This window comes from Micromonospora sp. USAFONa4, from assembly GCF_057197825.1.
In genome coordinates this window covers 742965-858307 of record NZ_CM170072.1, presented here as the reverse complement: position 1 = coordinate 858307, position 115343 = coordinate 742965, and the positions used below count along the sequence as shown (strand labels likewise).

82 protein-coding genes and 2 pseudogenes (2 of these 84 cut by a window edge) are annotated in these 115343 nt (G+C 73.7%); 50 read left to right on the top strand and 34 right to left on the bottom strand.

Annotated elements, in window-relative coordinates; genetic code table 11:
* The 5 genes in view from AC0OO9_RS03305 to AC0OO9_RS03285 are tightly spaced (at most 27 nt apart) and all read left to right on the top strand, a layout consistent with a single transcriptional unit that may run on beyond the window.
* On the top strand, positions 1-254 hold the 3' portion of the coding sequence (locus AC0OO9_RS03305) for an ABC transporter permease (RefSeq protein WP_484515458.1). 724 nt of this gene lie to the left of the window's left edge; the window shows 254 of its 978 coding nt (coding positions 725-978); its start codon lies off the left edge, out of view; the stop codon is at positions 252-254.
* A 27-nt stretch (positions 255-281) separates the two neighbouring features.
* Positions 282-1349 carry an ABC transporter ATP-binding protein gene (locus AC0OO9_RS03300; RefSeq protein WP_484515456.1) on the top strand — a complete coding sequence of 356 codons (1068 nt, stop codon included), beginning with the start codon at positions 282-284 and terminating at the stop codon, positions 1347-1349.
* Complete coding sequence (locus tag AC0OO9_RS03295; protein WP_484515454.1) at positions 1349-2182, top strand: ATP-binding cassette domain-containing protein; 834 nt, start codon at positions 1349-1351, stop codon at positions 2180-2182. Before AC0OO9_RS03300 ends, AC0OO9_RS03295 begins: the two co-directional genes overlap by 1 nt.
* 3 nt (positions 2183-2185) lie before the next feature.
* Complete coding sequence (locus AC0OO9_RS03290) at positions 2186-3655, top strand: MmgE/PrpD family protein (RefSeq protein WP_484515452.1); 1470 nt, start codon at positions 2186-2188, stop codon at positions 3653-3655.
* On the top strand, positions 3652-4212 hold the full coding sequence (locus tag AC0OO9_RS03285; RefSeq protein ID WP_484515451.1) for a nitroreductase/quinone reductase family protein: 561 nt from the start codon (positions 3652-3654) through the stop codon (positions 4210-4212). Before AC0OO9_RS03290 ends, AC0OO9_RS03285 begins: the two co-directional genes overlap by 4 nt.
* Positions 4213-4433: 221 nt before the next feature.
* Here the strand turns inward: AC0OO9_RS03285 and AC0OO9_RS03280 are convergent, their stop codons facing one another.
* From AC0OO9_RS03280 to AC0OO9_RS03270, 3 genes are all read right to left on the bottom strand, one after another.
* Positions 4434-5078: a hypothetical protein gene (locus AC0OO9_RS03280; RefSeq protein ID WP_484515450.1), complete on the bottom strand. Its 645-nt coding sequence runs from the start codon at positions 5076-5078 to the stop codon at positions 4434-4436.
* A 404-nt stretch (positions 5079-5482) separates the two neighbouring features.
* Complete coding sequence (locus tag AC0OO9_RS03275) at positions 5483-6436, bottom strand: quinone oxidoreductase family protein (protein WP_484515449.1); 954 nt, start codon at positions 6434-6436, stop codon at positions 5483-5485.
* 10 nt (positions 6437-6446) lie between these two features.
* Entirely contained in the window at positions 6447-7712 is a 1266-nt protein-coding gene (locus tag AC0OO9_RS03270; RefSeq protein ID WP_484515448.1) for an FAS1-like dehydratase domain-containing protein, read from the bottom strand.
* 132 nt (positions 7713-7844) lie between these two features.
* Here AC0OO9_RS03270 and AC0OO9_RS03265 point away from each other — a divergent pair, with 132 nt between their 5' ends.
* Positions 7845-8657, top strand: a complete 813-nt coding sequence (locus tag AC0OO9_RS03265; RefSeq protein WP_484515447.1) for a hypothetical protein — start codon at positions 7845-7847, stop codon at positions 8655-8657.
* Entirely contained in the window at positions 8654-9490 is an 837-nt protein-coding gene (locus AC0OO9_RS03260; RefSeq protein WP_484515445.1) for an SDR family NAD(P)-dependent oxidoreductase, read from the top strand. Before AC0OO9_RS03265 ends, AC0OO9_RS03260 begins: the two co-directional genes overlap by 4 nt.
* Positions 9491-9506: 16 nt before the next feature.
* Here the strand turns inward: AC0OO9_RS03260 and AC0OO9_RS03255 are convergent, their stop codons facing one another.
* The 3 genes from AC0OO9_RS03255 to AC0OO9_RS03245 are packed head-to-tail and all read right to left on the bottom strand — an operon-like array spanning position 9507 to position 12193.
* Positions 9507-10109 (bottom strand): nuclear transport factor 2 family protein, encoded by a 603-nt coding sequence (locus tag AC0OO9_RS03255; RefSeq protein ID WP_484515443.1) that lies wholly within the window; start codon positions 10107-10109, stop codon positions 9507-9509.
* On the bottom strand, positions 10102-10923 hold the full coding sequence (locus tag AC0OO9_RS03250) for an SDR family NAD(P)-dependent oxidoreductase (RefSeq protein ID WP_484515442.1): 822 nt from the start codon (positions 10921-10923) through the stop codon (positions 10102-10104). Before AC0OO9_RS03250 ends, AC0OO9_RS03255 begins: the two co-directional genes overlap by 8 nt.
* 55 nt (positions 10924-10978) lie before the next feature.
* Positions 10979-12193, bottom strand: coding sequence for an MFS transporter (locus tag AC0OO9_RS03245; protein WP_484517842.1), 1215 nt, complete (start codon positions 12191-12193; stop codon positions 10979-10981).
* A 97-nt stretch (positions 12194-12290) separates the two neighbouring features.
* Between AC0OO9_RS03245 and AC0OO9_RS03240 the strand changes: the two genes are divergently transcribed.
* The 3 genes from AC0OO9_RS03240 to AC0OO9_RS03230 are packed head-to-tail and all read left to right on the top strand — an operon-like array spanning position 12291 to position 15532.
* On the top strand, positions 12291-13190 hold the full coding sequence (locus AC0OO9_RS03240; protein WP_484515440.1) for an SDR family oxidoreductase: 900 nt from the start codon (positions 12291-12293) through the stop codon (positions 13188-13190).
* A gap of 37 nt (positions 13191-13227) precedes the next feature.
* Positions 13228-14376 (top strand): acyl-CoA dehydrogenase family protein, encoded by a 1149-nt coding sequence (locus tag AC0OO9_RS03235; protein ID WP_484517841.1) that lies wholly within the window; start codon positions 13228-13230, stop codon positions 14374-14376.
* Positions 14377-14386: 10 nt separating this feature from the next.
* On the top strand, positions 14387-15532 hold the full coding sequence (locus AC0OO9_RS03230; protein ID WP_484515439.1) for an acyl-CoA dehydrogenase family protein: 1146 nt from the start codon (positions 14387-14389) through the stop codon (positions 15530-15532).
* A 78-nt stretch (positions 15533-15610) separates the two neighbouring features.
* Here the strand turns inward: AC0OO9_RS03230 and AC0OO9_RS03225 are convergent, their stop codons facing one another.
* Positions 15611-16417, bottom strand: coding sequence for an SDR family oxidoreductase (locus AC0OO9_RS03225; protein ID WP_484515437.1), 807 nt, complete (start codon positions 16415-16417; stop codon positions 15611-15613).
* The gene (locus tag AC0OO9_RS03220) at positions 16414-17568 is read right to left on the bottom strand and encodes an acetyl-CoA C-acetyltransferase (protein WP_484515435.1); all 1155 of its coding nucleotides are present in this window, start codon (positions 17566-17568) and stop codon (positions 16414-16416) included. Before AC0OO9_RS03220 ends, AC0OO9_RS03225 begins: the two co-directional genes overlap by 4 nt.
* Before the next feature lie 182 nt (positions 17569-17750).
* Here AC0OO9_RS03220 and AC0OO9_RS03215 point away from each other — a divergent pair, with 182 nt between their 5' ends.
* A complete protein-coding gene (locus AC0OO9_RS03215; protein ID WP_484517840.1) occupies positions 17751-19388 on the top strand; it encodes a FadD3 family acyl-CoA ligase in 1638 nt (545 codons plus the stop codon).
* A gap of 304 nt (positions 19389-19692) precedes the next feature.
* On the opposite strand, the gene AC0OO9_RS03210 is transcribed toward AC0OO9_RS03215, so the two are convergent.
* Positions 19693-20769 carry a phosphotransferase family protein gene (locus tag AC0OO9_RS03210; RefSeq protein ID WP_484515433.1) on the bottom strand — a complete coding sequence of 359 codons (1077 nt, stop codon included), beginning with the start codon at positions 20767-20769 and terminating at the stop codon, positions 19693-19695.
* 12 nt (positions 20770-20781) lie between these two features.
* Positions 20782-21369, bottom strand: a complete 588-nt coding sequence (locus AC0OO9_RS03205) for a TetR/AcrR family transcriptional regulator (protein WP_484515432.1) — start codon at positions 21367-21369, stop codon at positions 20782-20784.
* 195 nt (positions 21370-21564) lie between these two features.
* Here AC0OO9_RS03205 and AC0OO9_RS03200 point away from each other — a divergent pair, with 195 nt between their 5' ends.
* Entirely contained in the window at positions 21565-22521 is a 957-nt protein-coding gene (locus AC0OO9_RS03200; protein ID WP_484515430.1) for an SDR family NAD(P)-dependent oxidoreductase, read from the top strand.
* 45 nt (positions 22522-22566) lie between these two features.
* On the top strand, positions 22567-23382 hold the full coding sequence (locus AC0OO9_RS03195; protein WP_484515428.1) for a sugar phosphate isomerase/epimerase family protein: 816 nt from the start codon (positions 22567-22569) through the stop codon (positions 23380-23382).
* 53 nt (positions 23383-23435) lie between these two features.
* Here AC0OO9_RS03195 and AC0OO9_RS03190 read toward each other — a convergent pair whose 3' ends face one another.
* Positions 23436-24188: an enoyl-CoA hydratase/isomerase family protein gene (locus AC0OO9_RS03190; RefSeq protein ID WP_484517839.1), complete on the bottom strand. Its 753-nt coding sequence runs from the start codon at positions 24186-24188 to the stop codon at positions 23436-23438.
* Positions 24189-24370: 182 nt separating this feature from the next.
* Here AC0OO9_RS03190 and AC0OO9_RS03185 point away from each other — a divergent pair, with 182 nt between their 5' ends.
* The 16 genes and pseudogenes from AC0OO9_RS03185 (at position 24371) to AC0OO9_RS03110 (ending at position 38624) form a co-directional block, all read left to right on the top strand.
* Positions 24371-25231 (top strand): CoA transferase subunit A, encoded by an 861-nt coding sequence (locus tag AC0OO9_RS03185; RefSeq protein WP_484515427.1) that lies wholly within the window; start codon positions 24371-24373, stop codon positions 25229-25231.
* Complete coding sequence (locus AC0OO9_RS03180) at positions 25228-26055, top strand: CoA-transferase subunit beta (protein ID WP_484515425.1); 828 nt, start codon at positions 25228-25230, stop codon at positions 26053-26055. The genes AC0OO9_RS03185 and AC0OO9_RS03180 overlap by 4 nt, the downstream gene beginning before the upstream one ends.
* A complete protein-coding gene (locus AC0OO9_RS03175) occupies positions 26052-27167 on the top strand; it encodes an NAD(P)H-dependent flavin oxidoreductase (protein WP_484515423.1) in 1116 nt (371 codons plus the stop codon). Before AC0OO9_RS03180 ends, AC0OO9_RS03175 begins: the two co-directional genes overlap by 4 nt.
* 2 nt (positions 27168-27169) lie before the next feature.
* Positions 27170-28045 (top strand): SDR family NAD(P)-dependent oxidoreductase, encoded by an 876-nt coding sequence (locus tag AC0OO9_RS03170; RefSeq protein ID WP_484515421.1) that lies wholly within the window; start codon positions 27170-27172, stop codon positions 28043-28045.
* Positions 28042-28835, top strand: a pseudogene (locus AC0OO9_RS03165) (SDR family oxidoreductase). Before AC0OO9_RS03170 ends, AC0OO9_RS03165 begins: the two are co-directional and overlap by 4 nt.
* A gap of 60 nt (positions 28836-28895) precedes the next feature.
* A complete protein-coding gene (locus AC0OO9_RS03160; RefSeq protein ID WP_484515419.1) occupies positions 28896-29369 on the top strand; it encodes an FAS1-like dehydratase domain-containing protein in 474 nt (157 codons plus the stop codon).
* Positions 29366-29887, top strand: a complete 522-nt coding sequence (locus tag AC0OO9_RS03155; protein ID WP_484515417.1) for a MaoC/PaaZ C-terminal domain-containing protein — start codon at positions 29366-29368, stop codon at positions 29885-29887. Before AC0OO9_RS03160 ends, AC0OO9_RS03155 begins: the two co-directional genes overlap by 4 nt.
* Positions 29884-30672 carry an enoyl-CoA hydratase family protein gene (locus AC0OO9_RS03150; protein ID WP_484515415.1) on the top strand — a complete coding sequence of 263 codons (789 nt, stop codon included), beginning with the start codon at positions 29884-29886 and terminating at the stop codon, positions 30670-30672. Before AC0OO9_RS03155 ends, AC0OO9_RS03150 begins: the two co-directional genes overlap by 4 nt.
* A 12-nt stretch (positions 30673-30684) precedes the next feature.
* Positions 30685-31659, top strand: coding sequence for an NADPH:quinone oxidoreductase family protein (locus AC0OO9_RS03145; protein ID WP_484517838.1), 975 nt, complete (start codon positions 30685-30687; stop codon positions 31657-31659).
* A gap of 29 nt (positions 31660-31688) precedes the next feature.
* Positions 31689-32939, top strand: coding sequence for an acyl-CoA dehydrogenase family protein (locus AC0OO9_RS03140; protein ID WP_484517837.1), 1251 nt, complete (start codon positions 31689-31691; stop codon positions 32937-32939).
* Between the two features lies 1 nt (position 32940).
* Positions 32941-34080, top strand: a complete 1140-nt coding sequence (locus AC0OO9_RS03135) for an acyl-CoA dehydrogenase family protein (protein ID WP_484515413.1) — start codon at positions 32941-32943, stop codon at positions 34078-34080.
* Between the two features lie 6 nt (positions 34081-34086).
* Entirely contained in the window at positions 34087-35103 is a 1017-nt protein-coding gene (locus tag AC0OO9_RS03130) for an acyl-CoA dehydrogenase family protein (protein WP_484515411.1), read from the top strand.
* A 79-nt stretch (positions 35104-35182) separates the two neighbouring features.
* Positions 35183-36049, top strand: a complete 867-nt coding sequence (locus AC0OO9_RS03125) for an enoyl-CoA hydratase (protein WP_484515409.1) — start codon at positions 35183-35185, stop codon at positions 36047-36049.
* 3 nt (positions 36050-36052) lie between these two features.
* A complete protein-coding gene (locus AC0OO9_RS03120) occupies positions 36053-36832 on the top strand; it encodes an electron transfer flavoprotein subunit beta/FixA family protein (RefSeq protein ID WP_484515407.1) in 780 nt (259 codons plus the stop codon).
* Between the two features lie 12 nt (positions 36833-36844).
* Complete coding sequence (locus tag AC0OO9_RS03115) at positions 36845-37804, top strand: electron transfer flavoprotein subunit alpha/FixB family protein (RefSeq protein WP_484515405.1); 960 nt, start codon at positions 36845-36847, stop codon at positions 37802-37804.
* A 223-nt stretch (positions 37805-38027) separates the two neighbouring features.
* Positions 38028-38624, top strand: a complete 597-nt coding sequence (locus AC0OO9_RS03110; RefSeq protein ID WP_484515403.1) for a LuxR C-terminal-related transcriptional regulator — start codon at positions 38028-38030, stop codon at positions 38622-38624.
* A gap of 15 nt (positions 38625-38639) precedes the next feature.
* Here the strand turns inward: AC0OO9_RS03110 and AC0OO9_RS03105 are convergent, their stop codons facing one another.
* The 9 genes and pseudogenes from AC0OO9_RS03105 to AC0OO9_RS03065 all read right to left on the bottom strand — a co-directional run bounded on the left by AC0OO9_RS03105 (position 38640) and on the right by AC0OO9_RS03065 (position 54436).
* Positions 38640-38849, bottom strand: a complete 210-nt coding sequence (locus tag AC0OO9_RS03105) for a helix-turn-helix domain-containing protein (protein WP_132240569.1) — start codon at positions 38847-38849, stop codon at positions 38640-38642.
* A gap of 63 nt (positions 38850-38912) precedes the next feature.
* Positions 38913-42080 carry an amino acid adenylation domain-containing protein gene (locus AC0OO9_RS03100; RefSeq protein WP_484515400.1) on the bottom strand — a complete coding sequence of 1056 codons (3168 nt, stop codon included), beginning with the start codon at positions 42078-42080 and terminating at the stop codon, positions 38913-38915.
* Positions 42070-43071: a 2,3-diaminopropionate biosynthesis protein SbnB gene (gene sbnB, locus AC0OO9_RS03095; RefSeq protein WP_484515398.1), complete on the bottom strand. Its 1002-nt coding sequence runs from the start codon at positions 43069-43071 to the stop codon at positions 42070-42072. Before sbnB ends, AC0OO9_RS03100 begins: the two co-directional genes overlap by 11 nt.
* Positions 43065-44081, bottom strand: a complete 1017-nt coding sequence (gene sbnA / locus AC0OO9_RS03090) for a 2,3-diaminopropionate biosynthesis protein SbnA (RefSeq protein ID WP_484515396.1) — start codon at positions 44079-44081, stop codon at positions 43065-43067. The genes sbnB and sbnA overlap by 7 nt, the downstream gene beginning before the upstream one ends.
* The gene (panD, locus tag AC0OO9_RS03085; RefSeq protein WP_484515394.1) at positions 44068-44523 is read right to left on the bottom strand and encodes an aspartate 1-decarboxylase; all 456 of its coding nucleotides are present in this window, start codon (positions 44521-44523) and stop codon (positions 44068-44070) included. Before panD ends, sbnA begins: the two co-directional genes overlap by 14 nt.
* Before the next feature lie 2 nt (positions 44524-44525).
* The gene (locus AC0OO9_RS03080) at positions 44526-45803 is read right to left on the bottom strand and encodes an MFS transporter (RefSeq protein WP_484515392.1); all 1278 of its coding nucleotides are present in this window, start codon (positions 45801-45803) and stop codon (positions 44526-44528) included.
* A 46-nt stretch (positions 45804-45849) separates the two neighbouring features.
* Entirely contained in the window at positions 45850-52317 is a 6468-nt protein-coding gene (locus tag AC0OO9_RS03075) for an amino acid adenylation domain-containing protein (protein ID WP_484515390.1), read from the bottom strand.
* An 80-nt stretch (positions 52318-52397) separates the two neighbouring features.
* Positions 52398-54140, bottom strand: a pseudogene (locus tag AC0OO9_RS03070) (non-ribosomal peptide synthetase); the annotation flags it as partial.
* A gap of 77 nt (positions 54141-54217) precedes the next feature.
* Entirely contained in the window at positions 54218-54436 is a 219-nt protein-coding gene (locus AC0OO9_RS03065) for an MbtH family protein (RefSeq protein WP_091630286.1), read from the bottom strand.
* 218 nt (positions 54437-54654) lie between these two features.
* Here AC0OO9_RS03065 and AC0OO9_RS03060 point away from each other — a divergent pair, with 218 nt between their 5' ends.
* From AC0OO9_RS03060 to AC0OO9_RS02980, 17 genes are all read left to right on the top strand, one after another.
* Complete coding sequence (locus AC0OO9_RS03060; protein WP_484515387.1) at positions 54655-55659, top strand: TauD/TfdA family dioxygenase; 1005 nt, start codon at positions 54655-54657, stop codon at positions 55657-55659.
* Positions 55660-55798: 139 nt separating this feature from the next.
* Positions 55799-62326: an amino acid adenylation domain-containing protein gene (locus AC0OO9_RS03055; RefSeq protein WP_484517836.1), complete on the top strand. Its 6528-nt coding sequence runs from the start codon at positions 55799-55801 to the stop codon at positions 62324-62326.
* Positions 62323-69444: an amino acid adenylation domain-containing protein gene (locus AC0OO9_RS03050; RefSeq protein ID WP_484515385.1), complete on the top strand. Its 7122-nt coding sequence runs from the start codon at positions 62323-62325 to the stop codon at positions 69442-69444. The genes AC0OO9_RS03055 and AC0OO9_RS03050 overlap by 4 nt, the downstream gene beginning before the upstream one ends.
* 59 nt (positions 69445-69503) lie before the next feature.
* A complete protein-coding gene (locus tag AC0OO9_RS03045; protein ID WP_484515383.1) occupies positions 69504-70394 on the top strand; it encodes an acetaldehyde dehydrogenase (acetylating) in 891 nt (296 codons plus the stop codon).
* Positions 70391-71410 carry a 4-hydroxy-2-oxovalerate aldolase gene (dmpG, locus tag AC0OO9_RS03040; protein WP_132240580.1) on the top strand — a complete coding sequence of 340 codons (1020 nt, stop codon included), beginning with the start codon at positions 70391-70393 and terminating at the stop codon, positions 71408-71410. The genes AC0OO9_RS03045 and dmpG overlap by 4 nt, the downstream gene beginning before the upstream one ends.
* Positions 71411-71502: 92 nt before the next feature.
* Positions 71503-72489 carry a class I SAM-dependent methyltransferase gene (locus AC0OO9_RS03035; RefSeq protein WP_484515381.1) on the top strand — a complete coding sequence of 329 codons (987 nt, stop codon included), beginning with the start codon at positions 71503-71505 and terminating at the stop codon, positions 72487-72489.
* The gene (locus AC0OO9_RS03030; protein WP_484515379.1) at positions 72489-73274 is read left to right on the top strand and encodes a 2-keto-4-pentenoate hydratase; all 786 of its coding nucleotides are present in this window, start codon (positions 72489-72491) and stop codon (positions 73272-73274) included. The genes AC0OO9_RS03035 and AC0OO9_RS03030 overlap by 1 nt, the downstream gene beginning before the upstream one ends.
* 106 nt (positions 73275-73380) lie before the next feature.
* Positions 73381-74676, top strand: a complete 1296-nt coding sequence (locus AC0OO9_RS03025) for a diaminobutyrate--2-oxoglutarate transaminase (RefSeq protein WP_484515378.1) — start codon at positions 73381-73383, stop codon at positions 74674-74676.
* A gap of 38 nt (positions 74677-74714) precedes the next feature.
* Positions 74715-75641 (top strand): ornithine carbamoyltransferase, encoded by a 927-nt coding sequence (locus AC0OO9_RS03020; protein WP_484515377.1) that lies wholly within the window; start codon positions 74715-74717, stop codon positions 75639-75641.
* A gap of 106 nt (positions 75642-75747) precedes the next feature.
* Entirely contained in the window at positions 75748-78909 is a 3162-nt protein-coding gene (locus AC0OO9_RS03015; protein ID WP_484515376.1) for a type 2 lanthipeptide synthetase LanM family protein, read from the top strand.
* Positions 78910-78918: 9 nt separating this feature from the next.
* Positions 78919-79125 carry a hypothetical protein gene (locus AC0OO9_RS03010; RefSeq protein WP_484515374.1) on the top strand — a complete coding sequence of 69 codons (207 nt, stop codon included), beginning with the start codon at positions 78919-78921 and terminating at the stop codon, positions 79123-79125.
* A gap of 98 nt (positions 79126-79223) precedes the next feature.
* Entirely contained in the window at positions 79224-82163 is a 2940-nt protein-coding gene (locus AC0OO9_RS03005) for an ATP-binding protein (protein ID WP_484515372.1), read from the top strand.
* A gap of 108 nt (positions 82164-82271) precedes the next feature.
* Positions 82272-82700, top strand: coding sequence for a Fur family transcriptional regulator (locus AC0OO9_RS03000; protein WP_132240588.1), 429 nt, complete (start codon positions 82272-82274; stop codon positions 82698-82700).
* A 23-nt stretch (positions 82701-82723) separates the two neighbouring features.
* Positions 82724-85000: a catalase/peroxidase HPI gene (katG, locus tag AC0OO9_RS02995; RefSeq protein WP_484515370.1), complete on the top strand. Its 2277-nt coding sequence runs from the start codon at positions 82724-82726 to the stop codon at positions 84998-85000.
* Between the two features lie 134 nt (positions 85001-85134).
* The gene (locus AC0OO9_RS02990; protein ID WP_484515368.1) at positions 85135-86340 is read left to right on the top strand and encodes a hypothetical protein; all 1206 of its coding nucleotides are present in this window, start codon (positions 85135-85137) and stop codon (positions 86338-86340) included.
* A 66-nt stretch (positions 86341-86406) separates the two neighbouring features.
* Entirely contained in the window at positions 86407-86874 is a 468-nt protein-coding gene (locus AC0OO9_RS02985; protein ID WP_484515366.1) for an SRPBCC family protein, read from the top strand.
* Between the two features lie 62 nt (positions 86875-86936).
* The gene (locus AC0OO9_RS02980; RefSeq protein ID WP_484515364.1) at positions 86937-88196 is read left to right on the top strand and encodes a PP2C family protein-serine/threonine phosphatase; all 1260 of its coding nucleotides are present in this window, start codon (positions 86937-86939) and stop codon (positions 88194-88196) included.
* Here AC0OO9_RS02980 and AC0OO9_RS02975 read toward each other — a convergent pair whose 3' ends face one another.
* The gene (locus tag AC0OO9_RS02975; RefSeq protein ID WP_484515363.1) at positions 88197-88562 is read right to left on the bottom strand and encodes an STAS domain-containing protein; all 366 of its coding nucleotides are present in this window, start codon (positions 88560-88562) and stop codon (positions 88197-88199) included. It abuts the gene before it with no gap.
* A gap of 202 nt (positions 88563-88764) precedes the next feature.
* Between AC0OO9_RS02975 and AC0OO9_RS02970 the strand changes: the two genes are divergently transcribed.
* From AC0OO9_RS02970 to AC0OO9_RS02960, 3 genes are all read left to right on the top strand, one after another.
* Entirely contained in the window at positions 88765-89187 is a 423-nt protein-coding gene (locus AC0OO9_RS02970; protein WP_484515361.1) for an ATP-binding protein, read from the top strand.
* A 122-nt stretch (positions 89188-89309) separates the two neighbouring features.
* Positions 89310-89816 carry a hypothetical protein gene (locus AC0OO9_RS02965; RefSeq protein WP_484515360.1) on the top strand — a complete coding sequence of 169 codons (507 nt, stop codon included), beginning with the start codon at positions 89310-89312 and terminating at the stop codon, positions 89814-89816.
* Positions 89817-89994: 178 nt separating this feature from the next.
* Positions 89995-92124: a cellulase family glycosylhydrolase gene (locus AC0OO9_RS02960; protein ID WP_484515358.1), complete on the top strand. Its 2130-nt coding sequence runs from the start codon at positions 89995-89997 to the stop codon at positions 92122-92124.
* A 74-nt stretch (positions 92125-92198) separates the two neighbouring features.
* On the opposite strand, the gene AC0OO9_RS02955 is transcribed toward AC0OO9_RS02960, so the two are convergent.
* From AC0OO9_RS02955 to AC0OO9_RS02920, 8 genes are all read right to left on the bottom strand, one after another.
* Positions 92199-93458, bottom strand: coding sequence for an MFS transporter (locus AC0OO9_RS02955; RefSeq protein WP_484515356.1), 1260 nt, complete (start codon positions 93456-93458; stop codon positions 92199-92201).
* Complete coding sequence (locus tag AC0OO9_RS02950; RefSeq protein ID WP_484515354.1) at positions 93455-94597, bottom strand: SagB/ThcOx family dehydrogenase; 1143 nt, start codon at positions 94595-94597, stop codon at positions 93455-93457. The genes AC0OO9_RS02955 and AC0OO9_RS02950 overlap by 4 nt, the downstream gene beginning before the upstream one ends.
* 1139 nt (positions 94598-95736) lie before the next feature.
* Complete coding sequence (locus AC0OO9_RS02945; RefSeq protein WP_484515352.1) at positions 95737-97035, bottom strand: SDR family oxidoreductase; 1299 nt, start codon at positions 97033-97035, stop codon at positions 95737-95739.
* A 59-nt stretch (positions 97036-97094) separates the two neighbouring features.
* Positions 97095-98648, bottom strand: a complete 1554-nt coding sequence (locus AC0OO9_RS02940) for a long-chain-fatty-acid--CoA ligase (protein ID WP_484515350.1) — start codon at positions 98646-98648, stop codon at positions 97095-97097.
* On the bottom strand, positions 98645-98896 hold the full coding sequence (locus AC0OO9_RS02935; RefSeq protein ID WP_311410357.1) for an acyl carrier protein: 252 nt from the start codon (positions 98894-98896) through the stop codon (positions 98645-98647). The genes AC0OO9_RS02940 and AC0OO9_RS02935 overlap by 4 nt, the downstream gene beginning before the upstream one ends.
* A gap of 2 nt (positions 98897-98898) precedes the next feature.
* A complete protein-coding gene (locus tag AC0OO9_RS02930; protein WP_132240601.1) occupies positions 98899-99171 on the bottom strand; it encodes an acyl carrier protein in 273 nt (90 codons plus the stop codon).
* Positions 99168-100187, bottom strand: a complete 1020-nt coding sequence (locus AC0OO9_RS02925) for a transglutaminase-like domain-containing protein (protein WP_484515347.1) — start codon at positions 100185-100187, stop codon at positions 99168-99170. Before AC0OO9_RS02925 ends, AC0OO9_RS02930 begins: the two co-directional genes overlap by 4 nt.
* Complete coding sequence (locus AC0OO9_RS02920) at positions 100184-100825, bottom strand: hypothetical protein (RefSeq protein ID WP_484515345.1); 642 nt, start codon at positions 100823-100825, stop codon at positions 100184-100186. The genes AC0OO9_RS02925 and AC0OO9_RS02920 overlap by 4 nt, the downstream gene beginning before the upstream one ends.
* 272 nt (positions 100826-101097) lie before the next feature.
* Between AC0OO9_RS02920 and AC0OO9_RS02915 the strand changes: the two genes are divergently transcribed.
* Positions 101098-102153 (top strand): FAD-dependent monooxygenase, encoded by a 1056-nt coding sequence (locus AC0OO9_RS02915; protein WP_484515344.1) that lies wholly within the window; start codon positions 101098-101100, stop codon positions 102151-102153.
* A 125-nt stretch (positions 102154-102278) separates the two neighbouring features.
* Here the strand turns inward: AC0OO9_RS02915 and AC0OO9_RS02910 are convergent, their stop codons facing one another.
* The 5 genes in view from AC0OO9_RS02910 to AC0OO9_RS02890 are tightly spaced (at most 22 nt apart) and all read right to left on the bottom strand, a layout consistent with a single transcriptional unit that may run on beyond the window.
* Positions 102279-103154 carry a TauD/TfdA dioxygenase family protein gene (locus tag AC0OO9_RS02910; protein ID WP_484515342.1) on the bottom strand — a complete coding sequence of 292 codons (876 nt, stop codon included), beginning with the start codon at positions 103152-103154 and terminating at the stop codon, positions 102279-102281.
* A gap of 22 nt (positions 103155-103176) precedes the next feature.
* The gene (locus tag AC0OO9_RS02905; RefSeq protein WP_484515340.1) at positions 103177-103845 is read right to left on the bottom strand and encodes a hypothetical protein; all 669 of its coding nucleotides are present in this window, start codon (positions 103843-103845) and stop codon (positions 103177-103179) included.
* Entirely contained in the window at positions 103835-104899 is a 1065-nt protein-coding gene (locus AC0OO9_RS02900; protein ID WP_484515338.1) for a GSCFA domain-containing protein, read from the bottom strand. Before AC0OO9_RS02900 ends, AC0OO9_RS02905 begins: the two co-directional genes overlap by 11 nt.
* Positions 104896-114480 (bottom strand): amino acid adenylation domain-containing protein, encoded by a 9585-nt coding sequence (locus AC0OO9_RS02895; RefSeq protein WP_484515336.1) that lies wholly within the window; start codon positions 114478-114480, stop codon positions 104896-104898. The genes AC0OO9_RS02900 and AC0OO9_RS02895 overlap by 4 nt, the downstream gene beginning before the upstream one ends.
* Positions 114480-115343: the end of a non-ribosomal peptide synthetase gene (locus AC0OO9_RS02890; protein WP_484515334.1), read on the bottom strand. Its footprint extends 3195 nt past the window's final position; 864 of the gene's 4059 nt are visible here — the last part of the coding sequence; its start codon lies off the right edge, out of view; it ends in the stop codon at positions 114480-114482. Before AC0OO9_RS02890 ends, AC0OO9_RS02895 begins: the two co-directional genes overlap by 1 nt.

The following is a 115343-nucleotide window of genomic DNA, read 5'->3' as shown; positions in this document are numbered from 1 at the left end:
CGATCATCCTCGTCATCTCGGTGTCGTTGGGCACCGCCGTCGCGGCCGAGGCGAGCCTGAGCTTCCTCGGGCTGGGCGTGCAGGCCCCCGCCGCCAGCTGGGGCTCGATGCTCTCGACGGCCTCCTCGAACATGCGCCTCGCGCCGTACCTCGTGTGGCCGCCCGGCGTGATGATCTTCCTCGCCGTCCTCGCCTTCACCTACGTCGGTGACGGCGTCCGTCGCGCCCTCGTGCGCACCCGGTCGGGCAATTGACCGGCCCGGCAACCACCAGGAGCTGACATGGCACGTGAAGCGGCATCCGGCGGGACCGCCGGCACCAGGACCGGCGCCACCGATCCGGCGGCGGACCTGCTGCGCGTGGAGAACCTGAGCGTCGAGTTCCCCGCGCCCTCGGGCGGGTGGCAGACGACCGTCCAGGACGTCTCGTTCTCGCTCCGGCCGGGGGAGTCGATGGCTCTCGTCGGCGAGTCCGGGTCGGGCAAGACGGTGACCTCGATCGCGGTGATGGGCCTGACCGCGGCGACCGGCGGGCGGATCGCCTCGGGCCGGGTCGTCTTCGACGGCGTGGACCTCACCGCGGGCACCCCGAAGCAGTGGCGGGACCTGCGGGGCCCGGGCATGGGCATGATCTTCCAGCAGCCGATCCGCAGCCTGAACCCGGCCTACACCGTCGGGGACCAGATCGCGGAGTCGGTGCGCAAGCACCTGGGCATGAACCGCAGACAGGCCCGGGCCCGCGCCGTCGAGATGCTTGACATGGTGCAGATCCCGCGGGCGGCGCAGCGGGTCGACGAGTACCCGCACGCCTTCTCCGGCGGCATGTGCCAGCGCGTCATGATCGCGATGGTCATGGCGTGCAACCCGCGCCTGCTCATCGCCGACGAGCCGACGACGGCGCTCGACGTGACGGTGCAGGAGCGGATCCTCGAACTGCTGCGGGACCTGCAGGAGCAGACCGGGGTGGCGCTGCTGTTCGTCAGCCACGACCTCGCGGTGGTGGCCGAGCTGTGCCGGGAGGTCGTGGTCATGTACGCCGGCGAGGTGGCCGAGAACGCGCCCTCGGAGAAGATCTTCTTCCACCCGCGGCACCCCTACACCTCCGGCCTGCTCGGGTCGATCCCGAAGCCGGGCCTGAGCACCGACCGGCGGCTGCGCGCGATCCCCGGCGGCATCCCCTCCCCGGGCGCCTGGCCGCACGGGTGCCGGTTCAGCAGCCGGTGCGAGTACGCCCAGCCGGGCCGGTGCGACGTGGCCCACCCGGGCCTGGTCCGTGTCGACGGCGCCGCCGGGCACCACGCGCGGTGCGTGCGCGTCGCGGAGCTCTCTCTGGATGGAGTGACGGTCTGATGAGCCTGCTCGAGGTCGAGGGCCTCACGAAGTCGTTCAGCTCCGGTCGGGACTGGCTCGGCCGGCGTACGAAGTGGTCGCACGCGGTCAAGGGGGTGAGTTTCACCCTGGAGCGCGGCGAGTGTCTCGCGGTCGTCGGTGAGTCCGGCGCGGGCAAGTCGACGGTCGGGCGCATGGTGCTGCGCCTCATCGAGCCGGACTCCGGGTCGGTGACCTTCGACGGGATGAACGTGCTGGCCACGAAGCCGAAGCAGTTGCGCGAGCTGCGCCAGCGGATGCAGATGATCTTCCAGGACCCGTACAGCTCGCTCGACCCGCGAATGACGATCAAGGACGCGGTCGCCGAGCCGTTCCTCGTGCACACGGACAAGGACCGCGGCACGCGTGAGCGGGAGGCCGTCGAGCTGCTCGACAAGGTCGGCATCGGCTCGCGTTACCTGGGGCGCTACCCGGCGGAGCTGTCCGGCGGGCAGCTGCAACGGGTCGCCATCGCCCGGGCGTTGACGATGAAGCCGAGCCTCATCGTGTGCGACGAGCCGGTCGCGGCGCTGGACGTGTCGGTGCGGGCGCAGGTGCTCAACCTGCTCCGGGACCTGCAGGAGGAGCTGGGCCTGGCGTACCTGTTCGTCTGCCACGACCTGGCGCTCGTCGAGGTCATCGCCGACCGGGTCATGGTGATGGCCTCCGGTGAGGTCGTGGAGACGGACACGACGGAGCAGATCTTCGCCAATCCACGGCAGGAGTACACGAAGAAGCTGCTCGCGGCGATCCCCGTGCCGCTGCCGCGCGACAGGCAGGGCAACCGGCTCGTCGCGCCGGGAAAGGTGGGCTGAGCGGTGACCGACGCGACGGAACCTACCCGGACGCAACTGCTCGCGCGGTTCGCGACCACGCGCCACGAGGACATCCCCGAGCCGGTACGCGACTACGGCAAGCTCGTCCTGCTCGACTCGCTCGTCTGCGGGCTGGCGGCGGTGCGGTTGCGGCGCAGCCGCATGGTCCAGCGGGTCGCCGCCCGGTTCGGCGGCCCGGCCGAGGCGACGGTGTTCGGGCTGGGGCAGCGGGTCGCGGCGATCAACGCCGCGCACGCCAACGCGGACATGATGAACGCGTTGGACGCGGACGACACCTTCTTCAACTCGGCGCACTTCGCGGTGTTCGGGGTCGCGGCCGGACTGGCCGAGGCCGAGCGGCTGCACGCCGACGGGGCGAGCCTGCTGCGCGCGAGCATCATCGCCTTCGAGATCAACGCGCGGCTGAACCTGTCGACCTCGCTGATGGCCTTCGAGGACGGTCAGTTCCGCTGGTCGCCGCTGTCGTCGCACGGGTACGCCTCGATGGGCACGGCCGCCGCGTGCGCCGTCGTCGGCGGCTGGGAGCCGGAGCGCCTGACCCACGCGCTCGGCCTGGTCGCCTGGCTGGCCCCGCCGGCGAAGAACTCCTACATGGCCGAGCGGCGCTCGTTCAACGCGTTCAAGTACGGCCCGTACGGCGCGATCGCGCACGCCGGGATGCTCGGCGCGGCGCTCGCCGAGGAGGGCTACACCGGCGACCTGGACGTGCTGGACCGCACCCCGGGCTTCATCGAGGCGATGGGCTTCCTCGGCGGCGAGCGGCACGAGATGGTGGCCGGCCTGGGATCGACGTGGTGGATCAGCGAGACGTCGCTCAAGCCGTACCCGACGTGCCGCTTCACCCACGCCGCGCTCGACGCGATCCGCGCGTTCCCGGGCACCCATGGCGTGCCGGTGTCGCAGATCGACTCCATGGAGATCCGGCTGAGCCCGGCGGCCTACCGGACGTTGCAGTTCCGGGAGCCGGCCCCGCGTATCCCCGACACGCTCGTCGCGCCGCTGGACGGCGCCTTCAACATGCCGTACGCCGCGGCGCTCGCGTTGCTCGGGCACGCCCCCGGGCCACAGTGGTACGACCCGCAGCGGCTGGCCGACCCTGAGGTGTGGGACCTGGCGCGCCGGATCACGACGGCGCCCGACCCGGTGCTCGACGCCGAGTGGGAGGCCGATCTCAGGGAGCACCCGGGCGGTCAGATCCGCCGGACGCGGGGCGCGCTGACGATCCGGGCCGGCGGCCGGGAGTACGTCGTCGAGTCGGACTTCGCCCAGGGCGACCCGTGGAGCGAGGCGACGCGGGCGGACTGGGACTTCGTGGTCGGCAAGCTGGCCACGTTCTGCGACGGGATCCTCGACGCGGGCACACAGGAACAGCTCGTCGAGGTGGTCCGGGGCATCGAGGACGTCGCCGACGTCGCCGGGGCGCTGTCACCGTTGCTGGCCCGGGCGCGATGAGCCGGGGGAAGCGGATCGGTGCGGAGACGAGGTCGTTCGCCTCGTACGGCCGGTCGTGGCTGATCGTCATCCGTGGGCCGCGCGGGATGGCGTTCGACAGGTTCCTGGTGCGACGGACCGGGTTCTCGCTCGTGTCGTTGCAGTACGCGTTGGCGGGCAGGTTCCCGTACCACCCCACGCTGCTGCTGACGACGGTGGGCCGCCGGTCCGGGCAGCTGCGCGACGCGGCGTTGCCGTACGTGCCGCACGGGACGGACCTGGTGGTCGTCGGCTCCAAGGGCGGCGGTCCCAAGGACCCGGCCTGGGTGGTCAACGCGCGTCACCACGACCTCTGCTGGATCGTCCTGCGGCGCAGGACGATCGCGGTGCGGGCGCGGGTGACCGACGGGGAGCGCGACCCGGAGCTGTTCGCGCACGTCGTGGCGCAGAAGCCGAACGTGGGGCGCTACGCCGAACGGGCCGCGGGCTTCGGGCGGCGGATCCCGCTCGTCGTCCTGTCCGCCGTGTCGGGGGAGCCGCTCACCCAGGCCAGCCAGGACGACGCTGGTCGCCGTTGACGAGTTGCCGCGCCGAGTTGCCCGACGGATCCGTGCCCGATGTGGAGCAGGGCGACGGAGGTTGCCGAACGGTCTTCATCCGAAAGTGGCCGAAACATCGCGGGAGTCCCCCCGGGTGGTGCCGTGCACCGGCCAGCACGGCACCCGGTCGCAAAATGCCCCAGACGCGCTGGCAGTGCTTCACGTGCAGCCGCCGCGCCGCCGACTTGGGAACGAAGAGATCAAGCCCTGAAGGATGACGTCCGATTGTCCCAGCCGAAGCTTGCCAGGTAGGGGTGGAAACCGCCGGCAACGAACAGTGCGGACCCGCCAAACCCGATATGTTCAAAAAGGGTGATGCCATAGGTGGTTCTCACGGATGATGCCTCGTCGTTCCAGCTGATACACCAGATGACGCACACCATGTCCACCTGCTTCAGGTCACTGACCGCCGACCCAGCCAGTATGTGGAACTGGTAGAATGTTCCATTGTCGCCGGAGTAAAGGAAAGAGGCGGTATTGACCGACTTGCCGGCCCAGCTGCCCCCGGTTCCTGGGTGGTCCGGTAGCGAGATCGGATTTCGAACTGCAACGGATTCAGGGGTCAGCACTCGCTCCGGTCCGCCCTGCTCACGAACGAAGCGCTCAAAGTCAGCTGGCTCGGTGAACGCCTGGAGTTGGCCGTTCGGGCTCCTGCCCGGAACCGCGGCCAGGTACAGGGGCTGGCCGTTGTATCTGGTGATCGTGCTTGCGGGGACCGGCTCGCCGTTGATGGTGAGTGGCACCTGCGGCACCTGGTGCACGATCGCCTCAGGGGCCGCCGCCTCCGGGGCTCCGTTGGCGGCGGCGGGGCTTGCGTCCAGCGTCAGCAAACCGGTAGCGAGCACCAGCGCGACGATCTGACCTCTTACCCTTCGGCGTAGCAAAGCCCCGCCGAACGCACTTCCACTCACATCGCCTCTTCCTCCTAAGGTGAGGGTGAATCGCCGTGCGCGTTGCCTCAGACGCATGGACATGCTTCCTCCCGGGGATGGGCCGCCGCAGCCGCCGTGCCGGTGGCGGTTGCGGGTGGACGCCCTTACAGAGAGGAATCGGGCCGGCAAAATACATCCGTGCGGGGGTGTGTGCTCGGGTTGCGGTTACTCGAATTTCAGATGGTGATTACGGGAGTCGAGGTCACGCTGCGGTGTCCGCTGCCGAGCTCCCAAGGACCGTGAACGGAAAAGCTTGACCACCGCCGCCTGCCCCCGGAACCAGCGCGGACACCCGATTGTTGATCGCCGCGGCCCGCTCAGCCCGTGGTGAGGACGATCCGCCCGACGAAGTCGGAGGCCTCCAGCCGGTCGTGCGCGGCGGCGGCCCGCTCGAGCGGGTACGTGGCGGCGACCGCGGGGGCGGCGGCGACGGCCGAGAGGGTGAGGGCCTCGCGCAGCTGGCGGGCCACCGCCTCGGGCCCGGGCCGGCCGATGCCACGCAGCGTCCAGCCCTTGACCATGAGCCGACCCAGGTGCAGGTGGGCGTGGCTGTCGGCGGTGACGCCGCAGGTGACCAGCCGCCCGCCGGGGGCGAGGACCTTGAGCACGTCGGACCACAGGGTGCCACCGACCGACTCGACGACGACGTCGGCCTCGCCGCCGGGCAGGGCGGCACGCAGGGACTCGACGACGTCGGGACGGTAGTGGTCCACGACCTGGAGGGCGCCGAGGGCGCGTACGGCATTGGCCTTCGCCGGGGCGCTGGTGCCGACGACGCGCGCGCCCAGGTGGTGGGCGTACTGGACGGCGAAGGTGCCGACGGCACCCGCGGCGGCGACGACGAGGACCCGGTCGCCGGGGCGCACCCCGGCGAGGTTGACGACCGCGTCGTAGGCGGTGCGTCCGGCGGTGGGCACCGCTGCGGCGTGGGCGGCGTCGAGCGCGGCCGGCCGCGGGAAGCAGTGCGTGGCCGCGACGACGGCGAACTCGGCGTGGGTGCCGGTGGTCAGCCCGACGACCGCGTCGCCGGGAGTGAGGCCGGTGACGCCGGGACCGGTCCGCACGACGGTGCCGGCGACGTCCCGGCCGAGGATCGTCGGTCCGGCGACCGCCATCCCGTGGGTGCCGCGACGGATGTACGTGTCGACCCGGTCCAGGCTCGCCGCCTGGACCCGCACGAGCACCTGACCGGGGCCGGGCGCCGGGGCGTCGAGCTGACCGAGCCGCAGGCTGTCGGGGGAGCCGGAGTCGACGACGTAGCTGGCGAGCACGGGGTTCCTCTCAGGGCAGGGCGAGGGTGGCGGAGGCGATGACGTGGTCGCCGAGGCTGTTGGTGCCGCGTACGTCGACGGTGACGTGCGTTCCCCCGGCGGCCCCGGGCGCCGGCTCCAGGCCGGTGACGACACCGTCGAGGGTGCAGGTGTCGCCGGGGTGGTTCTGCGCGGCGAGGCGGGTGCGGAAGTCGACGACGCGGGCCTCCGGTCCGGCCCAGTCGGTGAGGTAGCAGTTGACCAGCGCGCTGGAGCCGAGGATGTTCATGTAGACGTCGCGGGCGCCCCGCTCGAGGGCCGCGTCGCGGTCGAGGTGCACGTCGTTGAAGTCGAAGGTCGCGGTCGCCAGCGCCGCGATGGACAGCTGGGTGACGGGGACCGGCCAGGGGGCGAGGCGTTGCCCGGTGTGCACCTCGGCGCCGGTGCGGGTGCTCGTGCGGCGTACGGGCCGGGGGGCGGTGAGCACCGGCAGGGTCTGGCCGTCGCGGGTGCGTCGGTGGGCCACGACGACCGGCATGCCGTCGTGCACGAGGTCGGGGCGCAGGTCCACGACGTCTGCGCTGAGGCGGGTCCCGTCGGCGAGTTCGGCGGTGCCGACGAGGTAGGGGCGCTCGTCGAGGGGGGCGGCGGCGTAGCCGGGTTGCAGGTGCGCCGTCAGGGTGCCGGTGGTGCCGGCGGGCGGCAGGTCGGTCGGGGCGGCACCGACCGGGCGCACCGGCCGGGCGAGGCGGTTCCCGGGCGTCGCCGGGACCTCGGCCCGGGTCGCCGGGTTCCAGCGGAGCATCCGCAGGACGACGCGTCCGACCGGCTCGCCGTCGAGGGTGCGGTAGTCGCTGACGAGGTCGACGAAGTGACCCCGGCCGAGGCGGGTGGACTTCTCCGGGGAGACCGCGCCGATGGAGGGGAACTGCTGCAGGTGGTCGCCGGGGCGCAGCGGGCGTACGTAGGTGTGCTCCGTCTGCACCGCGGCCACCGAGGTGAAGCCGCGCTCGGCGAGGACCTCGTTGACCCGGTCGAGGCTCTCGGCGTGGCGGTGGCTGCGCCGGTTGCCCGGCAGGGTCCACATGTTCAGCGAGGTCGCCGGGGCCACGATGCCGCCCCAGGCGGAGCGGGCGGCCCACCCCGGGTCCTGGTAGGCGGGGTTCTCGTCGCCGACGGCGTCGCACCAGATGCGGATGGCCGCCTCGGTGACCGCGTCCTTGGCCCGACGCGGCGGGTCGGTGAGGCCGATCAGGGCGTCGAGCCGGGCGCGGAAGTCCGCGTCGCTGGCGGTCATGGGGCTCCTTTGCGGACACTTATGTCAACCAAGCGCTTGCTTGACGGTAGTGCTGGTGCGACCCTAGGGTCAAGCGTCAGCTGCCGAGCGCGCGGCGACGCCGGTCCGATCGCGCTCCACCAGCGCCCGACCGTGGAGAGGGCCGAGATGATCCCGAGCACCCCGGAGACCGCCACCCGCGCCTTCTTCTCCTTCCCGAAGGTGACCGACCCCGCCCGCCATCGCGACTACAACGCGTGGCACCAGCTCGACCACCGCCCCGAGAACCTCGCCCTGTCCGGCGTCGTCCACGGCGACCGCTGGGTGCGTACCCCCGCGTGCGAGCGGCTCGGCAGCTACCCCGACCCCGCCCTCGCCGGCAGCCAGTACCTGGCGATGTACTGGTTCGCCGAGCCGGCCGCGGACTCGATCGCCGAGTGGAAGGACCTCGGTGACCGGGCGATCCACCAGGGCCGGCGTCCGGAGCTGGCCTGGACCGAGCGGCCGATGACCCGGATGTTCCGCCCTGTTCAGGGCCACGTGGCCCGCCGGGCCCTCGTCACCCTCGCCGCGCTGCCGTTCCGGCCCCACCGCGGGGTGTACGTCGAGGTGAGCCGGGTCGAGACCGCCCCGCACCCCGACGTGGCCGACCTGTCCCGGTTCGAGCACGAGACCCAGGTGCCCGACCTGCTCGCGCGCGACGGCGTCGCGGGCGTGTGGACCTTCCGCAGCGCCCCGAGTCGCGGCAACCCCGACGGACCGGTCACGCGGATCCGTCTCACCTATCTCGAGGCGGATCCGGTCGAGTTCGCGCGGGCCCTGGCCGCGGACCCGCTGCCGGCCCCGCCGGCGGCGCTCGCCAGCACGGCCACGCCGCTGTTCACCGGGCCCCTGGCCACCATCACCCCCTGGGAGTGGGACTGGTTCGACGAGCCCGCCGCGACGGAAAGCCCGGCGAAGTCATGAGCGAGGCCACCGGCGTGACCGGCCTGCGCGAGCGCTACGGGCCCTGGGCCCTGGTCGTCGGCGGCTCCGAGGGGGTCGGCGCCGCGTTCGCCGAGCAGCTGGCCCGGGCCGGCCTCGGCATCGTGCTGGTCGCCCGCAAGCCCGGGGCCCTCGACGAGGTCGCCGACCGGGTCCGGGCCCACGGGGCCCCGTGCCGGACGCTCGCGCTGGACCTGCTCGACGCGGACGCGACCGACCGGATCGTCGAGGCCGTCGCCGACCTCGACCTCGGGCTGCTCGTCCTCAACGCCGGCGCGAACACCTACCGCAGCCGCTTCGTCGAGGCGGACCTCGCACGGGTCCAGGCCGTCATCGACCTCAACGTCACCCGCCCGCTCGAACTCTGCCGGGAGCTCGGTGCCCGGCTCGCCGCACGCGGCCGGGGCGGCATTCTCGTCGTCGGCTCCTCGGCCGGCTACCTCGGCCACGCCGACATCGGCGTCTACGCCGCGGCCAAGGCCTTCGCCCGGATCTTCACCGAGGGCCTGTGGCTCGAGTTGGGGCAGGCCGGGGTCGACGTGCTGCACCTCGTGCTCGGCCTCACGGCCACCCCCGCCATGGAACGGGCCGGCCTCGACCTCACCGGAGCGGCCGACCCGGCCGACGTCGCCGCCCAGGGGCTGGCGGCCCTGGGCGCCGGCCCGGTACACGTCGTGCGCCAGCAGGCCGAGGTCGCCGCGCGGCGCTCCGGCCTGGACCGGGCCGCCCTCGTCGCCGGCAACCACGGCGGGATGCGCGCGATGCTCGGCGGGGGCGCGCCCCGGCCCGAGCTGACGGCTGGATCCGGCGGCTAGGCACCCGGTCCGGCGGCTAGGCGCCCGGGCCGGCGGGCGGCCACGGGCGGCTGACCGGGTCGGACCCGTCGCGGGCTCCCCGCAGCGAGGCCTCGGGGATCGGCCACTGCCCGGCGAGGTCGTCGACCCGCTGCCACTCCGAGACGGTGAGACGTTCCCGCACCCGCCACTCGCCCGCGCGCCGGGTGACGAGGTCGACGTAGCGGAACCCGCTGACGAGGTTGCCGTGCGGCGGCTCCGACGCGCTGCGCTGGAACGCGATGCCGTACGTCTCGGCCCGGGCCCGGTCCGGGTCGGTCGGGTCGAGCTCGACCAGGACGTTCGTCAGGTAGTGCATCGTCATGGTGCGCCGCGCCACGAGCGCGAAGACCACGTCCAGCGTCGTGTCCCGGTCGGCCACGCTCCCGCCGAGGGTGATCCGGGCGTCCGGGTGGAAGGCGCTCGCGGCGAGGTCCCGGTCCATCCGGTCGACCCCGCGCGCGTAGCGCAGCAGGGCCCGCTCGATGGCCCGCTCGGCGAGCAGCGCGTCCAGCCCGACCGGGCCGGAGGCCCTGGTCGCCGCGTCCCCCTCACCGCAAGGGCCCGACATCGAGGGGACGGACCGGGGCTGCTCAGACACCGAAGCCTCCGTCGACGTCGAGCTTCTGCCCGGTGACGAAGTCGGCCCGGTCGCTGGCCAGGAAGCAGGCGGCCTCGGCGACGTCGAGGGCGGCACCGAACCGCCGCAGCGGGGTCGAGGACCGGGCCACGGCCAGGGCGCGTTCGTCGAGGTCCCCGGAGGCGATGAGCCGCTCGGCCATCCCGTCGGTGAGCATGCCCGGCCCGACGCAGTTGAACCGGATGCCGAAGCGGCCCTCCTCGTTGGCGAAGGCCCGCACGAGCGCCTCGACCGCCGCCTTCGGCGCGGCGGAGAGGCCGTCGCGGGTGGGGTAGCGCGCCGTCGCCGCGGTCGTGATCGCCACCACGTTGCCGCGGCTTTCCCGCAGGGCCGGCAGGCAGGCCGAGACCAGCGTGAAGAAGGCGGTCGTGTCGTTGGCCACCTGTGTGGCGAACTGCCCGGGGCTCACCGTCGACAGGTGCCGCATGGGCACGTGCGGCCCGGCCGCGTGCACGACCGTGTGCAGCGGACCGTGGCCTCCGGTGAGGGCGGTCACGAGCGCGGCGGTGGCCTCGGCGTCGGTGAGGTCGAGGCGGTGCGCCGAGTGCGTGCCGGACGCGACGGGCGGCAGTTCGCCGAGCAACTGCCGGGCCGCCTCGGTGTTGCCGCGGTAGGTGATCGCCACCGCCGATCCCCGGCGGGCCAGCTCGAGGGCGATGACCCGGCCGATCCCGCCGCTGCCGCCGGTGACGAGCGCGAACCCGGTGCGGTGGGCGAAGTCGGCGGGTACGGGCAGCGCCGCCGCGGGCGTGGTCGGGGGGGACTGGTCGGTCACGGCGAACTCCTTCGGGGGGCGGTGGGTCGGCAGGGAGCAGGAGGGGCCGGGGCGGTCACGTCGCGGGCAGGGGGGCGGTGCCCCCGCGCCGCAACCACACGAGAACGGTGATCGCCGTCGCGACGCACGCGGCGGCGTACAGCAAGAAGGCGGTCGCGGAGCCGAACCACGTGCTCAGCCCGCCGAGCAGGAGGGCACCGAACGGCATGCCGCCCCAGCCGAGGAAGTAGAGGCTCATTGCCCGGCCGCGCTGCGCGTCGTCGACGACCCGCTGGACGACCGTCTGCAGGATCACCATGGCGCCGATGCTGAACGAGCCGCACAGCAGCGCGGCCCCCGCGAGCACGGGAACTGTCGTCGCCGCCCCGAGCAGCGCGGTGCTCACGGCGAGCAGGCCGAGGGTGACCGCGGCGTGCCACACGGTGGCGACGCGCCCGGAGAGCCGGGCCACGACGAGGACCCCGAGGAACGAGCCCAGCCCGGTCAGGGCCACGAGCATGGGGAAGACCGTCTCCGGATGGTCCGAGGTCGAGGTCGCCCGGACGGCGAGCTGGGTCGTGAAGGTGCACCCGAAGAAGGCGTTGACCCCCACGATGACCAGGCAGAGCGCGGCGGGGGGCCGCTCCCGGGCGTGCCGGATGCCGGCGCGGACCTGCGTCGCCAGGCTCTCGCGGACGACGGGGGTGGCCGGCGGGACGCGACGGGTGCGGACCGCGACGGCGGCGGCGACCGCGGCGAGGCTGAGCGTCGCGTACATCACGAACGTGCCCAGCGGTCCCCAGGCCACGAGGATCAGCCCGGCGACCGCGGGGCCGATCGAGCGGGCGAGGTTGAGCCCGGCGGCCTGGATCGGGACGGCGGTGCCGAGCGCCTCGGCCGGGACGGTGTTGGCCACGAGGGCCTGGGTCACCGGGGACAGGAAGCTGATCCCGGTGCCGGCGAGGAAGGCGAGCCCGAGCAGCACGGGCAGGTCGACGACCCGGGCCGCGACCGTCGCCGCGCAGACCGCGGCCAGGGCGCTCGTCGCCAGGAGTACGCCGATCTGCAGCCGCCGCCGGTCGAAGGCGTCGGCCAGCACCCCGGCCGGGATGGAGAAGAGCGTGAACGGCACGAGCAGGCAGAAGAAGAGCGCGCCCATCGTCGCCGGGGTGCCGTCGACCTCGGTGAGCACCGACTGGAAGGCGATGTTGCAGCCCCAGTAGCCGGCCTGGGACAGCACCAGGGTCAGGAGTACGAAGCGGAAGTCTCGGAATCGCAGGGCCGAGAACATCGTCACGTGGTCCGCCGTCCTTCTGTCGTTTCGCGGACCCTACCAAGCGCTTGCTTGCATAGCTAGTGTCGGATGTGGTTTTCTGGCCGCACCACGAGTGAAGGGGCGTGTCGTGAGCGGCTTCTGCGTAGGACGAACGGTGATCGTGACCGGTGCGGGACAGGGGCTGGGCCGGGCGCACGCCCTCGAGTACGCCCGACAGGGCGCCGACGTCGTCGTCAACGACGTCGAGAACAGCCGGGAGGCGGCCCAGGCCGTCGTCGACGAGATCCGTGCAGCTGGCGGTCGCGCGGTCGTCAGCGCCGGCGACGTCAGCGACTGGGCCTACGGTGAGCGCCTCGTGCGCGAGACCGTCGAGACCTTCGGCGGACTGCACACCCTCGTCAACAACGCCGGCATCAACCGCGACCGGATGCTTGTCAACATGAGCGAGCAGGAATGGGACTCCGTCCTGCGGGTCGACCTCAAGGGCCACTTCGTGCCGATGCGCCACGCCGCCGCGTACTGGCGGGACGAGGCCAAGGCCGGCCGACAGGTCGCCGCGCGCGTCGTCAACACGTCCTCCGGGGCGGGGCTCATGGGCAGCGTCGGGCAGGGCAACTACGGCGCCGCCAAGGCCGGGATCGCCGCCCTGACCCGGATCGCGGCCGTCGAGTGGGCCCGCTACGGCATCGTCGTCAACGCGATCGCCCCCTCGGCCCGTACGCCGATGACCGAGGCCGTCTTCGCCGAGGCGATGGCCGCCCCCGAGACGGGCTTCGACGCGATGGACCCGGCCAACGTCTCCCCCCTCGTGGTCTGGCTCGGGTCCGACGCCGCGCAGGCCGTCACCGGAGCCGTCTTCGAGGTCGCCGGCGGCGAGGTCTCGCTCGCCGACGGCTGGCGCCACGGGCCGGCCGCCACCAGGGGCGAGCGGTGGAAGCCGGAGGAACTCACCGAAGCGATCGCCGACCTCGTCGCCCGCGCCGAGCCGCCGACCCCCGTCTACGGCGCCTGACATGGGTACGGACGCGGCGCGGGCCACCGGTGCACCGGTGAGCGACGAGCAGTTCCGGGCCGAGATCCGCGGCTGGCTCCACGAGGCCCTCACCGGGCCGTTCGCCGCGGCCGTCGGCACCGGCGGCGAGGGACGCGAGCACGAGGCGCACGAGCTGCGCCGCGAGTGGGAGCGCCACCTGGGCCGGGCCGGCTGGATCGGCCTCGGCTGGCCCAGCGAGTACGGCGGTCGCCCCGCCACCCTGGCCCAGCAGGTCATCTACCACGAGGAGTACGCCCGCGCGGCCGCCCCCGGCCGGCTCGGGCACATGTCCGAGCAACTGCTCGGCCCGACCCTGCTGGCGTTCGGCACGCCGGAGCAGAAGGCGCGGTTCCTGCCCGGCATCACCAGCGGCGAGGACATCTGGTGCCAGGGCTACTCCGAGCCCGACGCCGGCTCGGACCTCGCCGGGGTGCGCACCCGCGCCGAGCGCCGGGGCGACAGCTACGTCATCACCGGGCAGAAGGTGTGGACCTCCCTCGCGCACCTGGCCGACTGGTGCTTCGTGCTGTGCCGCACCGACCCCGGCTCGACCCGGCACGCGGGCCTGTCCTACCTGCTCGTGCCGATGCACCAGCCCGGCGTCACGGTGCGCCCGATCACCCAGCTGACCGGCACGAGCGAGTTCAACGAGGTCTTCTTCGACGGGGCCGTGGCCGCCGTCGAGCACCGCGTCGGCGCCGAGGGCGAGGGCTGGAAGGTCGCCATGGGCACCCTGGGCTTCGAGCGCGGCGTGTCCACCCTCGGCCAGCAGATCGGCTTCCGCCGGCGCCTCGACGCCGTCATCGCCCGGGCCCACGAGAACGGCGCCTGGCAGGAGCCGGCGCTGCGCGACCGCCTCGTCGAGGCGTACATCGGGCTCGAGGTGATGCGGCACACGGCGGTGCGGCTGCTCGCGTCCGCCGGTGAAGGGCTGTCGGGCCTGGAGGCGTCGATCTCCAAGCTCCAGTGGGCCACGTGGAACCGCTCGCTCGGCGAGCTGGCGGTCGACGTCGAGGGGGCCGGGGCGCTGCTCACCGGGCCCGGGTACGAGCTGGACGACGCCCAGACCCACTTCCTCTTCAGCCGCGCAAACACGATCTACGGCGGCTCCAACGAGATCCAGCGCAACATCATCGCCGAGCGCCTGCTCGGTCTGCCCCGGTGAGGTGAGGACGATGACCGAAGCGAGCGCCGGCCCCCAGCGTGTGGCCGAGGCGTTGTCGCCCGAGGCGGCCGAGGAGGTGGCCCAGGTCCGCGCCTCCGTCGTCGAGGTGCTCGACGAGCGGGCCGACCTGCGCCGCACCCACGAGCTCATGGTCGGGGCGCAGGGCCACGACCCGCGGCTGCACGAGCTGCTCACGGCCGAACTGGGCGTGCTCGGCCTCGTCGTGCCGGAGCACCTCGGCGGGCTCGGCCTCGACGTGTCCGCCGCGACCGCCGTCATCGAGGAGCTCGGGGCCCGGCTCGTGCCCGGCGCGCTCGCGACGAGCCTCACCGCGATCCTCGCCGCCCGCGCCCTCGGCCCGAGCGCCGAGCCCCTGCTGACGCGCGTCGTGGACGAGCAGCTGACCCTGGCCGGTGCCCTCGCCGAGGACGGCGCGGGCTGGGACCTCGAACGGACCGCCACCCGGGCCACCAGCACCTCAGACGAGTGGGGGCTGACCGGGACCAAGACCCTCGTCGCCGGAGTCGAGGCCGCCCGGGTCGTCCTCGTCACCGCCCGCGACACCGGCGGTGGGCTCGGCGTCTACGCCGTCGACCTGGCCGCCGACGGGGTGGAAGTGCGGACGCACATGACGCTCGACCAGACCCGGCGGCTGAGCACGGTGCACCTCCGCGAGGCCGCCGCCACCCGCGTCGACGCCCCCGGCGGCGAGGGGGCCCGGGTGCTGCTCGACCACGTGCGCGCCATGCTCGCGCTGGAGTCGGCCGCCGCGGCCCGCGCCTGCCTCGACCGCACCGTCGAGTACCTCAAGGTCCGCGAGCAGTTCGGCCGCCCGATCGGGTCGTTCCAGGCCCTCAAGCACCGCTGCGCCGACCTTGCCGTCGCGGTCGCCGGGGCGCGGGCCACGGCCGACCACCTCGTCACGACGCTGCGCACCGGGGCCGCCACCCGCTCGCACGACGCGGCACTGGCCAAGCTGGTGTGCACCGACACGCTGATGACCGTCGCCGCCGAGGCGATCCAGCTGCACGGCGGCATCGGGTTCACCTTCGAGCACGACGCGCACCTGTTCTTCAAGCGTGGCAAGTCGGCCCAGTTGCTGGCCGGTTCCCCGGCGGCGGTCCGCGCCGAGGTGGCGGCGCTCGCCGGTCTCTGAGCCGGCCGCCGACAGCGCATGAGGAAGGGGTCCGCACCGGCCGGTGCGGACCCCGCTGTCGTACGTGCGCCGCTGGGCTCAGCCGAGCGGACCGGTGCCGGGCGGCTGGGCGGCCAGGTGCCGCGACGGGATCTCCCCACCACCGGCGACGACGATCTCCGTGCCGGTGACGTACCCGGCCAGCGGCGAGGCGAGCAACAGGCAGGCCGCGGCGACATCGGCCGGGGTGGCCATCCGCCGCATGGGGATCGTCCGGGCCACCCGGTCCTGTCCCGCCTCGTCGCCGTAGTAGAGGTGCGACAGCTCGGTCCGCACGAGACCCACCGTCACCTGGTTGACCCGCACGGCCGGCGCGAAGTCGAGCCCGAGGCACCGGGTCAGCATCGTCAGGCCCGCCTTCGCGGCGGCGTACGCGGCGGTGTCCGGGGCCGGGTTGGCCCCGGCGACCGAGCCGATGTTGATGATCGTCCCGCCGCCCTGCCGCTGCATGACCTCGTTGGCCTGCTGGGCGACGTAGAACGGCGCGAGCAGGTTGAGCGTGACGATCGCCGAGACGAAGCGGGGGGAGACCGTCGCGGTGTCGGCGTTCGGCGCGCCACCGGCGTTGTTGACCAGGATGTCGAGCCGGCCGAACCGGTCCACCGCCGCGGCGACGAGGGCCTTGGCCTGCTCCGGGTCGCGCACGTCCGACCGGACGAAGACGGGCGTGCGTCCGTCGACCTCGGGCAACTGCTCGGGCTCGCCGCGGCCGCACACGAGCACCCGCGCCCCGGCCCTGAGGAAGGTACGGGTGATCTCGGCGCCGATGCCCCGGGTGCCGCCGGTGACGATGGCGACCTGGCCGGTCAGATCGACGCCCTCGGGCGTGGCGGGGGAGTGGGTCATCCGAGCCTCTCGATGATCGTCACGTTGGCCTGGCCGCCGCCCTCGCACATCGTCTGCAGGCCGTAGCGACCGCCGGTGCGCTCGAGCTCGTGCAGCAGGGTGGTCATGAGCCGGGCGCCGGTGGCGCCGAGGGGGTGGCCCAGGGCGATCGCGCCGCCGTTGACGTTGACCCGCTCCGGGTCGGCCCCGGTCTCCCTGATCCAGGCGAGCACGACCGAGGCGAACGCCTCGTTGACCTCGAACAGGTCGATGTCCCCGATCGACAGCCCGGTGCGTCCGAGCGCGTGGGCGGTGGCCGGGATCGGGGCGGTGAGCATCCACACCGGGTCGTCGGCGCGTACCGACAGGTGGTGGATCCGGGCGCGCGGGGTCACCCCGTGCTCGGCCACGGCCCGCTCGCTCATCACGAGCAGGGCGGCGGCGCCGTCGCAGATCTGGCTCGCCGCGGCGGCGGTGACCCGGCCGCCCGGGGTGAGCGGGTTGAGACCGGCCATCTTCTCCAGGCTCGTGTCGGCGCGCGGACAGGTGTCGGTGTCGACGTCGCCGACGGCGCGGATCTCGCGGGTGAAACGGCCCTCGGCGATGGCCCGCAGGGCCCGCTCGTGGCTGCGCAGGGCGAAGCGTTCCATGTCCTCCCGGCTGACGTCCCACTTCTCGGCGATCATCTCGGCCGAGCGGAACTGCGAGATCTCCTCGTCGCCGTAGCGCTCGCGCCAGCCGGTGGAGCCGGAGAAGGGGTCGGCGAAGCCGTACTGCTGGCCGGTGAGCATCGCGGCCGAGATGGGGATGGCGCTCATGTTCTGCACGCCCCCGGCGACGACGACGTCGTTGACCCCGGCCATGACGGCCTGGGCCGCGAAGTGCACCGCCTGCTGGCTCGAGCCGCACTGCCGGTCCACGGTGACCCCGGGCACGTGCTGGGGGAGGCCGCCGGCGAGCCAGGCGGTGCGGGCGACGTCGCCGGCCTGCGAGCCGATGGTGTCGACGCAGCCGAACACGACGTCCTCGACGGCGTCGGGGTCGATCCCCGAGGAGCTCATGAGGCTGGTGAGCGCGGCGGCGCCCAGGTCAGCGGAGTGGATGCCCGCGAGCGCGCCGCCGCGTCGCGTGACGGGGGTGCGGACGGCGTCCACGATGTATGCCTCTGCCACCGGGTTCCCTTCCTGCGGATGCCTCGCCGGTCGGTGCCGGACGTCGGATCGGTTGAGTCTGCGTGGCTCGCTGACGGGGTGGCCGGCGTCGCCACAGCTAGTCTAGCAAGCGCTTGGTTGGTAGTCTGTGCTCCGCGCCAGACAAGTGACCGGCTCCGCGTGAGGAGATGTGCGTGAGTGACGTGTTGACCACGATCCCCGCCCTGCTGCGGCAGGCCGCGCAGGACGCCGCCGAGATCGAGGCCCTGGTCGACGGTGACGTACGGATGACCTTCGCCGAGCTCGACGCGGCCGTCACCCGGTTCGCCCGGGCCGCGGTCGCGCACGGTCTCGAGCCGGGGGACCGCGTCGCCGTCTGGGCCCCGAACAGCGCCGACTGGGTCGTCAGCGCCCTCGGCGTGCTGGCCGCCGGGGGCGTGCTCTGCCCCGTCAACACCCGCTTCCGGGGGGAGGAGGCGCGGTACGCCATCGCCAAGGTCCGGGCCACGATGGTCATCCTCGACGACACCTTCCTGCGCGCCAACTACCTGGCCGCCCTACGCGGCGACGGGCCACCACCGGCCGTCGGGCGCCCCGTGCCGCTGCTGCCATCGGTGCGTACCGTCGTCGACCTGTCCGCCGCCGCCGACCGCGGGCAGGCCGGTGCCGGCGTGTGGTCCCTGGCCGGCTTCACCGCGCTGGCCGACCAGGTCGACCCCGCCGTCGTCGACGGACGGATCGCCGCCCTCGATCCCGAGGGCATGGCCGACATCCTGTTCACCTCGGGCACCACCGGCTACCCCAAGGGCGCGATGGTCTCGCACGCCTCGAACCTGCGCGTCGACCTGCAGTGGGCCCGGCTCGTCGGGCTGCGGCGCGGCGACCGCTACCTCATGGTCAACCCGTTCTTCCACAGCTTCGGCTACCGGGCCGGCATCCTGGCCTGCCTGATCATGCGCGCCACGATCATCCCGGTCGCCGTGTTCGACGTCGGGACCGTGCTGCGTCTCGTCGAGCGGGAACGCGTCACCGTCTTCCCCGGCGCGCCCACCGTCTACACCTCCCTGCTCGAGCACCCCGACTTCGGCGCCTACGACGTCAGCTCGGTACGCCTGGCCGTCACCGGCGCCACGATCGTCCCGGTGCCGCTGCTGCGCCGGATGCGCGAGGAACTCGGCTTCCGCGACGTCATCACCGCCTACGGCCTGACCGAGACGTGCGGCACCGCGACCGTGTGTCCGCCCGACGCCGACATCGAGCGGATCTCGACCAGCTGCGGACGGGCGATCCCGGGCACCGAACTGCGGATCGCCGGTCTCGACGGGCAGGCGCTGCCGGCCGGTGAGTCCGGCGAGGTCCTCGTGCGTGGCTACAACGTGATGCTTGGCTACTTCGAGGACCCGGTCGCCACCGCGCAGGCCATCGACGAGGACGGCTGGCTGCACACCGGCGACGTCGGCTGGGTCGACGAGGACGGCTACCTGCGCATCACCGACCGGATCAAGGACGTCTACGTGGTCGGGGGTTTCAACGTCTACCCCGCCGAGGTCGAGCGCGTGCTGGGCGAGCACCCCGTGGTCTCCGACGTCGCCGTCGTGGGGGTCCCCGACGCGCGGATGGGCGAGGTCGGCCGCGCCTTCGTGCAGACCGTTCCCGACTGGAGTGGGGACGAGTCGGTGCTCGTCGACGAACTTGAGGCGTGGTGCCGGGAGCGGCTGGCGAACTTCAAGCGCCCCCGCAGCTTCAGCGTCGTTCCGGCCCTGCCACGAACGCCCAGCGGAAAGATCCAGAAGTTCAAGCTCACCACGGTTCGCGGGCCCGGCACCCCCGACCAGACCTGACACCGACGGCACCGCCGTCACGGGCCCCGGCCCGAAAATCGTGTCGGCCCGCCGCAGGTGACGCTCGCGGCGTCCGTGCGGGTCGGTGCGACGCTGTCGAGCTGCCCCACGCATGCGACCAACCGGCGCCGAACCCCTGCCCCGTCCACAGGGGCAGCTCGACAGTGCACCTGACCCGGCAGCGGGCGATCCATCCCGCCCGGTCGGCGCACTGCTCGCACAACCTCGAAACCGGCAACGACTCGTGTCCTTACGCCCGCCGCGCCGGGCTCCGTGATGCCCGCCGCCGTACGCCGGATCGAGGTCAGTGCCGGCGCAGCGCCGCCGCAAGGGTCGCGGCCCGGCCGGCGACGGCGGCCGCCTGCGCGGCGAACGAGGCCGCGGTGCGGTCGCCACCGCTCATCGCGCCCTGCGCGACCCTGGTGTGCACGCCCTCGACGATGCACGCGGTCTTCCACCAGTTGTAGGCGACGAAGTAGTCGATCCGGGCCGGGTCGGTGCCGGTGGCGAGGCAGTACCGGGCGAGCAGCTCGTTCCGGGTCGAGAAGCCGGGCAGGACCGTGGCCGGGTCGTGCAGCGCACGGGCCTCGTCGCCGGCCTGCGCCCAGTAGACGAGCAGCTGGCCGACGTCGGCCAAGGGGTCTCCGACCGTGGTCAGCTCCCAGTCGAGCACGCCCTGCACCCGCCACCGGGAGTCGAGCATGCAGTTGTCGAGGCGGAAGTCCCCGTGCACGATTCCCGAGCGGGACTGCTCGGGAGGCGCGGCCACGAGATGCTCGTGCGCGGTCTGCAGATCGGGCAGGTCGCGGATCCTGGTCCGGTGCCAGTTGTCGTGCCAGCGCCCGAGCTGGCGGGTGATGTAGTCACGGCGGTGGGCCAGACCCCCGAGCCCGATGAGCTCCGGCTCGAGCCTGTGCAGGGCCACGAGGGCGTCGACGAGTGTGGGGCCGATGAGCGCGCGGTCGGCCTCGGTGGTGAGCCGCTCGACGTCGGCGGGGCTGCGCAGGATCGTGCCGTCGAGGTGCTCGAGCACGACGAGAGGGGCGCCGGCGACCTCGCCCGTCTCCTCGACGGCGAGCACTCGCGGCGCCGGGAGGTGGCCGTGCAGCCCGCGCAGGATCCGCGCCTCGCGTAGCACGTCGTGCGCGGTGGCCGGGTGGTCCCCGAGCGGTGGACGTCGCAGCACGACGACGTGGCCGGCCGCGTCGGTGGTCCGGTAGGTGAGGTTGGAGCGCCCCCCGGCGATGAGCTCGTGTCGCAGGTTCCCCCGCAGCTCGGGCACGGCGCGGCCGAGCCAGGCGTCGACCCCCGCCGGGAGCCCGGCGTGTCGGGTGGTGCCGCTCGGGGCCGGACCGGTCCGGGCACGACCTGCTGCCGTCATGGGAGCGCCTCCTCAGTCGCGGGCGAGGATCCCGTCGAGGTACACCGAGACGAGATTGTCGGCGAAGGTCGCCCTGGTGTACGACGGGGTCGGCTTGAACCAGCGGACCGAAAGCCACAGCGAGTCACGCAGCATGCGGTGCAGCACGCGTACCGGGATGTCGTTGCGGAAGTCGCCCGTGGCGATGCCTGCCTCGAGCACCTCGATCCAGGCCCGCTGGATCGAGGTGGCCGACTCGCGGATGTGCTCGTAGCCCTCGATCGTGGGCAGGTAGGTGCTCGAGTTCTGGTAGATCTCGGTCGCGTGCGGGTGGGCCTCGATGTTGGCCAGCGAGCTCGTCACCAGCTCGCGTAGCTGGGTCGCCGGGCCTTCCCCGGACGCCAGCACCTTGGCGTAGCGGTCGGTCAGGTCGGTGAGGTAGTCCGAGATGATCGCGTCGACCATCTCGTCCTTCGACTTGAAGTGGTGGTAGAGGCTGCCCGAGAGGATGCCGACCGAGTCGGCGATCTCGCGGACGGTCGTGGCGCCGATTCCCTTGGCGGCGAACAGGTGCGCAGCGTTGTCGAGGATGACCGAGCGGCGGTCCTGGGTCGTCGACATCTGGGATGCTCCCGGTTCCTCGAACGTAGTTGGTCAAGCGCTTGTTATACCACTCGGCACCGCCTGTGCCGGTACAGGTGAGGGCCTTCCTTGACTTGGGTGGCGCCGCCGCCTACCGTTCGGCCAACCAAGCGCTCGTTCGGTCGCGCGGGGGCGTGGCGCTCCGGACCCCGATCGCCGAAAGGGGCTGCCCGCATGCCCGATCCGAGGACCGGTCCGACCCCGACCGTCCCGCCCGGCAGCGGGCCCGGTCGTCCACCCGCCTCCAGCCGGGACGAGGGGGCCGGCCTGCTCGCCGGCCGCGTCGTCATCGTCACCGGCGCCGCCAACGGGTTGGGAGCGGCGTACGCGCGGGGGATCGCCGCGGCCGGGGCCCACGTGGTCGCCGTCGACGTCGACGAGCAGGGACTCGAGCGGCTCGGCGGGCAGCTCGCCGCGGCCGGTGGCCGTGGCTCGATCCGGGTCGCCGACGTCGCGGACTGGGCGACCGCGCACGACGTCGTGGGTGACTGCCTCGCCGAGCACGGCCAGCTCGACGGCCTCGTCAACAACGCGGGCGTCTTCGCCATGGCGCACGCCGGCACCGAGTCCGAGGCCACTGTGCGCCGGCTGCTCGAGGTCAACGTGCTCGGCACCATCGCCTGGGGTGACGCCGCGATCGCGGCGATGCGCACCCAGGGCCACGGGGTCCTGGTCAACGTCACCTCGGGCGAGCAGATGGGCCGCGCCGAGACGGCCGTGTACGGGGCGACGAAGGCCGCGATCGCCACGCTCACCTACGCGTGGGCAGCCGAGCTCGCCGAGGCCGGGATCCGCGTCAACGCCATTTCCCCGAACGCGCAGACCCGGATGGCCGAGGTGCTCGCGCAGTTCCGGGGTGCCCCGAGCGGGCAGAACGCGGGGATCGCCCCCGAGGCGAACGTGCCGCTGCTGATCTACCTGCTCTCGGACCTCAGCGCCGAGCTGACCGGCCAGGTGCTGCGCGCCAACGGTCCCGAGCTCATGCTGACGACCCACCCGGCGCTCGCCGACCCCGTGCTGCGGCACGCGTCGTGGACCCCGGAGCGGATCGCCGAGGCCGTCACGGCGCGACTGCGGCCGCACCTGGCGCCCCTCGGGGTGCGCCGGGTGCGCGTCGAATACCTCGACTGACCCGACGTCCGCCACCCGGACGATCCGCCAACCGACAGGGGCCCGATGTCCGCCACGATCAACCCGCTCTGCGTCAGCGGCATGGCCGCGATGTCCTGGGACCTGCCCGAGGAGATCGCGATGTACCGGCGTACCGGCACCGACCTCGTCGGCCTGCAGTGCGGCAAGGTCGCCGCCTTCGGCGTGCCGGCCCTCGGTGACCTGCTCGCCGCGCACGACGTGCGGCTCGGCTACCTCGTGCACGGCTTCACCGCCCATCCGGACGACGAGTCGGGCTGGGCGCGGCAGATCACGGCGCTGCGGACCGGCGTCGTCGCCGCCCGTACGCTCGGCGCCGACCTCGTCTATCTCACGTCGGGCCCCTCGGCGCACCTGACGTGGGAGGAGGCGGCCGACCGGTTCGCCGAGCGGATCACCCCGGTCGTGGCCGCCGCCCGCGAGCACGGGGTGCGCCTCGCTGTGGAGAACACCCTGCCGGTCAGGTGCGACCTCAGCTTCACGCACACCGCGCGGGACGCCCTCGCTTTGGCCGAGCTCTGCGGCATCGGCATCTGCCTCGACCTCTACTGCTGCTGGCAGGAGCGGGGCCTGACCGACCTGGTCCGCGAGCGGGTCGCGCGGATCGAGATCCTGCAGGTGTCCGACTTCCGGGTCGGCACCTCGACCTTCCCGAACCGGTGGGTGCCCGGGGACGCCGACCTGCCGATCGCCGGCCTGCTGGGCAGCGTGCTGCGGGCCGGCTACACCGGCATCGTCGACGTCGAGCTGCTCGGCCCGGCCATCGAGGCCGAGGGGGCCGAGTCGGCGGTGACCCGCTCGATCGCGTGGCTGCGCGAGCAGATCGCGGCGGCGCGCCGCTGAGCGTCCAGGGCACGTCCGCCGCGAGCAGATCGCGGCGGCGCGTCCCTGAGCGCTCAGGGCACGTCCGCCCACCGCGGCGCGCGCCTGGCGACGAACGCGGCCGCGCCCTCGGCGGCGTCCGGCCCGGCGAGCAGCTCGAGGGTCGCGAGTCGGTTGGCCGTGGCGTGGTCGCGTTCGCGGGTGTCCAGGCTCAGGTGCATGAGCCGTTTGGTTGCCAGCACCGCCGCCGGAGAGTGGGCCGCGATCCGGGCGGCGAGCGCGAGCGCGCGCGGGAGGACCTCGTCGGCGGGGACCACGGCGTTGACCAGGCCCAGCTCGTGGGCCCGGGCCGCCGGCAGCGGCTCGGCCGTCAGCCCGAGCTCGAGGGCGACGGCGAGCGGCAGGCGACGGGGCAGGTCTGTGCCGCCCTCGGAGGCGGCGATGCCGCGCCCCACCTCGGGCAGTGCGAAGTAGGCGTGCTCGGCCGCGACGACGAGGTCACAGGCGAGGGCGAGCTCGAAGCCGCCGCCGACGGCGGGCCCGTTGACCGCGGCGATGACCGGCTTTCGGTAGCCGCCGCGCAGTAGCGTGAGTGGGCTGCGGGCCACGTCGACCAGGCGCCCCTCGGCCGCGGCGCGCAGGTCCATCCCGGCGCTGAAGGACAGCTCGCCGGTGCCGGTCAGCACGACCGCGCGTACGCCCGGGTCCGCGTCGTACCCGAGCAGGGCGTCGGTCATCGCCAGGAGGGTGTCGGGGTCCAGGGCGTTGCGCACCTGCGGCCGGTTGATCCTGATGACACCCGCCGCGTCGACGCGCCCGCACACCACTGCGTCCAACGTCCCGTCCTCCTTCGCGTCAGGGTCTTGACCCTCTCCGGATGGCTGTTAGTCTACCAACCAAGCGCTTGCTACGTGGTGGCCCGGCCGCGGGTGCCCGGCACGCCACTGGCCTTCCGCACCGCTCGCCGCCGCGCTCGAGCAGTGCCCCGAGACGGAACGATGAGGGACACATGGCCGACAAGACTCTGACAAGCCGCGACGTCGTGTCGCGGCTCGAATCCGGGATGACCATCGGCATCGGGGGCTGGGGCTCACGGCGCAAGCCCATGGCCCTCGTGCGCGAGATCCTGCGCTCCGACCTCAGGGACCTGACCGTCGTCAGCTACGGCGGGCCGGACGTCGGCCTGCTCTGCGCAGCCGGCAAGGTCAGGAAGGTCGTCTTCGGCTTCGTCTCGCTCGACAGCATCGCCCTCGACCCGCACTTCCGCGCCGCGCGGCAGCAGGGCGCCGTCGAGGTCGCCGAGTACGACGAGGGCATGCTCCAGTGGGGGCTGTACGCCGCCGGCATCCGCCTGCCCTTCCTGCCGACCCGCGCCGGGCTCGGGTCGGACGTCCTGAAGCACAACCCCGACCTCAAGCTCGTCCAGGACCCGTACGGCACCGAGCAGCTCGTGGCCATGCCGCCGCTGCGCCTCGACGCGGCCCTCGTGCACATGAACCGCGCCGACGCCCAGGGCAACGGCCAGTTCCTCGGGCCCGACCCGTACTTCGACGACCTCTACTGCCTCGCCGCCGACCAGGCCTTCATGTCCTGCGAGCGGATCGTGCCCACGGCCGAGCTCAGCGCCGCCGGGCACTCGGCGACCATCAAGATCAACCGTCAGCTCGTCGCCGGCGTCGTCGAGACCCCGAACGGCGCGCACTTCACCTCCTGCGTACCGGACTACGAGCGCGACGAGGCCTTCCAGCGCGAGTACGTCAAGGCCGCCGGCGACCCGCAGGCCTGGGCCAAGTTCGAGAAGCGGTACCTGTCCGGTACGGAAGATGACTACCAGGCGGCCGTCGCCGCCCGAGCCGAGGAGGTCGCATGAGCAGCGCCGTCACCGAGTCCGCGGACCAGCCCACGGGCAGCGCCGGCACCGACGACGCGCCGGTGACCCGCGCCGAGTACTGCGCGGTCGCCGTGGCGGACGCGTTCGCCGGCGACGGCGAGTCCATCGCCAGCGCCTTCGGCACGATCCCGGCCATCGGCGTCCGCCTCGCGCGGCTCACCGTCGCTCCCGACCTGCTGCTCACCGACGGCGAGGCCCACTTCGTCTCCGGCACCTGGCAGATCGGCGCGGACCCGCACGCCACCGAGGGCGTCGTCGTCGAGGGCTGGAGCCCGTTCCGCACGATCTTCGACCTCGTCTGGCACGGCAAGCGGCACGTCATGATGATCCCGGTCCAGATCGACGGGCACGGCAACACCAACATCTCGGCCATCGGCGACTACGCCCGGCCCAAGGTCCAGCTGCTCGGCGTGCGGGGCGCCCCCGGCAACAGCGTCTACCACCCGACCAGCTACTGGGTGCCCCACCACTCCACGCGCAGCTTCGTCCGTGCCGTCGACATGGTCTCCGGCGTCGGCACCGACAGCGCCCGCGCCGCCGGCCCGGCCGCGAGCGCGTACCACGATCTGCGCCGGGTCGTCACCAACCTCGCGGTCCTCGACTTCGGCGGCCCCGACGGCGCGCTGCGCCTGCTCAGCCTGCACCCCGGCGTCACGCTCGAGGAGGTCCGCGCGGCCACCGGCTGCGACCTGCACGTCGAGGGCGAGGTCCCGGCCACCCGCGAGCCGACCGCCGAGGAACTGCGCCTCATCCGCGAGGTCATCGACCCCCGCTCGCTGCGCGACCGCGAGATCCCCGCATGAGCCGGACCCAGGAGCCGCACCCGACGCTGCGCACCCGGGCGACCGACCTGTTCGGGGTGCGGTACCCGATCGTCCAGACCGGCATGGGCTACGTCTCCGACGTGCGCCTGACCACCGCGACGGCCAACGCCGGCGGGCTGGGCATCCTCGCGGCCGGCCTGCTCTCCTACGACGAGCTCGTCGTGGCCGTCGAGCAGATCCAGGCCGGCACCGACGCGCCGTTCGGCGTCAACATCCGCGCCGACCAGCCCGACGTCGTCAAGCGCATCGACCTGCTCATCTCGGCCGGCGTCAAGGTCGCCTCCTTCGCGTTGGCCCCCAAGCAGGAGCTCATCGCCAGGTGCAAGGACGCCGGCCTCGTCGTCGTCCCGTCGATCGGCGCGCGCCGCCACGCCGAGAAGGTCGCCGCGTGGGGCGCCGACGCCGTCATCGTGCAGGGCGGCGAGGGCGGCGGCCACACCGGCGGGGTGCCCACCAGCCTGCTGCTGCCCCAGGTCGTCGACGCCGTCGACATCCCGGTCATCGGCGCCGGTGGCTTCTTCGACGGCCGCGGCCTCGTCGCCGCGCTCGCCTACGGCGCCGAGGGCATCGCCATGGGCACCCGCTTCCTGCTCACCAGCGACTCGCCCGTCGAGTCGTCGGTCAAGGACGTCTACCTGGCCAAGACGGTCAACGACACCGTCCTGACCCTCCAGGTCGACGGCGTCCCGCAGCGCGTGCTGCGCGCCGGCACGATCGAGGAGCTGGAGCGCACCTCCGCGCCCGGCCGGCTGCTGCGGGCCGTGCGCAACGCCGTCGCCTTCCAGAAGCTGTCCCGCACGCCGTGGGGCGACATGGTCCGCGAGGGCCTGGCCATGCGCAAGGCACACGACCTGACGTGGAGCCAGGTCGTCATGGCGGCCAACGCCCCGATGCTCTACCGGTCGGCCCTGATCGAGGGCAGGACCGACGTCGGCGTCATGGCCACCGGCCAGGTCGTCGGACTCATCGACGACGTCCCGAGCGTCGCCGAGCTCATCGACCGCATCATCGACGAGGCCACCCGGACCCTCGACCGGCTCGGCGTGCCCGCGCCGGTCGCGTCGGCCCCGGCCGTGCCCGAGGAGGACTAGCCATGGGAGCACTGCAGGGACGGGTCGTCGTCGTCACCGGCGCCGGCCGCGGCCTCGGCCGGGAGCACGCGCTGCTCGCCGCCGCCGAGGGTGCCTCGGTCGTCGTCGCCGACACCGGCGCCGCCGCCGACGGCACCGGCGGCGACCCCTCGGTCGTCGAGGCCGTCGCCGCCGAGATCACGGCCGCCGGCGGGCAGGCCGTGGCGAGCACCGCGGACGTCGCCACCACCGAGGGCGCGCGCGGGCTGCTCGCGCTCGCCCGCGACACCTACGGGCGCGTCGACGGCCTCGTCAACAACGCCGGCATCCTGCGGGACCGGATGTTCGTGAACATGAGCGAGGACGACTGGGACGCGGTGATCCGCGGCCAGCTGCGCGCGACGTTCGCGCCGTGCCGGGTGTTCGCCGACCACTGGCGCACCGAGTCCAAGGCCGGCAACCAGCCGGTCGCCTCGATCGTCAACGTCTCCTCCACCTCGGGCCTCGTCGGCGCCGTCGGGCAGACGAACTACGGCGCGGGCAAGGCCGCCATCGCCGCCCTCACCGTCATTCTCGCCCAGGAGATCGGCCGCTACGGCGTACGCGTCAACGCCGTCGTCCCGGTCGCGCGTACCCGGATGACCCAGGACCTGCCCGGCATCGGCGAGCTGGTCGCCGCCCCGGCCGACCCCGCCGCGTTCGACGTCTACCACCCCGGCAACGTCTCCCCGCTCGTCGCCTGGCTGCTCACCGCCGACGCGCCGGTGACCGGCGAGGTGTACTACGCCAAGGGCGGCGAGATCCGTCGCTTCGCGCCGTGGAGCTACGACTGGACCATCGACAAGGGCGCCCGCTGGAGCGTCGGGGAGATCGCGAAGGAGATGGCCGCCCGTGCCTGACACCGGTCACACCAACGCCGCCGACTGGGCCGGCTCCGCCCACGGGCTGCTCGCCGGGCGCTCGGTGCTCGTCACCGCCGCGGCCGGCACCGGCATCGGCTTCGCGACGGCGCGCCGCGCCGCCGAGGAAGGCGCGCGGGTCGCCGTCAGCGACCGGCACGAGCGCCGCCTCGCCGAGTCGGTCGACGAGATCGAGCGGCTCACCGGGACCCGGCCCCTCGGGGTGCCCTGCGACGTCACCGACCAGGCCCAGCTCGACCACCTCATGGACACCGTCGCCGCCGACCTCGGTGGCATCGACGTGCTCGTCAACAACGCCGGCCTCGGCGGCACCGCGGCCGTGCAGGACATGACCGACGACCAGTGGGACTCCGTCCTGTCGGTGACCCTGACCTCGACGTTCAAGGCGACCCGGTCGGTGCTGCGGCACATGATCCCCGCCGGCAGGGGGGTCATCGTCAACAACGCCTCCGTCATCGGCTGGCGCGCGCAGAAGGGGCAGGCGCACTACGCCGCGGCCAAGGCCGGCGTCATGGCGCTGACCCGGTGCGCGGCCCTCGACGTCGCCGAGCACGGCATCCGGGTCAACGCGGTGTCCCCGAGCATCGCGGTGCACGCCCACCTGGCCAAGGTGACGAGTGACGAGCTGCTCGCCCAGCTCTCGGCCCAGGAGGCCTTCGGCCGGGCCGCGACGCCATGGGAGATCGCCAACGTCATCGTCTTCCTCGCCAGCGACTACTCGTCGTACATGACCGGCGAGGTCGTGTCCGTCTCGAGCCAGCACCCGTGACCGTCCGGTGCGTGCCGGCGACCCGCGCCGGCGCGTACCGATGAACGAAAGGAGCCCGTCGTGGCCAACCCCGACGCGCAGGGCGTCACCGGCGCCCCCTTCCGGCTCGACGTCGAGCGCGGCAAGATCCGCGAGTTCGCGCTGGCCACCGGAGCGGCCGGCGCGGCCTACCTGCGGGAGGAGGACCCGGTCGTGCAGCCGACGTTCCTCACGACGACCTTCTTCTGGCAGGGCGAGGACGCCAACCCGTGGTCCGCGGTCGAGCTCGACCAGCAGCGCGGCCTGCACGCCGAGCAGCAGTACACCTTCTTCGGCGAGCCGCCGCGCGCCGGGACCAGGCTCACCTGCCAGTCGCGCATCGGCGAGATCTACACCAAGGTGGGGCGCCGCGGAGGCGAGATGACCTTCGCCGTGATGTACACCGACTTCCGCGACGAGACCGGGCGTCTCGTCGCCCAGGCCAAGCTCACCGGCGTCGAGACGGCCCGACCGCCGGACACCGGGGCCGCGACGCAGGACGGAGCCTCCGCATGAGCGACACGACCGCCACCACCCCGCCCGACACGACCGAGGTCGCCCTGCCCGTCCCGGCGACCCCGCCGACGCGTACCCACGGCCCGGTGACCCGCACCGACTTCGTCCGCTACCAGGGCGCCTCGGGTGACATGAACCCGATCCACCACGACGAGCCCTTCGCCAGGGCCGCCGGGTTCCCGAGCCCCTTCTCGGTGGGCATGTGGCAGGCCAGCCTGCTCGGCACGTACGCCACCGACTGGCTCGGCGGCCGGAACGTGCGGGACTTCCGCATCCGGTTCCTGGCCCAGGTGTGGCCGGGCGACACCCTCACGCTCGACGGTGCTCCGCTGCGCACCTACGTCATCGAGGGCGAGGACGGACGTGAGGGCCGCGTCGACGTCGAGCTGACCTGCCGGCGGCAGACCGGCGACACGGCCGTCACCGCGTGGGCGACATTCGTGCTGCCCGAGGCCGTCCTCGACACCACGACCCTCGGGGTCGGCGAGCGGCCCGCGACCACCGAGGAGCAGGGATGAGCCCCACGACCCACGCGTCCGTGACGACGACCGTGCACCCCGACGGGATCGCCGAGGTCGTCGTGGACAACCCGCCGGTCAACGCGCTGCCCGTGGCCGGCTGGTTCGCGCTCGCCGCCGCCCTCGACGCCGCCGGCGCCGACGAGTCGGTGCGGGTCGTCGTGCTGCGCGCCGAGGGCCGCGGCTTCAACGCCGGCGTCGACATCAAGGAGATGCAGCACACCGACGGCTTCACCGCGCTGCTCGGCGCCAACCGCGGCTGCTTCGCCGCGTTCAAGGCCGTCTACGAGTGCCCCGTCCCGGTCGTCACCGCCGTCAACGGCTTCTGCCTCGGGGGCGGCATCGGCCTGGTCGGCAACTCCGACGTCATCGTCGCCTCCGACGACGCCACCTTCGGCCTGCCCGAGGTCGACCGCGGCGCCCTCGGTGCCGCGACCCACCTGTCCAGGATGGTGCCCCAGCACCGGATGCGCGCCATGGTCTACACCTCGGCCACGGCCACCGCCCAGGAGCTGCACGCGTACGGGTCGGTCCACAGCGTCGTACCCCGCGAGCGGCTGCGCGAGGCGGCGTTCGCCGTCGCGACCCAGATCGCCGCGAAGGACCCCACCGTCATCCGGGCCGCGAAGGCCTCCCTCAACGGCATCGACCTGTGGGACGTCAACCGCAGCTACCGCTTCGAGCAGGGCTTCACCTTCGAGCTCAACCTCACCGGGGTCGCCGACCGGATCCGCGACGAGTTCGCCGGCACCGACAAGGCGGCGCGCCCGGGCAGCGAGGGCTGAGCCGTGCGTGCGATGGTGGTCCGTGAGCTCGGTGGCCCCGAGGTGCTCACGCTCACGGCCGGGCCGCAGCCGCAGCCCGGCCCCGGGCAGGTGCTCGTCGACGTCGTCGGCGCCGGGGTGAACTTTCCCGACGGCCTCATCGTCGCCGGCACCTACCAGACCAGGCCGGAGCTGCCGTTCGTGCCCGGCTGCGAGGTCGCCGGGACGGTCGCGGCGCTCGGCGACGGGGTGACCGGCCCGCCGGTCGGCACCCGCGTCATCGGCTTCTGCGGCATCGGCGGCTACGCCACCCAGGTGCTCGTCGACGCCCGCCTCGTCCACCCGTTGCCGGCGGGCATCGACCTCGTCGAGGCCAGCACGATTCCCGTCGTCTACGGCACGTCGTACCACGGGCTCGTCGACCGGGCCGGCCTCGCCGCCGGCGAGACGCTGCTCGTGCTCGGCGCCTCCGGCGGCGTCGGCCTCACCGCCGTGCAGATCGGCAGGGCCCTCGGCGCGACCGTGATCGCGGCCGCCTCGAGCGAGGACAAGCGTGAGCTGTGCCTGGCGCACGGGGCCGACCACGCCATCGGCTACGCCGACCTGACGGCGACGGTGCGCGAGCTGACCGGCGGCGCCGGTGCCGACGTCGTCTACGACCCCGTCGGCGGCGACGCCGCCACCGCCGCGCTGCGTACCCTCGCGTGGGCCGGGCGGTTCCTCACCGTCGGCTACGCGACGGGCGAGATCCCGCAGGTCAAGCTCAACCGGCTGCTGCTCACCGAGGGCGCGGTGCTGGGGGTCCTCTGGGGCGCCTGGGCCAGGCGCGCCCCGGAGGCGAACGCCGCGAACATGACGACGCTGCTCGACTGGATCGCCGCCGGCCGGCTGAGGCCACACGTCAGCGAGGTCTTCCCGCTGGAGGAGGCCGCCCACGCGCTCGGCACGGTGCTGAACCGTGGCGCCCGCGGCAAGATCGCCCTCCGCGTGAAAGCAGGCAGGCAATGAAGGTGGCCGACGCGACCGAGCTGACCCAGATGGATCTCGGCCCCGGCCCGCGCTCGCGGGAGCTGCTCGCGACGTTGCGCGCGTTCATGGCCGAGCACGTCTACCCCGCCGAGAAGGTGTACGCCGCCCAGCTCGGCGCCGCGGCCCGCGAGAACGGGGGAGTGTCCCACGTCCTGCCGCCGGTCGTCGAGGAGCTGAAGGCCACCGCGCGCGAGCTGGGCCTGTGGAACCTCTTCCTGCCTGACCTGTCGGGCCTGACCAACCTCGAGTACGCCTACCTGGCCGAGGAGACCGGACGCTCGCCCTACCTCGCCCCCGAGGCGCTCAACTGCGCCGCGCCGGACACGGGCAACATGGAGCTGCTGCACATGTTCGGCACGCGCGAGCAGAAGCGACAGTGGCTCACCCCGCTGCTCGAGGGCACCATGCGTTCCGGCTTCGCGATGACCGAGCCGGACGTGGCCTCCTCCGACGCGCGCAACATCGCCACCTCGATCGTGCGCGACGGCGACGCGTACGTCGTCAACGGCCGCAAGTGGTGGACGACCGGCGCGGCGGACCCGCGCTGCGACATCCTCGTGCTGATGGGCAAGACCGACCCGGAGGCGGCCGTCTACCGGCAGCAGTCCATGCTCCTCGTGCCGGTCGACACCCCCGGGGTGACGATCGTGCGCTCGCTGCCGATCTTCGGCTACCACGACCAGCACGGCCACTGCGAGATCCGGTTCGACGACGTACGCGTACCGGTGACGAACCTGCTCGGCGCCGAGGGCGACGGTTTCGCGATCGCCCAGGCCCGCCTCGGCCCGGGCCGCATCCACCACGCGATGCGCTGCATCGGCATGGCCGAGCGCGGCCTCGAACTTCTGGTACGCCGGACGATGGCCCGCGAGGCGTTCGGCGGCCCGCTCTCCGAGCAGGGCGTGGTGCGCACCTGGATCGCCGAGTCCCGCCTGGAGATCGAGCAGGCCCGCCTGCTCGTGCTCAAGACCGCCTGGCTCATCGATCGCGTCGGTGCCCAGGGTGCCGCGACCGAGATCGCCGCCATCAAGGTCGTCGCGCCGCGGGTCGCCCGCAACGTGCTGGACCGGTCGATCCAGGCACACGGCGGCGGTGGGGTCACCGACGACTTCCCGATGGCCCGGATGTGGGCCAGCGCCCGGATCCTCGGCATCGCCGACGGCCCGGACGAGGTGCACCTGCGCACGGTGGCGCGCACGCAACTACGCCGCTACCGGGACACGGCGCCGACGGGCGCCACCGAGACGGGAGAGGGCTGAGATGGACCTGACCTGGTCGGCGCAGGACGAGCAGTTCCGGGCGGAGGCCCGCGAGTGGCTCGCCGCGAACGTGCCGCGGCAGCCGCTGCCCTCGGGGGACACCGCGGCGGGCTTCGCCGCGCACCTGGAGTGGGAGCGGACGCTGCACGCCGACCGGTGGTCGGTCGTGTCGTGGCCCAGGGAGTACGGCGGCCGCGAGGCCTCGATCTGGCAGTGGCTCATCTTCGAGGAGGAGTACTACCGGGCCGGCGCGCCGCAGCGGGTCACGCAGAACGGCATCTTCCTGCTGGCCCCGACGATCTTCGAGTTCGGCACGAAGGAGCAGCAGGACGAGTTGCTGCCGCGGATGGCGGCGGCGCGGGACCTGTGGGCCCAGGGCTGGTCGGAGCCGAACGCGGGCAGCGACCTGGCGGGGATCCGGTCCCAGGCGGTACGGGACGAGCAGGCCGGCGGGTGGCGCCTGAGCGGGCAGAAGACGTGGTCGACCCGGGGCGCGTTCTGCACCCACCTGTTCGGGTTGTTCCGCACCGACCCGCAGGCCCAGCGGCACCGGGGGCTGACGTACTTCCTCGTGCCGCTGGACGCCCCGGGCGTGACGGTGCGCGGGTTCGACCGGCTCGACGGCGACGAGGGATTCGCCGACGTGTTCTTCGAGGACGCGTTCGTACCGGACTCGGCGGTTCTCGGCGGCGTCGACCAGGGCTGGTCGGTCGCGATGTCGACGACCGGGTCGGAGCGGGGCCTGACGCTGCGCTCACCTGGGCGTTTCCGCAAGGCGGCCGATGCGCTGGTGGCGCTCGCGGGCGAGCGGGCCGAGGCGGCGACCGACCTGCTCCGCGACCGGGTGGCGCGCTCGTGGATGCAGGCGCACGCCTACCAGCAGTTCACGCTCGCGCAGGTCACCGACATCGTCGAGGGCCGCCCGGCCGGTGCGCGGTCGAGTCTCAACAAGGTCTTCTGGTCCGAGCTGGACATCGCGCTGCACGAGACGGCGCTGGAACTGCTCGGTCCGGACGCGCTCGCCGACGGCCCGTGGACCCGCGGCTACCAGTTCTCGCTGTCGGGCCCGATCTACGCGGGCACCAACGAGATCCAGCGCAACATCATCGCCGAGCGCCTGCTCGGCCTGCCGAGGAGGTGACCAGGCGTGCGTTTCGCTCCGAGTGAAGAGCAGCGTGACCTCGAGGCGGTCGTCCGTCAGGTGCTCACCGAACGGTGCCCGCCGGCGACGGTGCGCGCCGGAGCAGGGTCGGCGCAGGTGGCCTCGCTGGCCGAGAGCCTGGCCGGCCTCGGCGTGGCGGGGCTGCTCGTGGCCGAGGACGACGGCGGGCTGGGCCTGGACGAGAACCACCTCGTGTCGGTCTTCGCGCAGATCGGATACGCCGCCGCCCCGCTGCCGCTCACCGCGACCCTCTCGGTCGCTCCGGCGGTGCTCGCCTCGGGCGCCCCGGACCTGCTGGCGAGCCTCGTCGAGGGATCGCTCACGGTCGGTGCCGACCCCGCGGCGACCGGCCGGGTCGCATTCGGTTCCGGTGTCGACCTGGTGCTGAGCGGCGGCTTCGGCGGGACCGGGCGCATCGAGGTTCTCGACGTGTCCGAGGCGACCGCCTCGGCGTCGCCGTCGGTGGACTTCGCGCTGGACCTGACCGGGCATGCGGGCGCGCGGCTCGTGGCGACCGTGGACGACCCGCGGGTGGTGCGGCTGGCCTGGGAGCGGGGAGTGCTGGCGGCCTCGGCCGAGCTCGTCGGGCTGTCCCGGCGGATGCTCGACCTCACGGTGGAGCACGTGCGCGCCAGAGAGCAGTTCGGGGTGCCGATCGGCAGCTTCCAGGCGGTCAAGCACCACCTCGCCACGGCACTGCTGCAACTGGAGTTCGCCGCGCCGGTGGTGGCGACGGCCGGGTTCGAGCTGGCCGCGGGCGTCCCGGGCCGGCTGCGCTCACTGGCGACGGCCAAGGCGTTGGCGTCCGAGGCGGCGCACGTCGTGGGCCGGGCCGCGCTGCAGTGCCACGGCGCGATCGGTTACACGACCGAGTACGACCTGCATGTGTTCCTCAAGCGGTCGTGGGCCCTGGAGGCGTCGTGGGGCAGCGCCTCCTGGCATCGCGCAGCGCTGCTGGAGGACCTCGGTGTCGGCCTGACCGGCGCGCACCCCGCGTCCTGACCGCTGGCCCGTAGGCACTCACCGGCGGCCCACGACCCGCACGACGTACACCCGACCCCGGGGCGAGAAGGAGATCCAGATGAGCGAGACCAGCGGCGAGGCGGTGGAGGTCGTCCGGTACGAGACGCGGGGGCCGGTTGCCGTCGTGACGATGAACCGACCGGAGTACCGCAACGCGCAGAACTCGGCGATGACCTACGCCCTCGACGACGCGTTCTACCGAGCGGCCGCCGACGACGAGGTGAAGGTCATCGTGCTGGCGGGTGCGGGGAAGCACTTCTCGGCCGGCCACGACATCGGCACGCCGGGTCGGGACGTCGACTCGTCGTTCGACCGGCGCGCCGGCCTGTGGTGGGATCACGTCGGAAAGGCCGGGGTGGACAGCCGGTACGCCCGCGAGTCCGAGGTGTACCTCGGGATGTGCCGCCGCTGGCGTGAGCTGCCCAAGCCGACGATCGCAATGGTGCAGGGCGCGTGTGTCGCCGGTGGCCTCATGCTCGCCTGGGCGTGCGACCTGATCGTCGCCTCGGACGACGCGTTCTTCGCCGACCCGGTCGTGCGCATGGGGATCCCCGGGGTCGAGTACTTCGCCCACCCGTGGGTGCTGGGTCCGCGCTTCGCCAAGGAGTTCCTCTTCACCGGCGACCGGATGCCGGCGGCGCGCGCGGCCGAGCTCGGCATGGTCAACCGGGTCGTCGCCAGGGACGATCTCGAGGCGGAGGTCATGGGGCTCGCCGCGCGGATCGCACAGATGCCGCGGTTGGGTCTCGCGCTGACCAAGAAGGCGGTCAACCAGGCCGAGGACCTCATGGGCCTGCGGGACGGGATGGATTCGGTGTTCGGGCTGCACCACGCGGCCCACGCGCACAACGCCGAGGTGGGCACCGACTCCCTCGGCGGGCAGGACGCCCGGAGCATGCGTGACGCCGCGAGAAGGGAAGGGTGAGCGATGAACATTGTCGTACTCGTCAAGCAGGTGCCTGATTCGGGCGCGGACCGCAGCCTGCGTGCTGACGACAACACCGTCGACCGCGGTTCGGCGAACAACGTCATCAACGAGATGGACGAGTACGCCATCGAGGAGGCGTTGAAGATCAAGGAGGCGCACGGGGGCGAGGTGACGGTTCTGACGATGGGTCCGGAGCGGGCGACCGAGTCGATCCGTAAGGCGTTGTCCATGGGTCCGGACAGGGCGGTGCACGTGGTGGACGACGCCCTGCACGGCTCCTGCGCCGTCGCCACCTCGAAGGTGCTCGCCGCCGCGCTCGGTCAGTTGAACGCCGACCTGGTGCTGTGTGGCAGCGAGTCGACCGACGGCCGGGTGCAGGTGTTGCCGCACATGCTCGCCGAGCGGCTGGGCATCGCGGCGCTGACCGGCGCCCGCAAGCTCACCGTCGACGGCTCGACCCTGACTGTGGAGCGGCAGACGGAGGAGGGCTACGAGGTGGTCACCGCCACCGCGCCCGCCGTGGTCTCCGTGTGGGACACGATCAACGAGCCGCGCTACCCGTCCTTCAAGGGCATCATGGCCGCCAAGAAGAAGCCGGTGCAGACGCTGTCGCTGGGTGACCTGGGTGTCGCTGCGGGCGAGGTGGGCTTCGAGGGCGCGACCAGCGCCGTGCTGGAGCACAGCAAGCGTCCGCCGCGTTCCGGCGGGGCGAAGGTCACCGACGAGGGCGACGGCGGCGTGAAGCTGGTCGAGTTCCTCGCCACCGAGAAGTTCGTGTGAGGGGTTGGGGTCATGTCTGAGGTTCTGGTCGTCGTCGAAGCCACTCGGGAGTTCGGCGTCAAGAAGGTCACCCTGGAGATGCTCACCCTCGCCCGCGAGCTGGGCACCGCGAGCGCGGTCGTGCTCGGCGGTCCCGGTGCCGCCGAGGCGTTGAGCGCGAAGTTGGGTGAGTACGGCGCGGAGAAGATCTACGCGGCGGAGAGCGAGGAGATCGACGGCTATCTGGTGGCGCCGAAGGCGACCGTGGTGGCCGAGTTGGTGTCGCGGGTCCAGCCGGCGGCGGTGTTGTTGGCGTCGTCGCAGGAGGGCAAGGAGATCGCCGCCCGGCTGGCGGTGAAGTTGGACAACGGCATCCTGACCGACGTGGTCGCCCTGGCCGCTGACGGTACGGCCACGCAGGTGGCGTTCGCGGGTTCCACGATCGTGAAGTCGAAGGTGACTCGTGGTCTGCCGTTGGTGACGGTCCGGCCGAACTCGGTGAATCCGGTTCCGGCGGCGGTGAGCCCGGCGGTCGAGCAGCTCACCGTGGCGGTGGCGGACACCGACAAGCTGGCCAGGGTGGTTGAGCGGGTCGCGGAGCAGAAGGGTTCGCGTCCGGAGCTGACCGAGGCCGGGGTGGTCGTCTCCGGTGGTCGTGGTGTGGGTAACGCCGACAACTTCAAGCTGGTCGAGGAGTTGGCCGACCTGCTCGGCGGCGCCGTCGGGGCGTCGCGCGCGGCGGTGGACTCCGGTTACTACCCGCACCAGTTCCAGGTGGGTCAGACCGGCAAGACGGTCTCCCCGCAGCTCTACGTCGCTCTGGGTATCTCGGGTGCGATCCAGCACCGGGCGGGTATGCAGACGTCGAAGACGATCGTCGCGGTCAACAAGGACGGCGAGGCGCCGATCTTCGAGTTGGCTGACTTCGGTGTGGTGGGCGACCTGTTCAAGATCGTCCCGCAGGCCGCCGACGAGATCCGCAAGCGCAGGTGACACGGCAGTGTCGGTCATGCCTACGGGTGGCGGGAGGCGGATCCCTCCAACCTGCTCGTCATGGGGCATCGGGAAGAACGTGATCGCGGCGTAGCGCGCGGCCGGGTGCGGAAGCTGTACGGGGATGCCGAGAATATGGGGGCCGTTCCCCGTACCGGTCGCCGCAGGCGCGGTGACATTCTCGTTGCCGTCCGTCAGCGACGAGTTTCCTGGAGTGGTGCGCATGGACGAGCAGGTACGGGTGCAGGTCATCGCCGCCGACCCGGCGGTACGGGTCGGTGTCGACGAGATGGTGCGGGTGTGCCCGGAACTGACCGTGGTGGTCGACCGGCCGGACGTGGTGCTGGTGGTGACCGACGGGGTCGGCGACGCGGTGCTGGTCCTGTTGCGCACGCTGTCCCGCGCCGGCCGGCGGGTGCTGCTGGTGACCGACACGTTGCGGGAGTCGGACGTGGTCGAGGCCGTGGCGGCGGGTGCCGGCGGGCTGCTGCGCCGTTGCGAGGTCCGCCCGGACCGGCTGCGTCCGGCGATCCGGGCGACGGCCGAGGGCAGCTTCACCGTGCCGTCGGACCTGCTGGGGGACCTGCTGACCCGGGCCGACGAGCGGGCGCCGGAACGGCCGGCGGCCCGGCAGCTCACCACGCGGGAGCGGGCGGTGCTGCTCATGCTCGCCGACGGGCACGAGACCGAGGAGATCGCCCGCTCGCTGGCCTACTCGGTCCGCACCGTGACCGGAATCGTGCACACGATCACCCACCGGTGGCAGGTGCGCAACAGGGCGCACGCCGTGGCGTGCGCCCTGCGCGAGGGGCTCATCTGAGCCGGACGCGCCGGGTCAGATCAGCCCCTGCCGGATGGCGTACGCGGTCGCGTGGACCCGGTTGGAGACCTGCAACCGGGCCATGAGGTCGTAGATCATGTTCTTCACGCTGTGTGGTGAGCAGCGCAGTTCCCGCGCGATCCCCGCGTTGTCGTACCCCTCGGCGACGAGTTCGAGCACCCGGAGCTGCTGGGCGGTGAGTACGGGCTTCGACGCGTTCCTCATGATCGTCTCCTGGGCCGTGTGGTGGTGACTACCGACCCAGGCTAGGAACGGCTCGTCGCCCGCTCATCGGGCCGCCGCACCCAGATTGCCGGCCGCCGCCCCCGCATTTTCCGCACCGGTGCCCACGGTCCACCGCCGGGCCGACCGCCCGACCGCCTCCTCGGGACGACGCACCGCCGCCGCGAGGGTCCCGCTGAAGCCGGCGGCGAACGAGGCGGCGCGGTCGGCGGTGAACAGCTCGTCGTGGTACTGGAGGCACCCGGTCAGCCGCGTTCCCTCCCCCCGTACGGTGAGCAGCAGGTCGAAGGGGGAACCGCCCTGGCCGTGCCGGAACGGCTCGGCGGTCACCCCGGGCAGCCGGAGCCGGCCGGTCAGGTCACCGAGAGTCTGGAAGGCGACCTGGACCAGTGGGTTGCGGCCCAGGTCGCGCTTCGGACGCAGCGCCGTCACCAGCCGGTCGAAGGGGAACCCCTGGTGCCGGTACCCGGCCAGCGCCACGTCACGTACCCGCAGCAGCAGGTCGGTGAAGGCCGCCTCGGGCGGGCAGGGCACCCGCAGAGCGAGGGTGTTGGCGAACATCCCGATCCCGTTCTCCGCCGCCTCCGTGTCGCGGTTCGCGGCGAACGTGCCGACCACCAGGTCGTCGCGGCCGGCGAGCTGCCCGATCAGCACGGTGAACGCGGTGAGCAGCACCATGAACGGGGTCGAGTTGGTGGCCCGCGCCAGCGTCCGCACCGCGGCGGTGGTCTCCGCCGACAGGTCGAACCGGACGGTGGCCCCGCTCTGCCGCAGCCGCGCCGGGCGGGGCAGGTCGGTCGGGAGGTCCAGAGCGGGCGGCGCGCCGGCGAGGTGCCGACGCCAGTAGTCGAGGCCGGCCGGGTCGGTCGCCGGCAGCGGGGTCGGCCGCAGCGCATCGACGGCCGCCGTGTCGCCCCGGCGGCGCCGCGCGTACGCCTGGCAGAGGTCGCGCCACAGCACGTCCATCGACCAGTCGTCGGCGACGATGTGGTGGACGGTGGCGACCAGGACGTGCTCCTCGGGTGCCAGCCGCAGCAGGGTGACCCGCAGCAGCGGCCCCTCGGCGAGCGCGAACGGCACGGCGGCGAGCCGTTCGACGGCGGCCCTCGCCTCGGCGAGGTCGGCGACGGTGCGCACCTCGACCGGCACCCGGGCGTCCGGCCCGATCTGCGCGTACGGCACGCCGCGCCGGGACCGGAAGGTGGTCCGCAGGGCCGGGTGCCGGCGCACCGTGTCCGCCAGGGCGGCGCGCAGCGCGTCGACGTCGACCGGTCCGCGCAGGCGGTAGGACTCGGCGATCGTGTAGGTGGTCGACCCCGGGTCGAGCTGGTCGGCGAACCAGATCCGGTGCTGGGCGGCGCTGAGCGCCCCGGTGGCCGGCCGGTCGGCGTCGACGTCCGGTGCGCCCGGCGGCTGGCTCTCCCCGGTCGTGGCACCGGTGCCGGCCGCCGCCCGGCCGGCCACGACGAGGTCGGCCACGGTGGCGGTGAGCACGTCGGCGGGGGAGAGCGACCGGCCCCACAGGTGGCGGAGGCGGGAGCAGACCCGGGCGGCGGCCAGCGAGTCGCCGCCCAGCTCCACGAAGGTGTCGTGCACCCCGACCGGCCCGGCGCCGAGCACCTCGGCCCAGATGCCGGCGAGCCGGCGCTCGTCGTCGGTACGCGGCCCGACCCGCTCGCCGTCGGCGAGCCGGTGCCCGTCGGGCGGGGGCAGGGCCGCCCGGTCCAGCTTGCCGCTCGGGCCGACCGGCAACGCCGGCACGGCCACGAACGCCGACGGCACCATGTGCCCGGGCAGCCGCTCGGCGAGGTGGGCCCGGAGCACCCGGACGCCGGGGACGGCGCCGGCCACCACGTACCCGACCAACTGCCCGGCGTGCACGGCGGTGGCGGCGGCCCGCACCCCCGGCACGGTACGCAGCGCCGCGTCGATCTCACCCAGCTCGACCCGGTGGCCCCGGATCTTGACCTGGTGGTCGATCCGGCCCAGGTAGTCCACCGCCCCGTCGGGCAGCCGCCGGGCCAGGTCCCCGGTGCGGTACAGCCGGGAGCCGGGCGGGCCGAACGGGTCGGGGACGAACCTCTCGGCCGTCAGCCCGGGGCGGCCCAGGTAGCCCCGGGCGAGCTGCACCCCGGCCAGGCAGAGTTCGCCGACCTCCGCCGGTTCGCCGCGCTCGTCGAGGATGTGGGTGCGGGTGTTCGCCACCGCGTGGCCGATGCTGACCGGCTCACCCGCCCGGCAGCGCGACCCGGTCACCTCCACCGCCGCCTCGGTCGGGCCGTAGAGGTTGAGCAGCTCGCAGCCGATCAGCTCGTCGGCCTCGGTGACCAGGTCACCGGTCAGCTCCTCGCCGCTGCAGACGATCCGGCGCAGGGTGGGCAGGCGGGCCCCGGTGTCGCGGACCTCGGCGAGGAACGCCCGCAGCATCGACGGTACGAAGTGGACCGCGGTGATCCCGTACTGGCGGATCGTGTCGATCAGGTGGGCCGGGTCGCGGTGTCCGCCGGGGCGGGCCATCACCAGCCGCGCGCCGGCGGTCAGGGTGCCGAAGATCTCCGGCACCGAGACGTCGAAGCCGTACGGGGTCTTCTGGAGCACCCGGTCGTCGGGGCCGAGCGGATGCGCGTCCAGCCCCCAGCGGACCCGGTTGACGATGGCCCGGTGCGGGACCACCACGCCCTTGGGCCGGCCGGTGGAGCCGGAGGTGTAGATGACGTACGCCGGATGATCCGCGTCGACGGTGACCCGCGGCGCCCGGGCCGGCCGGCCGGGGGTCTCCCGGCCCACCGGCACGGTGGCGACGCTGCGGCCCGCCTCGGCGAGGGCCGGCAGGCCCGGATCGGCCACCACGGTGTCCAGCCCCGCGTCGGCCACCAGCAGGGCGATCCGCCGGGCCGGGTGCTCCGGGTCCAGCGGCACGTAGGCGGCTCCGGCGGTGAGGACGCCGAGCAGGGCCACCACCAGGTCGCCGCCCCGGTGCAGGCACACCCCGACCCGGGACTCGGGGCCGACGCCCCGCGCGACAAGCAGGTCGGCGAGCTGGTCGGCCCGCCCGACCAGTTCGGCGTAGCTGAGCCGACCCCGTTCGGTGACCACCGCGACGGCGTCCGGGGTGCGCGCCGCCTGCCCGTGCACCAGCTCGTGCAGGGCCGGCTGTCCCGGGTAGCTCCTGGCGGTGTCGTTCCAGGGTGCGACGCCCGGCTCAGTCGGCATCCGGGTCCTCCGGCGGGGTGGTCAGGAAGTCCGGCAGGCGGGTGCCGACGCCGTCGCGATCCGCGGCCCGCCGCACCAGCTCGGCCACGGCGAGGTCGAGCACGCCCAGGCCGAACGGCGAGTAGACGGTGACCCGTTGCGGGTCGTGCCGCCAGCCGGCTCCGTCCAGGATCTCGCCGATGCCGGCGGCGATGAAGTCGCGGTTGCCGGTCTCCTGCTCCGCCAGGTGCAGCGAGGTGGCCGCCCGGCAGACGTGGTCGGCGTCGTCGACGACGTTGACCGCCGTGTGGATGTCCGCCGGGAAGATGTCCCGCAGCGACAGGTGCAGCACGAGTGCCCCGGGACGGCAGTGCGCCAGCCCCAGGTGCGGTACGCCCGCCGTCGTGGCCAGGCAGACCAGCGGGTGGGCGCCGAGCGCCTCCTCGACGCCGCCGGCGACGCGCACCTTCAGGTCCCACCGCGCGCAGCGCCGGGCGAACGCGGCGGCCCGCCCGGCGTCCAGGTCGAAGACGGTCACCTCCGTCAGGCCGGGCAGCGCCGCGCGGAGGAACCGCAGCACCTCGAAGTTGATCACGCCGCAGCCGACCAGGGAGACGCCGCCGGCCGGCGGGGCCAGGGCGCCGGCGGCCAGGGCGGCGCTGGCGGCCGTCCGCCGGGCGGAGATCGTGGAGCCCTCGATCAGCGCGACCGGGTGGCCGTCGGTCATCGAGTTCACGACGATCGCGGCGGAGGCGCGGGCCAGCCCCCGGTCGACGTTGCCGGGGAACGACGAGATCCACTTCATGCCGGCGACCGGGGAGTCGTCGCCCAGGTACGCGGGCAGCCCGATGATCCGGTTGCGGGCGTCCTCCGGGAACCGCAGGAACACCGAGTGCGGCAGCACGGTACGCCCCCGCGCGTGCAGCACGTAGGCGCGGCGGACCGCGTCCAGGACGGCGTCCTCCCGGTCCGCCAGGAGCTGCCGGACCTCGCCGGCGGACACGATCAGCATGACGGCACGTCCATGGTCCGGTCCCTCCACAGGTGGGTGACGTCGCCGAAGTGCCCGGTCACCCAGTCGTCGTCGTAGATCGTGTTCAGGTAGCGCTCACCCCGGTCGGGAAAGATCAGCGCGCAGGTCGCGCCGGCCGGGATCAGGTCGCGAAACTGCTCCAGGGCGGCCACCACCGCGCCGGACGAGCCACCGGCGAGGATGGCCTCCCGGCGCGCCAGCCGGCGGCAGCCGACCACGCAGTCCAGGTCGTCGACGTGCATCACCTTGTCGGCCAGCCCGTCGCGGTAGAGCTTCGGCCGGATCCCCGCGCCGTGGCCGGGGATGAGCCGCTTGCGCGGGGGGTGGTCACCGAAGATGGCGCTGCCCGCGGCGTCCACCGCGACGATGGTCAGCGCCAGCTCGTGCCGGCGCGCGTAGTCGGCACAGCCGCGCAACGTGCCGCAGGAACTGGTCGCGCAGAACAGGAAGTCCAGCGGGGCGGGCACCCCCTCGATGATCTCCCGCATCGTGGTCTCGTGGGCGCGGGGGTTCAACGGGTTACCGTACTGGTCCGGCCACCAGGCGTTCGGGATGGTCGCGACCAGCTCCTGGACCCGGCGGATGCGCTGCGGCAGGTACTCGCCCGTGGCCGGGTCGGTGCGGGTCACCACCTCCACCTCGGCGTCGAACGCGCGCATGACCGCGATGTTCTGCGCGTTCGTGCGGGGGTCCACCACGCAGATGAACCGGATGCCGAAGTAGCGGCACACCTGGGCCAGCCCGATGCCGAGATTGCCCGAACTGGACTCGACCACCACCGACCGGCCGGGTTGCAGCTGCCCGGTCCGCAGCCGGTCGATCAGCATGCCCAACGCCGAGCGGTCCTTGATGCTGCCGCCCGGGTTGTGCGCCTCCAGCTTCGCCCACAGCGTGAACGCGGCGTCCGGCATGAGCTTGTCGAGCCGGACCAGTGGGGAGCCGCCGATCGTGGTCAGCACCCCGCCGACGTCGGTCTCATCGGCCCGCATGTTCACTCCCGCTACGGGGATCCGTAGCGGTCCGCAGGGTGTTACCGGGAACGGTCGCGGTGCCGGGGATCGCCTCGGCCGGGTCGTCGGTGGTGCCGAGCATCCGGTTGGCCTCGTCCACCATCACCACCCGGGGCGAGTAGCCCTTGGCGTCCGGGTCGGCCATCGCCGCGTAGCTGATGATGATGACCAGGTCGCCGGGGTGGATCAGCCGGGCGGCGGCCCCGTTGATCCCGATGACCCCGCTGCCGCGCCTGCCGGCGATGACGTACGTCTCCAGGCGGGCGCCGTTGTTGATGTCCACCACGTGCACCTGCTCGCCGGCGAGCAGGTCGGCGGCGTCCATCAGATCCTCGTCGATGGTCAACGAGCCGACGTAGTGCAGGTCGGCCTGGGTGACCACCGCGCGGTGGATCTTCGACTTGAGTATGGTGCGCAACACCTTCAGCTCCTCCTTGGGGGCTCGATCGGCAGAAAGCCCGCTCGACGTATCGAGCGGCTGAGCGTCGCCAGGGCGGCGAGCAGGACCATCCAGACGGCCATCGACCACGCGGCGGATGCCGGCCCGAGCGACTCCAGCAGGAAGCCGCCGACCAGGGAACCGAGCGCGACCGCGCCGTTGGCCAGCAGGCTGACCGCGCTGAGCACCCGGCCCTGGATGCGGTCGGGGGTGATGGCCATCTGGTACCCGGCGACCGCCACGTTCCAGATCGGCCCCACGAACCACATCAGGGCGTATGCGGCGCCGATCAGGTAGCGGTCGTCGGTGAGGGCGATGACGACGGTCATCAGCGCCCACACCCAGTTCGCGGCGATGACGATCGCGCGCATCGGGAACCGCCCGGCGCACCACGTCGCCACCAGCGAGCCGAGCACCCCGCTGGTGCCGGCCACACCGAGCAGCAGGCCGATGGCGGCCGGGGCCGCCCCGGCGGCCTCGAACGCCACGATGATGATCAGGAACAGGACGCGGAACAGCAGGTTGCTGCCGGCGACCAGCAGGGTGGCCGTGCGCAGGAACGGCTGCCCCCACAACCATCGCAGCCCGTGCGTGAGTTCGGCGGCCAGCTTCCCGGGACGGGTGCCGGGGTCGGTCGCGTCGCCCGGTGCGGCCTGGAAGTCACGGCGGATGAACAGCAGCGTCACCAGGGAGACCAGGTAGGAGACGGTGTCCAGCACGAACGGCCAGCTCCGCCCCAGCCCGAACAGCACGCCGCCGAGCGGGGTGCCGGCCATCACCGCGGCCCGCTCCCGGGCCTCGTTGCGCGACAGCGCCGTGGTCACCTGGCTCGGGTGCACCACGTTCGGGATCGCCGCGCCGGCCGCCAGCTCGTACCCGACCGACAGCGTCCCCTCGACGAAACCGACGGCCAGCACGTGCCACAGGTGCAGCTCGTCGACGGCGATCGCCGCCACGATGCTGCCCACCCCCAGGGCCCGCAGCACGTCGCACCAGATCATCACCCGCTTGCGGTCCCACCGGTCCACCAGCGCCCCGGCCGGCAGCTGGAACAGCAGCGTCGGCACCAGCGCCACGAAACCGGCCAGCCCGGCGGCCCCCGGCGAGCCGGTCAGCGCCAGCACCAGCAGCGGGTACGCCACCAGCGACGCGGTCGAGCCGAGCATGGAGACCGCCGACCCGCTCCACAGCAGCAGGAAGTCCCGGTTGCGGTGCAACGGCGGGATCCGCTCCCCGACGGCCGGAGCGTCGACCCGGCTCACCGGTCGCCACCGATCGGGCGGCGACCGGCGGTGCCCCCGCGCGCGGTCACCGGGCACCCCGGCGGGCGGCGACGTCGGCCAGTCGGCTCCGGGCGGTCAGCCTGGGGACCGCCGGCCGGTCGTCCAGCCTCGGGTAGCCGGGCAGCGCCCCGACCAGCCGGGCGACGGTCGGGTGGTCGAACAGGGCCCGGACCGGCACGTCGACGCGGAGCAGGTCCCGCAGCCGGACCGCGACCCGTGTGGCCAGCAGCGAGTGCCCGCCGACCTGGAAGAAGTTCTCGTGCACGCCCACCTCGCCGGTGCCGAGCACCTCGCCCCACACCTGCGCGACCGTCCGCTCGTCGGCGGTACGCGGCGCGACCCGCGCGGGTTCGCTCCGCCCGCCGGCACCGGGTCGCGGCACGGGCAGGGCGTTGCGGTCGACCTTGCCGGTCGGGGTGAGCGGGAAGGCGTCCAGGGCCACGTAGGCGGCCGGGCACAGGTAGTCCGGCAGCGTACGGAGCAGGAACTCGCGCAGCTGCTCGCCGGTCGGCACCGGGTGCCGCTCCCCGCCGACCAGGTACGCGACCAGTTCCTGCTCCCCGCCGTACCGCTGCGGGTGCACCACGGCGGCCCGGACGTGCTCGTGGGCCAGCAGTGCCGCCTCGACCTCGGCCGGTTCGATCCGGTGTCCCCGGATCTTCACCTGGTGGTCGACGCGGCCGAGGATCTCCAGGTGCCCGTCGGCGTGCCAGCGGGCCAGGTCGCCGGTGCGGTACATGCGCGCGCCCGGCGCCCCGGCGTGGGGGTCGGGAACGAACTTCTCCGCCGTGAGGGCGGGCCTGCCCCGGTAGCCCCAGGCCACCCCGTCCCCGCCGATGTGGATCTCGCCGGGGACGCCGACCGGCACCGGCTCCAGCCGCTCGTCCAGGATGTGGAGCGCGGCGTTCGGGGCCATGCCGAAGTCGACGGGCCGGCCGTCCGCAGCCAACCGGGTCGTGGTGGACCAGACCGTGGTCTCGGTCGGCCCGTAGATGTCCCACACGGTGGCCCCGGTCGACGCGAGCCGGACCGCCAGCTCGGTCGGCAGCTTCTCGCCGCCGCAGAGCACGGTCGCGCCGGCCGGCGCGGACCAGCCGGAGTCCAGCAGCATCCGGTACGTCACCGGCGTGGCCTGGAGCACCGCCGGCCCGGCGCCGTCGATCAGCTCGGCCATCCGCTGCGGGTCCCGGGTCTGCTCCGCGTCGGCCACCACGACCCGGCCGCCGACCAGCAGCGGCAGGTACAGCTCCAGCACCGAGGGGTCGAACGACACGGTGGTCAGGCCGACCACTGTGGCCCCCGCCGGCAGACCCGGCCGGTGCCGCATCGCGGCGAGGAAGTTGCCCAGCCCCCGGTGGTCGATCATCACCCCCTTCGGGGTGCCTGTCGAACCCGAGGTGTAGATGACGTAGGCCAGGTCGTCGGCGGACGGCCGGTCGGACAACCGCCGCTCGGGGCGGGCGGCGATCGCCGCCCGCTCGGCGTCCAGCAGCACCGTCCGGATCCCGGCCGTGTCCAGCCGCCCGGCCAACGCGGTCTCGGTCACCATCACCTGCGCGCCGGCGTCGGCCAGCATGAACGCGGTCCGCTGCGCCGGGTAGTCAGGGTCCAGCGGCAGGTACGCGCCACCGGCGACCAGCACCGCGAGGAACGCCACCACCAGGTCCGCGCTGCGGTCCAGGTGCACCCCGACCAGCGTCCCCGGCCCGACGCCCAGCTCCCGTAGGTGGTGGGCGAGGCGGTTGGTCCGGCGGCCCAGCTCGGCGTAGCTGAGCACGTCGGCGCCGAAGACCACCGCGTCCGCGTCCGGGTTTGCCGCCACCTGCCGGGCGACCCACTCGGGCAGCGTCCCGTCCGGGACCGGCAGCGGTCCGCCGGCGCCGAGGCCGAGCAGGGCGCGCCGGTCGGCCTCCGGCAGCCCGCACCGGCGCGGGTCACCCGTCGGGTCGGCGACCATCGTCTCCAGCACCCGCCGGTAGGTCCGGGTGAGCAGGTCCAGGTGGCCGTCGGAGATCCGGTCGGTGCCGGCCTCGATGATCAGCTGACCGGGCTCGCTGGACACCGAGAGGCCGAACTCGTTCGGGGTGGTGTCGGTGATCGCCGACCGGTCGATGCCGTCGAGGTCGAGCACGTGCATGTCGGTGTAGTTGAAGAAGACGTCCACCAGCGGCTTCTGCTCGCCCCACTCGCGTTGCATCGCCGGCAGCGGGTAGTGCCGGTGCGGCCAGAGCGCGACCTCCCCGGCGAAGACCCGGCGGGCCTGCTCGGCCCAGCTCGACGCGGTCAGCTCCACCGCGAACGGCACGGTGTTGAGGAACATGCCCCGCACCTGGTCGCCGTCGGTCAGCTCGGGCCGTCCGTTGCAGACCAGCCCGCTGTGGAAGCGCCGCTGCCCGGTCACGACGCCCAGCACGGCCAGGTGCGCGGTGAACAGCAGGCTCTTCAGCGGTACGTCCGCCGTGCGGGCCAGCTCCCGCAGCCCCGGCATCAGGTCGGCGATGGGCAGCCGCACCGCCCGGTACCGGGCCCCCGCACCCGCCCACGCCGCCGGGACGCTGAGCCGCTCGTGGGTGCGTACCCGGGACGCCCAGAACTCGCGGTCCACCCCGGCGGCCACCGCGCGGCGCTCCAGCGCCACCGCGTCGGCGAACCGGACGGCCGGCACCGGGGCGGGCCGCGGGTCCTGCCCGTCCCGGATCCGCCGGTGGTACGCCAGCAGCTCCGGGACCAGCGAGTTCTGGCTCCAGCCGTCCAGGATGGCGTGGCTGTAGCTGACCAGCAGCCGCCACCGGTCGTCGGCCAGTTGGTAGGCGTGCAGCCGCAGCAGCGACGGCGTGCCCAGGTCGAAGCGGTCCCGGCGCTCCTCGGCGATCAGCCGGGCCACCGTGCTCTCCACCTCGGCGGCCGGCAGGTCCCGCAGGTCGGTGTGGCCGACCCGGATCTCCGCGCCCGGGTGGACGAGCTGGAGCGGCTCGCGGTAGGAGGTCAGGTCGATCGAGGCCCGCAGGATCTCGTGCCGGGCGGCGAGCAGTTGGGCGGCGGCGCGCAGGGCGGGCAGCGAGAACGCCTCGCCCTCGACCGGGTAGCAGAGGCTGTTGAGGTACAGCTCGCCGGTCGGGTCGGCGAGCATCTCGTACGCCATGCCGGCCTGCGCCATCGACAGCGGGTACGCGTCGACGACGCCCTCGGGCAGCCGGGCCCGATCCTCCTCGCCGATGAGCGCGAACCGGTCGACCAGGCGGGTGGCCCCGGTCGGCAGCCCGCCCTCCCGGGCGTCGACGGCTGCGGCGAGCTCGGCGACCGTCCGGTACCGGAAGAGGTCCGTGACGGTGAGGTCGAGCCCCTGGTCGCGGAGGCTCCCGACGACCCGGATGGCGCGGATGCTGTCGCCGCCGATGTCGAAGAACCGGTCGTGGATGCCGATGGGTCCGCCGTTCCCGGCGAGGGCCCGGGCGTACGCGGCCACGATCAGGTGCTGGGTGGGGGTGGCCGGTGGGGTGTGCCCGCCGCTGCGCGCGGCGTGCGTCTCGGGCGGGGGGAGCGCGTTGCGGTCGATCTTCCCGCTGCTGGTGAGGGGGAGTTCGGTGAGCGTGACCCAGTGAGTGGGGACCATGTACTCGGGCAGCCGCGCACGCAGGTGGGCGCGCAGCGTGTCGGGGTCGGCGGGGTGGCCGTCGGCGGCGACGAGGTAGGCGGCGAGCTGCCGGTCGTCGCCGGGGCCGTGCGGGTGCACGACGGCGGCGCGGACGCCGGGGTGGTCGGCGAGGGCGGCCTCGATCTCGCCGAGCTCGATGCGGTTGCCCCGGATCTTGACCTGGTGGTCGAGGCGGCCGAGGTACTCGATGGTGCCGTCCGGGCGCCAGCGGGCCTGGTCGCCCGTGCGGTAGGCGCGTTTCCCGCCGTCGGCGGGGATGAAGCGTGCGGCGGTGAGCGCGGGCCGGCGGTGGTAGCCGCGGGCGAGCTGCACGCCGGTGAGGAGGAGTTCTCCAGGTACGCCGACGGGGACCGGGTTGCCCCACGGGTCGTGGATGTGGGCGCCGGTGTTGGCGATGGGGCTGCCGATGGTGACGGTCTGCCCGCGATGGACGCGGGCGGCCGTCACGTCGACGGCGGCCTCGGTGGGCCCGTAGAGGTTGTGCAGCTCGACGTCGAGGTGGGCGTGCACGGCGGCGGCGAGGTCGTCGGGCAGCGCCTCGCCGGAGCAGACGACGCGGCGCAGGTGGGGCAGGGCCGTGCGGGTGGCGGCGAGGTGGGCGGTGAAGGCGCGCAGCATCGAGGGCACGAAGTGGACGGTGGTGACCCGTCGCCGGTCGATGGTCCCGGCGAGGTAGGCGGGGTCGCGGTGCCCGTCGGGGCGGGCCATGACGAGGGCGGCGCCGGTGGTCAGGGGCCAGAAGAACTCCCACACGCTGACGTCGAAGGTGTGCGGGGTCTTCTGCAGGATCCGGTCGGTGTGGTCGAGCCGGTAGGCGTCCTGCATCCAGCGGAGCCGGTTGACGATGGCGCGGTGGTCGACGAGGACGCCCTTGGGGCGGCCGGTGGAGCCGGAGGTGTAGATCAGGTAGGCGGGGCTGCGGTCGTCGGTGGTGACGCCGGGTCGTCCGGCGGGTTCGTCGGCGAGCGTCGGGTCGTCGAGGTGGACCCGTGGGCCGGGGGACCAGTCGTGCTGGTCCGGGGCGTCGACCAGGGTGACGGGGTCGCCGGCGTCGGCGAGCATCCAGCGCAGCCGCTCGACGGGGTGGCCGGGGTCGAGCGGCAGGTAGGCGGCGCCGGTCTTGAGCACGGCGACGAGGGCCACGGCGAGCGCGACGCGGCGTCGCGCGCTGACGGCGACGATCCGTTCGGGTCCGGCGCCGAGGGCGATCAGCCGGTGGGCGAGCTGGTTGGCGCGGGCGTCGAGCTGGGCGTACGTCAGCTCCTCGTCGTCGTCGAGCACGGCGACCGCGTGGGGCGTGGCGTCGGCCTGCGCCTCGATGAGCCGGTGCAGCAGTGTGTGGCGGGGGTGGTCGACGGCGGTGTCGTTCCAGGCCGCGAGCTGGGCGGTCTCGGGGTCGGTGAGCAGGGGCAGCCGGGTGACCGGGGCGTCCGGGTCGGCGGCGACGGCGCTCAGCAACCGCCGGTAGTGCCCGGCCAGCCGCTCCACGGTCGCGTCGTCGAACAACGCCGTCGCGTACTCGACGACGGCGGAGAAGGAGCCGTCCGCCTCCTCGGTCACCTGCATGGTCAGGTCGAACTTGGCGGTGTGCCAGAGCGTCGGCACCTGCCGTGCGCGCAGCCCCGCCCCGGCGAAGTCGGCCGCCGTGGCGTTCTGCATCACGAACATGGTCTGGAACAGCGGGTTGCGGGACAGGTCCCGCTCCGGCGACAGCGCGTCCACGACCCGCTCGAACGGCACGTCCTGGTGCGACTGCGCGTCCAGCACCGTCTCCCGCACCCGGGCCAGCACCTCGACGAAGGTCGGCTCGCCGGACAGGTCGGTGCGCAGCACCAGCGTGTTGACGAAGTACCCGATCAGGTCCTGGACCTCGGGGCGGGTACGCCCGGCGACCGGGGTGCCCACCGCGACGTCGGTCTGCCCGGTGTAGCGGGCCAGCAGCACCTGGAACACGGCCAGCAGCACCATGAACGGGGTCGCCCGGTGCCGCCGCCCGATCGAGGCGAGGGCGCGACCGAGGTCGGCCGGCACGGTGAACGGCAGCGTCGCGCCCCGGGGGTCCTGCACGGGCGGGCGGGGCCGGTCGGTCGGCAGCTCCAGCGGCACGAGGCCGGCCAGCCGGTCGCGCCAGTGGTCGAGCTGCCCGGTCAGGCCGGCCGCCCGGTCCCGCTGCCGCACCGCGAAGTCCGCGTACTGGCTTGGCGGCGGGGCGAGCGGGGACGACTCGCCGGCGACCAGCGCCGGGTAGAGCACGCCGAGTTCCCGCGCCAGCACGCCGACCGACCAGCCGTCGAACGCGATGTGGTGGACGACCAGCACCATGACGTGCTCGTCCTCGGCGAGCCGGACCAGCCGTACCCGCAGCGGCGCGTCCCGACCCAGGTCGAACGGGACGCTCGCCTCGTCCCGGATCAGCTCGTCCAGCCGCTCCTGCCGCTTCGACGGGGCACACCCGGTCAGGTCGACGACCGGCAGCTCGACCGGTTCGGCCGGGCCGACCACCTGGCTCGGCCGGCCGTCCACGACCTGGTAGCGGGTCCGCAGCACCTCGTGCCGGCGGACGACCTCCCGCCAGGCGTCGCGGAGGGCCGCCGGGTCCAGCGGGCCGGTCATCCGCCAGCCGAACGGCACGACGTACTCCGCGCCGCCGGGCCGGATCTGGTCGAGCAGCCACACCCCCTGCTGCGGATAGGACAGCGGCAGCGGGCCGGTCGGCCGTTGCGGCGCGCTCGGGGTGGCCGGCGACCGGTCCGGGGCCCGCCCGGCCAGCAGCGCCTCCACCAGCGCCCGACGACGGGCGTCGGTCGAGGTCGGGGACGGATCCTCGGGAGTCGTCATTCCTTGCCCACCTGCGCCAACATCGTCTCCAATTCGGACTCGGACATCCCCGCCACCCGTTCCTCGACGGCCCGCTGGAGCACCGTCGCCAGCTCCGCCACGGTCGGTGCCTCGAAGACCGCGCTGACCGGCAGGTCGACGGGGAACCGTTCGTGCAGCAGCGCGACGACCTGGGTGGCCAGCAGAGAGTGACCGCCGAGGTCGAAGAAGTCGTCGTGTCTCCCGCAGCGGTCGACGCCCAGCACCTCGGTCCACACCTCGGCGACCGCCCGTTCGGTGGGGGTACGCGGCGCCACCGCCGGTCCGTCGGCGACCGGGCCGGGCGGGGCGGGCTCCGGCAGCCGCCGGCGGTCGACCTTCCCGCTGCCGGTCAGGGGCAGCTCGTCGAGGACCACCCAGCTCCGCGGGACCATGTGATCCGGCAGCCGCTCGGCCAGGTACGCGCGAACCGCCCGATGGTCGGCCGCCTCCGGGCCGGCCGGCAGCAGGTACGCGACGAGCTGCGGGCCGCCGACCGCGCCGTGGCGCACGTCCACCACGGCGGCGCGGACGGCGGGATGCTGGCCGAGCACCGCCTCGATCTCGCCCAGCTCGATCCGGAAGCCCCTGATCTTCACCTGCTGGTCCCGCCGGCCCAGGTACTCGATGCTGCCGTCCGGCAGGAACCGGGCCCGGTCGCCGGTGCGGTACATGCGCTGTCCGGGCCGGTCGGCGAACGGGTCGGGGACGAAGCAGGCGGCGGTCAGTCCCGGCCGGCCGAGATAGCCCCGGGCGAGCTGGACCCCGGCGAGCACCAGCTCCCCGGGCTCACCGACCGGCACCGGCCGCAGCTCGCCGTCCACGATGTACGTGCGGGTGTTGGCCACCGGCCGGCCGATGGTCACCGCCTCGCCGGGCAGGCAGCGGGTGCTGGTCACCTCGACCGCCGCCTCGGTCGGCCCGTAGAGGTTGACCACCTCGCAGTCGAGCCGGTCGTGCGCCGCGGCCACCAGGTCGGCGGGGAGCGCCTCGCCGCTGCACAGCACCCGCCGGATCGACGGCAGGCTGGTCCGGCCGGCGGGCAGCACGTCCAGGAACGCGCGCAGCATCGACGGCACGAACCGGATCGAGGTGACCCGCCGATCGGCCACCACCCGGGCCAGGTACGCCGGATCGCGGTGCCCGCCGGGACGGGCCGTCACCAGCGTCGCCCCGGTGGTCAGCGGGGAGAAGAGCTCACACACCGAGACGTCGAAGCCGTACGGCGTCTTCTGGAGCACCACGCCGCCGTCGGCGCCAAGGGCGTCCGGCATCCAACGCACCCGGTTGACGATCGCGCGGTGCTCCACGACCACGCCCTTCGGGCGGCCGGTGGAGCCGGAGGTGTAGATGACGTAGGCGGCGTTGGCCGGACCGACGACCGGCTCCGGGGCACCGTCCGGCAGCCCCCGGTGGTCGTCGTCGATCCGGATCGGGGCGCCGGTGGCGGCGGCCAGCGGCTCGTGGTCGACGCCCGGGCCCGTGACGACGGTCGTCGCCTTCGAGTCGGTCAGCAGGTAGCGGATCCGCTCGGCCGGCTGGTCCGGTTCCACCGGGAGGTAGGCGCCGCCCGCCTTGAGCACCCCCAGCAGCGCCACCACCAGGTCGACCCCCCGGTGCAGGCACACCCCCACCACCGACTCCGCACCCACCCCGGCCGCCCGCAGCCGGTGGGCGAGCCGGTCGGCCTTGCGGTCCAGCTCGGCGTAGCGGACGGTCCGCTCGTCGGACACCACGGCGATCGCGTCCGGGGTACGCCGTACCTGCTCCTCGAACAGCTCGTGCAGGCACGGGTCGGTCGGGTACGCGACCTCGGTGTCGTTCCACGCTGTCGGGACCCGGTGCCCGTCGGCCGCGGTCAGCTTCGCCATGGCGGTCACGACTACCGGCCCGCCGCCTGCTCCATGCGCCGGCGCAGGCTGAGCGGGCGCATGTCGGTCCACACCTCGTCGATCCGCTTCAGGCACTCCTCGCGGGTGCCCTCGGTACCCTCCGCGCGCCACCCCAGCGGCAGCTCCCGATCGCCCAGCCAGATCGAGTACTGCTCCTCGTCGTTCACCACGACCCGGTACGCGCGCTCATCGGTGTTCTCGTCGGACATGCCGGCTCCTCCTCGGGAAAGGGCAGCCGTGTCGTACGACACGACACTGGTCCCACTGCCGGTCACACCCTGCCGGGACGCCGATCGCCGGACGTAGAGAAGAACCGGCAGAAAAACGCGTACGAGCCTTGCCGGGGATTCTCTTTCTGACCCGTGCCTCAGCGGAGAGGCTGAGCCGTGCCGCGTGACCGGCAGCCCAGAGGCCGACAGGAGAAGCGATGAGTACGCCCCGGATGACGGTGCCGCCGCTGCCGCGCGGGTCGGCCGAGAAGCCGCTTCCGTTCGTCCTGACCGCCGGTGCGCCGGGGGAGCCGATCGGCGGGCGGCTGGCCGCCGACCGGGCCGCGATCCGGGCCCGGCTGCGTGAGCACGGGGCCGTCCTGCTGCGCGGGTTCGACGTCGGCGGGGTGGCCGGCTTCGAGGGGGTGGTCCGGGCGCTCTCCGGTGAGCCGCTGGACTACGCCGAGCGCTCGTCGCCCCGCAGCACCATCCAGGGGCGGGTCTACACCTCGACGGACTTCCCGCCGGCCGAGGAGATCTTCCTGCACAACGAGAACTCCTACCAGGCCGACTGGCCCATGGCGCTGTACTTCCACTGCCTGCGTACGCCGGCCACCCTGGGCGCCACCCCGCTCGCCGACACCCGCCTGGTGCGCCAGCGCATCGACCCGGCGGTGTGTGCCGAGTTCGTCGCCCGGGGCTGGCTGGTGGTGCGCAACTTCCACGAGGGCTTCGGCGTGCCCTGGCAGCGGGCGTTCAACACCGACGACCGGGACGAGGTGTCGCGCTACTGCGCCCGCAGCGGCATCGAGGTGGAGTGGACCGGCTCGGGGCTGCGTACCCGCGCCCGCCGCGACGCCGTGCACCGGCACCCCGGCACCGGTGAGCTGCTCTGGTTCAACCACGTGACCTTCTTCCACGTGACCACGCTGGCCGACGAGGTCTGCGCCGGGCTGCGGGAACTGTTCGACGAGACCGAGCTGCCCACGAACACCTACTACGGCGACGGCGGGCGCATCCCGGACGACGTGGTGGCCCACCTGCGGGACTGCTACCGGTCCGCCCAGCGGCGCTTCGACTGGCAGCGCGACGACGTCCTGGTGGTGGACAACATGCTCGCCGCGCACGCCCGGGAACCGTTCACCGGCGACCGCAGGATCGCCGTGGCGATGGCCGAGCCGTACCGCGCGGCGCTCGCGGCGGCCGGCGCGACCCCGGGGTGACCGTCGGCGGTGTGCCCGGGACCCTCGCGCACACCGCACCAACTCCCCACGGCATCGCAGCGATGCCCGGCCCGGACACGGAGGCGAAGGACCCATGGCAGACGGCGACAGCCGGTACGTCGGCACCGGCGGGGCGGTGCTGTCCGATCACGAGGGCGGCCACGCCGTGTCGTCGGCGCAGGAGCAGCTCTGGTTCGTCGACCAGCTGCGCTCCGGTGCCAGCGAGTATCTCCTGCACCAGGCGGTACGGGTGCGCGGCCCGCTCGACGCCACGGCGCTGCGGGCCGCGCTGAGCGGGATCAGCGCGCGACACGAGATCCTGCGGACCCGGTACGACACGGTGGACGGACGTGCCGTGCAGGTGATCGACCCGCCCGGCCCGGTCGACGTCCACCTCGTCGACCTGGGCGACTCGCCGGCCGGCGACCCGGACGGCCGCCTCGACGAGGTGCTGGAGGCCACCCTCGACGCCCCCTTCGACCTGCGGCAGGACGCACCGCTGCGGGCCCGGCTGATCCGGTGTGCGGCCGACGACCACGTCCTGCTGCTGGTGGTGCACCACATCGCCTTCGACGGCTGGTCCTGGGGCGTGCTCGCCAGGGAACTGCACACCCTCTACGGGGCGTTCGTCGCCGGCCGGCCCGACCCGCTGCCGCCGCTGCCCGTGCAGTACGCGGACTTCGCCGCCTGGCAGCGCGAGAACTGGCTGTCGGGGCCGCACGTCGACGCCCAGGTCGGCTACTGGCGGGAGCGGCTGTCCGGGCTCGGCCCGCTCGACCTGCCGACCGACCGGCCCCGGCCCGCGCACTGGCGGGCCGCCGGCGACGGCCTCACCTTCACCGTGCCGGCGGACCTGGCGACCGCCCTGACCCGGCTCGGCGCGGACCGGGGCGCCACCCCCTTCATGGTCTTCCTCGCCGCCTTCCAGCTCCTGCTCGGCCGGTACGCAGGTCAGAGTGACGTGGCGGTCGGGGTGTCGGTGGCCGGGCGGCACGAGGTCGAGCTGGAGGACCTGATCGGCCTCTTCGTCAACACCGTCGTGCTCCGCGCCGACCTGGCCGCCCCGGCGTGCTTCCTCGACCTGCTCGACCAGGTCCGCGGCACCACCCTGGACGCCTACGACAACCAGCAGGTGCCGTTCGACCGGATCGTCGCCGAGCTGTCCCCGGAGCGGGACCTGTCCCGCAACCCGCTGTTCCAGGTGGGCTTCGGGCTGCACAACGCCGACCGGGCCGCCTTCGCCCTGCCCGGCCTGACCGTCACCGAGCAGCCGACCTCGTGGACCTCGGCCGCGTTCGACCTCTCCCTGCAACTGGTGGGACGGCCGGACGGCTCGTACCACGGGGAGGTGGTCTTCCCCACCGCGCTGTTCGACGGCCCCCGGGTGCACCGCATGGTCGCCAACTACCTGCACCTGCTGGCCGCCGTCGTCGCCGCCGGCCACGCCCCCCTGGACGAGCTGGACCTGCTGGCCCCCCGCGAGCGCCGAGAGGTGCTCGGCGAGTGGGGCCGGGGCGCCGACCGGCCCGCGGGCCCGGGGCTGCCGGAACTCTTCCTCGCCCAGGCGGCGGCGACCCCCGACGCGACCGCGCTGGTCGCCGACGACGGCACCGAGGTCGGCTACGCCGAGCTGGCCGGGCGCGCCCGGCAGCTCGCCGCGCACCTGCACACCGTCGGCGTTCGCGTGGGCGCCCCGGTCGGGGTCGCGGTGCACCGCGGGCCGGACCTGGTGACCGCGCTGCTCGGGGTGCTGCTCGCCGGCGGCGTCTACGTGCCCCTCGCCCCAGACCAGCCGGTCGACCGGCTGGAGTTCATGGCGGCCGACGCCGGGGTGTCGGCGCTGGTCACCGAGTCGGCCCTGCGGGGCCTGCTGTCGGCCGGTGACGCCCCGGTCGTGCTCGTCGAGGCCGGTTACGGCACCGACGACAGCAGCACCGACGCCGAGGGCGGCACCGCGACGGTGTCGCTGCCGGCCACCGACCCTGACGCCGCCGCCTACGTCATGTACACCTCCGGATCGACCGGCCGGCCCAAGGGCGTCGTGGTCACCCACGCCGGCATCCGCAACCGGGTGCTGTGGTCGGTCGAGCAGCACCGGCTCACCGCCGCCGACCGGGTGCTCCAGAAGACCGCCCTCGGCTTCGACGCCTCCATGTGGGAGTTCCTGGCGCCGCTGGTCAGCGGCGGCGCGGTCGTCCTGGCCGCCCCGGACGCCCACCGCGACCCGGGCGCGATGCTGCGGGCCATGCGGGCCCACGGCGTCACGGTGCTGCAACTGGTGCCGTCCGTGCTGCGGGTGCTGCTGCACGAGACCGACCTGTCCGGCTGTGCCGCGCTGCGGCTGGTCTGCTCCGCGGGGGAGCCGCTGCCGGCGGCGCTCTGCGAGCAGCTTCGGGCCCTGCTGCCCGTGGAGGTCTGGAACACCTATGGCCCCACCGAGTGCGCCATCGACGCGACCGCCTGGCGTTACCGCGGTGACGAGGGGACCGGGACCGTGCCGATCGGCCGGCCGCTGCCCGGCTGCGGCGCCCTGGTCCTCGACGCCGACGACCGGCCGGTGCCGGTCGGGGTGGCCGGCCAGCTCTGCCTCGGCGGGGTCGGCCTGGCGCGGGGCTACCTGGGCCGGCCCGGCCTGACCGGGGAGAAGTTCACCCCCAACGCGTACGGCGGCCCGGGGGAGCGCCTGTACCGGACCGGGGACCTGGCCCGGTGGCGCGACGACGGCAGCCTGGAGTACCTGGGCCGCCTCGACCACCAGGTCAAGCTGCACGGGGTACGCATCGAGCCGGGCGAGGTCGAGGCGGCCCTGCGGCGGCACCCGAGCGTCGACGCGGCGGTGGTGACCCTGCACCGGCCGCCGTCGGGCGACGCGGAGCTTGTCGCGTACGTGGTCCCCGCCGCCGGTGCCCGGATCGATCCGGACGGACTGCGCGACGCGCTCGCCGACCGGCTGCCCGCCGCGCTGGTCCCGTCCACCGTGATCAGCCTGGACGCCCTCCCGCTGACCGCGAACGGCAAGCTGGACCGGGCGGCGCTGCCGGCGCCCGACGGCCCCCGGCCCGGCGCCGACCGGCGGTACCTGCCGCCGGTCACCGACACCGAGCGGGCCGTCGCCGGGATCTGGGCCGAGCTGCTCGGCGTCGAGCGGGTAGGCCGGGACGACAACTTCTTCACCCTCGGCGGCCACTCCCTGCTCGCCATCCGGGGCGTGCTCCGGGTGCGCCGGGCACTCGACGTGGAGCTGACCGTCGGGCAGCTCTTCACCGCCCCCACCGTCGCCCAACTCGCCGCCCTGGTCGACGAGGCCCGCCCCGGCGCCGGGTCCACCGACGAGCCGGCCGACGCGGCGATCCGGCCGGTGCCGCGGGACGGGAAGCTGCCGCTCTCCCTCGGCCAGCGCCGGCTGTGGTTCCTGGACCAGCTCGAACCGGGCAGCCTCGAATACCTGATCCCGATCTCGATGCGGCTGACCGGCCCGTTGGACGTGGCGGTGTTCCGGCGGGCGCTGGACGAGGTGGTCAACCGGCACGAGATCCTGCGCACCCGCTACCACTCGGTCGACGGCGAGCCGGTGCAGGTGGTCGACCCGCCGGGACCGGTCGGGTGGGAGCTGGTCGACCTCAGCGGCGCCCCGGACGTCGTCGACGGCGCGGAGGTGCTGCTGCGGGTCGCGGCCGGCCGGCCCTTCGACCTGGCCACCGAACGCCCGGTCCGGGCCCAGGTGATCCGGGTCGCCGCCGACGAGCACCTGGTCGCGCTGACCATGCACCACATCGCGTTCGACGTCTGGTCGATGGACATCCTCCTGCGCGAACTCGACACCCTCTACCGCAGGTACGCGCGGGGTGGCGCGGCCACCGCACTGCCCGACCTGCCCGTGCAGTACGCGGACTTCGCGGCCTGGGAGACGGCCCGCCAGGACAGCCCCGAACTGGACGCGCAGCTCGCCTACTGGTCCCGGCAACTGGCCGGGTCGACCCCGCTGGAGCTGCCCACCGACCGGCCCCGCCCGGCGCTGCGCGACCCGGCCGGCGACAACGTCGTCGTCGACGTGCCGACCGACGTCGGGCGGGCGCTGGCCGAGCTGGGCAACCGGGAGGGCGCCACCCTGTTCATGGTGCTGCTGGCGGCCTTCCAGGTCATGCTCGGCCGGTACGCCCGGCAGCACGACGTGGCCGTCGGCACCCCGGTCGCCGGCCGGACCCGGCAGGAGACCGAGGACCTGCTCGGCTTCTTCGTCAACAACCTGGTGATGCGCGCCGAGCTGGTCGACGATCAGCCCTTCCCGGTCCTGCTCGACCAGGTGCGCCGCACCGTGACGGACGCGTTCCGCAACCAGGACGTCGCCTTCGAGCGGCTGGTCGACGCGCTGCGGCCGGACCGGGACCTGTCCCGCAACCCGCTGTTCCAGGTGATGTTCGAACTGCAACACCTGGAGCGGATGACCGCCACCCTCGGCCCGACCACCATCGAGCACGTCGACAGCTCCTTCCCGGTGGCCAAGTTCGACCTCACCCTCTCCGTGGAGCAGCACCCGGACGGCCGGCTGCGCTGCTGGTTCGAGTACGCCACCGCGCTCTGGGACCGCCCGAGCATCGAGCGGATGGCCGGGCACTACCTGCATCTGCTCGCCCAGGTGGCGACCGCGCCGGGAACCGTCCTGCGTGACCTGACCCTGCCCACCGGCGCGGAACGGGCGTACCTCCTCGGGCCGTTGGCCGGCGAGCCGGTCGCGCCCGCCGGGCCGCTGCGCGCCGCCGATCCCGCCGGGCCGCTGCGCGCCGCCGATCCCGCCGGGTCGTTGCGCGCCGTCGAGGCCGTCGCGGCCGCCGGCGTGGTGGAGCTGTTCGGCCGGCGGGTCCGGCAGCACCCGGACGTCGTGGCGGTGGAGTTCGACGGCCGGCGGCTGACCTTCGCGGAGCTGGACACCCGCGCCAACCGGCTCGCCCACCACCTGCGCGAACTCGGGGTGCGCCCGGAGGTCCCGGTCGCGGTCTGCCTGGAACGCGGCCTGGAGGTGGTGGTCACGCTGCTCGCGGTGCTCAAGGCGGGCGGGGTGTACCTCCCGGTCGACCCGGACCACCCCACCGAGCGGCTGCGCTTCATGCTCGCCGACGCGAGGGCCGCGGTGGTGGTCACCGAGGAGGGCTTCGCCGACCGGGTCGCCGCCGACGGGGTGACCGTGGTCGCCGTGGACGCCGACCGGGCGGTGATCGCCGGTCGGGACGGCACCGCGCCGGACCCGTCGACCGGAGCGGACGACCTCGCCTACGTCATCTACACCTCGGGTTCCACGGGGCGACCCAAGGGCGCGATGATCCCGCACGGCGCGTACGCCCACCACTGCGGCGTCATCGCCCGGGCGTACGACATCGCGGCCGGCGACCGGGTGGTGCTGCTCTCCGCGCTCACCTTCGACGTGGCGATGGACGGCATGATGGCCACCCTGCTGGCCGGGGCGACCCTGGTGGTCAGCGACCCGGTCTTCTGGAGCCCGGCCGAGCTGCCGGACCGGCTCGCCCGGCACCGGATCACCCACATGGAGATCACCCCCGCCTACTACCGGGAGGTGATGGACGCCCTGCCGGCCGGCGACGACCGGCTGCGGCATCTGAAGCTGATGAACGTCGGCAGCGACGTGGTCACCGTCGCCGACGCCCGGCGCTGGGCGGGCACCGGGCTGCCCGGCCGGTTCCTGGTCAACTACGGCCCGACCGAGGCCACCGTCACCTGCCTGCTGCACCCGGTCACGGGCGACCCGCCCGGCGAGCGGAACGAGACCCTGCCGATCGGCCGCCCGGTCCCCGGCACCCGGACCTACGTGGTCGACGAACACCTGGATCCCGTCCCGGTCGGGGTGCCCGGCGAGCTGCTGCTCGGCGGGGTACGGCTGGCCCGGGGCTACCTGGGCCGGCCTGCACTGACCGCCGACCGGTTCGTGCCCGACCCGTTCGGCGACGGCCCCGGCGGCCGGCTCTACCGCAGTGGCGACCTGGTCCGGTACCGACCGGACGGGACGATCGAGTTCCTCGGCCGGATCGACCAGCAGGTCAAGATCCGGGGGTTCCGGATGGAGCTCGGCGAGATCGAGTCGGCCCTGGCCGAGCACCCGGCGGTCCGCGCGGTCGCGGTGGTGGCCCGCGAGACCCAGCCGGGGGAGAAGGGCCTCGTCGCCTACCTGGTCTGCCGGGACGGCACCCCGCCGGCGGTCGGCGAACTCCGGGCCCACCTGCGCGACCGGCTGCCGGACTACATGGTGCCGGCCCAGTGGATGGTGCTGGACGCGCTGCCGTTGACGACAAGCAAGAAGGTCGACCGCCGGGCACTGCCCGCCCCGACACCCGTGCGCGCCGACCCCGGCCGGGCGTACGCGGCACCCCGTACCCCGTTGGAGGAGGCCGTGGCCGACATCTGGGCCACCGTGCTGGAGGTCGACCGGGTCGGCGTCCACGACGACTTCTTCGACCTCGGCGGTCACTCGCTGCTCGCTACCCGGGTGCTGGCGCACCTGCGGCAGGGCTTCGACCTCGACCTGCCGCTGCGCCTGCTGTTCGAGCAGACCACCGTGGCCGACCTCGCCGACGCGGTGCACACGGCCATCGAAAACGAGATCTCACGGCTTTCCGACGCCGAGGTGGCGGAACTGCTGAAGGAGGGCAACCTGTGACCGCCAGCCACATCCCGAGCGCGTCCCCGCGACAGGAACTGCTCCAGCGGCGCCTGCGTGGTGCCGGTCGGGCCCGCCGCGCCGACACCATCGCCCCGGCGCCCCGCACCGGCCCGCTGCCGCTCTCCTTCGGGCAGCACCGGCTCTGGGTGCTCGACCAGTTGCAGCCCGGCGGCACCGGCTACCTGATGTCCGTCGGCCTGCGGCTGCGCGGCTCGCTGCACACCGACGCGCTGCGCCGGGCGTTGACGGAGCTGGTCGCCCGGCACGAGATCCTGCGGACCCGGTACGTCGTGGTCGACGGCGAGCCGGCACAGGTCGTCGACCCGCCCGCCCCGGTCGAGGTGACGACGACAGACCTCAGCCACACCGACCGGGAGACGGCCCGGCAGCGCCTCACCGCGCTGCTCGGCTCGCCGGACCCGGTCGACCTGGCCGCCGGCCCGGCGCTGCGGGCCCGGCTGGTCCGTCTCGCCGGGGACGAGCACGCCCTGGCGCTCACCCTGCACCACATCTCCTCCGACGGCTGGTCCGAGGGGATCATCCTGCGCGAGCTGGCCGCCCTGTACGACGCGTTCGTCGCCGGCCGGCCCTCCCCGCTGGCCCCGCTGCCCATCCAGTACGCGGACTTCGCGCTCTGGCAGCGGACCCGCTCAGCCGGGGAGCGGCTGGACCGGCAGCTCGACCACTGGCGGGACCGGCTGGCCGGGCTGACGCCGTTGGAACTGTCGACCGACCGGCCCCGGCCACCGGTGTGGAACCCGGACGGCGGGCTGGTCACGTTCACGGTGCCGGCCGACCTCGCCGGTCGGCTGCGGGACCTGGGCCGGGCGTCGAACGCCACCCCGTTCATGGTGCTGCTGGCCGCGTTCCAGGTGCTGCTGGCCCGCCACACCGGGCAGACCGACGTCGCGGTGGGCACCCCGGCCGCCGGTCGGGACCGCCTGGAGACGCACGGCCTGGTCGGGCTCTTCCTCAACACGCTTGTGCTGCGCACCGACCTGTCCGGCGAGCCGACCTTCGTCGAGGTGCTGGCCCGGGTGCGGGAGACGGTGCTGGACGCGCAGTCGCACCAGGACGTGCCGTTCGAGCGGATCGTGGACGCGCTGTCGCCGGAGCGGGACCTGTCGCGCAATCCGCTGTTCCAGACCATGTTCCTCTTCGAGGAGGGCGGGTCGACGGGCTTCGACGCGGGCGGCCTGGTGGGGGAGGAACTGTCCGCCGGCCCGACCACGGCGAAGTTCGACCTGACGCTCGGGCTGACCGAGGAGGCGGACGGCTCCCTCTCCGGCGGGGTGGACTTCCCGACGGCGTTGTTCGACGACGCGACCGTGCGGCGGCTGGCCGGGCACTACCGGCGGTTGCTGGGCGCCGTCGCCGCCGACCCGGACGCCCCGGTCACCCGGCTGCCCCTGCTCACCGACCCCGAGACCGCCCAGCTCGCGGCCTGGAACGACACCGCCGTCGAGTATCCCCGGCAGACCCTGACCGGTCTGCTGGACGCGCAGGCGGCCCGTACGCCCGACGCGGTCGCGCTGCGCTTCGACGGCGCGGAGCTGACGTACGGTCGGCTGCACGCCGAGGCCGCCGCCCTCGCGCGGCGCCTGCGCCACGCCGGGGTCGGACCGGAGTCCCTCGTGGCCGTCTGCCTGCCCCGCGGCCTGGACCTGATGCGGGCGCTGGTGGCGGTCCTGAAGGCCGGCGCCGCCTACCTGCCGCTGGACCCGGACCTGCCGGCGCGGCGGCGCGCCTTCATGGTGCGCGACTCCGGTGCCCAGCTCGTGATCGACGAGGACTTCCTGGCCGCCGAGGACGACACGTCCGCCGACGGCGACCCGCAACCGTCGGCGGAGATCACACCCGGGCACGCCGCCTACCTCATCTACACCTCCGGGTCGACCGGCCGGCCCAAGGGCGCCCTGATCGAGCACGGCGCGATCGTCAACCGCCTGCGGTGGATGCAGGACGCCTACCGCCTCGACGCCTCGGACCGGGTGCTGCAGAAGACGCCGGTCGGGTTCGACGTGTCGGTGTGGGAGCTCTTCTGGCCGTTGATCACCGGCGCGACGCTGGTCCTCGCCCGCCCCGGCGGGCACCGCGACCCGGCGTACCTGGCCGACGTGATCCGCGCGGAGGGGATCACCACCGTCCACTTCGTACCGTCGATGTTGCGGGCCTTCCTGGCCGAGCCCGTCGGGGCGCTGCCGTCCCTGCGGCGGCTGATCTGCAGCGGCGAGGCGCTGCCGCCCGACCTGGCCGAGCGGGCGCACGAGCGGATCGGCTGCGAGCTGCACAACCTGTACGGCCCCACGGAGACCGCGGTCGACGTCACCGCGACCCGGTGCGAGCCCGGCGAGCCGGTCACCATCGGCCGCCCGATCGCCAACACCACCGCCCACATCGTCGACGCCGCCGGTCAGCCCGTCCCGGTCGGCGTGCCCGGCGAGCTGCTGATCGGTGGCGTGCAGCTCGCCCGGGGCTACCTCGGCCGGGCCGCGCTGACCGCCGAACGGTTCGTCCCCGACCCGTTCGCCGCCGCGCCGGGGCGGCGCCTGTACCGCACCGGTGACCTGGCCCGCTACCGTCCCGACGGCAGCATCGAGTACCTCGGCCGGATCGACCACCAGGTGAAGATCCGCGGCCAGCGCGTCGAGTTCGGCGAGGTCGAGGCCCTGCTGTACGAGGCTCCCGGCGTCACCGCGGCGGCGGTGGCCGTCCACGACGAGCAGCTCGTCGGCTACCTCGTCGGGCCGGAGACCGTCGATCCGGTACGCGCGTACCTGGTCGACCGCCTGCCGGACGCGATGGTCCCGGCGCGCTGGACGATCCTGCCCGCTCTGCCGCTGACCGCCAGCGGCAAGGTGGACCGCCGCGCCCTGCCGGCACCCGAGGCGGTGCCGGGCGCGGCGGGCGGCGGTCACGTCGCCCCCCGCGACGAGACCGAGAAGCGGATCGCCGACGCGTTCGCCGTGGCGCTCGGCCTCGACACGGTCGGCGTGACGGAGAGCTTCTTCCTGCTCGGCGGCGACTCGATGCGGGCGATCCGGATGGTGGGGCTGCTGCGCGCGGCCGGTCTCACCGTGTCGGTCCAGGACCTGTTCACCCACCAGAGCGTGGCCGAGCTGGCGGGCGTGGCCGCGCGGACCGGGCCGGGCGAGGAGACCGAGCCGACCGTCGGCCGGTTCGCGCTGGTGGGCGACGCGGACCGCAGCCGGCTACCGGACGGGCTCGTCGACGCCTATCCGATCACGCAGAACCAGGCGGGCATGCTCTTCGAGATGCTCTCCGGCGGCGACCGGCCGGTCTACCGCAACGTCTCCTGCTACGCGATCACCGACCGGCAGTCCTTCTCCCTGGACGCGCTGCGGGAGGCCGGCCGGCTGCTCACGGACCGGCACGAGATCCTGCGTACGTCGTTCGACCTGTCCCACTACTCCGAGCTGATGCAGCTCGTCCACGAGTCGGTCGACCTGCCCATCGGCTACGACGACCTGCGCGGGCTGCGGCCCGAGGAGCAGGAGGAGGCGGTACGCGCACACCTGCGGGCCGAGCGCGTCCGGCCGTTCGACATCACCACGGCGCCGCTGCTGCGCTACCACGTGCACCAGCTCGGCGACTGCGAATGGCGGCTGACCCACTCGGAGAGCCACGCGATCCTCGACGGCTGGAGCCACACCTCCACGGTGGCGATGTTGATCTCGCTGTACCGGACGCTGCGCCGGGGCGAGCGGCCCGCCCTGCCGCCACCGCCGGCGGTGCGCTTCGCCGACCTCGTCGCCCGCGAGCGCGCGTCCCTCGCCTCGGCGACGGACCGTGGCTTCTGGGCGGCGACCGTGGCCGGGTCGGACCGGCTCGAACTCCCGCCGGAGTGGGGCACCGGGTCGGACGCCCCGGCGAACGTCGTCGAGGTGCCGTGGGCCGACCTGCGCCCCGCACTGCGCCGGCTCTCCGCCGCCGCCGGCACCTCCCTGAAGAGCGTGCTGCACGCCGTGCACCTCAAGGTGCTGAGCATCGTCACCGGCCGGCAGCGCTTCTTCACCGGCCTGCTGTGCAACGGCCGGCCCGAGCGGCTGCGCGGCGACGAGGTCTTCGGCATGTACCTCAACACCGTGCCGTTCGCCGCCGACACCTCCGCCCGCACCTGGCGCGCCCTGGTCCAGGCCGTCTTCGCCGGCGAGGCACGCCTCTGGCCGCACCGCCGCTACCCGCTGCCGGCCATGCAACGCCAGTGGGGAAACGGCTCGCCACTGCTGCGGGTCGGCTTCTCGTACCTGGACTTCCACGTGCTCGACGGCCCCGCCGAGTCGGTCGGGATGGTCGACGACTTCAGCCCGAGCAGCGTCGGGCTGGACGTGTGGACCTTCCCGGGGGTCCTGCGGCTGGGCGCCCGGCCCGCCGACATCGACCGGCCGTACCTCGAACTGCTGGCCCGCACCTACCGGCACGTGCTGGAGGCGATGGCCGCCGACCCCGACGGCGACACGGACGTCGGGCTGAGCGCCGCCGACCGGGCCTGGGCGGTCGAGGCGTACCAGCCCGTCGAGCCGTTCCCGGCGACCCCGTTCGTCCACGACCTCGTCGCCGGTCGCGCGGCCGCCGCGCCCGCCGCCGTGGCGGTACGGCACGGCGACGCCACGCTCACCTACGGGCAGCTCGACGACCGGTCTGACCGGCTCGCCGCGCGCCTGGGAGAGCTGGGCGTCCGGCCCGACACGGTCGTCGGCATCCACCTGCCCCGCGGGGTCGACCTCGTCGTCGCGATGCTGGCCGTCCTCAAGGCCGGCGGGGCGTACCTGCCGCTCGATCCCGCCTATCCCGCCGAGCGGGTCGGCGACATGGTCCGCGACGCGGCGCCCGTGGTCCTGCTGACCGACGGCGACCTGGCCCCGCGCCTGCCGTGCACGACCGCGACGGTGCTGGTCGCCGACCTCGCGAACGGCCGGCCCCGGGCGGCCTACCCGCCGGCGGTACGGCTCAGCGGGGACAACCTCGCCTACGTCATCTACACGTCGGGCTCCACCGGGCGGCCCAAGGGCGTCGCGGTCACCCACCGCGCCGTGCTCAACTTCTGCCACGCCCAGCGGCGGGTCCTGCGAGCGCGGCCCGGCGACGAGGTGCTCCAGTTCGCCTCGCCCAGCTTCGACGCGTCGGTCTGGGAGATCCTGCTGGCCCTCGCCAACGGCGCGGCGCTGGTGCTGCCCCCGCCGGACGCCGACCCCGGCGACCTGCGTCGCCACGCGGCCGAGCTCACCCACATGACCCTGCCGCCGCCGCTGCTGGACCGCCTCGACCCGGCCGACTTCCCGCGCCTGCGGGTGCTGGTCACCGGTGGCGAGGCGTGCACGGCCGAGCAGGCGGCGCGGTGGGCCGACCGGGTCCGCGTGCTGCACGCGTACGGGCCCACCGAGACCACCGTGGTCGCCACCATCGCCGAGCTGCGGGCCACGGACACGGCGCCGCCGCCGATCGGGCTCCCGCTGGACAACGTGCGCGCCTACGTCGTCGACGACGAACTGCGCCTGCTGCCCCCCGGCGTACGCGGGGAACTCGTCCTCGGCGGGGCGGGCGTGGTACGCGGGTACCTGAACCGGCCGGCGCTGACCGCCGAGCGGTTCGTGCCGGACCCGTACGCGCCCCGACCGGGCGGGCGCGTGTACCGCACCGGCGACGTGGTCTCCCGCGACCCCGACGGCACCCTGCACTTCCACGGGCGCCGCGACCACCAGGTCAAGGTCCGCGGGTTCCGGATCGAGCTCGGCGAGATCGAGCACGCCCTCGCCGCCCACCCGGCGGTCGCCGCCGCCGTGGTCGCCGTGTACCGGGCCGGCACCCCGGACGCCGCGCTCGTCGCCTACACCCGCTTCGCGGACGGGGCCGTGGCGTCCCCGGCCGAGCTGCGCGACCACCTGCGGGAGCGGTTGCCGCAGCACCTCGTCCCGCACCACTACCTGGCAGTGGACGACTTCAGGTACACCCGCAACGGCAAGGTCGATCGGGCCGCCCTCCCGGCGCCGGACGGCTCGCGGCCGGTGACGGACGTCGAGTACGTCGCGCCGCGCTCGGACGTCGAGAGGCACATCGCCGCGGCCTGGAGCGAGGCGCTCGGCATCGAGCGGATCGGCGTGCACGACGACTTCTTCGCCCTCGGCGGCCACTCGCTGGCGATGATGCGACTGACCGCGACGCTGCGCAGCCGGCACGGCTACGAGCTGACGTTCGGCTCGTTCGTCGAACACCGCACCGTCGCCGGGCTGGCCGCGACACTTCAGGACCCGGCGGCGACGGCCGGCGCGATGATGTGGCTGCGGCGCGGCGGCGACGGCCGGCCCCCGCTGTTCTGCGTGCACCCCGGTGGCGGCAGCGCCCACTGGTACCTGCGCCTGGCCCCGCACCTGCCCCCGGAGCAGCCGGTGGCGGCGTTCGAGTGGCCGGGCCCGCACCCGGGGGGCACGCCCAGCACGGCGCAGATCGCCGAACGCTACGGCGACGAACTCCGCCGGGCCCAGCCGCACGGGCCGTACCGGCTGTTCAGCTGGTGCGGCGGCAGCGGCATCGCCAGCGAGATCGCCCACCGGCTGGTCGAGGACGGGCAGGAGGTGACGCTGATCCTGCTCGATCCCGGCCTGGACATCCACACCCGCGCCGACGCCTGGAACGAGCTCGCCCTGATCCGCCGCCTCGAACTGCTGCTGCACGAGGTGAGCACGGGTGGCGACGGGGCCGACACGCCGGACCGCCGCCGGGAGATCCTCGACCTGCTCGAACACCTCGTCGACGACATCGACGAGGAGACCGGCATCGCGCTGCCCGAGCGCGGCGTGGGGGACTCGTGGCCGCGCCAGGTCCGGATCTGGCGCGAGGTCATGGAGGTGGACGTCGAGTACCGGCACCGGCCCTGGCCGGGTCGGCTGGAGCTGATCGTCAGCGACGAACTCGCCGACGGCCAGCACGAGGTCACCTCAGGGCAGAGCTACCCGGACTACCTGGCGCGCTGGGAGGAGCTCTGCACCGGCGGCGTACGGGTGCACCGGGTGCCGGGCGACCACTTCAGCGTCATCAAGCCGCCGCACGTCACCACGCTCGCCCGCGTCATCGCCGACGTGCTGGGTGAGGGCTGACCGTCTGTCACGGATGCCGGCCGCGCCCGCCGTGCGCGCCGGACGAGAGGAAGAACTGGATGAGTACCCACACGAGCCCGCCACCCCTACGGGTAGCCATCGTGGGCACGGGCAACATCGGCACGGACCTGCTGTTGAAGGTCGAGGCGTCCCCCCTGCTGGAGTGCGTCCTGTTCGCCGGGCGCCGCGCCGGATCCCCCGGGATCGAGCTGGCCGAGCGGCACGGGGTGCCGACCAGCGTGGACGGCATCGACGCGGTCACCGCCCGCGCCGAGCACGTCGACCTGGTCTGCGACGCGACCTCGGCCGACGACGCCACCCGCCACTGGTCGGTCGTCGCGCCCACCGGGCTGCCGTTCGTCGACCTCACGCCGGCGCACCTCGGGAAGTTCTGCGTACCGGCGCTCAACCTGGACGACTGCCTCGACGAGCAGTACCTCAGCATGGTCACCTGCGGGGGCCAGGCGGCGGTCCCGATGGCCCACTGCATGGCGGAGGCCGCGGAGGGCATCGACTACCTGGAGATCGTCTCGGCCAGCGCCTCGGCCACCGTCGGGCCCGCGTCCCGGGCCAACCTGGACGAGTACGTGCACACCACCGAGCAGGCGACCATCGAGTTCTGCGGCGTGCGACGCACCAAGACTGTGCTGGTCATCAATCCCGCCGAGCCCGGCATCGTCATGCGCAACTCCATCGCGGTGACGACCGCGGAACGGATCGACATGGACGCCCTGCGCGCGTCCGTCGCCATGATGGAGAAGCAGATCAGGTCGTACGTCCCCGGCTACCGCGTCGTCGTCCCGCCGGTGGCCGTCGGGGACCGGATCACGATCACGGTGGAGGTCGAGGGCCGGGGCGACTGGTTCCCGCGCTACGCCGGCAACCTCGACATCATCACCTGCGCCGCCCTCGCGGTCGCGGAGGCCCGGGCGGAACGGCGGCGGTCATGAGCGGCGCACCGAAACTCAGCATCTGCGACACGACCCTGCGCGACGGCAACCACGCGGTCGGCCACCAACTCGGCCGCGCGGACATCAGCGCCTACGCGCGGGCGGCCGAGGCGGCCGGCGTGGACGTCGTCGAGGTCGGCCACGGCAACGGCCTCGGCGCCTCCTCCATCCAGGTCGGCATGGCCGCGCTCAGCGACGCCGAGATGCTGCGGGCCGCCAAGGCCGAGCTGCGTACGGCCCGCCTCGGCGTGTTGTCCATCCCCGGGTTCGCCAGCGTCGAGCGCGACCTCAAGCCGGCGCTGGACCACGGCGTGGACGAGGTCCGGGTCGGCGCGCACTGCACCGAGGCGGACGTCACCCGGCAGCAGGTCACGATGCTGCGGGCGATGGGCGTCGCCGTCAAGGGGATGCTGTTGATGAGCCACATGGCCTCCGCGGCGAAGCTGCTGGAACAGGCCCGGCTCATGCAGGGCTACGGCGCCGAGGCGGTCATCCTGATGGACTCCGCCGGCGCGTACACGCCGGAGAAGGTCCGCGAGAAGGTCGGCGAACTCGTCGAGCACCTCGACATCGCTGTCGGTTTCCACGCGCACAACAACCTCGGCATGTCGGTCGTCAACAGCATGACGGCGATCGAGGCCGGCGCCACCATCGTCGACGTCACGGCGCGCGGCTTCGGCGCGGGCGCGGGCAACGCACCGATCGAGCTTGTCGCGGCCAACCTGCACGTCGGGCAGGTCGAGACCGACATCCAGCTCTTCGGCGCGCTGGACGCGGCCGACGTGGCGCAGGAGCGGTTCGTCAAGCACGTGCCCACCAACGACAGCGTCACCATCGCCAGCGGGATCGCCGGCGTGTTCTCCGGGTTCGCCGCGCCGGTGCGGCGCGCGAGCGCCCGCTTCGGCGTCGACCCCCGCAGGATCCTGCTGGAGCTGGGCAACCGCCGGGTGGTGGCGGGCCAGGAGGACACCATCATCGAGGTCGCCATGTCGCTGGCAGCCGAGCAGAGCCATTGAGCCGGTACGCGCGGCCCTCCGGGCGCGCATCACCCGACGTAGGGCTGGCATCACCTCACCAAGGGCCCGCATCACCTGACCTAGGAGGACCAATGCAACGCCATTCCTCGCTCGACGAGGCGGCCGACCTGGCCGGTGTCGCCGCGCTGCTGCAGATCGGCGCGGAGATCGGGGTGGACCGGCTGCTGGACTCGGGCGACACGTTCGACGCCGCCGAGCTGGCCGGGACCGCCGACCTCCCGCAGGCCGGCGTGGAGGACTACCTCGCCGCGCTGGTCGCCGCCGGGCTGGTGGTCGGCACGGACGTCCCGGACCGATTCCGGGCGGCCGAGGACTACCCGGACCGGCGGTACGCGGCCGGCTACCTGTCCTGGGCCATGAGCGCCAACGGGCCGTTCCTCGCCAACGCCCGGGAGTTCCTGACCGACCGCGACGCGGCGGCCCGGGCCCACCGGCGGAACGGACGCCGGGTGGCGGTCAGTTCGAGGTGGATCGGCGAGCGGGCGTTCTATCCGCCGATCGTCGACCGGGTCGCCTCGGCCGGCGCCTCGCACGTGGCCGACCTCGGTGCCGGCGCCGGCGGGCTGCTCATCGACCTCCTGGGGCGGGACCCGGGGCGTACCGGCGTGGCGCTCGACAGCAGCGGCGCCGCGTGTGGAGCCGCGCGGGAGGCCGCCGCCGCCGCGGGGGTGGCCGACCGGCTCCGGGTCGTCGAACGTACGGTCCAGTCCCTCGCCGACGATCCCGGACCGGTCGAGGGCGCGGACGCCGTGCTGGCCTGCTTCGTCATGCACGACATCGTGGCGGACGAGCCGGTGGCCAAGGAGGTGCTGGGCGCCTGCCGCGACGCGCTGGCGCCGGGTGGGTTCATGGCGGTCGCCGACGCGGTCTCCTACGCGCCCGACCCCGCGGAGCGGAGGTTCAGCGCGCTCTTCACCTACCTGCACGCCAGCTTCATGCGCGTGACCCTGCCGACCGAGCGGCAGTGGCTGGACACGTTCCGGTCCGCCGGCTTCTCCGAGACCGCGTGCGTACCGCTCGGCGTGCCCGGCGGTCGGCTCTTCGTGGCGGCCAGGTAGTGGCCACCACGCTGTCGCTGCACCGCGCGCTCGCGGGGGAACTCAGGACGGCGGCGCGGACCCTTCGCGCCGTACCGCCGATCTCGGCCCGGCATCCGCAGCTCGACCTGGCGGACGCCTACGCCATCCAGAGCGAGCTGCGCGAGATGGACCTGGCGGACGGTGCGGTCCTGGCCGGGCTCAAGATCGGTGCGACGAGCGAGGCGATCCAGTCGATGTTCGGCATCGACCATCCCGACTTCGGCTACCTGACCGACCGGATGGTCCTCGACGACGGTGCCGACCTCGACCTGGGTCGGTTCATCGCGCCGAAGGTCGAGGGCGAGATCGCGTTCCGGTTCGCGCGGGACGTCGCCGGCCCGACCGTGACCGCGCGCGACGTGCTGGCCGCGACCGCGGAGGTCCTGCCGGCGCTGGAGGTGCTCGACAGCCGGATCCGGGACTGGCGGATCGGCCTCGTGGACACCGTCGCCGACAACGCCTCGTCGGCGCTGGCCGTCCTCGGCGCCGGCGTGCCGCCCGGCACGACGGACCTGGCCGGCGCACGCATGGAGCTGCGTAGCCGTCACGGCGTGCAGGCGGGGCGGGGCTCGGCGGTGATGGGCCATCCGGCCGAGTCCGTGGCCTGCCTGGTGCGCATCCTGTCCGGGTTCGGCACCGGGATCAGGGCCGGGCAGCTCGTGCTCTCCGGCTCCTGGGCGGCGGCGGTGGACCTCGTGCCGGGGGACACCGTGCGGGCCTCCTTCGGTGCCCTGGGTCAGGTCGCGCTGACCACCCGCCGCTGACGTGCCCCGGGCCCCGGCACCGCCCGCCGGCCGGGGAGCCCGCACCCGACCGACCTGTTTCGACTTTCGACGACGAGACGACTACGACCGAGGAGACCCCGGACCGATGACCATGCTGGTGGACGAGACGGTACCGCCGCACAAGGCGGCCTACGACTTCTCCCTCTTCGAGGCCATGGAGTCGGAGGTGCGTTACTACTGCCGCAAGTTTCCGGTGGTGTTCGACCGGGCCCTGGGCGCCGAGCTCTACGCCGAGGACGGTCGGATGTTCACCGACTTCTTCTGCGGCGCCGGCACCCTGAACTACGGCCACAACCATCCCCACCTCAAGCGTCGCATCACCGAGTACCTCGCGAGGGACGGCGTGATGCACGGCCTGGACATGTACACCGTGGCGAAGCGGACCTTCCTCAGCCGGCTCCGCGAGCGGGTGCTGGCCCCGCGCGGGCTGGACCACAAGGTGCAGTTCTGCGGGCCGACCGGCACCGACGCGGTGGAGGCGGCGCTGAAGGTCGCCCGCCGGGCCACGGGACGCCGCGGCGTGGTCTCCTTCACCGGGGCGTACCACGGCATGTCCCGCGGGTCGCTGGCGGTCAGCGGTGGCCGCCGGGCCCGGGCCGCCGGGCAGGTGGGCACGGCGGACGTGACGTTCGTGCCGTACGAGGACGGTCCGGCGGGGCCGTTCGACTCGATCGGCTACCTGGAGCGGATGCTGTCCGACCCGTCGTCGGGGCTGGACCTCCCGGCGGCCGTGATCGTCGAACCGTTGCAGATGGAGGGCGGGGTGTACCCGGCCTCGGCCGACTGGCTGCGCCGGCTGCGCGAGCTGACCACCCGGTACGGCGTGCTGCTCATCTTCGACGAGATCCAGTCCGGCTGCGGACGGACCGGCACGTTCTTCTGCTTCGAACACGCCGACGTGGTGCCGGACATCATCACCGTCTCCAAGGCGATCGGCGGGTACGGGCTGCCGCTGTCACTGGTGCTGTTCCGGCCGGAACTCGACGTCTGGTCGCCGGGGGAGCACACGGGCACCTTCCGGGGCAACCAGCTCGCCTTCATCGCCGGCGCCGCCGCCTGCGAACTCTGGGGCCAGGACGGATTCCGGACCACCGCCGCGGTCGGCGCCCGGCGCCTGGAGCGCTTCGGCGCCGACCTGCGCGACAGCGAACCGGCGCTCGCCGTCCGGGGCCTGGGCATGGTCCTCGGCATCGACCTGCGGGCGGTCGGCGGTGCCGAGCGGGCCGATCGGATCCAACGGCGCTGCTTCGAGACCGGGCTGATCGTCGAACTCTGCGGGCGCGACGACGAGGTGATCAAGGTGATGCCGCCGCTCACCATCGACCTCGCCCGGCTGGAGCGGGGCCTCGCCGTCCTGCACCGGGCCGTCCTGGCCAGCTGACCGCCGCCCGCCACCGCGACCGTTCCTGGAGGATCCCGATGGACCGTCGTCCCCGCCGTCACCTGCTGTCCATCAAGGACCTGAGCGACGCCGACCTGCGGCACCTGGTGACCCGCAGCGCCGGGTACGCCGCCGGCCGGGTCGGGCCCGCCGACCAGTTGCGCGGCCTGGTCACCGCTGTCTACTTCCGCCGCACCTCGACCCGGACCCGTACCGCCTTCTCCAGCGGAGCCCTGCGGCTCGGCTCCCAGCTGATCAGCTACGGCCCCGGGGACCTGCAACTGAACACCGGCGAGACGGTCGAGGACACCACCCGGGTGCTGTCCGAGATGGTCGACCTGTTCGTCGCCCGGACCGCCGACCCGGTCGCCGAGCTGCGGGCGTTCGCCGGGCAGGACCGGATGGGGGTGATCAACGCGATGAGCGCCGAGGAGCACCCCACGCAGGCGCTGGCCGACCTGAGCACCATGACCGAGCGGTTCGGCCGGGTCGACGGGCTGCGGGTGCTCTACGTGGGGGAGGGCAACAACACCGCTGCCGCGCTCGCGCTGGCCCTCAGCCGGTTCACCGGCACGCGGCTGCACCTGCGTACGCCGCCCGGGTACGGGCTGGACCCGGACGTCCTCGCGGCCGCCCGGACGGCCGCCGCGCGGACCGGTTCGGCGGTCGCCGAGGCGCACCACATGGCGGACCTGCCGGAGGTCGACGTCGTCTATGCCACCCGCTGGCAGACCACCGGCACCACCAAGCCGGACCCGGACTGGCGGCGCGTCTTCGCGCCGTTCCGGGTCGACGGGGCGCTGCTGGCGGCGAGCCCGGCGGCGGTGTTCATGCACGACCTGCCGGCGCACCGGGGCGAGGAGGTCACTGCCGATGTGCTGGACGGTCCCCGCAGCATCGCCTTCGCACAGGCGAGGCACAAGATGTCCAGCGCCCAGGCCGCGTTGGAGTGGTGCGCCGGGTGAGTCGCGTGGCGGATCGTCCCAGGTCACCGGCGGTGCGCCGGCGCCGCCGAAATATGGGTACCGGTTACCCATGTGACCCCCTGCGGGCCGCCGGCACGATATCGGCGTGGAGAGATCGGGGACGCGAAATGCGGCGGCGGTGGGCGGGGCGGGCGACGCCTGGTGGGCGCCCGGCCTCACGCTGGCCGAACGGGTACGGGCAGCCGACGACGGCGGGTCCGTCGTCGCCGGCCCCGGGTCCGAGCACGCCGTGCGGCGGTTGCAGGACTGGCGTTCGGCGTACGAGCTGGGGACGACGGGTCAGTTCGCGCACCGCCTGGCGGCCCTGAGGATCGACGAGCGGCAGTTCCTGGCTCTCCTCGACCGACCGCCGGCGGCGCTGGTGGCCGGGTCGGCGGCGCCGGGCTGGGCCGGGTTCACCGAGCGGGCGCTCGGCCTCGCCCCCGACGGCGCCGCCGAGCCGACCCCGGGCACCCCGTGGTCCGACGCGTTCGCCACCGTGCTGGCGCCGTTCGTCGCGGCAGCCTGCGCCGACCTGCGGCAGCGGGTACGGGCTCCCGGGACACCCCCGGTGGTGGACCTCGCCGCCGTGTACGCCGGGTTCGCCGACGCGCTGCGCGCCAGGCTGGTCGCGATGGCGTCGCGTACCTTCGTCCTGGAACTCAACGTCGCCCGCGCCGCCGGCCGGCTGGTGGGTCCCACGCCCGAGCACCGGTTCGCCGCCTTCGTGGCCGACCTCGCCCAGCGCGAGCGGCTGACGCGGGTGATGACGGACTATCCCGTGCTGGCGCGGATCCTGGCGGCCGCCTGTCGGCACGCCGTCGAGGCGGCGGCCGAGCTGCTGGACCGGTTCGTCGCGGACCGGGCGGAGATCGTCCGGCGGTTGTTCGACGGCCGCGATCCGGGCCCGCTGGTCGGGGTCGACGTGGCGGGGGACTCGCACGGGCACGGGCGGGCGGTGGCGCTGCTGCGCTTCGCCTCCGGCGTCCGGGTGGTCTACCGGCCGCGCTCGGTCGCCGTCCACGTGCACTTCAACGAGGTCCTGGACTGGCTCAACGGGTTGCTGCCGGAGCTGGAGCTGCGCAGGTTGACCGTGCTCGCCCGGGGTGGCTACGGGTGGATCGAGGTCGTCGACCGTGCCGCCTGCTCCGACGCCGCCCAGGTGGGCGCGTTCTACCGCCGGCAGGGGGTGCTGCTCGCGCTGCTCTACCTGCTGGGCATGACGGACATCCACCACGAGAACCTGATCGCGTGTGCCGACCAGCCCGTCCTCGTCGACGTCGAGACGCTGCTGCACCCCGACCTGCCCGTGCCGACCGCCGCGCCCGATCCCGCCGCCCGGGCGCTGCGGACGTCGGTGTACCGCACCGCCCTGCTGCCGCAGCCGCTCATCGGCGAACGCGGCCTGCTGGACATCTCCGGCCTGGGCGGCGACCCCGGCGCGCAGCAGCTGCGGGAGGTCGTCGAGTGGGCCGCGGCCGGCACCGACACGATGCACCTGGTACGTGGTGCCGCGCCCGTGCGGGCGGCCGAGAACCGCCCGACGCTGGACGGCGTCCCCGCCGACGCCGCCGGGTACACGGGCGAGCTGCTCGCCGGCTTCCGCGCCGGGTACCGCGCCGTCGCCCGGCGGGCCGGCGACCTGACCGGCCCGGACGGCCTGCTCCGGCGGTTCACCGCCGACGAGCTGCGGGTCATCGCCCGGTCGACGCGGACCTACACGGTGCTGCTGAGCGAGTCCACCCATCCCGACGTGCTGCGCGACGCGCTCGACCGGGACCAGATCTTCGACCTGCTCTGGGCGGCCTCGGTGGACGACCCGGTGCGCAACCGACTGGTGTCCCGCGAGATCGAACAGCTCTGGGACGGCGACGTGCCCCTGTTCACCTGCCGCCCGGACGCCCGCGACCTGACCGGTGGCGACGGCGTCGGATTCGTCGACGTGCTCGACGAGCCGGTGCTGACGACCGCGCTGCGCAGGATCGCCGCGATGGGCGCGGTCGACCAACGCGACCAGGAGTGGATCGTCCGGGCCGCGCTCGCCGGCCGGCTCGGCGGGGCACGCCACGAGTGCGCGGAGCCGGTCCCCGTCCGGTGGGAGGCCACGGCACCGGACCCGGGCAGGCTGCTCACGGTCGCCTGCGGCATCGCTGACAAGATCATCTCGGACGCCTACGACGACGGTGTGTTCGCCAACTGGCTCGGCCTCGAACCGGTGGACGGCGGGCACAGCACGATCATGCCGCTGGGCGCGGGGCTGGGAAACGGATACCCGGGCACCGCCCTCTTCCTCGCCGAACTGGCCCGGCTCACGGACGTCGACCGCTACGCCGAGGCCGCCCGCCGGGCGGTGCGCCAACTTCCCGTGCTGCTCACCGCGATGCAGACCCGGCCGCACCTGGCGAACACGGTCGGCAGCGGCGGGTTCACCGGCCTCGGGGGGATCGCCTACGCGGCGGCCCGGCTCGCCGACCTGCTCCGGGACGACGCGCTCGGCGACTCCGTCGAGCCGGCGGTACGCCTCGCGGCGATCGCCGCCGCGACGGACCCCAACCCGGGCGTGCTCGACGGGCTGGCCGGCTGCCTCGCCGCGATGCTCGCCGTCAACGAGCTGACCGGCCTGCCGCTCGCCGCCGAGACGGCCCGCGACTGCGCCAAGCGGCTGCTGGCGGCCGTCCCCGCGCTGCCCGCGCAGCCCGGCTTCGCCACCGGTACGGCCGGGATCGGCTGGGCCCTGCTGCGGTTCGCGCAGGCGGAAGGCGACGAGCGGTACGCCGAGGCCGGCAGCGCGATGCTGGCCCGTGCCGCCACCGGCCCGGTCCCGGACCCGTCGGCGCACTCGTGGTGCCACGGCGTCCCCGGAATCGCGGTCGCCATCGCCGACCAGGGCCGGCTGCTGGCAGACCCGGCGCTGGCCGCCTTCGTGGACCGCGCGGCGACCGCCGTGTCGAGATCCGGGCTGGTCGACGACCACAGCCTCTGCCACGGGGAGCTGGGCAGGCAGGAGATGCTGTCGGTCGCCGCCGCGCGCGGTCGCCGGGCCGCCGCCAGCGTCCGCTCCGACCAGGCCGGACAACTGGTCGCCGCGCTGGACCAGGCCGGCCCGAGGTGCGGTGCCGCCGGCGGCGTGAGCGTCCCCGGCCTGCTGGACGGCCTGGCCGGGATCGGCCACGGACTGCTCCGTATCGGCTTCGCCGATCGAGTGCCCTCGGCACTGCTGCTGCATGCCGAGCCGACGACATCCGACGCGGTGTCGAGAACCAGATAGGGGGAAGATATGCGGAACGACCTGACTGTTCCTCGACCGGTGGGGGCGGCCGAGGAACCCGAGCCGGCCGAGGCGCACCCGGCGGGCGACATCAAGTTCAGCTTCCTGTGGCACGTCGGGAGGCGGTCGGGCATCCTGACCGGCCTGATGATCGCCGCGCCCGCCATCGCGGCCATCATCGACACCGGTGGCACGGGCGGTCACTCGTCGGAGTGAGCCCGGCCGGGAGCGGCACCCTCCCGTGTCGTTTCATCGACAGCGGGCACCCGTGTTCGACGCGGTAACGCGGGTGCCGCTCACGTTAGCCTGCGGGCATGCGCTTCTCCTCGCCGGTGGTGATCGGACGTGACGCCGAAATCCGCGCCGTCAACGCTCGACTGACGGCCACGCGGTCCTCGTCCGGCGGCACGGTCTTCCTGATCGGCGAGGCGGGGATCGGCAAGACCCGGCTCGCGGAACACTGCGCGCACGCGGCGGCGGAGGCCGGTATGGAGCTGCTACGGGGCCGTAGCAGCTCCACCGGCCCCATCGTCCCGTTCCGCCCGCTGACCGAGGCGATCTTCTCGCTGTCGCGTACGGGCCGGCTGCCGGACAACACCGAGCTGGCGCCCTACCGCCCGGCCCTCGCCCGGCTCGTCCCCGAGTGGCGGGACCCCGCGGTGCCGGAACGGGTGGCCTCGATCGTCGAACTCGCCGAGGCGGTCCTGCGGCTCGTCACCGCCGTGGCCGGCGGCCGGGGCTGCGTGCTCATCCTCGAGGACATCCACGACGCCGACGCCGAGACCCACGCCGTCGTGGAGTACCTGGTCGACAACCTCGCCGACCTGCCCATCCTGCTGGTGGCCACCATGCGGCCGGGCAGCGGCCCCGCGACCGAGCTGGCCTGGGCCGCGGCCGTGCGTCGCTCCGCGACCGTCGTCGAACTCCACCCCCTGGCGGACCAGGAGGTCCACGAACTCGCCGCCGCCTGCCTCAACACCGACGCCCTGCCCGCCGAACTGACCGACCGGCTGACACGCGACAGCGAAGGCAACCCGTTCGTCGCCGAGGAACTGCTCAACAGCATGATCGGCGCGCGCGCACTGGTCCGCGACGGCGACGGCTGGCGGTTCACCGACGACCCGGCCATCGCGTTGCCGAACACCGTCACGCTCAGCGTGACCCGCCGGCTGGCCGGCCTCGATCCGCAGGCGCGGACACTGCTGCACACCGCCGCGGTGCTGGGCCGGCGCTTCCCCGTGGCCGCGCTGCGGGCGGCGACCGGTCTCGACGAGCGGGCCATGCTGAGCCATCTGCGTTCCGGCGTGGACGTCGAGGTCGTCATGCCCGACCGGTCGACGCCCGACTGGTACTCCTTCCGCCACGCGCTGACCGCCGACGCGATCCTGGCCACGCTCACCCCCGCCGAACGGTCCGCGCTGGCCAAACGCGCCGCCGACGCGCTGGAGTCGGCGTACGCCGGGCTGCCCGGACACTGGTGCCAGCTCGCGGCCGAACTCCGGCAGACCGCCGGGGACAACCACGCCGCGGGCCTGCTGTTCGCGGAGGCGGGCCGGCGGGCACTCGGCGACGGCGCCACCACGTCGGCCGTCACCCTGCTCGACCGCGCGTACCAGCTGATGTCCGACCCGCCCGACCCCGAGGCGCGCGCCGGCATCCTCGAGTCGCTGCTCAACGCCCTGGCCGAAGCCGGCCACGCGAACCGGGCGTTCGCCCTGGTCGACGACGCGACCTGGGTGAACGCCGTGACCCTCGGCGTCGAGCAGCACGTCAGCATCCGGACCCGGCTCGCCTGGGTCGCGGTCACGACCGGGCGGTGGTCCGACGGCGCGTCCCAGGTGCGCATCGCCCGGGCGGTCCTCGGCAGCAGCCCGCCGCCGGGGCCGGCGGCCCGGGTGGACGTGGTCGAGGCGCACCTGATCTTCGGCGACGGCGACGGCTGCGGCCGGACCACGCAGGCCGAGCAACTCGTCCTCCAGGCCCTGGCGGTGGCCGAACGGGTGCCGATGGCGGAGACGGCGTGCCAGGCGCTGCAACTCCTGGCCATGATCGCCCGGAGCCGGAGCTTCGACGAGGCGGAGTCCTACCTGACCAGGATGCTGGCGATAGCCGAGGAACACCGCCTGCCCCTGTGGCGCATCAACGCGCTGTTCCGGCTCGGGGTCAACCAGAGCATGCGCACCGGCGAGCAGACGCTGCTGCGCCAGGCGGAGCAGGCCGCGCAGCTGTCCGGCGCCATCATGATCGGGCAGAGCATCGAGGGCGTGTACGCGATCCGGGCCGTGATGCAGGGCGACTACCCGACGGGCGACGAGCTCGCCGCCCGGTGCGCCGCGGCGACCGCCCGGCTGCGTAACATCGACGACCAGCAGTTCGCGCTGGTGACGGCCGCGGCCTCCGCCGCCCACCGGGGACGACGGCGACTGATGGAGCAGCGGCTGGAGGAGTTCCGGGCGGTCGGTGGGGGAGAGTCCGGGCACGTCCCGCTCGCCTACGGCTTCTGCGAAGCCGTCTGCGCGCTGCTGGAGGAGGACCGGCCGGCGGCGATCCGGGCCCTCGACCTGGCCCGCGCGTGGGAGGATGACCACCCGAACACCTACTACATGACGGGCCGCTTCGGGCTGCGACCGCTGCTCGACGCGCTGGCCGGGTCGCTGGACCGCACCGGCATGGAGGCGGTGGCGCTGGCCCCGGGCGCGACCCTGCGCTGGAACCGGCAGTTCCTGCACCTGGCGAAGGCGGTGGTGTACGGGCGCGCGGGGCAGCGCGAGCGGGCCGCCACGGAGGTGGCGCTGGCCCTGGAGGCCGCGGCGCCGTACCGCATGTCGTACCACCTGGGGTTGCGTCTGGTCGCCGAGGCCGCGCTCGCCGACGGGTGGGGCGAGCCCGTCGCCTGGCTGAGGGCGGCGGAGGACCACTTCCACAACGTCGACGCGCCGGTGATCGCCGGAGCCTGCCGGGGCCTGCTCCGTCAGGCCGGCGCGACGCTCGGGCAGCGGCGCTCCGGTCACGACCGCATCCCGGCCCGGCTGCGCGCCGTCGGGGTGACCGTCCGCGAGCACGAGGTGCTCGTGCTGCTCGCGAAGGGCCACGACAACCAGGACCTGGCCGCGCTGCTGCACCTCTCGCCGCGTACGGTCGAGAAGCACGTCGCCAGCCTGCTGCTCAAGACCGGGCACGCGAACCGCAGGACGCTGCGCGACAACGTGGACGAGCTGCTGGGCCCCGACAGCCGCTCCGGGAGCCGGCGGTGAACGGCCTCGACCGCCCGCCGGGCGGCCGGGACCGCGTCGGTCGAAGGTGCGCGGGTTGAACCCGGGAAAAACTTGATCCGTTCCAAAATACTGGACTATGTTCGACACGTGACGCCCGACTTCGAGACCCAGCTGCGGGCGGTCTCGTTGCGCGTGACGCGGCCCCGGTTGGCGGTGCTCAGAGCGCTGCGCGACCACCCGCACGTCGACACCGACACGGTGATCGCCCTGGTGCGGGCGGACCAGCCCACGGTCTCCCACCAGGCGGTCTACGACGTGCTGCGCGCGCTCACCGACGCCGGTCTGGTGCGGCGCATCCAGCCCGCCGGGGCGACCGCCCGCTACGAGTCCCGGGTGGGCGACAACCACCACCATGTCGTGTGCCGCTCCTGCGGCGCGATCGCCGACGTCGAGTGCGCCGTCGGCCATGCACCCTGTCTCACCGCCTCCGACGACCGCGGCTTCGTGGTCGACGAGGCGGAGGTCGTCTACTGGGGCACCTGCCCCGACTGCGCGACCGAACGCACCGTTCAGTGAACCGCCGGTCCGGAAGGAAGCAGATGAGCGACACCCAGGACAATGGCCCCGTCAGCGCGCAGGGCGTGGACAAGAAGGAGGCGGCCGGTTGCCCGGTCGCGCACGACTCCGTGACCGCGCACGGCAGCGAGAGCGAGAACCCGGCGATCGACTCGCCGACGCCGAAGACCGGAGGCCGTCCGCGCACCAACCGGGACTGGTGGCCCAACCAGCTCGACCTCTCGGTGCTGCACGCCCACTCGTCCAAGGGCAACCCGCTGGGGGAGGACTTCAGCTACGCCAGGGAGTTCGCCAAGCTCGACGTCGAGGCCCTCAAGCAGGACATCGTCAAGGTCCTCACCACCTCGCAGGACTGGTGGCCGGCCGACTTCGGCCACTACGGCGGCCTGATGATCCGGATGAGCTGGCACGCCGCGGGCACCTACCGCATCCACGACGGTCGTGGCGGCGCCGGCGACGGCGGCCAGCGGTTCGCCCCGCTCAACAGCTGGCCGGACAACGCCAACCTCGACAAGGCCCGCCGGCTGCTGTGGCCGGTGAAGCAGAAGTACGGCCAGAAGATCTCGTGGGCCGACCTGCTCGTGCTCGCCGGCAACGTGGCGCTGGAGTCGATGGGCTTCAAGACCTTCGGCTTCGCCTTCGGTCGGGAGGACGTCTGGGAGCCCGAGGAGATCTTCTGGGGCCCGGAGGACACCTGGCTCGGCGACGAGCGCTACGTCTCCGAGAAGGAGATGGCGCCGGAGGTCGGGGCGACCGAGATGGGCCTGATCTACGTCAACCCGGAGGGCCCGAACGGCAACGCGGACCCGCTCGCCGCGGCGCACTTCATCCGCGAGACCTTCGCCCGGATGGCGATGAACGACGAGGAGACCGTCGCCCTCATCGCCGGCGGCCACACCTTCGGCAAGACCCACGGCGCCGGCATCGCCGACGACCACGTGGGCCCCGAGCCCGAGGGCGCCCCGCTGGAGGCGCAGGGCCTCGGCTGGCTGAGCACCTACGGCAGCGGCAAGGGCGGTGACACGATCACCAGCGGCCTGGAGGTGACGTGGACCGACGTGCCGACGCAGTGGAGCAACCGGTTCTTCGAGATCCTCTTCGGCTACGAGTGGGAGCTGACCACGAGCCCCGGCGGCGCGAAGCAGTGGGTCGCCAAGGACGCCGAGGCGATCATCCCGGACGCCCACGACCCGTCGAAGAAGCACAAGCCGACGATGCTCACGACCGACCTGTCGCTGCGCGTCGACCCGGCGTACGAGAAGATCTCCCGCCGTTTCCTGGAGAACCCCGACGAGTTCGCACTGGCGTTCGCCAAGGCCTGGTACAAGCTGCTGCACCGCGACATGGGGCCGGTCGAGCGCTTCCTCGGGCCGTGGGTCCCGGAAGCCCAGCTGTGGCAGGACCCGGTGCCGGCCGTCGACCACGAGCTCGTGGGCGACGCCGACGTCGCCGCACTCAAGGCGAAGGTCCTCCAGTCCGGCCTGACGACCGCCCAGCTGGTCTCCACCGCCTGGGCGTCGGCCGCCAGCTTCCGGTCCACCGACAAGCGCGGCGGGGCCAACGGCGCGCGGATCCGTCTCGAGCCGCAGCGTGGCTGGGAAGTCAACCAGCCCGAGCAGCTCGCGACGGTCCTGGAGGCCCTCGAAGGCATCCGGCAGGAGTTCAACTCCGCCGGCGGCGCGAAGATCTCGCTCGCGGACCTGATCGTGCTGGCCGGCTCGGCGGCCGTCGAGAAGGCGGCGCGCGACGCCGGCGTCGAGGTGACCGTGCCGTTCCGGCCGGGCCGCACCGACGCCACCCAGGAGCAGACCGACGTCGAGTCCTTCCGGGTGCTCGAGCCGCGCGCCGACGGGTTCCGCAACTACCTGCGTGCCGGCGAGAAGACCCAGCCGGAGGTGCTGCTCCTCGACCGCGCCTACATGCTCGACCTGACCGCGCCCGAGATGACCGTCCTCGTCGGCGGCCTGCGCTCCCTCGGGGCCAACGTCGGCGGCGCGCGGCACGGCGTCCTCACCGACCGGCCCGGCGTGCTCACCAACGACTTCTTCACCAACCTGCTCTCCCCGGGCACCCGGTGGAAGGCGTCGGAGTCCGCCGAGCACGTCTACGAGATCCGGGACCTGGCCAGCGACGAGGTGAAGTGGACCGCCACCGCGGTCGACCTCATCTTCGGCTCCAACTCCCAGCTGCGGGCCCTCGCCGAGGTCTACGCCAGCCAGGACGCGCGCGACAAGTTCGTCACCGACTTCGTCGCGGCCTGGTCCAAGGTCATGGAACTCGACCGGTTCGACCTCGCCTGACCCGGCTCCGGACGACGAGCCCCGGTCGATCGCTGGTGGATCGACCGGGGCTCGTCCGTCGTCGGTCCGGCGACCGGGCGGGCTGGTCCCTGTCCCGTCGACGGCTGAGGTCGGGCGGCCCCTAGCATCACGGGGTGCGTGTTAAGTCCCTTGCCGCCCTGCTCGTCCTGTCCGTCGCCGGGGCGGGCCTGCCCGCCTGCGGCAACTCCGCCGCCGACGGCGACCCGTCGCCGGCCCCGACAGCCGCGGCCCCGCCGGCCGGTGGGTCCGAGGCGAGCAGCCCCGGGGCCGCCCCGACGGCCCGTTCCGGACTCGGCGGGCCCGCCGCGAGCGCCAGCCCGGGGCCCTCGACGAGGGCGGCGGCGCTGAAGGCGGGCAACCCGGACGGCGGCGCGGCCGTGCCGGCGGAGGCGCGCGCCGTCGACACGTCGAGGCCGACCCGGACGATCGGCAGCGGCACCGCCGCCAGCTGCACCTCGGTCGCGGTGGTGAAGGCGGTCGCGGCCGGCGGCGTCATCACGTTCGACTGCGGGCCGCAACCGGTGACGATCAGGATGACGGCCACCGCCAAGGTCCGCAACGCCAACGGGCCCAGGGTGGTGCTGGACGGCGGCGGCAGGGTCACCCTCAGCGGCCAGGGGCAGCGGCGGATCCTCTACATGAACACCTGCGACAGCGCGCAGGGCTGGACCACCTCGCACTGCCAGAACCAGGACCACCCCCAGCTCACCGTGCAGAACCTGACCTTCGCCGACGGCAACTCCACCGGCGAGCGCACCGAGGGCGGCGGCGGTGGGGCGATCTTCGTCCGGGGCGGCCGGTTCAAGGTGGTCAACTCGCGCTTCGTCCGCAACCGCTGCGACCGGACCGGCCCCGACCTGGGCGGCGCGGCCATCCGGGTACTCAGCCAGCACGAGAACAAGCCCGTGTACGTGGTGGGCAGCACGTTCGAGGGCGGCCTCTGCGCCAACGGCGGCGCGCTGAGCAGCATCGGTGTCACCTGGGCGGTGCTGAACAGCGTCCTGCGCGACAACCGGGCGGTCGGCACCGGGGCCAACCCGGCCAGGCCCGGCACACCGGGCGGCGGCAGCGGCGGGGCGATCTACTGCGACGGCAACGGGTTCACCGTCCGGATCGCCGGCACCGTCATCGAGGGCAACGAGGCGAACGAGGGCGGCGGGGCCGTCTTCTTCGTCAGCAACGACCGCACCGGCACCATGCGGATCGAGAACTCCACCCTGCGCCGCAACCCGAGCAACGGCTTCGAGACGCGCGGCTACCCCGGCATCTTCTTCCTCGGTGCCCGCAACCCGACGCTTACCGGTTCCCGCCTGAGCTGACCCACACCGCCCCCGGGGCGGTCGACGAGGATGGGCATGTCGCGGGCCCGGTCCTAGGATCGGGTCATGGGACGGACCGACCGCGCCAGCCGGGTGATCGCGGCACCACCGGCGACCGTCTACGGCGCCCTGCTCGACCGGGAGGCGCTCGAGGCGTGGCTGCCGCCCGACGGCATGCGCGGCCGGATCGAGCGGTGGGATCCCCGGCCCGGAGGCGGGTTCCGGATGGTCCTGACCTACCTCGACGCCGGCGACAGCCCCGGCAAGACGTCGGACGCGACGGATGTCGTCGACGTCGGGTTTACCGCCCTGGTGCCACCCGAACGCGTGGTGCAGCGGGCGGTGTTCGAGGCCGACGACCCGGCGTACGCGGGCACCATGACGATGACCTGGCACCTCGCTGCCACCGGTGCGGGGACCGAGGTGACCGTCACCGCCACGGACGTGCCACGCGGTATCGGGCAGGCCGACCACGAGGCCGGGATCGCCTCCTCGCTGGCCAATCTGGCGTCGTACGTCGAAGCGGCTGGTTGAGGCCGTCGCGGGGGAGGATCGCCGTGCTCGGCGCTCGCCGGCCGGGTCGGTAGGCTCCGACAGTGGAGAGCGGTCGAGGGCGGACAGTGGTGCAGATGTTGTTGGATGCGGCGGAGAACGCCTCGCCGGTCGAGGCGGTGGAGGCCGTCACGCGGGAACTCGGCGCGGCGCTGGGGGCACGTAGCATCGCGTTCCTCATCGCGGACCTCAGCGGCCGGGCGCTGGTCCGGTTGACCCACGTGCCGCTCGACGGCGCCGGTGCGGGACGCCGGGACGGCGAGGAGGCCGCCGCGGTGGTGCCGTTCGACGGCGGCCCCGCCGAGCAGGCGCTGCGCACCCAGGCGGTGCAGATCCTCGCGCAGCGCGACGGGTGGACGGTGTTGGCGCCGGTGACCGAGCGCGGCGAGGCGATGGGCCTGCTCGAGATGGTCCTGCCGGCCGAGCCCGACGCGCGGACGCTGGAGGAGATCGCCCGCACGGCGCACGTGTTGGCGTTCGTGGTGATCGCCAACCGGCGGTACACCGACCTGTTCGAGTGGGGGCAACGGACGACCCCGTTCACCCTCTCCGGGGAGATCCAGCGCCGCCTGCTGCCCGCCTCGTTCACGTGTGAGGCCAGCGCGTTCACCCTGTCCGGCTGGCTCGAACCCGCCGCCAGCATCGGCGGGGACACCTTCGACTACAGCCTCGCCCGCGACGTGCTGCACTTCAGTGTCACCGACGCGATGGGCCACGGGGTGGCCAGCGCGCTGACGGCCACCCTGGGCGTGGGCAGCCTGCGCAACAGCCGCCGCCGCGGGGCTGGTCTGGTGGAGCAGGCCGACGCCGCGAACGCCGACGTGGCCGCACACAGCGCCGTGCCCGGCAGTTACGTCACGGCAATCCTCGGCCGTCTGGACCTGCGCACGGGGGTGTGCGCGCTGCTCAACGCCGGGCACGTGCCGCCGCTGCTGGTCCGCGACGGGGACACCCGGGCGCTGTCGCTACCGGCCAACTTCCCCCTGGGCATGTTCGCCGAAGCCGGTTACGGCGCCGGCGAGATCACGCTGCGGCCGGGCGACCGGCTGGTGGTGGTCACCGACGGGATGCGGGAGCGCAACGCCGCCAGCCTGGACCTTCCGGCGCAGTTGCGGTTGATCGCCGGTCTGCACCCGCGCGAGGCCGCCCGGGCGTTGGCCGATGCCGTGCTCGAGGTCAGCGGGCCGACCCTGGCCGACGATGCCACGCTGTTCCTCCTCGACTGGCACGGCGGGCACAGCGAGGACCGGAGCTCCCGCGCCGGCGCCGACCAGGCACGTGCCAGCGGCGCGCTGCCCGACTGACTACCGGCCCGTCGCGTCGTGCCCGGACGGCAGGTCGGCCTCGGCCGCCTGCACGCTGTCGTAGATGTCGATCACGCGGTCCACCGACGTGACCGTCAGGACGCTGCGCACGGCGGGCTGCACCGCGGCGAGGCAGAGCCGACCGCCGGCGTCACGCAACGCCTTGAACACCACCACCAGCGCGCCCAGCCCGCTGGAGTCCATGAATCCCACCTCGGCCAGATCCACCACCACCTGGCGGTCACCGGCGTCGACGAGCTGTTGCAGGCCCTCACGCAACTGCGGGGACGTCGCCAGGTCCAGCTCGCCGCGCACCTCGAGCACGGTGCAACCCCGGCCCGGCCGGACCGACAACAGCAGTGCCACAACAGCCTCCCCACGCCGATGATCCCCGCTCACCCTATGCTGTCGGGGTGCGGACCGCCGCCGGCCGGCGTACGTCGCGCCGACCCGCCCGGCCGTTTCACCACGGCGACTCCGGGTAGTGCTGATCACCACGGAAGCGTCTCGCCCCGAGATGTGGCACAGTAGTCCGGCGCGGTCACCCAGGGGGAGGAGGAACTGCGCGATGCGCGTAACCACGACGTTCTCACTCCCGCGTCGACCGTCCTCGGTGACCCGCGCCCGCCACGTCCTCGCCACCCTGCTGAGCCTCACCGACGCCGCCGAGGACTCCCGTGGTCACCTCGCCGTGCTGATCACCGAGGCGTGCACCAACGCGGTGCTGCACGCGGACGCCGACAGCACCGTCGACATCACCATCGTGATCGACGACGACATCTGCCTGCTCGAGGTCGGCAACCGGGGCAGCATCCCCGCCGGCGCCGGGCTCGACGCCGCACTGCCCGCCCCGCTCACCGTCGGCGGTCGCGGACTGCCCCTGATCACCGCGCTGGCCGACACGGCCGCCTTCGTCGCCGGGCCGTCGGACCGGGTGCTGCTCCGCGTCACCAAACACCTCACCGGCGTACGGACGTCACCGGTTCCCTGACCGTCGTCGTCGACGGCCGGTCCCGTCCCCGGTCGGGTTGGTGACCTCATGCTTGCCGTGCGTGACCGGATGGTCGAGGGTCGAACCCTGCTCACATCCGTCGCGCATTGCCGAGGAGCCCCATGCAGCCGTTCGACCTGACCAGTGGCGACCAGATCCTCCGCCAGCCCGCGCTGGCGAACAACGTCAGCGGGATGAACCTCTCCGTACGCACCGATCTCGGCACCCGCGTGGAGGCGTGGCGGGCGGCGCCCACCGTCACCGGTGACCAGCGGTTCTTCTGTCACGGCTACTCGCTGGGCACCTTCGGGGCGCACAAGTACACCGTCTGGGGCGACTTCCTGCCGCAGGTGCTGGCCGACGAGTACCAGACACTCGGGCGGATCGACAACGCGCGCAACGTCGCGGCCAGGGACGTGCTGGTCTGGTGGCTGGGGGGCACTGACGCGTACCACTCCGCCGTGGTGGAGCAGCCGGCGTTCCTGCCCAGCGGCGCCCTGGACCCGGCGCACACGAGGGTCAGTTCGAAGACCGGTACCGGCCCGCTGTGGATCGGTGTGCTGGCCGACGACGTGAAGCAGCAGTACCGCTCCGCGGCGTACATCGAGGTGTACCGCCGCAACCAGTGAGGCGCGGCGCGGGGCGGTCGGACCACCGGCCGCCCCGCGTTCCTCGTCCAGATAGAGGCGTGCCGATTGACAAAGTTTGGAATCCAAACTTAATCTGCGGTTCGCGATCGGGTGCGGCCGCGTTCGTGGTGGCGCCTGCCGCGAGCCCGTCCCAGCGGCACCCCAGGCGAGGAGCGTCATGGCCGAGATGCGAGGCACGACGAGAAGAACCCGATGGCGGCTGAGCCTGTTCACCAGCGCCCTCACCCTGCTGTTGGTGAGCCTCGGCCTGACGTTCGCGGTGAGCGCGCACGCGGCGGCCGGCTGCCGGGTGGCGTACTCGGCCAACCAGTGGCCCGGCGGCTTCACCGCGAACGTGGCCGTGACCAACCTCGGTGACCCGATCAACGGTTGGCGGCTGACCTGGACGTTCCCCTCCGGGCAGCAGGTGACCTCGGCGTGGAACGCCAACGTCACCGCCACCGGCGCCAACGTCACCGCCACCGACGTCGGCTACAACGCCGCCATCGGCACCAACGCCACGGCGTCCTTCGGCTTCAACGGCTCCTGGTCGGGCGCGAACACCGCCCCCACGTCGTTCGCGCTGAACGGCGTCACCTGCACCGGCGGCGTCGGCCCCACCTCCGCGCCACCCACCACCGCGCCGCCGACCACCGCTCCACCCACCACCCCGCCACCCACCACGCCGCCGCCGACGGGTGACCCGATGGCCTACGTGGCCGCGATGCAGCCCGGCTGGAACCTCGGCAACACCTTCGACGCGGTCGGCAGCGACGAGACGGCCTGGGGCAACCCGCGGGTCACCCAGGCGCAGCTGGACGCCATCCGGGCGCAGGGCTTCAACAGCATCCGGATCCCGGTCACCTGGAGCAACCACCACGGCCCCGCGCCGGCGTACACGATAGACGCGGCGTGGCTCAACCGGATCAAGGAGGTCGTCGGCTGGGCCCTGGACGACGGCTTCTACGTGATGATCAACATCCACCACGACTCGTGGCAGTGGATCAACGCGATGCCGACCGACCGGACCACCGTCCTCAACCGCTACAACGCGCTCTGGACCCAGATCGCCGCCGCGTTCCGGGACGCCTCGCCGAAGCTGCACTTCGAGAGCGTCAACGAGCCGCAGTTCGCCAACAGCTCCGGCGACGCCCAGAACGCCCAACTGCTGCACGAGCTGAACACGTCCTTCCACCGGATCGTGCGGGCCTCCGGCGGCAACAACGCCACCCGGATGCTCGTCCTGCCCACCCTGCACACCTCGTCGGACCAGGCCCGCATCGACGAGCTGACCAGCACCTTCACCCAGCTGGGCGACCGCAACCTGATCGCCACCGTGCACTTCTACGGCTACTGGCCGTTCAGCGTGAACGTCGCCGGGGGCACCCGGTTCGACGCCACCACCCAGAAGGACCTGACCGACGCCTTCGACCGGGTGCACAACGCCTTCGTCGCCAAGGGCATCCCGGTGGTCATCGGCGAGTACGGCCTGCTCGGCTTCGACCGGCACACCGGCACCATCCAGCAGGGCGAGAAGCTGAAGTTCTTCGAGTTCCTCGGCTGGTACGCGAAGACCAGGAAGATCACCACCCAGCTCTGGGACAACGGGCAGCACTTCAACCGGCTCACCTTCCAGTGGAAGGACGCGGAGCTGTTCGCGCAGATCAAGTCGAGCTGGACCACCCGCTCCGGTACGGCCCACTCCGACCAGGTGTACGTGCCGCGTACCGGCTCGATCACCGCCAGGACGCTCGCGCTGAACCTGAACGGCACCACCTTCCAGGGGCTCTACCAGGGCGGCACCGCCCTGGCGCAGGGCACCGACTACACCGTGTCGGGCAACCAGCTCACGCTCACCGCGAGCGCGCTGACCAGGCTGGTCGGCAGCCGGACGTACGGCGTGAACGCCACCCTGCACGCGCGGTTCTCCGCCGGGGTCCCGTGGCGGATCAACGTGATCACGTACGACCCGCCGGTGCTGTCGAACGCGACGGGAAGCACCACCTCGTTCGCCGTCCCGACCCAGTTCCGGGGCGACCAGCTCGCCACCATGGAGGCGAAGTACGCCGACGGCAGCAACGCCGGCCCGCACAACTGGACGTCGTTCAAGGAGTTCGACGTCGCCTTCGCCCCCGACTACACCGGCAACCGCATCACGCTGACCGAGGCCTTCTTCGCGGAGGTCAACGACGGCGCCCGGGTGACCCTCACCTTCCACTTCTGGAGCGGCGCGACCGTCACCTACCACGTCACGAAGTCCGGCAGCGGCGTCACGGGCGTCACCGCCACCGCGGCCCGGGTGGGCTGACCCGGCAGCGGTCTGCACGCGCAGCGGGCCGTGGCCGCCAGACGGTCACGGCCCGTTCCGCGTACCCGATGGGATCATCCGCTGCGGTCCGTGCCGGCGGCGTGGGCACGGGCGGGGTCGCTGAAGGTGCTGACGCCGGGGACCAGCAGCGTGACGGCGCTGGCCGCGGCGGTCAGGGCGGCCGCCGCGACGAGGGTGGGCTGGATCCCGAACGCCGCGACCGCCGGACCGGTGAGGGCGTAACCGACCGGCAGCAGGGCGAATGCGCTGAGCTGGTCCAGGGCGAGGGTCTTGCCCAGCACCTCGGCGGGGATCTCGCGTTGCAGGGCGGACAGCCAGTAGAGGAAGTAGATCTCCACGACGAACCCGCCGACCGCGAAGCAGAACGCCGTGACGGGCAGCGGCAGGGCGAAGGCGAGGCTGGCGGGCAGGGCGGCGTAGGTGGTGAGGGCGAGCATGCTGACCGTGCCGGGCCGCCGGGGCCGCCACCGGCCGGCCAGCACGATGGCCGGCAGGGCGCCGGCGGCGGCAGCGGCGAGGACGAGCCCGTAGGCGAGTTCGCCGCCGAGGCGGTCCGCGGCGATCAGTGGCAGCAGCGTCAGGCTGGGTGCGGTGCCGGCGAAGAGCTGGACCGCCACGGCAGCCATGACGGCGGCGACCCAGGGGCGGCGCCGGACGGTGGCGATGCCGGCCGCGGCGTCGGTCAGGACGCTGGTCCGGGGCCGGTCACCGGCGGCGACGTCGCGCACGCCCAGCACCGCGAGGGCGCCCGTCGCGAACAGCAGGGCCGCCAGGCCCAGCGCGGCGTGGATGCCGATGGCCGTGACGATCGCGGCGCCGGCGAGCGCACCGAGAAGGGTCGCGGAGCGCTGCACGGCGGAGACCATGGCGTTGCCGCGTTCCAGCAGGGCGGCGGGGAGCAGCGCCGGCACCAGGGAGCGCATCGCCGGCCGGGACAGGGACTCGGCCACGCCGGACAGCGCGGTGACGACGCCGAGCGCGGCCAGGGGCAGGTCGTCGAGGGCGAGCAGCGTGCCGAGGACGATGGCGGTGCGCATCAGGTCGGCGGTGAACAGGATCCGGGGCCGGGAGACGCGGTCGGCGAGGATGCCACCGGCGAGCAGGCAGACCACCAGGGCGATCGCCCGGCCGGCGAGGATGACGGCGATGGTGCCGGCACCGGCCCCGCGCTGTACGGCGTACAGCGCGAACGCGACCGGCAGGATCTGGTCGGCGACGGCCCCGGCGGACTGGCTGGCCCACACCCGCAGGAACAGCGGATGCTGGCTCAGCTTCCGCCCGGCGACGGTGGCGGGGCTGGTGGGCGCGCTCACTCCGGGTCGGCGGTCGGGTCGGCCGGTGACCGGTGGGAGCTGGCGGCCAGGCGGAACGGCGGTGGATATCCCGGCCCGGTGGGACCGGTGCCGTCGTCGGGTGCGGGATTGCCGGCGGAGAGCAGGTAGGTGGCGAACTCGTGGTCGGGATCCACGCCGAGCATCGCCTCGACGCCGCTGTCGTGGAACGCCACGGTCTGGAACGGCGCCAGGCCGAGCGCCGTGCAGGTCAGCGCGAAGGTCTGACCGTAGTGGCCGGCGTCGAACATCCACAGCCGGTAGGCCCGGGGGTGCCGGTACTTCCAGGACAGGCGGGCGGCGACGGTGGTGGTGAGGCAGGTGAAGGCCCCCTGGTAGGAGGGTTCCTGTTCGTACGCCAGGGCGGCGATGCGCTCGCGGTCGACGGTGGCGTCGAGGAGTTCGAGGCGGTGCACCTCGGGCGCGTAGTGGTAGAGGCCGGCCGGGACGCCGGTGACGTCGTGGACGGCCACGTAGCACTCGACCTCGTGCCGGCCACCGGCGGAGGCGCTGATGCGTCCCTGCTGCGGGCCGAACGCGCCGCCGTCGAGGAATCGCTGGGGCGCGAAGGTGCAGGACAGGACGGTGGCGAGCGCGTCGATGCCGACCGGGGTGCCGGCGAACGCGCGGTGGGTGCGCCGGGCGGCGAACACCTCCTCCACGGGCGTACGCAGCGGCAGGGCGCGTCGGGGAAGGTGCACGGCCGGGGCGTCCGGGTACCGCTTGAACGGCGCCGGAGGCGCGCCGTCGGCGGCGATCTGCGCGGCGGTGGCGTCGCGCTGCGGCGAATCCACCAGGTAGTTGGCGTCGCGGGCCTCGGTGTGCATGCGCGACGCGATCGGCCCCCAGTGCTGCCAGACGGGCGGGGTGCAGGCGTCGTCGGTGTCGGCGACGAGGATGCCGGCCTCGCGGAGCTTGTGGACCGCCTGGACTGCGGCGTCGGCGGCCTCGCCCCCGAACTGGGCGGCGACCTCGTCGACGTCGGTGAAGTCGTCGAGCCGCTGCAACAGGCTCAGCAGGTCGGGGGTGACCCGCAACCACCGGCGTTGACCGGGCAGGGCGACCATCAGCGCATCGCTGTCCCAGCGGCAGACGAGCTGGTCGCGGCGACGTACCCGCATTCCGATGCCCTTTCCACGACGAAGCACGACGGACGGAATGGTGCCGGACCCGCACGCGGGTCCGGCACCGGGCGCGTCAGACGGCGCCGTGGTTCAGCACAACGTCGTTCGTCTCGACGATCACGATGTCGAAGGCCATGGCTCGTACCTCCTCTCCAGCGCGGTGGGCTCGGTGCACCCCTGGACGGGACCGTCCCCGCTGCAGCCGGGACGGGCGTTCGGGGGAACCTCGGTGCCGCGGAAACGCAGTCAGGATGCGAATCGGTCGGGGGGAGGAGGCGGGAAAGTCGACTGCGGCGAGCTTTCGGGACCCCGAAAGAGAAATTCGGAGACATTTCCCGGGCGGCGCGCCGTCACGACGACTCCCCTCATCCGTTCCCGCTTGCGGCAATAGAGAAGGTAGCGAATGCGTCGACCCTCTGCCAAGGGGTCGGCGGCCTTTCTCGGGCCGTCTTACAGCGAGAATCAATGGAGATGCGAGGCGACCGCCGGGGCCGGTGGCGGCCGGGGCGCCGGGCGCCTGGTCGCCGCCACGACGGGGCGGCTGAGTCGGCGGTCAGGTGCCGGGAGCTGGCGTGCCGGCCAGCGGATCGACGCAGGCGTTCGCGCAGGTGGAACCCATGTTTCGGTCGACCCCGCGCCCGCCGGCGAGGGGCTCGCCGGGCGTCTCGGGTGGTGGTAGCCGGACCTTCCTCGGGTTCGGCGCGCCGCCGCGCAGGCGGGTGGTCGGGCGCTCCTCGGCGGCGATGGGGCGAATCGCCTGTCCCGGGACGGGCAATGCCGCCGGGTGGTGGGGAATTCCCCCTCGGTGGGTTGCGGGTGGGGCATTCGTGCACGTGCTGGCGTATCGCCTCGGCGGGCCTTTGGCTATTGCTGTCCGGGCATTCCTGCCGGCAACTCGACGGCCGGTCGACGCATTCGGATGCGTCAAAGCCATGGAGGGTGGCCGACTGGCTCCGCGGCCGAGGGGGGAGCGCCAGCACCGCACCCACCGCCAGGCCGCCGCGGCCAGCGCGGAAGACCTCGGCCGGGATGCCGGACCGGGGCCGCCAGCCCGCCTGTGCGCCGACGCGCCGACGCCGGCCGACCTGGCTGGGGTGCCAGGTCGGCCGGCGTCGCTGTCGCGCGAGAGGGGAGGGTCAGACGGCCCCGACGGCCACCGGCTCGGCGGCGGAGGCCTCAGCGGGAACCGGCGCGGCGACGGCGACGGGAGCCACCGCCTCCTCGGGCAGGTACTTGCCGAGCTTGCGGATCCGCCTGGCGTTGTTGACCAGGACGTCGATCGACGGCAGGTCGGTGTCGAGCCGCACGGTCGTCGGGTTGGCGGCGGCGTGGTGGATGTTGCTCAGCAGCGTGTGGAACGACCGCGGGAACAGCGAGCGTACGAACTTGGACTGCTGCCGGCCGCGCTTGATGCTGGTGATCGGCTTCGACCAGTCGATCTGACCCGGCCGGAACCGGTGCTGCCGCATCAGTTCGCGCCGGAACTCCTGCCACGACACCAGCTTCAGGTCGAACCGCTCGGCGATCTCGCGGGTGGTCGCCGGGGTCACCGGGTAGCTGATCGGCCGCGGCGCGTCCGACAGCGCGTTGTCCACGACCGACCGGGCCAGCACGTCGCCGGCGACGATCGGGCTGGTGACCTCCGAGTCCCAGATCAGGCCCAGCTGGAGCATGTGCGAGATCATGTTCCAGAACGAGTACTCCATGCCGGGGTCCTTGAACCCGGTCGGCGCGCCGCCCAACGCGAACGGCGCCTGGTAGATGTGGATGGGCACGCCGTCACGGTTCGCCCGCAGGCTGAGGTGCTTGACGACCCACTTCATCCTGCTGTAGCCGGTGTAGAAGAAGCTGTTGCGGTAGAAGTCGCGCCGCTGCTGGTAGACCTCGCTGCCGACCGAGCCGATCACGTGCAGGGTCTTGAACCGCTCCTGCAGGCAGAACTCGGCGAGCCGGAGCGTCGGCAGGACCTTCTCCTCGCGGTACCGGGCGTAGGGGTAGTCGTGGGTCGTCGCCCCCGCGGCGTCGATGACCACGTCGACCTCGGTGAGCAGCTCGTCGTGGGCGGCGCGGTCGAGCCCCATCGACGGCTCCAGGTAGCTGCCCTCCAGGACCGACAGCTTCCCGGTGTCGGGCAGCTCCATCTTGTACTTGCGCAGCTGCCGGGCGATGCGGTCCTCGCCGGACTTGTCGCCCTTGCGGCGCACCAGGGCGTAGACCGTCGCCACCCGGGCGTCGCCGAGGAGCTCACGCAGCATGTGCATGCCGACGTATCCGTTCGCGCCCAGCAGGAGCACGTTCTTCGGCTCGCCGGCACCGCGTCGGGGGAGCCGGCCCGCTACCGCTCGCGGGTCCTCCGAGTAGCCGAGCGAGATCCGGTTGGGGCTGCCTGTCGACAGCGCGATCCGGTCGCTGTTGTGGCGCAGGAAAATGTGCATCGATCCGCCTTTGCACGAAGGGTGGGTGTTGGGGATCCGGACGGGGACCGCGCCGGCTGTCAGGCCACGCGCCGGTCGAGGTGCTGCCAGAACCTTTCGCGCAGCTCCCGCCGGAGAAGCTTCCCGCTGGGGTTGCGGGGCAGCTGGTCGACGAACTCGAAGCTCGCCGGGATCTTGAAGTCGGCGATCCGTCCCCGCAGGAACGGGGTGAGATCGCGGGCGGTCGCGGGCTGGTCGGGATGGGTCACCACGAAGCAGTGCACGACCTCGCCCCAGTGCTCGTGCGGCACGGCGACAGCGGCGGCCTCGACCACCCCCGGGTACGCGCAGACCGCGTTCTCGATCTCCGCCGGGTAGACGTTCTCGCCGGCCACGATGATCGTGTCCTTGATCCGGTCGCGTACGAAGAGGAAGCCCTCGTCGTCCAGGTAGCCGGCGTCGCCGGTGTGCAGCCAGCCGTCGACCAGGGTCGCGGCGGTGGCTTCGGGCAGGCCCCGGTACTCGATCATCCGCGCCGGGGTCGACAGGCAGATCTCGCCGACCTCGAACGGCGGCAGCACGCGGCCCGCACCGTCGATGATCTTCACGGCGAAGCCCGGGTACGGCCGGCCGGCCGCCTGCATGCGCGGCCCGCCGACGACGTGCTCCGACGGCGGCAGGCATACGGCGGTGTTGCCGCTCTCGGACAGGCCGTAGATCTGCGCGAACTCGCAGTCGAACATCTCGATGCTGCGGCCGAGCAACGCCTCGGAGATCGGCGACCCGCCGTAGACGATCTTCCGCAGCGAGACGAAGTCCTCCCGCTTCGGCCTGGGCGGCGCGAGCATCATCTGCAACTGGGCCGGCACGACACACGCCGTGGTGACGCCGTGGCGCCGGATGAGGCGGACCGCCTCGTGCCCGGCGAACACCCGGACCGACACGTTGGTGATGCCGGCGCTGAACCCCTGGATCGACCACCAGAGCCCACCGATGTGGAACCCCGGGATGCCGATCAGGCTCACGTCGTCCGGCCGCCAGTCGATCCAGTCCAGGCCCTCGGAGGCGAGCGCGTCCCGCACCGCGAAGAAGCTGCGGTGGGCCAGCACGACGCCCTTGGGGTTGCCGGTCGTACCGCTGGTGTACACCTGGGCCAGGGGCTGCTCCTCGGACCAGGACGGGTCCAGGTCGCCGTCCTCGTCGGCCTGCCAGCCGGTGAAGCCGGCCAGCGACACGACCTCGCGCAGCTCGGGCAGGTCCGGCCGCAACGCGTCGACGGTGTCCAGGAGGTCCTCGTCGCAAAAGAGGACCGTGCTGCCGGAGTCGCGCATGATGTGCCGGATCTCGCCGGCGCGCAGCCGCCAGTTGATGGGGACCAGCACGGTGCCGGTCTTGGCGCAGGCGAACAGGACGTCGTAGTAGTGCTCGGACTCCTTGCCCAGGTAGGCGACCCGGTGCCCGGCCGTGACCCCGGCGCGCCGCAGGGCGTGCGCCGTCCGGTTGCTCGACCGGTGCAGCTGCGCGTAGCTGACCGTACGGTCCTCGCAGTGCACCGCCGGGTGGTCGGGCCGCTGCCCGGCGTGGAAGGCGACGACGTCGTGCACCGTGCGCAACTGCGGGTGGTACGCCGTCATCGGCCCGTTCCGTCCGGGACCGCCAGCGTCTCCTCGAGGTACTGCACGATCGCCGGGCCGGACGCGAGGGCCGGCAGCAGGTTCGGGTCGATCTCGATGCCGAACGCGCTCTCCAGCGCCATCATGAGCTGGATCTGGCGCAGCGAGGTCCAGCCTGGGACGGTGTCCGGGTCCAGGCGCTCGGGCAGCTCGTCCGGTGCGACACCGAACACCGAGCCGACCACCTCGCGGACGCGGGTCTCCAACATTGCTACTCCTTGGGTGTCGCGCCGGGGCCCTGCCCCGGGGTGAAGAAACGTCGCGTGATCCGCGAGATGGTGCGGAAGTCGTCCGTGCTCACCTCGTCGAGGGAGATCTCCGTGCCCAGCTCCGCCTCGATCAGGTAGAGCAGCTCGACGAAGTGCATCGAGTTCAGGACGCCCGTGTCCACGAGGTCGTCGTCGAGCCCGACCGAGTCGATGTCCGGACATCTGGCGCGCAGGAACGTGGTGAGGAACTCCGGAACGGTCTCGGTCGTACTCATGACCCCTCCTGGGGGCGTGTCGGTGCGGGGAGGATCTTCGTGGTGAGCCGGGCCGCCGACGGTTCGCCGGCGCACCGGTGTGCGGCCACGGCCCGTCCCGTGGACAGGCCCGTCGGGATGAGCCGGTTGGTGCGCAGCGCGACGGCCGGATCGCGCAGCAGCGGGTTGGTGTCGCGCACGGTGGCGGAGAACAGCGCGAAGACCGGGTCGATGACCTTGGTCGCCCCGTCGGAGTCCTCGACCTCGACCCAGGCGTGGACCAGGTCGAGCATGCCGACCACCCAGCCGATCCGGGTCACCGCCGGGATACCGGCCCGGTGGCAGAGCTGGGCCAGGTACCGGCTCGCCGAGTCGCAGCTCGCCACGCCGTGCGTGGTCACCAGGTCCACGTCGTTCTGCAGGGCCTCGGGCAGCTTGACCCAGCGCAGGTCCATGGCGGCGAACTCGGCGGCGATCGCGCGCAGCTCCGGGGAGCGCAGCTCGGCCCGCTCGCCCGTCGTGTGGACGGTGGCGGTGACGGCGAGCTGCGACGCCGTACGGGTGACGGTGTCGCCGTGCTCGGCGTCCGGCCCGGCGACGCCGTCGGCGGGTTCCACCGTCAGGTCGTGCACCGCGCCGCCGCAGCGTTCGGGGCGCGGCAGCGCCAGCGTGCTGGTCGGCTGCGGGCCGCACGCGTCGGCGGCACACGCGATCCGCAGCGCGAACCGGGAGGCGCGGGGCGCGAGCAGATCCTCGGTCGACGAGCGCATCCACCGCAGCGAGTAGGCGAAGGCCTGCTCCGGCACGGTCGTGCCGGTGCCCGAGTACAGCGCCAGGTTGAACAGGTCGCGCGAGTCGAAACGCTCCTCGCCCGGGTCACCACTGGCCGGCAGCCCGCGGTCGAGCAACGTGGAGAGCGTGTGGTCGTCGCAGCCGAGGACCTGTCTCGCCGAGGCGCGGTCGACGTCGCCGAGCCGGTGCTCCGGCGGGACCGCGAAGAGCGTGTCCAGCCCCCGGGCCAGTCCGGCCGCCGTCATGACCGCCCCGGGTGGTCGCGCCACATCGTCTTGATGACGCTTCCGGTGCTCAGCACGTACTCGTCCACGGACGTCCAGCCGAGCATCTCGTTGATCTGCACCTGCTCCGGGCCGGCCGAGGTCTCCAGGTAGCCCGGCAGGCCGAGGGCCTCGGCCCGCGCCTGGCCGGCGCGCATGAGGACGTAGCCGACGCCGACCGAGTCGACCCGCCGGCCGAGCACCGCGAACCACACGTGCGGGCTGTCGGGGCGCATCCGGTCCAGCGCGTTGGAGATGCGGACGGCGTGTACCACGGCCCGCGGCCCGGCCAGCAGGCACGCCACCGAGCGCAGTGCCCACCCCCACCACGGCGTGGTGCGCTCGTCGCCGTAGAGGACGAGGATCCCGTCGAGCCGGTCGGCCCGGTACGCGGCGAGGGTGATGCCCGAGCTCATCAGCTGGGCGATCACCAGTTCCGCCAGGTAGAGGGCGGTCAGCGCCGACCGGCGCTGCCACCGGGGGAGCGAGCCGGCGGCGGCCCAGATGGCGCCGTTCTCGTACGCCTCGGCGAGCAGCCGGGAGCCCGCCCACAGCTGTCCCCACCCGAGGTCCCGGACCTCGAGCCTGGGCTCCGGGCGCGCGATTGTTCGACTGTTCACATTCCACCCCACGTACAGACGGGAGCCCGCTGACCTGGGTGAATTTAATGGTCTTGGGTAATCCGCCAGTAATAACAAGACCCCTCCGACGGTGTGCGCCGTTGCGGCGACCTTGAGGGCCGTCGCGCAACGCGGGCCTCGTCGCCCACGAGGACCGCGCCCCTCGCCGGGCTGCTCCCTTCCCCGGGTCGGATCCGGATGCGAGACTGAGTCGTGGCGCGTGACGACCTCGGGAGCCCGCCGGAGCACCACCGCGTCGAGCCGGTGCCGGCGTGATCACCGGCCACTGGGAGGTCGTCGTGGTCGGCGGCCGGATCGCCGGAGCGTGCACCGCCTGGGCCCTCGCGCCGTACGCGGAGCGGGTCCTCGTCCTCGACGCCTCGCGGCCCACCGCGTTCTGGCCGCAGCAGTCCACGTGGGACCGCTCCGGCAACCTCGCCTGGGCCGAGCTCGGCCTGCTGGAGACGGTCCTGGCCTGCGGCGCCCCGCCCACCTACGGCGACACCCAGCGCATCGGCGAGGACGTGGTCGAGCGGGTCTACCCGCGCGAGGACGCGTACTCGTACCGGATGAGCGTGCCCCGCGAGGTGCTGGACCCGGCGCTGCTGGCCGCGGCGCGCGGACGGGGCAACGTCACCGTGCGGCGCCCGGCCCGGGTGCGGGACCTCACCATCGACGCGGGTCGGGTACGCGGCGTGACCGTCCGGCACGGCGCCGTCGACAGCGAGGTCACCTGCGACCTGCTCGTGCTCGCGGACGGCCGGCTGTCGCGCAACGCCGAGCGCGTGGGGGCGAGCGCCTACCGGGTCGTCGAGTCACCGTGGTTCGCGCTGCTGGCCTACTACGAGAACCTGCCGCTGCGCACCGACCGCTCCTACTTCTCGTTGCAGGACCGCAGCGTCCTCATCTCGACGCCCTGCGGCGACAAGCAGTGGTGCGTGGCGGTGGACCTGCACCAGAGCCTCATCGACGAGACCGGCCGGCACCCGGCGCACTCGTACGAGCGGATGGTGCGCGACGACCCGTATCTCGGCCCGGCCGTCGCCGCCGGCCGCCGCACCACGTCGATCGGCGGCGCCGGGCGGATGCGCATGCTGCGCCGGCCGATGAGCGGGCCGGGCTGGTGCCTGGTCGGCGACGCCGGCTACCACTTGGACCCGGTCACCGCCCAGGGCACCCGGGCCGCCGTGGTCACGGCCCGGATCCTGCGGGACCGGATCGCGGGCACCGGCCGCGTCGCGGGCGCGGACCTGACCGGCCTGACCGACGAACGCGACGCCGCCCTCGACGACGACTGGGCCTACACCGAGCAGATCGTGCGCGGCTGACCGGCGCCCCCACCGGCCGACGCCCCACCTGCCCACGCCCCGCCTGCCCACGCCCCGCCGGCCGACGCCCCCGCCGGCCGGCGAGTGGATCCGCCGCCGAGCCGGCGCGGGGCCGGCCCGACCAGCTACGCCACCGGCCGGCTGCCGTTGATGGTCACCCGCTGGCCGTAGCGGGAGTGCGGGTAGTAGTCCCAGACGGCGTGGTGCTGGGTGCAGCGGTTGTCCCAGAACACCAGCGTGTTCGGCGTCCAACGCACCCGGCAGCTCAGGATCGGCTGCTGGGCGACCCAGCCGAAGAGCATGTCCAGCAGCGCCCGGCTCTCGTGGCGGGAGAGCTGCACGATGTGCGACGTGAAGCCGGCGTTGACGAAGAGCAGCCTGCGGCCGGTCTCCGGGTGGCGTACGACGACCGGGTGCTCGCTCTTCGGCACGACGTACTCCGGCGGCGGGGTGTGGCCCTGCCACGGGATCAGGCCGTCGTGGACCGCGGTCAGCCCGTCGAGGAAGGCCCGCATCGGCGGGGAGAGCATCTCGTACGCCAGGTGCATGTTCGCCCAGAGGGTGTCGCCGCCGACGCCGATCTCCGGCGTCCTGGTGACGTAGAGCATCGAGCCCAGCGACGGCTCGGCCTCGGCGGTGCCGTCGGTGTGCCAGTCCTCGCCGGCCACGAACCGCGAGTCCCGGCCGGCGCTGATCTCGAGGACGGCGGGATCGCCGCCGTCGAGGTCGGCGAGGGGCTGCCGGCGCAGCTCGCCGAACAGGCCGGCGAAGCGCTTGTGGTCCTCGGCGGAGAGCACCTGGTCGCGGAAGACCAGCACATGGTGGGCGAGGAAGGCGCGCCTGACCTCGGCCAGTTGCCCGTCCGACAGTTCGGTGGCGAGGTCGAGGCCGGAGACCTCCGCGCCGATGACCGGAGAGATCGGCCGGACGGTGATGGTGTCGTAGCGCTCCGGCGGGCGGGTCGTCGCCCGCTCGACGGCGGCAAGGACGTGCTCTTCCATTCGTTCCCTCCTGGATTCGGTGTCACAGCCCCCGCGCCAACAGGTCGGCCACGATCAGCCGGCCGAAGGCGAGGTTGCCGTGGATCGGGTCGTCCCGCTCGCAGAACGCGGCCCGCTGCCGGCCCGCGCCGTCGGTGACCCGGGCCCGCAGGTCCACGATCTCCACGCCGAGCGCGACGAGCGCGCGGCGGACCGCCTCCTGGGCCGCCATGAACACCAGCGGGTCGGACATCCCCGGCACCCGCTGCGGCGGCAGCACCGCGAGGACGCGCAGCCCGAGGTCGAGGGCATGGCGGTAGAAGGCCAACGCGTCGCGGGCCATGGCGCGCACGATGTCGTCGAAGAGCCCGCCGGCGAGGAAGCCCGCCGGGAAGGCGCCGTCGCCCGCCCGGTAGATCCGCCAGTTCTCGGTGGTGGCGAAGAAGTGGGCGCTGAGCCCGAACGTCGAGACCAGCGGAACGGCGAGCTGCCCGACGTCGGCCACGCCCAGCTCGGCCAGGAAGCCGCGGTGGCGCTCCTGCACGGCGGCGTCGCGAAACACCAGGCCGCCGTCGCGTACGTCGAAGAATCCGACGTTGAAGTCGCGCCCCGAGCCGACGGGCCCCCCGACGAAGGGCACCCCGGCCGCCGCGGCCGCGCGGGCGATCGGCCCGGCGTGCGAGTCGCCCAGCAGCAGAAACCTAGCCGGCACGGTAGCGGTCGAGGACGGCGTCGTCACAGTAGAGGTCACCTCCGTCGGCGTCGGCGCGGCGGTCCGGCGCCGGCGCGGTCCGATCCCTCGGCCGGGTTCCGTTCCGGTCGCGTTCGAGGGCGTCGAAGAAGTGGCGCATGACGAAGGCGACCCCTGCCGGCGTCACGGCGCGCAGGTTCGGCGCGAAGAAGACCCCCCGGAACGGGAAACCGGTGATCAGCTCGTACGAGGGGAAGTAGTCGACGTGGTCGTGTTCCTGGGCCAGTTGGCCCGCCGCAGCCCGCAGCACCGACTTGGAGTACGTGGTGGCGGTCAACGCGTGCGCCCCGGTCGCCGTCGCGGTGAGCGGCACCGGCGACACGGTCAGCAGGACGGTCAGCCGGGGGTTGGCGGCGCGCAGCAGCGCGACGACGGCGCTTAGGTCCCCGTGCACCTCGGCCACGGTGAAGTTGTGGAAGACGTGCCGCCCGGCGTCGAAGGTGCCCCGGACGGTGCCGGGGCAGACCGGGTGGACGGTGCCGGTGACCGCGTCCCGCCAGGCCTCGGTCAGGCCGAGGGTGAAGATGAGACAGCCCGCCTCGGCGACCGCCCCCCGCATCGCGGCCAGGGTGGACCGGCGGGCGGCCAGGGTCGCCTCCGCCGAGTCGTACCCGTCGGGTTCGACCGACGGGCGGTACGGGTCGAAGAACCGGTCGCCCTCGCGCCAGACCTCGTCGGGCCCGGGGTCGTCCGTCAGCGCCCAGGTCAGCCACTGCCGCAGGGTGGCGGCGGTGTAGATGGCGCCGGTGCGGAAGGAGAACGCGCCGTAGTGGCGGGCCCGGCGCTCGGCCTCGGTCAGCCCCGGCGGGGGCAACTCGGCCTCACGCCAGTTCATCCCCTCGTCGCGCAGGGCGGGACCGAGGTGGCGGGCGAAGCAGGAACCGGCGGTGAGGACCGGATCGTCGGGGTCGAGGCCGAACTTCGGCGTCCACAACTCGCCGATGTCCCGCATCTCCGGCTCGGCCACGGCGGTGCGCCAGAACGACCGCGACGGCAACGACTGGTACGGGTTCATCGCGCCGCCCTCGGGCCGGTGGCCGACTCCGCCTCGTTGATGGCCCCGGCCACCGCGTCCACGTGCGGCGCCCCGACGATGCCGTAGTGGGTGGTGTCGACGAGGTGCCAGGCGAGCCCGCTCAGGTGCCCCCGCCACCTGCGGGCCTGCTCCTGCGGCGCGCCGAGCGCCGGCAGACCGGCCGTCGGGCGGCCCGCGAGCCAGAGCCGCCCGGGCGTCCCGGCCAGCCGGGGCAGGGTGTGCTCCGCCATGCTCGCCAGGTTGGCCCGGCAGCAGCGCGCCAGCGCTTCCGCGTACGCCTTCGCCGCAGTGTTCGCGCCGGTCGCCGCCCCCAGCTCGTGGGCGAAGAGCGCGGCGAGCCGCTCCTCGTCGTACGCCCCGAGGGCCGGCGCGGCGTCCGGCGGCGGCGGGTCGAGCAGGTACAGCTCGTCCGCCGGCTGGCCGGTCGCCTCGGCCTCCGCCGCCATCCCGAGCGCCACCCAGGCACCGAACGACCACCCGGCGAGCCGCCAGCGCCACTCGTCGCGGGGGAAGCGGTCCCGCAGCGCGGCGTGGTAGCGCGCGGCCCGCTCGGCGAGGGACCAAGCCGGCTGCCCGGGGCGTGCCAGCGCGGGATCGGCGATGACGCAGACCGTGAGCCGCGGGTCGAGCGCCGACACCAGCGGCCGGTACGCCTGGACGTCGCCGCCGACCGGATGGACCAGGCAGAGCACCGTACGCCCCCGGCCCGCCTGCCAGACCTCCACCGCCACGGCGGGGTCGGCGGCGCGGACCGGCTCGCCGAGGAGCCCCAGCACCTCGGCCAGGCTGACCCGGTGGCTCAGCTGGGACAGGTTGAGGCTGACGCCGAAGTGCTCCTTGACCCGGTCGATCAGGTCCAGCAGTAGCAGCGAGTCGGCCCCCAGGTCGTAGAGGGACGCGGCCGGGTCGAGCCGGTCGGCGCCCAGCCAGTCGCAGAGCCACTCGTCGACCTGCTCGGCGGCCGACCGGGGCAGTACGGCGGGTGTCGCGTCCGCCGGGCCGGCCGGTGGCGCGTAGAACTCCCGCGCCCGGTCCAGCGCGGTGGTGCAGACGAGCAGCTGCGGCAGCCGCAGCCGCAGGGCCTGTGCGAAGAGTCGGCGCCCCTCGTCCACGGAGAGGCCGACCGCCAGGTGTGCCCGGTGCCGGGCGTCGGTGGGCAGGGCGTCCCGGGCCAGGCCCACCTCGCTCCAGACGTCCCAGCCCACGGAGATCCGCAGCGTGGTGTCGGCCCCGCCCGCCCGGTGCCGGGCGAAGCCGTCGAGCAGCCCGTTGGTGGCGGCGTAGTCGAGCTGGCCGACGCCGCCGAGCTGCGCCGACATCGACGAGCAGTAGACGACGAACGACGGCCGGTGGCGCGCGACCAGCCGCTCCACGAGCAGCGCGCCGTGGCTCCTGGCGGCCGTGGCCCGCCGCATCGCGGCCGCGTCCCGCCGGTCGATCAACCCGCCGGCCGCGATCCCCGCGGCGTGGACCACCCCGTCGACCCGCCGGGTCCGGGCGTCGAGCCGGGCCAGCAGTTCGTCGGGTCCGGTCTCGGCCAGGTCGCCCTCGACGAGGTCGACGCGACCGGCCCACCGTGCCAGCCCGGCCGGCAGCGGCCCCCGCCGCGCGAGCAGGACCACCCGGCAGTCGCCCTGCTCCAGCAGCCAGGCGGCGATGCTCCGCCCGATGCCGCCCGTGCCGCCCAGGATGACGTACACGGCCGGCCCGGCCGCCAGCGCGCGCGTGGCGGGCACCGCCGGCAGCGGATGCATGGCCGGCGTGCCCGGCGGGCGGACCGGCAGCAGCGCCTGCTCCCACCAGTAGCTCCCGCGCAGCGCGAGTCGTCGGGGTGGTGGTGCCACCTCCGCCAGCAGCGCCGCGAGCGCCGGCGCCCAGTCGGCCGGATCGGGGCCCGGCAGGTCCACCCAGTGGCTCGCGACGTCGCCTTCCTGGGGTGCGACCTCGCAGACCCCGGCGAGCAGGCCCAGCTCCGGCCGGCGTACGTCGTCGTGCACGGGTTGCGCCTGCTGCGACAGCCACCAGGCCCGCAGCCGGGGCCGGCGGGGCAGCGCGGCGACGGCTGCCAGCAGCGCCGCCGGCGTGTCGACGCAGGCCCGGTACGAGTGGGCGAGCGCGTCCGGGCCGACCGGCCCGTCGACGGCCAGCGGCAGCGCGTGGAGCCAGTCGACACCGCTGTGCCCGGGCGCGCCCGGCGAGCCGGCGTCGGCGCCGGTCAGCGCGTCGAGCAGCCGGCCCAGCGACCCGGGATCGGCCGGGTCGGCCTGGTAGCTGTCCGGTCCGAGCCGGGCGAAGCCGTCCGCGGCGGTGACGGCCACCACCCGGGCGTGGGACGCCGCGAAGGCGCGGAGCGCGGCCGGCGGCGGCGGTTCCGCGGCCATGATCACCAGCGTCTCCGGGCGGCGGGCGCCGGGGTCGGCCCCCGCGTGCCGCCAACGCACCCAGTGCGGCTGGTGCAACCACTCGGCCTCGGGCAGCCGCGCCGGCCACGGCTGATCGGCCGCCGCCACCCCGGCCGCCGCCACCTCGGCGGGTGATGCCACCCCGGGCGACGCCGCCCCGGCTGATGCCGCCCCGGCTGATGCCGCCCCGGCGGGCGGTGCCGTCCCGGTCGGCGGTGTCGTGCTGGCGGGCGGTGTCGTGCTGGCGGGCGACGCCGCCCCGGCGGGTGCCGTCGCACCGGTCGGCAGTGTCGCCCCGGCCGGCGGGGCGGCGCGGGCGAACTCGTGGTCGACGAGAACGAACGCCGGCGGGGGGAAGTCCCAGGGCGGCTGCGCCGGCCCGGCCGGCCACCGGACCGGCCGACCGGCCAGCCAGGCGGCGACGAGGTCGGCCGCCGGCGGCGTACCGGCCGGTCCGGTGACCTCGACGGGTGCCGCCTCGACGGGGGTGACCTCGACGGCGGTCGCGGTGCGCAGCCAGGCCACGGCGGCGGCCGCGTCGGCGCAGACGGCCGCCGCCCGCCACCGGCCCGGCGTGCGGCCCGCCTGGAGGTGGCGCAGCACCCGGTGGTAGGCCTCGGGCCGGGCCGCCAGGTAGTCGGCGACGCGGTCGGCGTCGGCGCGCAGGCCGGCCGCGCTGCCGCTGGCGAGCAGCAACACCGGTACGCCGGGAGCCGGCGGAGTCTCCGGGCCGGCGCCGACCGGCTCGACCGCCTCGCAGACCAGGTGGGCGTTGGTGCCGCCGATGCCGAAGCTGCTCACCGCCGCCACGCGTGGCCGGTCGACGGGCCAGGGCCGGGCCTTCGTGGGGATGTGGAACGGGGCCGGATCGGGGCCCAGCCGTGGATTGAGGCGACGGAAGTCGACGTTCGGCGGGATCAGTCCGTGGTGCACGGCCAGCACGGCGCGGACCAGGCCGACCACCCCGGCCGCCGCGCCGAGATGACCGATCTGGCTCTTCACCGAGGCCAGCGCGACGCGACCGGACCCGGCCAGGCCGAACGCCTGGCGCAGCGCCGCCACCTCCACCGGATCGCCCAGCTCCGTACCGGTGCCGTGCGCCTCCACGTAGCCCACGTCGCCGCTGGTACGCCCGCTGCGACGCAGCGCGGTACGGATCACCTCACGCTGGCCGGCGACCGACGGCGCGGCGTAGCCGATCTTCTCCGCGCCGTCGTTGTTGACGGCGGATCCGGTGATCACGGCGTAGACGGTGTCGCCGTCGCGCCGGGCCAGCCGCAGGGGCTTGAGCACGACCATGCCCACCCCGCTGGCGCCGACGGTGCCGCCCGCGTCGTCGCTGAACGGCCGGCAGTGCCCGTCCGGGGAGAAGATGTGCTGCGGCTGGTAGCGGTAGCCGGCGCTCAGCAGCGGGTCCACCAGCACGCCGCCGACCAGCATCACGTCGCTGTCGCCCTGGCGCAGCAGCCCGGCCGCGACGTGGACCGCCACCAGCGAGCTGGCGCAGGCCGCCTGCACGGTGAAGGCCGGACCGGTCAGCCGCAGGTGGTAGGCGACCTTCGTGGCCAGGAAGTCCTTCTCGTGGTGCAGCGCCAACTGGAAGGAGTCCGGCAGCCGCGCCGGATCGGCTTCGCGCAGCATCGTCTGGAAGTACGTGTTCTCGCCGCAGCTGGCGAGCAGGCCGACCCGCTGCCCGCCGGGATCGGCGATGCCGGCGTGCGCCAACGCCTCGACGCAGCTCATCAGCAGGTGCCGCTGCTGCGGATCCATCAGCCGCGCCTCCTGCCGGCTGATGCCGAAGTGCCCCGGGTCGAAGCCGAGCACCCCGGCCAGCTGGCTGCGGGCGCCGACCAGGCCGTCGGCGGCGTCGAAGTGCTCGATGCCCCGGTCGCCGGCCTCCACCATCGCCCAGAAGGCGGCCAGGTCGGCCGCGCCGGGCAGCCTGACGGCCATCCCGACCACGGCGACCGGCTCGTCCGCCGGGCCGGCGACGGCCCCGTCCCGCCCGCCCACCGCCGCCTCCGTGGCCCGCCGCTCGGTGAGGAACCGGGCGAGGCGACGGATGGTGACGTGCTCGAAAAGGTCGGGGATGCTCAGCGGCAGCCCCTCGGCCGCGCAGCGCAGGTGGAAGCGCATCAGGTCGAGGCTGCCCGCGCCCTGGTCGAAGAAGCGCCGGTCGGGTGCGATCGGCGTCCCGACGACCTCCTCGAAGAGCCCGGCCAGCCGGGACTCCAGGACCGACATGACCGGTGCCGGCGCGGCGGCGTCCGGCCGCAGCTCCTCGCCCGGTGCGGTCAACGCGCGTTGGCGGTCCAGCTTCCCGCTGGCGGTACGCGGCAGCTGCGGCAGCCGCCGGAACCGGTCCACCCGCACGTACCCGGGCAGGAGCCCCGCCAGGTGACCGGTCAGCTCCTCCGGGGACGGTGGATCCGGCCGCAGCTCCAGACAGGCGACCAGGTGCGGATCGTCGCGGACCACCACGGCGTTGACGACCGCCGGATGCGTCAGCAGGGCCGCCTCCACCTGGCCCAGCTCCAGCCGGTGCCCGCTCACCTTCACCTGCTGGTCGTCGCGGCCCAGGTAGTGCAGCAGGCCGTCCCGGTCGAACCGGGCCCGGTCGCCGCTGCGGAAGAACCAGCCGTCACCGGGCAGCTCGACGAAGCGGGCCCGGTCGAGCGCCGGATCGTCCAGGTAGCAGGGCGCCACCAGCTCCCCGCCGATCAGCAGCTGCCCCGGGCAGCCCGGCGGCACGACCTCGTCGGCGGAGTCCACCACCCGCAGCCACGTGTTGGCGACCGGGCGGCCGATGGCGGGCCGGGTCGGCCAGGTGGCGGGGTCGCCGTCGAGGCAGAGGCTGCTGACCACGTGGGTCTCGGTCGGGCCGTAGTGGTTGAACAGGCGCGCACCGGGCAGGCCCGCGAACCAGCGGCGGATGCTGTCGGTGCAGATCAGCTGCTCGCCGGCGGTGACGACCTCCCGCAGCCGGGACGGGTACCGGCCGAGGCGGACCCCGTGCTCGGCCAGGAGTTGCAGGGCGACGTACGGCAGGAAGATCCGCTCGATGCCGGCGGCGTCGAGGTGCGCCAGCAGCGCCGGCATGTCCTGCCTGAGCCCGGGGCGGGGCAGGTGCAGGGTGCCGCCGCCGCAGAGCGTGCCGAAGACCTCCTGGAAGGAGACGTCGAAGGAGAGCATGGAGAACTGCACGGTCGCCGCCGCGCCCGCCAGGCCACCGGCCTCGCCCTGCCAGTGCAGGAGGTTGACCAGCAGGGCGTCGCCGACCTGCACCCCCTTGGGCGTGCCGGTCGAGCCCGAGGTGAAGAGCGTGTAGAGCGGGCGGCCGGCGTACGACGGCGCGACGGGCGTGACCGACCGGGACAGCACCACCGGGTGCCGGGGGTGGGCGCCCTCGTCGATCACGTCGAGGGCGGGCTCGTCGCCGGGCGCCAGCAGCACGCAGAGCGGGTCGACCTGGCCCAGGACCTGGCGCAGCAGCGCCGGCGGGTAGGCCCGGTCGAGCGGCACGACGGTCAGGTTGAGCCGGGCCGCCGCGAGCAGCGCCACCACGTGCTCCACCGACGGCGCGAAGAACAGGGCGACGCGGTGCCGGTCGCCGGTCGCCACCGGATGGTCCCGCAGCAGTTCGGCGGCGAGCCCCGAGGCGTACGCGTCGAGGTCGGCGTAGCTGAGGCGACGGTCGCCGGCGACCAGCGCGGTCGCGGTCGGCTCCGCCCGCACCCGCCGGGCGAAGGCCTCGGCCACGGTGGGGAAGGCCACCGGGGTACGCGAACCCAGGCCGGGCTCGGGCAGGCCGCGGCGGTGGGGCCGCACCAGCTCGGCCAGCGTGCGCGGGCCGGTGCCGGTCAACGCGTCGAGGCCGCGCCGGAACAACTCGGCCGCCGCGGCCACGTCGGCGGCGTCGAAGTGCTCGTCGGCGTACTCCCAGAGACAGTCGAGGCCGGACCCGTGCGCGACGATCGAGAGGGTGAGCGGGCACTTGGCCTCGGTCGGGGACAGCCAGACCGGCCGGGACGCGCAGCTGGGCAGCGCCAGCGCGGAGAAGTCGGTGTTGTCGAGGACGAAGAGGAAGTCGAACAGCGGCGCGTCGACGCCGAAGTCGTGGTCGGCGACGGCGTGCGCGAGCGCCACGTCCTGCGCGTCGAGCACCGCGCGTACGGCGTCGGCCTGTCGGCGCAGCTGCGCCCGCAGCTCCTCGGCGGGGGCCAGCGCCAGGGGCAGCAGCACCGTGTTGGCGAACATACCGACACTCGCCTCGAAGTCGCGTACGGGCCGGTTCGCGACGGGGCTGGCGACGCGCGGATGGGTGCGGCCGGTCACCCCGTGCACGGCCCAGCCGAACAGCGTCAGCAGCAGCGGGAAGCGGGTCAGTCCCAGCTCGGCGCCGAGCCGGTCGAGGGCGGCGCGGCGTTCCGGGCCGATCGTGGTGTGGAGCAGGCGGTCCCCGGTGCCGCCGCCGCGCTCCCGGACCGGCCGCAGCGGCGCGGCGACCTCCGTCACGTCGGCGTAGTGGCCGCGCAGGGCGTCGCGTTGTGCCCGGTAGGCCGGCTGGGCGAACCACTCGGTCTGCCACCGGGCGTAGTCCAGCGGCGTCGGGGCGGGCGCGTCCTCGTCCTCGGTCGTGCCGGCCAGCGCCGCCGCGTACGCGGTCGACAGCCCGCGGAAGAGGACGTCGAGCGACCAGCCGTCGACCGCGATGTGGTGCAGGTGCAGCAGGAGCACCCCGCCGCCGTCGCGGGCCAGCCAGTACGCCCGCAGCATGCGCGGCTGCGCCAGGTCGAAGGGGGCGGCGAAGAGGGCGCGGGCGCGCTCGCGCCACCCGGCCCGGTCGCCCTCGCCGGCCCCGTCGCCGGTCCTGGCCCCTTCGCTGTCGCCGGCCCCGTCGGCGTCGGTAGCGGGAGCGGGAGTGGGCTCGCGCCACGGGTCGTAGGGTTCGCCGACCTCCTGGCGCAGCCCCTCTGGCGTGGCCCGGAAGGCGGTCCGCAGCGCCGCGTGACGCGCCACCACCCGGCGCAGCGCGTGCCGCAGCGCGTCGACGTCGACCCGGCCGCGCAGCTCGAAGGCGAGCCCCACGTGGTAGGCGGTGGACGTCGGCGACCGTTGCTGCAACAGCCAGAGCCGCTGCTGCTCCGAGGTGGCCGGCGCGGAGCGGGCCCCGGACGGGGGAGCCGGCACCGGGTACGGCGAGCCGGTCGCGGTACGGGCCGTCGCGACCGCCGCGGCCAGCTTGGCGAGGTCGCCGCCCAGCACCAGCGCCTGCGGCACCTCGGCGCCCCAGCGCCGCTGGATCTCGAAGCGCAGCCGCAGCGCCTTGAGCGAATCCCCGCCGCTGGCGATCCACCGGTCGTCCGGTCGCAGGTCGGGCACGCCCAGCACCTCGCCGGCCAGCCCGAGCACCGCCCGCTGCCACGCCGTGCCGGCCGCCTCGGCGGGGCCGCCGTCGCGCCCGTCGTGCGCGGGCGGATCGTGGCGTTCCTCGCGCCCGTCGCGCGCGTGCGGGTCGTGGCGTTCCTCGCGCCCGTCGCGCGCGTGCGGGTCGTGGCGTTCCTCGCGCCCGTCGGGTGGGTGCGGGGCGTCGCGTCCAGCACGCCATGGCGGGTCCTCGCGCCCAGCACGCCCGGGTGGGTCGTCCCGCCCAGCACGCCATGGCGGGTCGTCGCGCCGCAGCAGCGCGTCGGCGTCCACCTTGCCGTTCGGGGTCAGCGGCAGCGCCCCGACCCGGTGGACCCGGTGCGGGCGCAGGTACGGCGGCAGGGTCGCGCCCAGGTGCCTGTCGAACTCCGCGAACGAGAGATCGGGAGCCGTCACCAGGTACGCCAGCAGCTCGTTCGTGCCGTGCACCGGGTCGCGCCGGGTGCACACGTACGCCTGCCGGACCCCCGGGTGGGCGAGGATCTGCCGCTCCACCTCGCCGGGCTCGACCCGGAAGCCCCGGACCTTGACCTGCCGGTCGACCCGGCCGACGTACTCGACGCGGCCGGCGGCGTCGGCGCGCACGAGGTCCCCGGTGCGGTAGTGGCGGCCGGTGGAGCCGTCCAGCCAGGGCAGCCGGACGAAACGGGCGGCGGTCTCCTCGGGCAGGTTGCGGTAGCCGGCCGCCAGCGCCGCGCCGCCCAGGTACAGCTCGGCGACCTCGCCCGGCGCGGCGACGCGGGCACCGTCGACCACCAGGTGCGCGTCGGTGCCCGGCAGCACCCGGCCGATCGGCACCACCTCGGCGTCGAAGTCGCGCGGGACCGGGTGGCACAGGGCGAACGTGGTCGCCTCGGTGGGCCCGTAGACGTTGTGCAGCCGGGTGCGGCTGGCGGGGTTGTCGCGGTACCAGCGGCGGATCAGCCGGGCGTTGAGCTGCTCGCCGCCGACGAGCACCTGGCCGACGTCGGCGAAGCAGTGCGGCCGTTCGTCGACCACCGTGTTGAACAGCGCCACGGTGATGAAGAGCGTGTCGATCCGCTCCCGGCGCAGCGCGGCGTCGAGCAGGTGCGGCGTCGCCACCGTCTCGTCGTCGAGCACGACGCAACAGCCGCCGGTCAGCAGCGGCACCCAGACCTCGAAGCTGATCGCGTCGAACGCCGGGTTGGCGAGGCTCGCGTAGCGGGCCGCCGGGGTCAGCGCGACGTAGCCGGGGCGGGCCAGCCGCAGGATGCCCGCGTCGCGCACCTCCACGCCCTTGGGGCGGCCGGTGGTGCCCGAGGTGTAGAAGACGAACGCGACCGGCGCGGGCGGCCCGTCCGACCCGGTCGCCGGGGCTCCCGCGAGCAGGGCCTCCGCCGGCAGCGGGCGGATCCCGTCGGGCAGGTCACCGGGCGCGTCCGGGCCGTGGACCACCGCCACGGCGCCCGAGTCGCGCAGCATGTGGTCCCGCCGCCCGGGCGGGCTCTGCCGGTCCAGCGGCACCACGGTCGCGCCGAGCCGCAGGATGCCGAGCATGACGCAGACCAGCCGCCAGCCGCGCGGCAGGTGCACCGCGACGGCCTGACCCGGGCGGGTCCCGGCCCGGCGCAGGGACCGGGCGACGGCGGCGCTGGCGGCGTCCAGGTCGGCGTAGCTGAGGCGCCGGTCGCCGTCGGCCACCGCGACCGCGTCGGGGGTACGGCTGGCCTGGGCGAGCACGGCGTGCGCGAGACCGGGACCCTGGACCATCACGCCTCCCGTACGGCCGGCGTCGTCGGACGGGCGTCGGAGAGCCGGTCCATCTCGCCGCGCAGCAGCGCGGCGACCCGCAGCACCACGGCGCTCTCCAGGATGTCCCAGTGGTCGCAGTGGACCTGTTCCAGCAGGAAGTCGGCCTCGCCGCGCCGGTGCCAGAAGGCGCGCACCTCGCGCAGGAAGGCCTCGTCGCGCCCGGCGGTGGCCTGCAACAGCACCAGCCGGGCCGGCGACGGTGGGGTCGGATAGTCGCGCATCGTCGACCGGTTGTGGTTGTAGACGCGGTGGTACTGGTCGATCTGCTCGTCGTCGATGCCCGGGTACATCCCGTTGAACTTGATGAGTTTGTCGCGGAACTCGGCCATGTCCACCGGCTCGATCGCGCCCCGGTGGGCCGGGTCGTCGGTGCCCAGGGTGTCCAGCAGGACCACGCTCGACCCGGGATGCCCGGCGAGGGCCAGCCGGCGTCCCATCTCGTACGCGACCAGCCCTCCGTAGGAGAGCCCGGTCAGCACCACCGGCCCGTCCAGCAGGTGCGCGATCTGCCCCAGGTACGCCTCGGCCATCGCCTCCACGGTGGGCAGGAACTCCTCGCCCGGGTTCACCCCAGGGGACTGGATCCCGTACACGCCGAGGGACTCCGGGAGAGCCTTGGCCAGCGACAGGTAGCAGAACGCGGTGCCGCCGGCCGGGTGCACGCAGATGACCCGGCCGGCGCCGTCACCCGCCCGGAACTCGATCAGGTTGCTCGGCGGCCGGCCCGACGCGCCCCGCCGCAGCCGGCCGCCCAGCGCCTCGATGGTCGGGTGCAGCATGATCTCGTGGACCGGCAGCGGCTCGCCGAACGCCTCGCCGAT

What these genes read in the sequence shown, in the direction of transcription:
- sbnB (WP_484515398.1), bottom strand. Translation starts at nt 43,071, where the DNA reads ATGCTGATCGTGTCCGCCGGCGAGGTCCGGCAGCTCCTGGCGGACCGG.
- AC0OO9_RS03270 (WP_484515448.1), bottom strand. Translation starts at nt 7,712, where the DNA reads ATGACCGCCAGCGACGCGGACTTCCGCGCCCGGCTCGACGCCCTGATC.
- AC0OO9_RS03300 (WP_484515456.1), top strand. Translation starts at nt 282, where the DNA reads ATGGCACGTGAAGCGGCATCCGGCGGGACCGCCGGCACCAGGACCGGC.
- AC0OO9_RS03180 (WP_484515425.1), top strand. Translation starts at nt 25,228, where the DNA reads ATGAGCAGCGCCGTCACCGAGTCCGCGGACCAGCCCACGGGCAGCGCC.
- AC0OO9_RS03150 (WP_484515415.1), top strand. Translation starts at nt 29,884, where the DNA reads ATGAGCCCCACGACCCACGCGTCCGTGACGACGACCGTGCACCCCGAC.
- AC0OO9_RS03005 (WP_484515372.1), top strand. Translation starts at nt 79,224, where the DNA reads ATGCGCTTCTCCTCGCCGGTGGTGATCGGACGTGACGCCGAAATCCGC.
- AC0OO9_RS03035 (WP_484515381.1), top strand. Translation starts at nt 71,503, where the DNA reads ATGCAACGCCATTCCTCGCTCGACGAGGCGGCCGACCTGGCCGGTGTC.
- AC0OO9_RS03295 (WP_484515454.1), top strand. Translation starts at nt 1,349, where the DNA reads ATGAGCCTGCTCGAGGTCGAGGGCCTCACGAAGTCGTTCAGCTCCGGT.
- AC0OO9_RS03120 (WP_484515407.1), top strand. Translation starts at nt 36,053, where the DNA reads ATGAACATTGTCGTACTCGTCAAGCAGGTGCCTGATTCGGGCGCGGAC.
- AC0OO9_RS03105 (WP_132240569.1), bottom strand. Translation starts at nt 38,849, where the DNA reads ATGAGGAACGCGTCGAAGCCCGTACTCACCGCCCAGCAGCTCCGGGTG.
- AC0OO9_RS02930 (WP_132240601.1), bottom strand. Translation starts at nt 99,171, where the DNA reads ATGAGTACGACCGAGACCGTTCCGGAGTTCCTCACCACGTTCCTGCGC.
- AC0OO9_RS02985 (WP_484515366.1), top strand. Translation starts at nt 86,407, where the DNA reads ATGGGACGGACCGACCGCGCCAGCCGGGTGATCGCGGCACCACCGGCG.
- AC0OO9_RS03045 (WP_484515383.1), top strand. Translation starts at nt 69,504, where the DNA reads ATGAGTACCCACACGAGCCCGCCACCCCTACGGGTAGCCATCGTGGGC.
- AC0OO9_RS03195 (WP_484515428.1), top strand. Translation starts at nt 22,567, where the DNA reads ATGTCCGCCACGATCAACCCGCTCTGCGTCAGCGGCATGGCCGCGATG.
- AC0OO9_RS03065 (WP_091630286.1), bottom strand. Translation starts at nt 54,436, where the DNA reads ATGTCCGACGAGAACACCGATGAGCGCGCGTACCGGGTCGTGGTGAAC.
- AC0OO9_RS03175 (WP_484515423.1), top strand. Translation starts at nt 26,052, where the DNA reads ATGAGCCGGACCCAGGAGCCGCACCCGACGCTGCGCACCCGGGCGACC.
- dmpG (WP_132240580.1), top strand. Translation starts at nt 70,391, where the DNA reads ATGAGCGGCGCACCGAAACTCAGCATCTGCGACACGACCCTGCGCGAC.
- AC0OO9_RS02925 (WP_484515347.1), bottom strand. Translation starts at nt 100,187, where the DNA reads ATGACGGCGGCCGGACTGGCCCGGGGGCTGGACACGCTCTTCGCGGTC.
- AC0OO9_RS03205 (WP_484515432.1), bottom strand. Translation starts at nt 21,369, where the DNA reads ATGTCGACGACCCAGGACCGCCGCTCGGTCATCCTCGACAACGCTGCG.
- AC0OO9_RS03200 (WP_484515430.1), top strand. Translation starts at nt 21,565, where the DNA reads ATGCCCGATCCGAGGACCGGTCCGACCCCGACCGTCCCGCCCGGCAGC.
- AC0OO9_RS03225 (WP_484515437.1), bottom strand. Translation starts at nt 16,417, where the DNA reads ATGACCCACTCCCCCGCCACGCCCGAGGGCGTCGATCTGACCGGCCAG.
- AC0OO9_RS03155 (WP_484515417.1), top strand. Translation starts at nt 29,366, where the DNA reads ATGAGCGACACGACCGCCACCACCCCGCCCGACACGACCGAGGTCGCC.
- AC0OO9_RS03010 (WP_484515374.1), top strand. Translation starts at nt 78,919, where the DNA reads ATGCGGAACGACCTGACTGTTCCTCGACCGGTGGGGGCGGCCGAGGAA.
- AC0OO9_RS03075 (WP_484515390.1), bottom strand. Translation starts at nt 52,317, where the DNA reads ATGACGACTCCCGAGGATCCGTCCCCGACCTCGACCGACGCCCGTCGT.
- sbnA (WP_484515396.1), bottom strand. Translation starts at nt 44,081, where the DNA reads ATGCGGGCCGATGAGACCGACGTCGGCGGGGTGCTGACCACGATCGGC.
- AC0OO9_RS03135 (WP_484515413.1), top strand. Translation starts at nt 32,941, where the DNA reads ATGGACCTGACCTGGTCGGCGCAGGACGAGCAGTTCCGGGCGGAGGCC.
- AC0OO9_RS02945 (WP_484515352.1), bottom strand. Translation starts at nt 97,035, where the DNA reads ATGCACATTTTCCTGCGCCACAACAGCGACCGGATCGCGCTGTCGACA.
- AC0OO9_RS03025 (WP_484515378.1), top strand. Translation starts at nt 73,381, where the DNA reads ATGACCATGCTGGTGGACGAGACGGTACCGCCGCACAAGGCGGCCTAC.
- AC0OO9_RS03260 (WP_484515445.1), top strand. Translation starts at nt 8,654, where the DNA reads ATGAGCGAGGCCACCGGCGTGACCGGCCTGCGCGAGCGCTACGGGCCC.
- AC0OO9_RS02965 (WP_484515360.1), top strand. Translation starts at nt 89,310, where the DNA reads ATGCAGCCGTTCGACCTGACCAGTGGCGACCAGATCCTCCGCCAGCCC.
- AC0OO9_RS03140 (WP_484517837.1), top strand. Translation starts at nt 31,689, where the DNA reads ATGGATCTCGGCCCCGGCCCGCGCTCGCGGGAGCTGCTCGCGACGTTG.
- AC0OO9_RS02940 (WP_484515350.1), bottom strand. Translation starts at nt 98,648, where the DNA reads ATGACGGCGTACCACCCGCAGTTGCGCACGGTGCACGACGTCGTCGCC.
- AC0OO9_RS03230 (WP_484515439.1), top strand. Translation starts at nt 14,387, where the DNA reads ATGACCGAAGCGAGCGCCGGCCCCCAGCGTGTGGCCGAGGCGTTGTCG.
- AC0OO9_RS03115 (WP_484515405.1), top strand. Translation starts at nt 36,845, where the DNA reads ATGTCTGAGGTTCTGGTCGTCGTCGAAGCCACTCGGGAGTTCGGCGTC.
- AC0OO9_RS03185 (WP_484515427.1), top strand. Translation starts at nt 24,371, where the DNA reads ATGGCCGACAAGACTCTGACAAGCCGCGACGTCGTGTCGCGGCTCGAA.
- AC0OO9_RS02970 (WP_484515361.1), top strand. Translation starts at nt 88,765, where the DNA reads ATGCGCGTAACCACGACGTTCTCACTCCCGCGTCGACCGTCCTCGGTG.
- AC0OO9_RS02960 (WP_484515358.1), top strand. Translation starts at nt 89,995, where the DNA reads ATGGCCGAGATGCGAGGCACGACGAGAAGAACCCGATGGCGGCTGAGC.
- AC0OO9_RS03100 (WP_484515400.1), bottom strand. Translation starts at nt 42,080, where the DNA reads ATGCCGACTGAGCCGGGCGTCGCACCCTGGAACGACACCGCCAGGAGC.
- AC0OO9_RS02950 (WP_484515354.1), bottom strand. Translation starts at nt 94,597, where the DNA reads ATGCGGGTACGTCGCCGCGACCAGCTCGTCTGCCGCTGGGACAGCGAT.
- AC0OO9_RS02935 (WP_311410357.1), bottom strand. Translation starts at nt 98,896, where the DNA reads ATGTTGGAGACCCGCGTCCGCGAGGTGGTCGGCTCGGTGTTCGGTGTC.
- AC0OO9_RS03060 (WP_484515387.1), top strand. Translation starts at nt 54,655, where the DNA reads ATGAGTACGCCCCGGATGACGGTGCCGCCGCTGCCGCGCGGGTCGGCC.
- AC0OO9_RS03125 (WP_484515409.1), top strand. Translation starts at nt 35,183, where the DNA reads ATGAGCGAGACCAGCGGCGAGGCGGTGGAGGTCGTCCGGTACGAGACG.
- AC0OO9_RS03170 (WP_484515421.1), top strand. Translation starts at nt 27,170, where the DNA reads ATGGGAGCACTGCAGGGACGGGTCGTCGTCGTCACCGGCGCCGGCCGC.
- AC0OO9_RS03210 (WP_484515433.1), bottom strand. Translation starts at nt 20,769, where the DNA reads ATGACGGCAGCAGGTCGTGCCCGGACCGGTCCGGCCCCGAGCGGCACC.
- AC0OO9_RS02900 (WP_484515338.1), bottom strand. Translation starts at nt 104,899, where the DNA reads ATGAACCCGTACCAGTCGTTGCCGTCGCGGTCGTTCTGGCGCACCGCC.
- AC0OO9_RS02910 (WP_484515342.1), bottom strand. Translation starts at nt 103,154, where the DNA reads ATGGAAGAGCACGTCCTTGCCGCCGTCGAGCGGGCGACGACCCGCCCG.
- AC0OO9_RS03145 (WP_484517838.1), top strand. Translation starts at nt 30,685, where the DNA reads ATGGTGGTCCGTGAGCTCGGTGGCCCCGAGGTGCTCACGCTCACGGCC.
- AC0OO9_RS03285 (WP_484515451.1), top strand. Translation starts at nt 3,652, where the DNA reads ATGAGCCGGGGGAAGCGGATCGGTGCGGAGACGAGGTCGTTCGCCTCG.
- AC0OO9_RS03245 (WP_484517842.1), bottom strand. Translation starts at nt 12,193, where the DNA reads ATGTTCTCGGCCCTGCGATTCCGAGACTTCCGCTTCGTACTCCTGACC.
- katG (WP_484515370.1), top strand. Translation starts at nt 82,724, where the DNA reads ATGAGCGACACCCAGGACAATGGCCCCGTCAGCGCGCAGGGCGTGGAC.
- AC0OO9_RS02895 (WP_484515336.1), bottom strand. Translation starts at nt 114,480, where the DNA reads ATGGTCCAGGGTCCCGGTCTCGCGCACGCCGTGCTCGCCCAGGCCAGC.
- AC0OO9_RS03110 (WP_484515403.1), top strand. Translation starts at nt 38,028, where the DNA reads ATGGACGAGCAGGTACGGGTGCAGGTCATCGCCGCCGACCCGGCGGTA.
- AC0OO9_RS03020 (WP_484515377.1), top strand. Translation starts at nt 74,715, where the DNA reads ATGGACCGTCGTCCCCGCCGTCACCTGCTGTCCATCAAGGACCTGAGC.